Source organism: Pseudomonas sp. MH9.2 (assembly GCF_034353875.1).
In the GTDB taxonomy this organism is placed as follows: domain Bacteria; phylum Pseudomonadota; class Gammaproteobacteria; order Pseudomonadales; family Pseudomonadaceae; genus Aquipseudomonas.
The window spans coordinates 4,927,420-5,038,571 of the sequence record NZ_CP133784.1; the positions used below are offsets into that span (position 1 = coordinate 4,927,420).

Below are 111,152 nucleotides of genomic sequence, written 5' to 3' on the forward strand. Positions count from 1 at the left end.
CTTCCTCCCAGTTCTTCATGAACAGGCCTTCCACCTGATAGCCCTGCTCAATCAGCAGGAGGGCAGAGACGGAAGAGTCCACGCCGCCGGACATACCGACAATGACGCGGGTCCTTTCTGGATCATGAGGAGCTGGATCGTGGGGGGCTGGATCACGCATAGGAATTCAATGGGTGGCTTCAAAAAGGACGCAATTCTAACAGGCCGTGATCAAGCAGTCTCACGCAGTAAGCCTAAACCGAAGCGTTCGCCGGTCAAATAATCGTCGATGCAGCGCATCACCAGTTCGCTGCGCCAGCGGTCGCGCTGCTCCATAAGCGCTTCTCGAGTGAGCCAGCGTGGTCCAATGATGCCCTCGTCGAGCGTGTAATCGGGTCGTTGGTGCAATGGCTTGCCGGCGAAGCAGACGCGTTGGTAAGTCACGCCGTTGCTGGGGGCGGTGTACAGGTAGATGCCGATCACGCCGGTCAGCTCCACATCCCAGCCGGTTTCTTCCAGTGTTTCGCGTAGAGCGGCCTGGATCAGACTTTCGTCGGCTTCCAAATGCCCGGCAGGCTGATTAAATACGGCTCGGCCCTCAGCGACTTCCTCGACCATCAGGAAACGGCCCTCGTCTTCGATGACGGTTGCCACGGTCACGTGCGGAATAAAACGCATGAAAGGTGGATCTCCTTTAATTAAGCGGCGTCGCTTGGCCGCGAGAGGAGCCATAATAGCTGTTCGCCCTGTTTTTCAGCGAACCGACGTTTGGTTCTGGAGTGATGTCAGCTCATCCAAAGCAGCGATGTAGTCGCTTTGTAGTGTGGCTACATGCCCTGCATTCAGGGGGTTGTAGCAGGTGAGGGTGACATCGGACGATGGAAAAGTGCGTGACTTTCTGTAGAAAAGCTACAAGAATGATGCGCCTTTTCGCGACCCAAATATCCATCCGTTGCGCTATCCGCGCAGCAGATGTCAGACCACGAAAGAAACGGAGTCCAGCATGGGATACCAGAAGATTCAGGTTCCAGCAGTCGGCGACAAAATCACCGTCAACGCAGACCATTCTCTTAATGTGCCGAACAACCCGATCATCCCTTTCATTGAAGGTGATGGTATCGGCGTCGACATCAGCCCGGTCATGATGAAAGTTGTTGATGCTGCAGTTAAAAAGGCTTACGGCGGCGAGCGCAAAATCTCCTGGATGGAAGTCTACGCTGGCGAGAAGGCCACTCAAGTCTACGATCAGGATACCTGGCTGCCTCAGGAAACCCTGGACGCTGTTAAAGACTACGTCGTTTCTATCAAGGGCCCGCTGACCACTCCAGTCGGCGGCGGCATTCGTTCCCTGAACGTTGCCATGCGTCAGCAGTTGGACCTGTACGTCTGCCTGCGCCCAGTGCGTTGGTTCGAAGGCGTGCCTAGCCCGGTCAAGAAGCCAGGCGACGTCGACATGACTATCTTCCGTGAAAACTCCGAAGATATTTATGCTGGCATCGAGTGGAAAGCCGGTTCGCCGGAAGCGATCAAGATCATCAAGTTCCTCAAAGAGGAAATGGGTGTTACCAAGATCCGCTTTGATCAAAACTGCGGTATCGGCATCAAGCCGGTTTCTCTGGAAGGCACCAAGCGTCTGGTACGCAAGGCTCTGCAGTACATCGTCGACAACGACCGTGACTCGCTGACCATTGTGCACAAAGGCAACATCATGAAGTTCACCGAAGGTGCCTTCAAAGAATGGGCCTACGAAGTGGCTGCTGAAGAATTCGGCGCTACCTTGCTTGACGGCGGTCCTTGGATGCAGTTCAAGAACCCTAAAACCGGCAAGAACGTTATCGTTAAAGACGCCATCGCCGACGCCATGCTTCAGCAGATCCTGCTGCGCCCGGCTGAATACGACGTGATCGCGACCCTGAACCTCAACGGTGACTACCTGTCCGACGCACTGGCTGCTGAAGTTGGCGGTATCGGCATCGCTCCGGGCGCTAACCTGTCCGACACCATTGCGATGTTCGAAGCGACCCACGGTACTGCACCGAAGTACGCTGGCAAAGATCAGGTGAACCCAGGTTCGTTGATCCTGTCTGCTGAAATGATGCTGCGCCACATGGGTTGGGTCGAAGCTGCTGACCTGATCATCAAAGGCACCAACGGCGCAATCTCGGCCAAGACAGTGACCTATGACTTCGAACGTCTGATGGATGGCGCTAAACTGCTGTCTTCTTCTGCGTTCGGCGATGCCCTGATCTCTCACATGTGAGCTGATCGGCGCTAAGCAAAACCGGCCAGTTCAATTAACTTGAACTGGCCGGTTTTTTTTCGGCTGGTTTTTGGTTTAGCGGCCTGATTGCTGACGAATCAGGCAGTTACATCCAGCGGTTGATGGGTCAGATTTGGAACGTCGACAGGGGAGGAGGTTTGGGTCTCGCTCGCAGCTGCAATCTCTACAGCGTGCAAACCTTTGGGCCCCTGAATGATGTCAAAATTAACGGCCTGACCTGCTTTCAAGGTCTTGTAGCCGTCCATCTTTATCGCCGAGTAATGGGCGAACAAATCCTCGCTCTGGCCGTCTTCAATAATGAATCCGTAGCCTTTTGCGTTGTTGAACCACTTAACCTTGCCGCGCTTGGGGTTACTGCTTGCCATGCTCACATCCCTCTGCAAAGGACTCCGTCTGGAGTATGATCCACCTCATCCGCCGGACCGAAAAAAATTTGGTTGACTGCACGGACCCTTTTTACCCAATGTGGGTTCTATTCTTTGTAACACCGTTTTGCCGATAGTCAAGGTCATGCGGCGGTCCACTTGAAAACCGGTCAGACTGCGACTAATTACTGAACCCGCCCACCTACGAACCTTTCTTTCCATGCATGCATTCAGCCAGATTCGACTAACATTCAATCAGGACCGTCCGACACACGAGGATGGTGCTGCTGGAGTGGTGCTACAGGAGGCCAAGCCAGCACTGCAGGCGCCACCGATGTACAAGGTGGTTATATTTAATGATGATTACACACCGATGGATTTCGTCGTCGAAGTGCTCGAGGTGTTTTTTAACCTGAATCGCGAGCTGGCGACCAAGGTCATGCTGGCCGTCCATACAGAGGGACGGGCAGTATGTGGATTGTTTACCCGCGATATCGCCGAGACCAAGGCAATGCAGGTCAACCAATACGCCAGGGAAAGCCAGCATCCGCTACTCTGTGAGATCGAGAAGGACGGTTAACGCCGACCACTTGGGTATGAGGTGAAGCTATGTTGAACCGTGAGCTCGAAGTCACCCTCAATCTTGCCTTCAAGGAGGCACGTTCCAAGCGTCATGAATTCATGACGGTTGAACATCTCTTGCTGGCTCTTTTGGATAATGAGGCTGCCGCGACCGTCTTGCGCGCTTGTGGCGCAAACCTCGACAAACTCAAGCATGATCTGCAGGAGTTCATCGACTCCACGACACCGTTGATTCCTGTCCATGACGAGGATCGCGAAACCCAGCCGACCCTGGGCTTTCAGCGGGTACTGCAACGTGCTGTCTTTCACGTCCAAAGCTCGGGCAAGCGTGAAGTCACTGGCGCTAACGTTCTGGTTGCCATTTTCAGCGAGCAGGAAAGCCAGGCAGTGTTTCTGCTCAAACAGCAGAGCGTTGCACGGATTGATGTCGTCAATTACATCGCTCATGGTATTTCCAAAGTGCCAGGGCATGGCGATCACTCGGAAGGTGAGCAAGATATGCAGGATGACGAGGGCGGCGAGTCTTCTTCTTCAGGCAATCCTCTGGATGCCTACGCCAGCAACCTGAATGAATTGGCGCGTCAGGGCCGGATTGATCCATTGGTCGGACGTGAGATGGAAGTCGAGCGTGTGGCGCAGATTCTGGCGCGTCGTCGCAAAAACAACCCGCTGCTTGTCGGTGAGGCCGGGGTGGGTAAAACCGCCATCGCCGAAGGTCTGGCTAAGCGTATCGTCGACAATCAAGTGCCTGACCTGCTCGCCAATAGCGTGGTGTATTCCCTCGACCTGGGTGCGCTCTTGGCCGGGACCAAATACCGTGGCGACTTCGAGAAGCGCTTCAAAGCGTTGCTCAATGAGCTGAAAAAGCGTCCGCAGGCGATTTTGTTCATTGACGAAATTCATACCATCATCGGCGCAGGTGCTGCTTCTGGTGGTGTGATGGATGCATCGAATCTGCTCAAGCCGCTGCTGTCTTCGGGGGATATCCGCTGCATCGGCTCGACAACGTTCCAGGAATTTCGCGGGATCTTCGAAAAAGATCGGGCTTTGGCGCGGCGTTTCCAGAAGGTTGATGTGTCCGAACCGTCCGTGGAAGACACCATTGGCATCCTGAGAGGGCTCAAGGGGCGTTTCGAGCAGCATCATGGTATCGAGTATAGCGACGAGGCATTGCGCGCCGCTGCCGAGCTAGCATCGCGCTACATCAATGATCGGCACATGCCGGACAAGGCCATTGATGTTATCGACGAAGCCGGGGCTTATCAGCGCTTGCAGCCCATCGAGAAGCGCGTGAAGCGTATCGAAGTGGCTCAGGTTGAAGATATCGTTGCCAAGATTGCGCGTATTCCGCCTAAGCATGTCAACAGCTCCGACAAGGAACTGCTGCGTAATCTTGAGCGCGACCTCAAAATGACCGTGTTTGGTCAGGATGCAGCGATTGATTCGCTGTCGACCGCGATCAAGTTGTCGCGCGCCGGTCTGAAATCGCCGGATAAACCGGTCGGTTCGTTCCTGTTTGCAGGTCCTACGGGGGTCGGCAAGACCGAAGCGGCTAGGCAGTTGGCCAAAGCCTTGGGCATTGAACTTGTGCGTTTCGATATGTCCGAGTACATGGAGCGTCATACCGTTTCGCGCTTGATCGGTGCACCGCCGGGTTATGTTGGCTTCGATCAGGGTGGTTTGCTGACCGAGGCGATTACCAAGCAGCCGCATTGCGTACTGCTGCTCGATGAAATCGAGAAGGCGCATCCGGAAGTCTTCAACCTGCTGCTGCAGGTCATGGACCACGGTACGCTGACTGATAACAACGGGCGCAAGGCGGACTTCCGCAACGTGATCGTGATCATGACCACCAACGCTGGCGCAGAAACTGCTGCGCGTGCCTCGATTGGCTTCACGCATCAGGATCACTCTTCCGATGCAATGGAAGTGATCAAGAAAAGTTTCACGCCGGAATTCCGTAACCGTCTGGACACCATTATCCAGTTTGGTCGCCTCAATCATGAGGTCATCAAAAGTGTGGTGGACAAGTTCCTTACCGAACTGCAGGCGCAGCTGGAAGACAAGCGTGTGCTGCTTGAAGTGACTGACGCCGCCAGAACCTGGTTGGCTGAAAGTGGCTACGATGCGCAGATGGGTGCAAGACCCATGGCTCGTTTGATCCAAGACAAGATCAAGCGTCCGCTGGCTGAAGAGATTCTCTTCGGTGAGTTGGCCGAGCACGGTGGCGTGGTGCATATCGACGTCAAGGACGGAGAAATGACCTTCGACTTCGAAACAACGGCAGAAATGGCTTAAGCCAAAACCAAAAAGCCCTGTATCTCACCTTTGATCGGGTGGTACGGGGCTTTTCATGGGCGAAATCTGTGTTGCGCGACAGTGCGGGAAGCCAAATCCCGCTCACACAAAAACGCCCGGCACAGGCCGGGCGTTTTTGTTAAGACCTGTTAGCGGGCGCGGTAAGTGATACGCCCTTTGCTCAAGTCGTAGGGCGTCAACTCGACGCGGACCTTGTCGCCGGTAAGAATACGGATGTAATTCTTACGCATTTTGCCGGAAATATGCGCGGTGACAATGTGCCCATTTTCCAACTCCACACGGAACATGGTGTTGGGCAGGGTGTCGACGACCGTGCCTTCCAGTTCAAAAGCTTCTTCTTTCGCCATGTAGTAAAAGGCCTCGGTATCCGATGAGTGGCCTGGTGCAACTGCTCCAGGCAAAAGCGGCGTGCATTGTGCCCGAAAAATAGGGGTTAAGCCAAGCGCTTCAATAAAGAGTGACCCATCTCTGGTTCGTAAGCAGCTCAATGGGCCGATATTGGGTTTTGTAATTCATCTTTTTACAGTTCTTTATCCAGTAGCCCAGGTAGACCGCATGGAGCTGCAATCTGGCCGCCTCGGCGATCTGCCAGAGAATCGCGTAGCGGCCCAGACTGCGGCGCTCTTCGCCTGGTTCATAGAATGTATAAACCGCCGAAAGGCCGGTGGGTAAAAGGTCAGTAACGGCGACTGCCAAGAGGCGTTCGTCGAGGCGAAATTCGTAGAATGTCGAGAAAGGCAGGTCGCGTACCAGAAATGTTGAAAACTGGTCACGACTAGGGGGGTACATGTCGCCATCAGCATGCCGCTGCTCGATATAGCGCTGATACAGGTCGAAGTACTCTTCGCTGAATCGTGGCTGAGTCGGGGTCACCTGCAGATCGGCATTGCGCTTGAAAATGCGCTTTTGCTGACGATCTGGAACAAACAGTCCCACAGGAATGCGAGCAGGAACGCACGCGCTGCAATTCTGGCAGTGAGGCCGGTAAAGATGGTCTCCGCTGCGGCGAAAACCCATGTCGGAAAGATCGGCGTACACCTGAACATCCATCGGCTGGCTAGGGTCCAGAAACAGCGTCGTCGCTTGTTCCTCAGGCAAATAGCTGCAGGAATGGGGTTGAGTGGCATAAAACTTAAGCCGCGCCAGCTCTGTCATGATCAACCCTCGGATAAAATCTCTAGTTAAGAGTGTATGTCAGGCTATGAAACTCGCCTAGGCAGCCAGTCGGCGATATTAGGTTGATCCAGGTGCTGGCGAAGGTAGTCGGCAAATGTGGTGCGGGTAATCGCTCTGGCGCCGAAGCTGTGCAGATGTTCGGTTGGCATCTGGCAGTCGATCAGTACGAAACCCCACGCCTTCAGGCGCTCGACCAGCGTGGCAAAGCCGACTTTCGAGGCGTTGTCCGCCCGACTGAACATGGACTCGCCAAAAAACAACTGGCCTATTGCCAAGCCATAAAGGCCTCCGACCAAGGCATCCTGCTCCCAAACCTCCACGCTGTGGGCATAGCCGCGTCGATGCAGTTCAAGGTAGGCCGATTGCATCGAGTCGGTGATCCAGGTGCCATCGGCGTAATCGCGCGGCGCGGCGCACGCTTGAATGACGGCTGTGAAATCCTGATCAAAGGTCACCTGGTAGCGCCCCTGGCGCAACACTTTGCCCAAGCTGCGAGAAATGTGCAGTTCCTCGGGAAATAATACCGTGCGCGGATCTGGTGACCACCACAGGATCGGCTGTCCCTCCTGAAACCAGGGAAAGCAGCCATGACGATAAGCCTGAATCAAGCGGTCGGCGGATAGATCACCGCCTGCGGCCAGCAAGCCGTTCGGCTCACGCATGGCTTTTTCCAGTGGAGGAAAGGTCAGGTCGTTACGTTGTAACCAAGTCAGCATGGTATCAAGACTTATCGAAGGGGGAGGGCGGTACACTCGACGGCTGCAACTCTATGGCGTCGGTGTGGTCGTAGACGGTCCCGTTGACGAAACCTGAGGCCGATGTGTGTAGCCAAACGATGCAATCAATGGCTTGAGTGTGCGACACGGCACGATCCGGATGTTTGATGTCGTTCATAAAAACACTCCATAAGCCTTTGTCACGAAAGACAATGCATGCTCAAATTGAGTCGTTCGTCCGGCGCTTGAAGATATGCTACACGCAAGCCAGACTAGCGTGGCAACGGCGGTGCAAACCCGTACAATGCCGCCCTTATTGGTGTTTTTTCAAGTGATTAGCCGAGTTGTAGATAAGCGTATCCATTTGTTTCATTTTTACCGAACGCTAGACAGCAGTATTTCGTAGTCAATCATCAGATGTTCGCGCTAAGGCGCAGGAAAAGAAGCGTTTTGAAGAAATCCACCGTAGCATCCAGTTCCATTCCGCTCTGGCGTCAACAGTTGCACTACCGGCTCAAGGAAGGTGCGCTGATCGCTATCGGCGCCCTGTGCCTGTATCTGATGATGGCGTTATTGACCTACGATCAGGCCGACCCCGGTTGGAGCCATACCAGTAGTGCCCGGCAGGTGCAGAATGCTGCGGGGCGCGCTGGCGCATTCTCGGCTGACATATTGTTCATGGTGTTGGGTTATTTTGCGTACATCTTCCCGCTGTTGTTGGCGGTCAAGACGTATCAAATCTTTCGTCAGCGTCATGAGCCGTGGCAGTGGAGCGGTTGGTTGTTCTCCTGGCGCCTGATCGGCCTGGTCTTCCTGGTATTGTCTGGTGCGGCCTTGGCCCATATCCACTTTCACTTCACTGCGGGCCTGCCAGCATCGGCCGGTGGTGCGCTGGGCGAAAGTCTGGGCGATCTGGCAAAAAACGCGTTGAATATCCAGGGCAGCACCCTGATGTTCATTGCGCTGTTTCTGTTTGGCCTGACGGTTTTTACCGATCTTTCGTGGTTCAAGGTGATGGATGTCACCGGCAAGATCACGCTTGACCTGTTCGAGTTGTTTCAGGGCGCGGCCAATCGCTGGTGGACGGCCCGTGGCGAGCGCAAGCAGATGGTTGCGCAACTGCGTGAGGTTGATACCCGTGTCAGTGAAGTGGTGGCGCCTGTCGCCCCTGATCGCCGGGAGCAGGCCAAGGCCAAAGAGCGTTTGATCGAGCGCGAACAAGCCCTCAGCAAACACATGACCGAGCGCGCAAATCACGTACCCGCGGTGATTGCTCCGGCGCCGGCCAAAGTGGTGGAGCCGAGCAAGCGCGTGCAGAAAGAGAAACAGGCGCCATTGTTCATCGACAGCGCGGTGGAAGGTACCTTGCCGCCGATTTCGATCCTTGATCCGGCAGAGAAGAAAAAGCTCAACTACTCCCCCGAATCGCTGGCTGCCGTCGGTCATCTTCTGGAAATCAAACTCAAAGAGTTTGGTGTGGAAGTCACCGTTGACTCCATTCATCCGGGACCGGTGATCACGCGCTACGAAATTCAGCCCGCCGCCGGGGTCAAGGTCAGTCGAATCTCCAACCTGGCCAAGGATCTGGCGCGTTCGCTGGCCGTGACCAGTGTGCGTGTGGTTGAAGTCATCCCGGGCAAGACCACCGTCGGCATCGAGATTCCTAACGAAGACCGGCAGATCGTGCGCTTCTCCGAGGTGTTGTCCACTCCGGAATTCGATGACGCCAAGTCCCCGGTCACTCTGGCCCTGGGGCATGACATTGGCGGCAGGCCGGTGATTACCGACTTGGCGAAGATGCCGCACCTGCTGGTGGCCGGTACTACCGGTTCCGGTAAGTCGGTGGGGGTCAACGCGATGATCCTGTCGATCCTGTTCAAGTCGGGGCCGGAAGACGCCAAACTGATCATGATCGACCCGAAAATGCTTGAGCTGTCGATCTACGAAGGCATTCCGCATCTGCTGTGCCCTGTCGTCACCGACATGAAGGACGCGGCCAACGCCCTGCGCTGGAGCGTCGCCGAGATGGAGCGGCGTTACAAACTGATGGCGAAGATGGGGGTGCGTAACCTGTCGGGTTTCAATCACAAGGTCAAAGAAGCTCAAGACGCCGGGACGCCGCTCGAAGATCCGTTGTACAAACGCGAAAGCATGCACGACATAGCGCCGCTGCTGACCAAATTGCCGACCATCGTGGTAGTGGTCGACGAATTCGCCGACATGATGATGATCGTCGGCAAAAAGGTCGAAGAGCTGATCGCCCGAATCGCCCAGAAAGCCCGGGCAGCTGGTATTCACTTGATTCTCGCGACCCAGCGGCCATCGGTGGACGTGATCACTGGTTTGATCAAGGCCAACATTCCTACTCGCATGGCGTTTCAGGTATCGAGCAAGATCGATTCGCGGACCATCATCGATCAGGGCGGCGCCGAACAACTGCTCGGTCACGGTGACATGCTGTACATGCCGCCGGGTACCAGTCTGCCCATTCGTGTCCATGGTGCTTTTGTGTCTGACGAAGAGGTCCACCGCGTCGTGGAGGCCTGGAAGTTGCGTGGCTCACCTGACTACAACGAAGACATCCTTGCGGGCGTTGAAGAGCCCGGTAGTGGCTTTGATGGCGGCAGCGAAGGCTCGGATGACAGCGAAAGCGATGCTCTGTATGACGAAGCGGTACGTTTCGTCCTGGAAAGCCGCCGCGCTTCCATTTCCGCGGTGCAGCGCAAGCTGAAGATCGGTTACAACCGCGCCGCCCGAATGATCGAAGCAATGGAAATGGCGGGCGTTGTGACGTCCATGAACACCAACGGCTCGCGTGAGGTCATCGCACCGAGCCCAATGCGCGACTAACCCAGACAGCGCGACAGTGCGCTGTCTGGGCTCCACTGAATTCAATGAGGACTCCCATGCGTCTTATCCGCATGCTGTTGGTATCTGCACTGGCTTTTTCCGCTATCCCGGCCTATGCCGATAGCAAAGATGTCGCGCGACTCACTCAGTTGCTTGAAAAATCACAAACCCTGACCGCCCGGTTTTCTCAATTGACACTGGACGGCGGCGGTACCCAATTGCAGGAAACAGCCGGTGACATGGCGTTGCAGCGTCCAGGCCTGTTCTATTGGCATACAGACGCGCCTCAGGAACAGTTGATGGTATCCGACGGGAAAAAAGTCTCGTTGTGGGACCCGGATCTGGAACAGGTGACAATCAAGACCCTCGACCAGCGGCTGACCCAGACCCCTGCATTGCTGTTGTCCGGTGATGTGTCCAAGATCAGCGAAAGCTTTGACATCAGCGCGAAGGAAGCCGGCGGCGTGATCGACTTTGTGCTCAAACCCAAGACCAAGGACACACTGTTCGACAGCCTGCGGCTGTCTTTTCGCAATGGCGTCATCAATGACATGCAGTTGATTGACAGCGTCGGCCAGCGCACCAATATCCTGTTCACGGGCGTGAAAGCCAACGAGCCGATTGTTGCCGGCAAATTCAAATTCAATATCCCGAAAGGCGCTGATGTCATTCAGGAATAAGAGGTTTTAACCGCGGCCCATGGACTTGTTTCGTAGCGATCCGATAGCTCAGCCCTTGGCCGCGCGCTTGCGTGCGGCCAATCTGGATGAATACGTCGGTCAGGAACATCTGCTCGCTCATGGCAAGCCTCTGCGTGAGGCGCTTGAGCAGGGCGCTTTGCATTCGATGATCTTCTGGGGGCCGCCGGGCGTGGGTAAAACCACGCTGGCACGGCTGTTGGCGAAAGTCTCGGATGCGCATTTCGAAACGGTCTCGGCAGTGTTGGCCGGGGTCAAGGAAATCCGTCAAGCCGTCGAGATTGCCAAGCAGCAGGCGGGGCAATACGGTCGCCGAACCATTCTGTTCGTCGACGAAGTGCATCGTTTCAACAAGTCGCAGCAGGACGCCTTCCTGCCTTACGTAGAAGACGGCACTCTGATTTTTATCGGCGCGACCACTGAGAATCCGTCTTTTGAACTGAACAACGCCTTGCTTTCCCGTGCGCGGGTTTATGTCCTGAAAAGCCTCGACGAAGCGGCGTTGTACAAACTGGTGCAGCGTGCACTGACGGAAGAGCGTGGTCTGGGCAAACATCAACTGAGCCTGAGCGACGAAGGTTTCAAGATGCTCCTGGCTGCGGCTGATGGTGACGGCCGGCGTTTGCTCAACCTGCTGGAGAACGCTTCCGACCTCGCCGAAGATGGCACCGAGATCAGTGTCGAGCTGCTGCAAAGCCTGCTTGGCGACAGTCGTCGTCGGTTCGATAAGGGCGGCGAAGCGTTTTACGATCAGATTTCAGCGCTGCATAAGTCGATTCGCGGTTCCAACCCTGACGCGGCGTTGTACTGGTTCGCGCGGATGATCGATGGCGGTTGCGATCCGTTGTACCTGGCGCGCCGTGTTGTGCGCATGGCCAGTGAAGACATCGGCAATGCTGACCCTCGGGCGCTTACGTTATGCCTGTCGGCGTGGGATGTGCAGGAGCGTCTGGGCAGCCCCGAGGGTGAGCTGGCGGTGGCACAGGCCATCGTTTATCTGGCCTGCGCGCCAAAAAGTAACGCCGTGTACATGGGCTTCAAGGCAGCGATGCGCGAAGCGACCGAACATGGTTCGCTGGAGGTTCCGCTGCACCTGCGTAATGCGCCGACCAAGCTGATGAAGCAGCTGGGCTATGGCGAAGAATACCGTTACGCCCACGATGAGCCCGACGCTTATGCCGCTGGCGAAGACTACTTTCCGGACGATCTTGAGCCGCGCCAGTACTACCAGCCGGTACCGCGTGGCCTTGAGCTGAAGATCGGAGAAAAGCTTAATCACCTGGCGGCACTGGACAAAGCAAGCCCACGTAAGCGGAGAAAGTAGTGATTCGATTGATTCTTGCAGTATCCGCCGGGGGTATCGCTGGTACATTATTGCGCTTCGCCACCGCCAGCTGGATCTCGGCGAACTGGCCGCGACACTTCTACACCGCAACATTGGCCGTTAACATCGTCGGCTGCTTGCTGATTGGTTATCTGTACGGACTGTTCCTGTTGCGTCCCGAAGTACCGATCGAGCTTCGTGCAGGCCTGATGGTAGGTTTTTTGGGTGGCCTGACGACATTTTCATCTTTTTCACTGGATACGCTGCGCTTGCTGGAAAGCGGGCAGGTGCCGCTGGCACTGGGCTACGCGGCAATCACCGTATTCGGCGGGCTGCTCGCGACGTGGGCTGGCCTGTCCTTGACCAAACTTTGATAGACGAGAGAACGATATGCTCGATTCCAAACTGTTACGTACCCAACTTCAGGACGTAGCGGATCGCCTGGCGTCCCGTGGTTTTACCCTGGACGTGGCCCGCATCGAAGCGCTGGAAAACCAGCGCAAGACCGTCCAGACCCGCACAGAACAGTTGCAGGCCGAGCGTAATGCCCGCTCCAAATCCATCGGTCAGGCCAAGCAGCGCGGCGAAGACATCGCGCCGTTGATGGCCGACGTCGAGCGTATGGCTGACGAACTGAGCACCGGTAAAGTCGAACTGGATAATATTCAGGCCGAGCTGGACGGGATGCTGCTGAGCATGCCGAACCTGCCACACGAATCGGTTCCAGTCGGCGCGGATGAAGACGACAACGTTGAAGTTCGTCGTTGGGGCACACCTACCGTGTTTGACTTCGAGGTCAAGGACCACGTCGAGCTTGGCGAAAAGTACGGCTGGCTGGATTTCGAAACCGCCGCCAAGTTGTCTGGCGCCCGCTTCGCGTTGTTGCGGGGCCCTATTGCTCGCATGCATCGTGCATTGGCGCAGTTCATGATCAACCTGCACGTCACCGATCACGGCTACGAAGAGGCTTACACCCCGTACCTGGTACAGGCACCCGCGTTGCAGGGCACAGGCCAGTTGCCGAAGTTCGAGGAAGACCTGTTCAAGATCACTCGCGAAGGCGAGGCGGATCTGTACTTGATCCCGACTGCGGAAGTGTCGCTGACCAATATCGTTGCTGGCGAAATTCTCGATCCAAAGCAATTACCGCTGAAGTTTGTTGCGCATACCCCATGCTTTCGCAGCGAGGCCGGTGCATCGGGTCGCGATACACGCGGGATGATTCGTCAGCACCAGTTCGATAAAGTCGAAATGGTTCAGATCGTAGAGCCTGGCCAGTCGCAAGCGGCACTGGAAACACTCACCGGCAACGCTGAGCGCGTTCTGCAACTGCTGGAACTGCCTTACCGCGTACTGGCCTTGTGCACCGGTGATATGGGCTTCAGTGCGGTGAAGACGTACGACCTTGAAGTCTGGATCCCAAGCCAGGACAAATACCGCGAAATTTCCTCGTGCTCCAACTGTGGCGATTTCCAGGCGCGACGTATGCAAGCGCGCTGGCGTAATCCGGAAACCGGTAAGCCAGAATTGGTTCACACCCTGAACGGTTCCGGTCTGGCTGTAGGTCGGGCGCTGGTCGCCGTATTGGAAAACTATCAGCAGGCCGACGGTTCTATCCGTGTTCCTGAAGTACTCAAACCCTACATGGGTGGGCTTGAGGTTATAGGCTAAATGGAATTCCTGCCGCTGTTCCATAACCTGCGTGGCAGTCGCGTGCTGGTGGTCGGCGGGGGTGAAATTGCCTTGCGCAAATCACGCTTGCTCGCTGATGCCGGTGCGTTATTGCGGGTGGTTGCGCCCGAGATAGAAGCGCAATTGTGCGAGTTGGTGGAGCGCAGCGGCGGCGAACTAATTTTACGTGGCTATGCCCAAGGCGACCTTGTGGGGTGCGTGCTGATCATCGCCGCCACCGATGACGAGCCGCTTAACGCTCAGGTGTCGCAAGATGCCCGGCAGCGTTGTGTGCCGGTCAACGTGGTGGATTCGCCTGCGTTGTGCAGCGTTATATTCCCTGCAATCGTTGACCGTTCACCGTTGGTGATTGCGGTGTCCAGTGGCGGTGATGCGCCGGTGCTGGCGCGGTTGATTCGCGCCAAGCTTGAAACCTGGATTCCCTCGACGTATGGCCAATTGGCCGGCTTGGCGGCGCGATTCCGCAGTCAGGTGAAAAACCTGTTCCCCGATGTTCAGCAGCGCCGGGCATTTTGGGAAGAGGTGTTTCAGGGACCTGTCGCTGATCGCCAGTTGGCCGGGCAGGGCGCTGAAGCCGAGCGTCTGCTGATTGCTAAAATCAATGGTGAGGCGCCCAGCGCACCCGGCGAGGTGTATCTGGTGGGCGCAGGGCCGGGCGATCCGGATTTGCTGACCTTCCGCGCTTTACGTCTGATGCAGCAAGCCGATGTGGTGCTTTACGACCGCCTGGTGGCGCCGGCGATTCTGGAACTTTGCCGGCGCGATGCCGAGCGAGTCTATGTCGGTAAACAGCGTGCCGATCACGCTTTGCCGCAGGATCAGATCAATCAGCAGTTGGTTGTTCTGGCCAAGCAAGGCAAGCGTGTACTGCGTCTCAAAGGCGGCGATCCGTTCATCTTCGGGCGTGGTGGCGAAGAGATCGAAGAGCTGGCGGCCCACGGTATTCCGTTTCAGGTGGTGCCAGGCATTACTGCTGCCAGCGGTTGCGCAGCCTATGCCGGTATTCCGCTGACCCACCGTGATTACGCGCAATCAGTGCGCTTTGTTACCGGGCATTTGAAAGACGGCACCACGGACCTTCCCTGGAGCGATCTGGTCTCACCGGCGCAGACATTGGTGTTTTACATGGGCCTGGTCGGCTTGCCGATTATTTGTGAACAGTTGATCCAGCATGGCCGTTCCCCGGACACGCCTGCAGCGCTGATTCAGCAGGGCACCACCTCGAATCAACGGGTATTCACTGGCACATTGGCCAACTTGTCACAACTGGTCGCTGAGCATGAAGTGCATGCGCCAACGCTGGTGATCGTCGGCGAAGTGGTCCAGTTGCGAGAAAAACTGGCGTGGTTCGAAGGCGCTCAAGGACAGCTCTAGCGCATCTGCTTTAAGTGCATGCCTTGATGATCCGGGTTTACGGGTGATCAAGGCAGCACCTCATGCCTTATCCTCAAACTCCAGTTTTGTGCCAGATTCCACGGCCTGTAAGCCGTTCGCGGTCATGGCTGGCGTGGAGGTGCAGCGCTGGTCCTTTAGGTACGATCCCGGTCGGGTTGATGGTCCGGTGGCTCGCATAGTAGTGACCCTTGATGTGCTCAAAGTCCACCGTCTCAGCGATGCCCGGCCACTGATACAACTCGCGTAACCAGTTACTCAGGTTCGGATAATCGGCAATGCGGCGCAGGTTGCATTTGAAGTGGCTGTAATACACCGCGTCGAAGCGAGCGAGGGTGGTGAACAGGCGTACATCGGCCTCGGTCAGGTACTCACCGGCCAGGTAACGTTTCTCGCCAAGCAGCACCTCCAGCCAATCCAGTTCTGCAAACAATCCATCGAATGCTTGCTCGTAAGCGCCTTGCGAAGTGGCGAAGCCTGCGCGGTAAACGCCATTATTGACTGCTGGGTAGATCCGATCATTCAATCGATCAATCTGCTGTTGCAGCGGTTCAGGGTAGAAATCCAGGCGATCACCGGTCAGGCCATCGAACGCCGAGTTGAACATGCGGATGATCTCGGACGACTCATTGCTGACGATACGTTGTTGCTGTTTATCCCACAGCAATGGCACGGTCACGCGGCCAGTGTAGGCGGCGTCATCGGCGGTGTAGCGCTGATAAAGAAAGTCCAGGCCATCAAGCTTGTCACCGCTGGAGCCCTTTTGTTTATCGAAGGTCCAGCCATTTTCCAGCATCAGCCAACTGACCACGGACACGTCGATCAAGCTTTCCAGACCTTTGAGTTTGCGCAGAATCAGTGTGCGATGGGCCCATGGGCAGGCGAGGGAAACGTAGAGGTGATAGCGGCCAGCGTGTGCTGCAAAGCCACCTTCACCGCTGGGGCCGGGTTGGCCGTCAGCGGTGATCCAGTGACGGCGTTGCGCGTTTTCACGCTGGAAGGCGCCGTCTTTGCTGCTTTCGTACCACTGATCATGCCAGCGTCCGTCGACCAGAAGGCCCATGTCTGACTCCTAAGCTCTTTTGCATTGGAGGCCAGTCTAATTGCATTGGTTCGAACGAATAGTGCAAAGCATGGGCGACTATGATCGATTAAATAGATCTGTCGCGATTATCCCAGTACTGCTGAGCCAATTCGAAGGCGGCATCGCGTGGGGTTCCAAGGCCGCGCAAGGCCAGAGCAATGGTCGAAATCAAGGCCAGCTGCGGGTAGCTGTCTTCGACTTCACCTCTCCAGAGTGCCGTTAACTGTGTCGGGTCGAGCGTGGCCGGTTTGACATGGCGTCTTGGTGACAGCGCAGGCCACTCCTCATCCCAGCTTTGCCCGGCTGTAGTGCCGTAAAGGTGACTGATGGTGTCCGGGTTTATTTCGACTTCACCGCCATCGCCCTTGATCACGATGGCGTTGTCACCCAGCAAACCACTGGCTTCGCGGTGCATGCCCTGATAACCGGGATGGAAGATACTTTGCAGGCCGCAACGAGCGCCCAGAGGATTGAGGGCTCGTGCCAGTGAGTGGATAGGGGAGCGCAGGCCGAGGATGTTGCGTAGGTCGATCATTCGCTGCAACTGCGGCGCCCAATCCCCTAGCGGGATGAACGCCAGGTTGTGTTGCTCGAGCGCCGTACCGACCTCCTGCCAGTTGCGGCACAGCGGGATGCCCAGCAGGTCTAGCAGTTGTTCGCTGTACAGGCGCCCTGCGGTATGCGCGCCGCCACCATGCATCAACACGCGCACACCGTTTTGCGCCAGGCACTTGGCCGCAAGCAAGTACCACGGCAGATGGCGCTTCTTGCCGGCGTAAGTCGGCCAGTCGATATCGACGTGCAATGCCGGGGTCTGCAAGCGTTCACGTACCGCCTCGGTGAAGCCTGCCAGTTCCTCCGCGCTTTCTTCCTTGTGCCGCAACAGCATCAGAAAGGCGCCAAGCTGGGTGTCTTCGACTTTCTCATCGAGCAGCATGCCCATGGCTTCACGCGCTTCTACGCGAGTAAGGTCGCGGGCGCCCCGTTTGCCCTTGCCCAGGATGCGCACGAACTGGGCGAACGGATGTTCGGCAGGTGTTTCTGTGATCAGCGGGGCAAATTCGGTCATATGCAATTCGTCGGTTTGGGCAGGCCCGCCAGCTTAGCGGCGAGTTTGGCGGGGGTGCCATTGAACAGGCGATTGAGGTGCATGCTGTTGCCCTTTTCAGGGCCTAGCTTCAACGCCGTGTATTTGATCAGCGGGCGAGTCGCGGGCGACAGCTGGAACTCGGTATAAAAAGCCCGCAGCAGTTGCAGAATCTCCCAGTGTTCCGGGCTGAGGGTGATTTCTTCCCGCAAGGCCAAGGCTGTTGCAACCTCTTCTGACCAGTCGTTCAGGTCTACCAGGAAACCATCCTTGTCCAGTGCAATGCTGTGTTCGGCAATCGTCAGCTGTTTCATAGCCAAGTGTTGACCTTGTCGAAGCAGATCGATAATGCGACGAACCCTGGGTAATCGACGCTTTCGACCCCGTGCGGAATCTCAAGGTTACGCGCCAGGATGTCCTCTTCAAGCACGAACAGCTTTAGCGACTCTATTTGTTTCTCCAATGCGCGGCGCGGCGCGGAATCAGGGCGCAAGGCATACGTCGCGTCACCGCAGAGCAGGATGGCGTCGTCCGGGCCGAGCACGCGCAGACAGCTGGTCAGGCGGCTGTCTGCAAAAGGGGAGTGAGACAAAACATGCAAGGTCGACATCAGAGCGTTATCACCTGGTCGTAACGGTCAATAATCGCGGAAATTTCTGACGCCTGAAGTAGCTGCAGCGTATCCAAATTTAACTCCTTAGGGGGAATTCCGCGTTCTACCAGGCTGTCGTTGCAGGCAAAAATGTCCTCTACACCGAACAGTGACAATGCCTTCAAATTGGCCGTCAAGTCCTTCTGTTGCACTTGAGCAGCCTGTTGCTCGGGCAAAAGCTGCAGCACGCCATCATCGAGAAACAGTAATCCGATGGGCAAATCGAACGCGCCGCCCGCTAATACGATATCCAGCGCTTCCCGCGCGCCCGGGCCGGACCAAGGCGCCTGACGGCTGATAATTAATAGTGATGCTGGCATCTCAAGGTCCTCCGAAGCAGATCAGTCGGTCGGCTGCCTGCACCGCATCATGCAGTTGGCCTAGCCCCGACAACTCCCACGGCGCTGAGACATTGGCTGCTGGTCGCTGATAGCGTTGAGCTTCTTCTTTATTAAGCACGCCACGTCGCAAGGCGGCGGCGATGCACACGACACCGTCGAGCTGATGGTGGGTGACGAACTCGCGCCATTGGCGTGGCAGATCTTGCTCATCCTGAGGCGTGACGATATTGCCCGACGCGATGTGCACGCCTTCCTGATAGAAAAACAGCCGGACAATCTCATGGCCGCCAGCCAGCACCGCCTGCGCAAACAGGAGGGCGCGGCGGGAGGAGGGCTCATGGGCCGCAGAAAAAAGGGCAATGGAGAACTTCATGGTCGGCTCAGTCAACGAATCTTGGGCAATGATAATAGAGTCAGACAGCAAAAAGCCCGCTAAGCGGGCTTTTTGTTGAAGCTCAACAGAGAATCAGTTTCTGCTGCCACCCATCAGGCCAAACAGCTGCAACAGGCTGACGAACAGGTTGTAGATCGATACATACAGGCTGATGGTCGCCATGATGTAGTTACGTTCGCCGCCCTGGATGATGGCGCTGGTCTGGAACAGGATGCAAACGGAGGAGAACAGCACGAAACCTGCGCTGATCGCCAATTGCAGCCCGCTGATCTGGAAGAACATGCTGGCCAGCACCGCGCCCAGCAGGACGAAGAAGCCAGCAGTGATGAAACCACCGAGGAAGCTCATGTCCTTGCGGGTGATCAGCACGTAGGCGGACAAACCACCGAATACCAGCGCGGTCATCGCAAACGCGGAACTGACAACCTCAGCACCGCCCTGCATTCCCAGGTAACGGTTGAGAATCGGGCCCAGCAGGTAACCCATGAAACCGGTCAGAGCGAAGGTCGATACCAAGCCCCACGCCGAGTCGCGTAATTTATTGGTAAGAAAGAAAAGGCCATAAAAACCGATCAGCACAACGAATACGTTCGGGTAACGAACGTGATTCTGCTGAGCGATAAAAGCCATCAAACCGCTGAAAGCAAGGGTGATAGCCAGAAGACCATATGTATTGCGCAGGACGCGGCTAACCTCTAGCTGCTCGGCCTGCACGCCGTTGTTCACTGCGTAATCCTGTTCGCGCATGGCGCAACTCCTGGTGATTGAAATGTTAAGACGCAAAGATCATAACAGACGCTTTGCCGCTAGTTATGAAGAGAGTTTGACAGTGTGTTTCATTCGGGTATTATGGCGCCCGCAACGCAACGGAGGTGTGGCCGAGTGGTTTAAGGCAGCAGTCTTGAAAACTGCCGACTGTAACAGGTCCATGGGTTCTTATCTCATGTACTTCTCAGCTGCATCCTTGCGACGCACGACATGAAAACCGGGAAATTGGCAGAGTGGTTGAATGCACCGGTCTTGAAAACCGGCGAACGTTAATAGCGTTCCCAGGGTTCGAATCCCTGGTTTCCCGCCACGCATCAGTAAAATCAAGGGCTCAGAGATAATCTGGGCCCTTTTTTTATGCCTGCAATATGTCTGGCAGGTGTGCTGGATTGGAGGTGAACAGTCCTCAACGACCTCGTCATCATAAGATGCAATCGTCTGGATGCGTGCTACTGCATTCTGTTGCGTGCTTGCGAGGGGCTTGTGTTCAACTGCATGCTTACGGATGGGCCCCGCCAGTGGTGACCCTAGTGGGCTTTACGCCGAATTCGATGTCCGATTTAGCCATCTATTGAAGCAGGCTTGGTTGCCGTTTCACTCGTACCCTGAACCGGTGCGGGGCTTCCTGTGTCTTTCCGGAGCGTCGGAAGAGCGTGCCGAAGTCACCCGTCAGTTACATCTCAAAAGGAGCATTGGATGGGGAGTCCGGACAAGGTATTGGAACAGCGAATCCTGCATGCCCAAATCGCCTTACAGGAATGGGCGATTGCGGCCGACCTGTGGCACGACAGCGGCTTTCAGTCTTATGCGGAGCGCGTCGATGGGGAGCTAGGTAAAAGACGCCGTTGTCTTCATCCTGCATAGCAGCTGCGACCTTGCACGACTTTTAGACGAAGACTAAGAGCCCAGGTTGCGAGAGCAATTCGCTGAGATTGCCGACACGCATGGTTTCTTCTACGACGATAACGATGGGTACTCCTTCAGTTTTTTTGCCAACAATGAGCCACTGCAGCGGGCCTACGACGAGTATTTCACTGGAAGTGGGTGTGCAGCTTGATCGTCGAGGATTTCGGCGACCTGTATGCCGAGCTGTATCAGTATTTCCATGCTCACCCCGACCGGTTGTATAACCTTCACCACCGCGAATTCGAAATCCTGCTCTATCGAATTTTTCAAAGTCTGGGCTTTGAGGCGGAGGTAGGCCCGGGTTCGGGAGATGGAGGTGTTGACGTCAAATTGCTTCAACGCGGCCCGCTGGGCGACACCCTCGCCTATGTACAAGCCAAGCGGTATTCGCCATCCCGCCCTATAGGCCTCGAAGCTGTCGCAGCGTTGAGGGGCGTTGTTGCCAACGATGGCGTTGATCGCGGAATATTTGTCACGACTTCTCGTTACCTTCCCAGCGCAGTGACCTTTGCGCATCGGTCATCCGGGGTGCTGGAGCTCAAGACGTCTACCGACGTTGCCCAGTGGTGTCATCAAGCCCAAGGAGGGGGCGTCCGGGACAAATCAATGTTGGTGTCCGACGCTAACTTGCTGTCGGTGCTGCGTGACGTCAATGCGGGCCATGGAAATCATGTTGTGCATGCGCATGGTAGATACAGCACCATTTCGAACGTCTTTGCCCTCGTCCTCAGGGAGACCCTGCATGCGGCATTACTCATGCGCCTTCCGAAGCAGATCACTGGGCAGGATGACCATGGTCTTGAAGGTCACGAAGTACCTGTCCTGAATGACCAGATACTCACGGTGAAAAACTTCGGAACCGTCTTTCGCGCGAAGCGAACGGTAGATGATCGGGGTCGTATTGCTTATTGGGACGGCAGGCATCATTTCGAAACCTGGGATCGCAGACCAACCTTCTTCAGCAACCTCGATTGATGCATGCTTCAGAGCACTCGCTGGGTCTGTCAGACACCCGACGGCCAACGTTACCCACTTGTTCGATAAGCTCGTAGGAAGAGAAACCAGACACCTGGTTTTGAAAACAAGCACGGTGTTGCAGTCAATAAACATGTGATCGGCAACCAGGTACCGGTAGAGGTTCGAGAACTTGACTGGGAACACCTAGTCCAGATGGTCGAACACCATTACGACGCCGGCCGCTCGATCCTGGTGCTTTACCGTAAACGCGACACCAAAAAAGACGCTGAGACAAAGCTAAGCCGCGTCATTGAGCGAGTGCGTGAAGACAAGCGAAGCAAGGAAATCAAGTTTTTGACCTACCACTCCTCGAAGGGCTTGCAGGCCGATGCGGTCTTTTTGCTGGGGGATTGTGAGGTCACCACCTCATCGCCTTCGAGAAACGATTTCTATGCCCAGGCTGGTATGGCGAATCCGGGCGAGCCCTGCGGTTACGACAGAGCACAGCAGCAGGAGGCGCTGCGAACAGCCTACGTCGCGATTACTCGGGCCATAACCTACTGCTATTGGTACATTTCCTGGGACGAAAAGGTACCTGCGTCGGAGAAGGCAAGCCGTTATATCAAGGTGGATCAGCCCTATTGGAATGTCGTGACCCCGCGTCCTGCGCCCCCTTCAGATGGGATCAAACGCAAAGCAGTCAAAGGGCGCTAGCAGGGCCCTTGTTCACCACCATCTAAGCATCTGAAGGCGACATACGGGAATACAGAAAAGAGCAGCGACTGGGCGGTCAGGAGGTTTGAGCGATATCCTCTTCTAGCTCCCGCACAGCCTTGCTGGCTTTGATTTCAAATCGACGCTCCACCTCTGCGTCACTCAGCTTAAGCGCATCATTGCCGAGCCACATGGTAAGTTTCTCGCGCTTCTGATTGATCGTGAGAGCATCGAGATTCGGGATGTAGCCATTATTAGCCTTCATGCCCCTCTGCAGCTCGTAGAAGGTCTTGATCAGAGACTTCGGATGGATCTCACCGCTTGGGCAAAAGCGGTCTCTGAGCTTCCTGACTGTGTGATTGATGGCACGCAACTGGGAGGTCGTGGTGATCTGACAGAAGTAGGCAGCCCAACCGAGGCGTTTGCCCTTGAATATGCAGCCAGTAATCCTCAGGTTGAGCTTCCACTGGCAGTAGGCCAGAGCTCGCTCCTTATCAGCTGGACGTCGGGCTGTTGCCATTTTGTGCCGGTATGCTGTGAAAATTTTGGCGATCGATGACTCAAATCTGAGAATGCTCTCGTGGCGAATGAGCACCTGGCTCCCCTCGATCTGGTACCCAAGAAAGCTAAAGGGGTCGGTTAGGCTTTCTACCTTGGACTTGGATCCCGGTTCAAAGCCATGCGGATTGAGCTTCAAGGCTTTCAATTCCGCGATGAGCTCATTAGCGGTTGAGCGCGCCACCCCTGCCGGTGCCAAGATCAGGATGTCGTCAACGTAACGCTTGTACCAAATCCCAGTCCGAGACTCGAAGAGAGTATCAATGCCTTGGAGCGCAATCTCTGCGAGCACATTGGAAATCGCAAGGCCTTGTGGAACGCCGACGGTAGGACGATCGGCTCCTTTACCTCCCCTGGATTCAGGCACCGTGGGCGTTGTGAGCGCGTCGGTAATCAGCTGTCTGAACTCGGGTTTCTGAATTTTTTTTCGCGTTGTGGCGGCGACCAGTTCGTGAGGAATGGATGGGTAGAAGCTTTTGAGATCAATTTTGGCGTATTCGGCATACACGCCGGAATTGAGCGCAGTTTTCAGGGAATCGATGACGGTCTGGGGGAGGGTGAGTTTCGCCATGGGGAAAACGTCAGATAGGCAATTGCACAACGCACGTAGGACGATTCTGTCTCTGGCGGTTGGAATGGATATCTGCCGAGGCGGCGACGAGGCCCCCTTGAGAATCAGTTTTTCCTTGTAGGCAGTGAAGCGATATTCACCCTGGTGAACCTTCTCAATGATGTGATCAAGCTCCGCGCTTAACTGTTTATCGAGGTTAGCCGGACGCATGCGGTCGAGGCCGATGGCCCCGGAGTTTTTGATTTTATCGGTGTAGATTTCCTGGAGACGCTTTCGGGTAAATACCTTTTTAAAGCTTCTCGCCGCGCTCATGGCTTGTTCCAGAAAGAATAGAGGCCTGCCAGTACCGGGAGTGCATAGAGCAACGCTGTGATCAGTAATCGCATCGTCAGCCAAAATACGGCAGCAAAGTATTCAAAGCCTGTGGGCATTCGAGTGGTGAGGCCGCTGGCAAAAACGCGTGCGATCCGATCATCGATTTCCCGATGATTTTCCGATTCAGCCAACAGTTCGTCATATCTGGTGACCTGTGCCGGCGTTGGCGCAGGGGATGTGGTGGTCGGTGAGCCATCAGGCAGTCCCCGATGGAGTTTCTGCAGCTCCAGATAGTTGGTGCGCATCAGCATTGCTCGGCCTCGAAAGTCGCGGTTCGCAACCGCAAGCGAAATGCCGAGCAAGGCAACCGAAAGAATCGTCGCCATGATGTCTGTGTCGGGGCCAAGGATAGTGCTGTGCCTGATGGTTAGCACCCCCAGCGCCGTGCTAAGGATCGCGTACCATACCAGCAAGAGTTGCGAGTGAAAGTCCAGCCACTCCAGGCGCTTGTGAGCCTGAATGCGTGCCTTGTAAGTGAACCAGACGCTGTCCTTTTTCACACACATCTCTCCATAGAAATTGGTGAAGGGGCGGGGGGATTTGAGTACCGTTGAACATCCCTTAGGGATCAGTGGGCCGAAACCCAACAGCCGAAGCTGTTAATTATCAGAACCGCCCTCGTTCGCACGAGAGGAAATACCCACCCCTTCGCGACTGATTCTACAGTGCCATTATGACGCGTGGAAGCCACCCAGTTACTCGACCTTTCTATTCCAGTGGTGTCCGATGGTTGACGTCGAAATCTCCAGCTGTGTCGCCACATCTTCCTGACTGAACCCCCTGGGCTTTTAGTGCCTGGACGGGCTGAATCGTTTCGACCCGTTTTTGGCGGTTTGCGGGTGCAGTGGCGGCTGCACATAGTCATTCAGATCTGAATCGAGGTACCTCAGTGAGAGGGGGCTAACGTCTACGTATGTCGGATGTCAGTGTTGTCAGCGGTAAGCTGGAAGTGGTCGGCCCATCGTCAAACAAGCCAGATGGCAGCGAATACACCTATCTGCGCATTGCCGAAAAAGACGGCAGCACCAAGCTCGTCAAAAAAGTCGGAGTAGGGCAGCTCATCGAGTCGTACATGCGACCGGGCATTGAGGGTGATTTTTACTTCGTGAAACTTGGTCGGCTGGGCTACATTCTTTTTGCAATCAAAAAGTCAGATGGCCAGAAAATCTATGAGGAGAATGGATTCAAGATGTGGATCGGCAAGATGCGGTTGAGCGCCGGTATGCTGGCCCTGCTCTTTATTCCGCTGAGCTTTGTGGGGCTGCTGATGGGTGGATGGCTGGGCATTATTGTCCCTGTAGGATTCATCTACGTGATGTGGAAACTTGCGGTGTCTTTCCCGAGAGTACTGAAGGAAAGCTTCCTTAAGTCCCAACTGACTCAGTTAGGATTCGGGAACTGACGTAGCGCAATTCGGAGCGTCTCGCGCCGCCGGCACCCCGATCCTTAAGCTGCGCCGGGTTGAGTTGTTCAATGGTCGCCAGGTTCACCAAGGCATGCCTGCTTTTGTGCGGGGTCGCTTCAAGATAAGCGGGCAGGGGATGTTCATTGACTGTTTCGCCGCCAATCACGGCCGGCGGGATTGCTCACCCAGGCTTTCTACTTTCCACATATCGCTCACCGTCGACCTCGGAATCCCGAGCTTCTCGATCGTGGCTTTCTGGCTCAGCCCTTGGCGTTTGCACTCTTGAACCGCAGCAAGTTTGTGCGCTCTCTCTTCAGCGCGCGAACTCTGCCCATCACCCTCGAAGTTGCGTAGCAGCTTCTCGATGCCTCCCAACTGCTCGAACTCATCGATCTCCCTTTGCGCCCGGACAAGCGCGTCAGCCGGCGAAATTCTGTCTCGGGCAGCAACGCAGAGCGCGAGAAGCGTAACCGGGTCGAGCTTGAGGGCGCGGGACAGCTCATCAAACTTGTTCAGGGTCGGTGAAGATTTCGCGTTTTCCATTAGCCAGAGGTGCTTACGATCACCTGCGTTCCCGAGATCTTGCTGAGAAAGGGCTCTGACCGATCGCGCAGCTTTTAGCGCCGCTGCTAAACCTTTGCTCAGTGACATCAGCATCCCTCGGAAAAGCGAGGATAGAGCCATGTTGATCAATCCGGAGCGACGGTATATATTCCCCGTCCGGATTATTCTGGGTCGGCGATCAATTTACTTGTGCTAGGTGACGCGCCCCCATGGATGACCGCGTTTCTCAGCGGCATGCCAATCAATATAGGTCTAAATCGAAGCTTAGCGGGGGGCCATGAAACTCTATATTTTGTCGGACTTGCATAATGAGTTTTCCCAGTTCACCCCACTCCCAACGGACGCCGACTTAGTCATCCTGGCCGGTGACATCGACATTCACGCCAGAGGGGTGACATGGGCGAACCAGACATTTTCGTGCCCTCTAATTTACGTATGTGGAAACCACGAATTTTACAAAGGCCACATTGACCGCACGCTCCAAAAAATGAGAGACGCTGCGGCACCTCACGTACACATTCTTGAAAACGAGGTTTTTGTTTGGCAGCAAATTCGTTTCCTCGGCACGACTGGGTGGACTGATTTCACCTCCACCGGGGACGTTGTAGCTGCCTCACGAACAGCTGCTGAGTGCATGAACGATTTCCGAGTCATTCGAGCAGATACTTCTTACCGTCGTCTTCGGCCAGATGATGTCTCAAGTCGAAATAAGGCGGCGTACGAATGGTTAAGCCAAGAGCTTGAAAAGCCTTTTGACGGTAAGACCGTGGTCATTACTCACCACGCGCCAACACCATCAGTTGCTGGCGATATGACTGATGGCCACCTAAATGCAGCCTATTCAAACCATTGGCCAAACCTGATAGAAAAGGCGGATATGTGGGTATTTGGACACACGCATCGAGCTGTTGATATCGAGCTCACCGGGTGCAGACTGATCTCAAATCCACGAGGTTATCCAGGGGAAGAAACTGGCTTTCAGGCTGGTTTTGAGGTGCAGATTTAATAACCTTTTCTGTGATTAATCGAAATGATCCGATGTATAGCAGGTACATGATCAAAACGTACGGAGCGACGCTTGCCGACTTCCGTTTTTCACGTCTGCCTACTGTGATATTGAACGCCAGAAAAGCCATACCAGACTACGACATCGTTGGGTTTCTAGCCTGTGCGCTTGAGCGGCCGCCCCGTATGACGGGTTTGATGTTTTGTGACCATAGGAATCGGTTTCCTGAAGGACTTCCTGCGCACACACCTCCCATCGAAAAGCGCTATTACCGCGATGGTTACCTGGTCGTCCAAGCCGAGGGCGGTGGGCTTTACGTGATAGCTCACTGGTGGTTTGAGAACGGCGCCATCGGCCCCTTTTGTTCGGTTCAATAATGCCTAGATATTTTAAGTTGTTAGAGACCCACCAGTCCCCGGTAGAGACGAAAGCGGTCGGTATGCCGGCAAGCGTCCAGCGTGCCATCAACACCAATTTTAAGGTGCCGATCACGGGCTACCTTTCTTGCGTAATCTCAGATGCTGCTATTGGATGTCTGGTAGGCATCGTTTTTCGGGAGAGCCGAGGACGATTCGAAGACGGTGCGACTATTCGTACTTCCACGCTGATCAGTTGTACCGATCATGGGGGCTACAAGCTATTTGAGACCATTGGCGGCAGCAGGTACGTGGTATGCGACTGGGCGCTGGAGGGCGGGAGTCCTCGATTTGAAGGCGTGCTTCATTAAATTTGTAGGCCGTTATTTGTTGAGGTTGGAGAGGAAAAACGGTGTCTTGGATGCCTAAACACAATGGGGATATTGATTGTGAAGTTACGGTTCAGATCAAAGCCTTAAAGACACTGACTGTAGTTGATGGTGCGTTTCGATTGATCCATCAGAAGTACTTAATCAGCCGAGCTATTTGGATCAGCGTGCTCCCCTTGCCGCTATGGTGCGCAACTCGCAGCAACAGGCCCGTGAAGCGATGCTGAACAGGGATGCAGTTGATTTAATGAGTACAGAAGCACTCGTCAAAAACTATCTCATTGACTCTTATGCAGTCGTGCCGCGACGGTGTTTACGGTAAGCAAGCGGAAGCTGATTTGCGTTACTTTTTCGTGAAGAAGGATGCACAGTTATGACTAGTGAATTGCAGGAAGTGACGGAATTATTGTTCGGTGCTGGTGAGCCTGCTTTAGGTTTTGAAGACGATCAAGTACAGGCGGAAGCCGAAGCAATCCTCCGCTCCTTCGGGAAAGCTTATTGTTTGGTGAAAAACTGGATACTCATAGAGGTCGAAGTTTCTGACGATTATCGTGATGCGCTGGAGGCCGATGGATTCTCGCCTCACGTCTTATACGCGGCAAATGTAGTCCTTCACAGTGCAGGTAAACGATCATCAGGAGACTGGGTACGCAGCACTTTTCAACGTGCTTTCTCACTGGGGTACGTGTTCGAAACGCGGAACACGATCTACTTGCTTATGGGCGCCGGCCTGCAAAAGAAGGCAAGTCCTAAAACGGTCTTGGCGATAGTCGAGTGAGCGTGTTGAGTGACCTCAACACGACGTCAATCACCACAAGCTTTCATGGCGGAAATCACTGTTTTTGCGAACCAATAGGAAAGATTTTGGAAGATGAATTAATAGGCGAGCTTTTATTCGGGCCAGCTTGGATATTGAGCGGTTCAGCGCTCAGTGACGAACAGCTCATACGGGCGACGTCTGAAACTTTTCCGGGTCGATCATTCTGCATTGTGAAAGTTTGGATGCTCATCGACGTCATGCTAACTGACCGGCACGCTCAGTTAGTTAAAAATGACGGACTGATCTCAACAGTGCTTTATGCCAATACAATTATCTACGCGGTTGATGCGCAGGGTGATACATCGCATGGCGTTCTATCGGGTTTTCAGCGCAGTCACGAAGACTGCTTTTTTGAGACAGAGGACATGATTTATATCCTCGGGGGACGTGGGGCCCGGAAACAGGCCGGTGTTGCTGAAGTTTTTGCTCTGGCACAGAAGTGCGGGGCTGAACTCTGGAGAGGTTATGACTGACGATCTATTACCGATATTGCGAAAACGCTATCCTGCGATTTTGGGCGACCCGCTGCTTCGTGAAATTGGTTGTTTGCCAGGTTGGTCGCCACTTCTGGATGACCTCTGCAAGGCGCTCCAAGGTCATCGCGATGCGCATCCCGAGCTTCCGGCGGTCAGGGTGGTACGCATAAAGGAAAAATGGGGCGAGCTCCGATTCATTTACGGTGGTGGGGACAAGGTTTGCCGGGAACAGGTGGACAAAGCCGTCGAGTCCTCATTGATGATCTGCGAGGTTTGCGGTGAGACCGGAGAGTTGATTGGTGAGCGATGGTTTAGCGTACTTTGTCCCGCTCACATCACGTGGTCTCCTGACCCTGCTGGAGCCGCCGCAGCGACTGCCGCCGAAAGAAACGCCGCGTTATTGTCGGACAAGGGCATAACCAACTTAGGCATCGCTATTTCCCCTAGGGCTCTGAGACTTGACGGGCCGAGTCCCTAGCCCGAAGCCTGTAATTGTTTGAGGCGGGCACAGTTGGGCCTCTCAACACAGAGTGTGGCTGGACGTCCAGAGGCTGCCTATCTAAGCGCTGAGCCACTGTTCGACTTTGTCACGGGTCGGGATGCCCCCTGAGTGAACCACCTTTCCATCAATCACGACGCTGGGCGTGGACATTACCCCGTAGCTGACGATCTGTTGCATGTCTTCGATTTTTTCCAGCTTTACGGGGACGCCTTTCGCACTCGCCACCTGTTCGATGATAGCTACTGTCGATTTGCATTTTGCACAACCGGTGCCCAGAACCTTGATGTCTTTCATAAAAACCTCGGTAGGTGGATTACAACGCGAAGTTGAAGACGTAACCAACGATGAGAATGCCGGCGGCTACGACTCCAATGAAGGTGGCTATCAGGCGAACTTTCAGCACCTTGCGCAAGATCACCATCTCCGGAAGGGATAGAGCGATGACACTCATCATGAAGGCCAGTACGGTGCCCAGCGCCGCCCCCTTTGCGAGCAGTGCCTGCACAATAGGAATGATGCCTGCCGCATTGGTATACATGGGGATGCCGATAAGAACCGCGAGCGGAACCGACCACCAGGCGTCTTTGCCCATAAAACTGGCCATGAAATCCTCTGGCACATACCCGTGAATGCCTGCGCCAATAGCGATACCGGCAAGGATGTAAGGCCATACTTTCCCAACGATTTCACGCACGCTACTAAGCCCGGAATTTGTTCGCTCATGCAGCGGCATACTCGTGTCCCCAACAGTTGCCTGGATCTTGGGCATATTACGAACCCAGTCTTCCAGATAGGCCTCCATTTTCAGGCGCCCAATGACCCAACCAGCAACAATCGCAATAAACAAACCCAAACTGAGGTACAGCAACGCAACTTTCCAGCCGAATAGGCCAAGCAGCAGTGTCAGCGCTACCTCATTCACCATGGGCGCAGAAATGAGAAAAGAGAAAGTCACCCCTAGTGGCACCCCGGCTTGAACAAAACCTATAAATAGAGGAACGGCTGAGCAGGAGCAAAATGGGGTAAACACACCGAGAGAGGCCGCCATGACATTGGCCATCCCTTCGCTTCGCCCTGCCAACATTGCGCGGGTGCGCTCAGGTGTGAAGTGGGAGTTGAGCATGCCCATCAAGAACACGATGCCGGTCAACAGCATCAGCACTTTGGGCGTGTCGTAGAAAAAAAACTGTAAGGCGCCTCCAAGGTGGCTATTACGATCAACAGGAAGCGCTGCGACCAAAGCCTCTGAAACAGGAATCAGGGCTTCATACAATCCGAACCAGACAAGCGCTGCTACCGCTAAAAACATGCGGGGATTCCGCTCAGGCCAGCGCACGATCATTTCGTTCATGTCCACTGCTCCTAAGGTATAGAGGCACTAGGCAACGGACTGCTCGGCGAGAAAGGCTGCGATCTCATTGACTGTGCTGCGTGCTGTGCGTGTTACACCGATCAAGGTGGCAGAAGCCGAACCTGTCCACTCGCCATAGCCGACCAGCCATAGTCTAGGCTCTTGGATCGAGTGAGAGCCTTCGACCTCAACGCGGCCTTCGGTGTTGATCACCCCCAGCGTATCCAGATGCTGAAGTGCTGGCCTGAATCCGGTACACCAAATTACCGCGTCCACTGCAGATTCGGAACCATCGGCCCAAATCACGCCATCGCGAGTGAAATGTTCAAAAGGGCGTACAGACTTGAGAACTTCACGCTCACGGGCTTCTACAACTGGCGGCACCATGACAATGTCTCCCAACCCGCCGACGGGCTGGTCAATGACACGCCCCTCCTGCTGAGCTTTCAAGCGCTGAGTGGCGCGCTCAAATAGTACCCGTCCATCCACTTCGTCAGGCAAAAAGACCGGCTCAGTAGGGGTTACCCAAGTGGTCTCGGCGACCTTGGATACTTCTGCCAAAATCTGCGCTCCTGAATTACCACCACCCACCACCAAAACCTTCTTGCCAGCAAACGCTTGTGCTTCGACATAGTTCGCGGAGTGCAATTGCCGCCCGGCGAATTGCTCGGCATTCGGGTAATGAGGGATGTAGGGATTGCTCCAGGTGCCGGTAGCGCTAATTACAACCTTGGCATCCCAATACCTGTCGTCAGAACGTACTCGTAAGTCAGACTCTATACGTTCCACAGAAACGACCCGAACCGGGCGCTCAACCGGAAATTGGTAGCGCTGCTCATATTGGTTGAGGTAATCGACCACATGATTTCGTGTGGGGTAACCCTCTTGCGCGGGCGGCATCATCCAGCCGGGGATCGAACTCCAAGTGGACGGGGAGAATAAACGCAGCGAGTTCCAGCCATGCCGCCAGGCACCACCGGGCTCTTCCTCCGCATCGAGGATGACGAATGAAAGTTGAGCTCGGCGTAGGAAATACGCTACTGCCAAGGCTGACTGCCCCCCGCCGATAATGACTACGTCTAGCTGGCCACTCAGTGAATGAGTCATGTGGGGGAAACCTTAGATCGGTGCTGGGCGTTAGTAAGTTTATCGACTCAGCTTTGACTCTTACTGATCTAGCGCATATTGAGAGGGAATTGACTGTCACCGTTTCAATGCTTCGAGTGGCTCCTTTGGCTCCTTTGGCTGATTTTGTTGAAAAACTTGTCGATGGTCTCGACTACAAAAAAAGCTCGCACGAGATGAAATCTGAACTTGGTATAGAAGAAAGCCAGCTCAAATTTCACGTAGCAACGCGTAAAGTAGACGTTTTTCAAGCTCAGTGCAGGTTGAGCCAAGCCGCTCGGACTTTTTCAACAGAATTGAGCCATAGCTGCCAGGTGTCACTTTCTTTTTTTGATAGTTCGGAAAAATTGGATTTGGGCCGGGTAGTGCTTCTGCGGTCACACGATCAATGCCAGTCGCGTAGACATAGCATGCACTGCCTCGTTTTCCGTGTCCTCAATTGGTCTCCGTAGGTCAGGGTTTGATAGTCAAATGATTGCCTTCGACTTTAAGACACCCATCGTTCTGCATGCGCCTCAAAGCCCTGTATAGAGCTTCGTGAGTCAAGCCCAGATCTTTTGCCCAAGACTTGCGCGACTGACTGAGCGTAACGGCGCCATCGCTGCCTTCGGATTCAATGTAATGGGTGATACGGTCAGTTGCGCTATGCAGGCACAGCCTTTCGCATTGAGCGCGTAGCTTTTGGATTTCCTTGGATAGTTCTGATTGCCAGGCTCTGCGAAATGCAGGCACATCATCCAAGGCCGCGCGAAACGCTACGACCGGAAACAACAGCAAAGTAGTGGATTCGGTAGCTATAGCGTCACAGTGGTAGGCGCGGCTGTCGATACTGGCTTCCGCAATGAAGCCTCCACGTGAGTGTTGCAAGACCACTTCGAGGCCATTACGGCCTAGCCGAACCAGGCGCGCTTCGCCCGAGATCACAAGATAAACATGACGAATCGGATCTCCAATCAGAAAGAGTATCTCGCGAGTATCGGTATCCACCTGCCTGGCCGACACACGCAGTGTCTCTGGGATGAGGGCCGCTGATGGTTGGGCGGCGATCAAAGCCGGCCAGTCCAATGCATCATTTACATTCTTCATATGATTAGGACCATACCCATGGAAGGTCGTCACATCATAAGATTGATGTAACGTCAATTTCGGAAAAAAATCATGCGCATAATCGCTATTACTTTGGGCGTTATTGTTGCTTTCGCCGGAAGCGCTGATGCCCAAATTATGGATCACTCTGAAATGAACCATGCCGCTCATATGACGGCGATGGCCGACGCGCAGCGTAAATCAGAAGTATCCCAACGCGGCGAAGAGGTAATGCCATTTAGCCTAGCAGCAACGACCCACATCTTTACAAAAAACGCCGAAGGTGGGGTGCAGCAAGTTGTGGCCAAGAAGTCCACTGACGCCGACCAAGTGAAGTTAATTCGCCAGCACCTGCAAGAGATCCGCAAGCAGTTTCTGGATGGCGACTTCTCAGGCCCTTCCCGAATCCATGGTGACGACATGCCAGGCCTCGCCGATCTAAAAAACGCCAAACCAGGACAAATCTCCATCGTTTACCAGGATGTTGAAAGCGGCGCAGAGCTGATCTACAAAACGTCGGATGCCAGCTTGGTGTCGGCATTGCACAAGTGGTTTGACGCCCAACTCTCCGACCATGGTAAGGATGCTATGGAAGGACATTCCAAGTAGACGATAAAGCCCGACGGAATTTAAAAGACCGTCAAAGCACGACACTCAGCAGCCATCCGGCTACACCACCGACCACAACCAACCATGGCGGTTGCTTCCAAAACATCAGAGCGACTAGGCACTAATATCCTCGACGCCGAGTTAGGTTTGAACACCTACGACCTGTGGCACGACAGGGCGGTATTCCATTTTCTAACCAGCGCACAAGAGCGCCGAGCTTACGTCCGGGCTGTACTTCAGGCGGTCAAGCCTGGCGGTCTGGTTATAGTGGCAACTTTCGCGGAGGACGGGCCCAGCAAATGCAGCGGGTTACCGGTTATGCGCTACGACGCAAAGGAGCTTCACGCGGAGTTTGGTGAGCCGGTTGTACTGCTTGGACATGAAAAGGAGTCGCACCATACGCCTTGTGGCACAGAAGTTCGTTTACTGTTTTTACCGCAAGCTAGCCTGATGACCATGCGGTTTGGATGATCGTTTTATGATGAGGAAGATGGTCTCATAGCCAGCGGCGAACCTTCGCTTGATAGGCCAAGAAGTCAGCTCCAAACAAGGCGGTCAACGCACGCTCCTCGGGGGTGATCTGGAACCGGTTCATGTACAAGATAAATCCCAGTACCCCGAGCAACAAAAGCGGCGATGCAAGATAAAAGGCCCAGGCAGTGAGAAACATAGCAAAGCCGACGTACATCGGGTTGCGTGAATATCGATAGATCCCTGTGCTTACGAGCGCTGATGCTGTTTCAGGCTTCAACGGATTGACAGTTGTCTTCGCTCGCCGAAAAGACACCGCTCCTGAAAGATCAAAGAAGCCTCCCGTACAGAACACGAGCAAAGCCAACATCACTCGCATCGAATGTGCCACGTCGATGCTTGGAAGATAGGCTGAACCACCCCACATCAGCACCCCAAACAGGACTGCAACAATGGGCGGAGGAATCTTGTTTTCCAATGTACTCATAGAAACCACCTTAAATTTGCAGGAGTAAGCTGAGCATACAGGTTACGACCTAGAGACAAGCAAGGCAGCAAATGTGACCTTGATTTATTCGGGGGGCTTAAGCGTTGGGGTCAGGAAGGGGTGTTGCCCGGACGGTTACTGTAATCGCATCCAAGGCATCAGATTAGATGGCTATTTAGGTGTCAAATGCGACAATATGCATGCCATATACGACAATATGCGCTCGCCCCCCTTAATAAAAAACTTTTGAGACGGAGTTCTTATATTTGAGACCAAAGAAAAAGCGAGGTAAGCAGTCGCTCCGTTTTCTTGAGCGATACCACCGATTCTGTCTTCGCTTTTTGTCTTTGATTCTGCTTCGCCTCTGACGATTTTCAGCGCGGATACGGTGTTGGAAACACCCGTAGGACACAGGGAAGTCGCGCATTCGGTCGCCAGACCGCTGCTTCTCACTTTGGCTTCAAAAAGCGAGCTCTTAAAGTTTAAAAAATCTGTCGCCTAGCACAGCGCCAATCATTGGGATTGGTACGTCTGAAATTTGAGGTGGCAGCGTGGATTATTCACTTGAAGTAAAAATTTGGTCGTTGGCGCAGGCGGTCTATTCAGATGAGGATTTTGCTGAACTGATCATCGACGTGGCCAAGATATACAAGCGGCGACCTGGGTATTTTGACGTGGAGCGAATATATGCATCGACTATCGGGGCTCAAGGCGTCTCAGCGCTACGCACCGCCCTTGAGCAGCCCGTGGAGCAAGTATACGGTTTCGCCGCGTCGAGCTTTGTGCTTGTGAGAGCTCCCTTACGCCAGCATCTTTACGAGCAGTTACAGCGAAGACTGATCGAGTCTGGATACTCTTGCGACGCGGTGCTGGAGGATCGGATGGCGCGGGACTTAGGGCTTTGAGAAAGTGGAGCGGGGGGGCATTTACGTATTCGCATCAGGCGCGTTTGATCGTTGTGCATTCGTAGATCACTCGGCTGTCGCTTTCACCTGGTAATGCCGCTGCGCTTTTGCTCTGTTCCCGCACGTAGCCATGGAGCACCACCGTCTCCGGTGATTCTTGGACGTATCGATAAACAGCCAAGTACACCCCTCACACTGCTTGATTTTTGCAACCAAATCGCTGGCAAGCAGCTCATGCAGCCCCAGGGCGAGTCTCTGTGGGATGGTTGTCAAATCGGTTATGGCTGGAGATGTTTTCCAGGATGTAGCACCGACTTTATCTCGGGATAGAAGGGCGCTAGAAATTGCTTTCTTAATCGAAGTCTCGACGGTTTTCCAATCATCGGCAGGTGGCGCTTCGTTTCTGACAATAGCCTCGAAGACTCGGTAGACCGCCTCACGCCACTGCACCAAATCATTCAGCGCTTGTTCCGAGTCCGCTGGAGCGCTTGAGGCAGTGTCGGCGATCCTCTTGAACTCTGCAGAATCGATCAAATCAGCTGCCTCACCCCAAGCTAGAGCAGAGGCGTAGCTTGTCAGTCGATCCTGGTCAACTGAACGTCCATGGGCGTCAACGGTGTTGAGGAAGTCGAGTACCGCGTTACCCGCGACGAACGCTGATTTTGGCCATTTGTGTGGAAACATATAACCTTCATCTATTACTTTACCGGTTAGCTCAGACTATAGCCTTTCTAACTGTTAAAAGCGTTGATGGTGGTTTTAAAAGTTTTCCGCGCTACCACTGCCTGATGTCTTTCGGTTTGAGGGCGAAGTGTAGTGGTCTAAGGAAAACGAGAACGCCTAGTGAACCGCCAAGTCGATGCAATTTAGTATTGAACGCCTGCAGGCCTGCGGAGGGCGTATGCACTCAAAAGGCTCTGTGCGACGACATCAGGAGCTTTTTAGCTTTGCCCCGGCTTGATTGATGGCTGTTGAGCCATTCTCGCAGCTGAATTTGGATTGCTATGCTTCCCGAACAGGCCTTGCGCTACATCCAGTTGTTGTACGAAATCTAGCGTGAAGATCAGCGATCTGAAACCGGATTTACGCAGCCGAATATGGCAAGAAAAGGCTGTGCCCGTGATGATCTGTTTCATGCTTGGATGATCGTCCTGCGCGAGTTTGTGCTCGATGGTGTAGCTATCGCCAAGTCCTTCGATTACAGCCTGAAACGCTGGACGGCGTTGTTACGCTATCTTGATGACGGTGCTGTACTCATAGACGACAATCACGCAGAGCAGCAAATTCGACCGTGGCCGCTGGGTCGCAAGCAGACTCTTCGCGGGGTCGTTGCGCAGCGGTAAGCGTACGGCTGCACTGATGAGTTAGATCCAGTCGTCCAAGCTCAATGCGCATGATCCGTACGAGTATTTGAAGGGCGTACTGACATGGCTGCCGACGCAGCGGGCGAGTGAGACTGCCGAACTGTTGTCGGTGACGCAACCTGTAATGCCCATCAGCTTACGTCACAACCATGGGAGCTGGCGTATAGTCAACAAAAGTCACAGGTGAATTGCCTGATGAACTCCCAGAAACCCCGGCGTGACTTGCGCAAACGCTTGAGAAGGATATTCATGATGAGGCCCCTAAGAAAGGAGTCCGCTGCTTGTCCTCCGCCTATAAATGCACCTGACATCGCCAGTGCAACGGTTCCTCAAACGCTTGCGGCTCTCCATGTGAACCCAGATGCCGGGCTCACACATTCGGAGGTCGACTCACAGCGCAAGGAGCACGGCTACAACGAAGTAGCCGAAAGGAGAGGGCATCCGGCCCTGAGATTCCTGCGAAAATTCTGGGGTATCTCGGCATGGATGCTCGAGCTGATCATGATTTTATCCGCTGTACTCGGAAACTATACCGATCTTGCGGTTGTGGGCGCGCTACTGGTTGTCAACGCTGTACTGAGTTTTACTCAGGAACAGCGCGCCGCTGGCGTCGTCAAAACTCTGCAAAAGCGCTTGCAGGTCAACACCCGAGTGCTGCGCGACTCGAAGTGGCAGGTGATTCCCGCCCGAGAGCTGGTACCTGGCGACATTATCCGCGTGCGCCCAGGTGACATCATCCCAGCGGATCTAAAACTCCTCTCCGGCGCCATGAGCCTGGATCAGTCCGCGCTGACCGGCGAGTCGAAAGAGTCTGATAAAGCGCCCGGCGAAGTCCTCTCATCGGGATCTATCGTACGGCGTGGGGAAGGCAATGGCGTGGTGATTTTAACGGGCGCGCAAACCTATTTCGGTCGTACTACAGAACTCGTGCAGCAGGCGCGTCCGAAACTTCATATCGAAGCGGTCGTAACCAAGATCGTGCGCTGGCTGTTTGTCATTGTAGGCGTACTGCTCGGCGTGGTGCTCGCGCTATCGCTGATTCGCGGCGTACCGCTGCTCGAAATGATCCCTCTCCTGCTTGTCCTCTTGATGAGTGCGGTGCCGGTCGCCCTTCCCGTCATGTTCACGGTTAGCATGGCTTTCGGATCGAAGGAGCTGGCCCAGCGTGGAGTGCTGGTCACCCGGTTGAGTGCTACGGAAGATGCCGCCACGATGGACGTCCTTTGCGTGGACAAGACAGGCACAATCACGATGAATCAACTGGCTGTCACGGGCGTTATCCCGTTGAAACATGCGACGGAAGCCGATGTTTTGGTCTCGGGCGCGCTTGCGTCACAAGAGTCCAACCAAGATCCTATCGATCTCGCCTTTCTCGCAGCAGCTAAAGCGCATCATGTGTTCGACGGCCTTGTTGCCGGAACGCCCGTATCCTTTTCTCCATTCGATGCGAAAACTCGTCGGACGGAAGCCATTGTTGAGCAGAATGGACAGCGGGTGCGCGTAATGAAAGGCGCCGTGCGCACCATCTCAGAAGCCTGTGGACTCCAGCCGCTCGAGATCGAGACGTTGGACGCGCGTGTCAGCGTGTCAGCCGCAAAAGGCTTTCGCACGCTAGCGGTAGCGCGCGGCGCCGAGGATGGCGTCCCTGTCCTGCTTGGATTAGTGGAGTTGTACGATCCTCCGCGACCGGACGCCAGGCAGCTCATCGCGACTCTTCATGAGCTGGGAGTGCAGGTCAAGATGCTGACAGGGGACGCGCTCCCGGTGGCACTCGAGATCGGCAAGGGCGTCGGACTCACCCAGATCAGGCGCGTGGCGGATTTAAAGGCTGCGAGCGCACAAACCGGCGCCGTAGTCGACCTTTTCGCCGGTGCTGACGGCTTTGCCGAAGTATTCCCGGAAGACAAATATATCGTGGTAAAGCATCTTCAGGCCGCAGGCCACGTAACCGGGATGACGGGCGACGGCGTCAACGACGCTCCAGCTCTCCGTCAAGCTGAGGTTGGAATAGCTGTCAGCACCGCTACCGATGTCGCCAAGAGCGCCGCGAGCGTTGTTCTGACCGAGGCGGGGCTGATCAACATTGTCACGTTGGTAGAGCAGGGACGGACGATTTATCAACGTATCCTTACATGGATCATCAACAAGATCAGCCGTACGATCCTGAAGGCCGCGTTTGTGGCCATCGCATTCGTTGTAACAGGTAAGTTTGTGGTCTCCGCCTTTGCGATGCTGTTGCTGGTGTTCTTGACGGATTTCGCGAAAGTTTCCCTCTCCACAGACAACGTTAAGCCATCGAAGAACCCCGAGACGTGGAACATAGGCGGCTTCATCACCGTGTCGGTCGTTCTTGGCGTCGCGATGGTTGCCGAAACGCTTTTTCTTTTGTGGGTTTGCTGGACGAGATTCAATTTGGCAAGCAACAATGACACCCTCTACACGTTCAGCTTTCTTATGCTTCTCTACTTTGCCATATTCTCAGTCGTGTCGGCACGGGAGCGCAGTTGGTTTTGGGCTACCCTGCCGAGTAAGACCTTTATGTCAGCTTTAACAGCGGACGCCATTGTGGGCACAGTCCTGACGTTCGTAGGACTCAAGGGGCTCGCTCCTTTGCCCGGATGGCAGATGCTCGCGATATTCGGTTATGCGCTAGTCTCTTGTCTAATTCTGAACGACGCTTTGAAGGTCGCGATGATCAGATGGCGAGTTCCCAATGCAGCTTCAAGGCAACCAGCAATCGCGCCGGCAGCGCCGAAAGGCGGCATATGAAAATCAATTCGGCGGATTTTAGAATTCTGGAAAGGCGACGACGTCAATTTCCGCAAGTGGCCGACAAACTGGAACCTTTCTACAAGTCAAAACAGCAATATCGCAAGGTCTTAAGAGCGCTTGTTGCGCAATTGAGCACGCTCATGCCAACGATATCCGTAAGCGCTTCACCCATCGTGAGGTCACCACGAGACAGATCATCATGTTCGGCTTGACGGGTGGGCTCATTCCTTGCCCAGCGGCCATCACCGCTCTGCTGCTCCGCATTCAGGTCAAAGAGGTCGCCTTGGGTGGCATGCTCGTCCTGTGCTTCAGCATTGGCCTGGTGCCCACACTGGTCACCGTCGGTGTAGCGGCAGCTATTGGCGCCAAGCAGGCCTAGAATCGCTGGCCTTGGGTGGGCACCGTTGCTCGTCGTGCACCTTATCTGTCCAGCAGGCTGATTATCGCAGTCGGTCTGGATCGGCCTGAACGCATAAGGCGGCTCTTGAGTGTTTGAGCTCACCAGCTACGTTGGTCTGTTCCTGGCGGCACTCGGTGCCGCCACGCCGCTTCCAATGCAATCTGAAGCGGTGTTGGTCGGGATTAGTTGACCACTACAAAGTGCCTAGTTTTAGCATCTGTAGCAGTAACCCTGATCTTTCCATCACAAAGCCAAATGCAATACCGACCTATGGTCAAATCTTCCTAGATGTCACTTATCCACTGGAACGTGAGTGTTCCCAGCGCAGCCATAGCAAGCACGCCTACGACATGAAGCGAGATAGCCCCAATTGCGGAAATGAACCGTTCCTTTTGGTTTAACGAGGCTGATCCTGCTGACGCTATTGAGAAAATAGCAAGTCCTATGCAAAAACTGGTGATGATCGCAAGGTGCCATCGCGGGAAGAGAAGCGGCGAATCCGCCCAGAAGCCGATGGACAGGCCAATGAAGTACCCGCTGGCCAAATTCGCCACGAGCGTTCCTGCGGGCATGCTTGGAAACGAGCTCTTAAGCTTTGCCCCCAAAGCACTGCGTAACCAGCCTCCTAGCGATGCGCTTATGGCGATGGCCATTATTGTTCTCACCACAGCTAGCGAACTCCTTGCAGCTCTAGGGGCTGAGAGCTTACGTATGTAATGAATGAAGGAATAAAGCAGGCAAGCTATCTACATGCCCCCGAAGTGAATAGGAAAGCACAGGATGCCTCCTTTCCAGGACTCGCTCCTGCACCTCCGGTGAGGATGTGAGTCCGCCTCCGGGGTTACATTCTATAGGGGTGGCGGGATGCTTCAAGTGAGAGCCTCTCTAGACAGGGAAACTCCGAACAACTTGAGCAGATTGGGGGCTTGAGTAGCGGCGTCATCTATTTCCGGTGAAAAACGGATCATAAATACCGACCCCTTGGGCTCTTCAGTCCGGCTTACCTTACTACGAGCGCACCTCACCCAAGCCCAACAAGTGTTTTCGTACCATCACAAATTCGGCAGTGCAAACGGCGTGGTCAGATGAGCGGTATTTTTCATCAGCTCACGAAGTCGCACTTTCACATAACCTAACTGACGTTTGACCACCCGTAAGGGTGCTCGACTGTAGCAGGGATTCGGGCTTTGCAATACTCGATCTTGCGCTTGGCCTTGTAGAGCTGGCTTCCCTTATTCCGTTTGTAATAGGTGTTCCGCCGCGCGGTAATTTGCCAGATTACTTGACGATTTTCGTGCTCTTCACGCTTCTCAACGCCGATGTATCCCGCGTCGGCGTACATCGTGTTTTCGTTGCAAGGCAGCAGTTCGGCCCTAGGTGACCTCGGCCACGTTCGCGGCCCTACCGTGAACGTGATGAGCCAGGCGCGACTGCACATCGGCGCCGATATGCGCCTTCATTTCGAAGAAGTATTGGTTACCCTTTGTTGTCTTGTGCATATCTGGATCACGCTTGCCATCCTCGTTTTTAGTCGAGCGGGGCGCATGAGTAATCATGGCGTCGATGCTTGTGGGGTATGCTTTAAGATATAATTAGCGAAACACAGCTCTTCCATTACGCATACGCACCATTACTCAGCGAAATAGTTATCCAAATCGGCCAGATATGTAGTCTTCCGTTTGCTTGATTTTTGGCTTGGTGAAAATAATGTCGGTCAAATCATGTTCAATCAATTCACCCATAAACATAAAGGCGGTGTAGTCTGATACTCGTGCGGCTTGCTGCATGTTGTGAGTCACGATGATGACGGTGTATTGCTGTTTCAACTCCGTAATCAACTGTTCTATGCGTCCGGTAGAAATCGGGTCGAGAGCGGAAGTCGGTTCATCTAGGAGCAATACCTGTGGCCGTAAAGCAATGGTGCGCGCTATACACAGACGCTGCTGTTGACCACCAGACAGACCCTGTGCGCTTTGTTTGAGTTTATCCTTTACTTCGTCCCAAAGTGCGGCTCCATTTAAGGCTTGTTCGACACGTGCATCCATCTCATGACGGGATAGCGACTCATGGTGACGTACTGCATAGGCAACGTTGTCGTAGATTGACATCGGAAACGGTACCGGTTTTTGGAATACCATGCCGACATGGCTGCGTAGGCGATTCATCGAGTAACCAGAAGCGAGAATGTTCTCCCCGTTGAGTAGTACCTCGCCGCGCGCTTCCTGCTTTGGGTACATGGAGTAGATACGGTTAAATACCCGCAGCAGTGTCGACTTCCCACAACCTGAAGGCCCGATGATTGCAGTGATGCGCTTCTCTGGAATATCCATGTCGATGGACTTCAGGGAACGTTGGTTATTGTAAAAAAACTCTAGGCCACGAACGCGAATTTTAGTTCTTTCGTTGGTAAGGTCAAGGCTATTCATCAGGTCAACCTATTGCGCAAAAGTATCAAGCGGGACAGAAGACTTAGTATCAATACAAACAATGTCAGCACTAATGCTCCAGCCCAAGCCAGAGAGTGCCAGTCCTCGAATGGGCTCATGGCGTACTGGAAAATTACCACCGGCACGCTGGCAATCGGTTTAAGAAGATTGCTGCTCCAAAACTGGTTGCCGAATGCTGTAAACAGTAGCGGCGCCGTTTCACCAGTGATCCTGGCTAGCGCGAGAAGTACCCCGGTAACCACACCCGCTTTCGCCGCTCGCAATACGATTTGCAACGTCAACTTCCATTGCGGGACGCCTAATGCCAGCGCCGCTTCTCGCATTGTTGATGGTTGCAACTGAAGCATCTCGTCAGTTGTTCTTACCACTACCGGAATCACCAATAGCGCCAATGCCAGAGCCCCGGCGATGGCAGAAAAACCGACTTGGTGGTTTGTCAGCATGTTCAGCGGCAGGATGACGCCGGTGTAGATGAATAACCCCAGCACAATGGAGGGCGCCGAGAGCAGAATGTCGTTGATAAATCGGACTATAGTGCCTAGACGCGAATGTCGTGCGAACTCCGCTAGCCAGATCCCTGCCATGAGGCCAATGGGTGTGCCAATCAGCAACGCGATGGCCGACATCAGAGCACTGCCGTAGAACGCATTTGCTAAACCGCCTTCCGTACCAGGTGGCGGCGTCATCTCAGTAAAGAGGCGGAAATTAAGCGCCTGAAATCCATTGACCACCGTAGTCAGCATAATCCAGACCAACCAAATCAAACCGAAGGCTGTGGCACCACAACTCAGCACCATCGCAAGCCGATTCTTGAATGTACGAATTTTGTAAAGACGTTCATTGCCAATCATAGGCCCTCCTTGCGAGACAGTCGCATAAGCATGAGTCGCGCTAAGGCCAAGATGATAAAGGTGACAATAAACAGCAGGAAACCCAGAGCGATTAATGCCGATCGGTGCAGATCGGTATAGGCCTCGCTGAACTCGTTGGCTATTACCGAAGCTATGGAGCTGCTCGGCATCAGTAATGAGGCCGAGAACTGATTGGCATTACCTAGCACGAAGGTCACCGCCATTGTCTCGCCCAAGGCCCGTCCTAACCCCAGAAAAACACCACCAACAACCGCAGACCGTGTGTAGGGAAGAACGATGTCCCAGACCACCTCCCAAGTGGTACTGCCTAATGCGTACGCAGACTCCTTGAGGGTTGTCGGGACACTGCGAAACACCTCATGCATTACTGAAGTGATGAATGGCATGATCATGATGGCTAGAACAATACCGGCAGTCAGCATGCCTATCCCTAATGGAGGGCCCTGAAATAGCGAACCAACCAAAGGTAACTCACCCAGATAGTCGTTGATCCAGGGCGATAGATGTTCTGCCATGAATGGCCCAAAAACAAACAGGCCCCACATGCCATAGATAATTGACGGGATTCCCGCCAACAATTCGATGGATGAGGCAATTGGCATGCGCAGCCAAGGCGGCGCGACTTCAGTAAGAAACATCGCAATGCCAAAACTGATAGGCACCGCTATAAGCAATGCCAGAAAAGACGTCATGAGAGTGCCGTAAATCGGCACCAAAGCGCCGAAGTGGTTATTGACAGCATCCCATTCCGTGCTGGTAAGAAAATCGAGGCCGAAGGTTCTTAGTGCAAGACTACCGCCCCACAGTGTCGAAGCCGCGATGCTTGCCAGCAGTAACAGCACCAACAGTGCAGCTCCCAGCATTGAACGTCTAAACCAAAGATCATGACGCTGATCGCGAGCGGCACGCGTATCAGTCGTCGCGTCGCTAATGTGAATGGTCATGGCCAGAGGTTGGACTGTGTCGTTCATCATATGTCTGCTCATAAACAAACCCCTTCGCCAGGCAAAAATTTGCTTGAAGAAGGGGTGTTTTAGGTGTTGCTGAATCAATGGGCGAAGTCAGATTTCCAATAACCTTCGATCCGCTTAACCAGGGAATCAGGCAAGGCTACGTAGTCCAGCGCCGAGGCCTGTTGCTGACCGTTCTCCAATGACCATTTGAAGAAGTTGAAGGCTGCTTGGCTTTGCTCGGCATTTTTTGGCTGTTTGTACATAATGATCCAAGTGGTCGCAGTGATCGGCCATGCGCTATCGCCGGGTGCGTTGGTCATGATCAGGCTGAAGTCCTTAGCGTTAGCCCAATCCGCAGTATCGGCAGCCGCTTGGAAGGCTTTGGAATTGGGTTGAATGAACTTCCCTGCAGCGTTCTTCAGCTGCGCGTGAGTCATCTTGTTTTGAAGGGCATAGGCGTACTCAACATAACCGATTGAGTTTTTGATTTGCTTTACGTAGGCGGAGACACCTTCGTTGCCTTTGCCGCCCACACCGACCGGCCAAGGCACAGTGGTACCGAAACCGACTTTAGATTTCCAATCATCACTCACTTTGGTCAGGTAGTTGGTGAAGTTATAAGAGGTGCCAGAGCCGTCAGAACGGTGAACGACGGTGATTTTACCGCCGGGTAGTTTCATACCTGGATTCAGTGCGACGATGGCCGGGTCGTTCCAAACAGTAATCTCACCAAGGAAGATTTTCGCCAGGGTCTCACCGTCCAGCTTCAATTGGCCTGCGGCGATACCATCAATGTTCATCACCGGCACGATGCCGCCAATGACACTGGGAAATTGGCCTAGGCCGCTGGCCTTGAGGTCATCAGCAGACAATGGGGCGTCGGAGGCACCAAAATCTACTGTTGCCGCCTTGATCTGAGCGATACCTCCACCCGAGCCAATCGACTGGTAATTGATGCGGTTGCTGGAGCTTTTGCTGTAGTCCTGCGACCACTTGGACAGTACCGGATAGACAAAACTGGAGCCCGCACCGGTAACATCGGTCGCATGAGCAACGCTACTCAGGCAGAGGGCAGCCAGCAAGACAGACAGGCTTTTTTTAGTCAGCAACATCACGACAACACCTCAATGGAAGGGTTTAAGTGGATTGACCCACCTAGTCAGAGAAGTGACGATTTAACTCCTTAAATATTTCTGTCTGATGACGATTGGGGTGTTGTTAGCAATATTTTGAAATAAATTTTAACAATTCGCATTCGCTTGCCTGAGCGCTGAAAAGCAGGCGGCACTGGGGTTCTAAGCCCAAACCGACGGAATTTGTCCATCTCGTCAAAATTGGCAACTACTCCCAGTCAATCCCAGCCAAAATGGCCTCCAGGTCAATCGGTTACCGCTTGTCGCGGAATGCAAGCTTGAACGCATGGTAGTGGGGCGCACGTAGATTCGGAAAAATCGTACGCTAAGACTTCGGTAGTCACATGACGTAAACAACCCGCGTGTAGGTGAGGCAGGAGAAAATCTGGCCCTACCCGCAACACCCGTGCTGCGTCTGAATCGGAGGGCATTTCGTAGAACCGAAGGAACAGAACACACAGCAGTCGCCGGGGTTGGGACGCAGCAGCGTGTTGCAGTTGCGGCACTCGTAGTAAAACTGGCAGGCGTCAGTCGGCATGGTTTCCTGCCGGGAAAATCCACAGCGCGGGCACGTCAACACGGACTCCAAGACAATAATGTTCAATGCTTACTTGTCCCCGGTTGCACGGATGCTCAGAGCCGCCTTGCCCGTGCTGGCAAGATGCGCGATAAGATGAATCGCGCTTTCCTCAGTGATCTTCAGCGAAGCGGCCAGGGTCGAAACATCCATCTGGCCCTTGCCTTCCATTGCCGTGAGCGCCTCGCGCTCCAGACTTTCCATCCACTCGCCGAATAGGGTATGGAGTTCCGGTGTGGTGAAGGCCGCCATTGAGGTGGTTTTATGCATGGCGGTTAACATCTCCGCGCACATTCCCATGCACATACCCATCATATTCTGCATGGGGTTTCCTGCTTCGCCTTCCTTATGGCTACCCATCTGCCCCATCATCTTTTGCATCATAGCCATGGGGCCTTCGCCACCCTGGCCCATTGATGACATCATCTTTTTCATCTTGCCCATCATCGGGTTAGAGCCGTTGTCTTGCCCCGACTCGGATTCACTGCTCTCTTTGGTGTCTTGGTTTTTCGATTCCATCTCAAATCTCCTTTGCGTTGGATTACGTGAAATAAGGGAACGGCGTCAGGTTTTCTTGAAAATTGCCCCGTAGTGGTAGGGCGGCAGCTTGACCAGCCCTTCCAGTTGGAAGCCAGCCGGTTCAGCTACCGCGCGGGTCTCCTCTGTGGACATGCGAAGTTCCGTGCGTGGCCCGCGCGGCTGGCCCAGCACAGGCGTGTCTTCGCGTGCGATGGGATACCAATTGACGATTGCGAAGCGACCGGCGGGCTGGAGAGCGGCGGCGACTTCCTTGGACAGTGCGGTTTTGTCTGGCACGCCATGGAAAGTATTTGCGATCAAGACAAAGTCTACTGGGCTGGCTATCAGCCGGCTTAATTCCATCGCATCGCCGAGTAGCCAGTCACAGTTCGACATCCCGTCACAAGCGGCTTCCGCTTGCTCCAGCATCGCCGGGTCGAGGTCGAGGTCGAGGTCGAGACCGATGACGCGGCCTGGGCCAACCCGGCGGGCGATGGCTGCGGTGAAATAGCCGTCGCCGCAACCCAAATCGACAACGGTCATCCCGGATTCGATACGCAATTCCTTGACGATGCCATCGGGGTCGGGCCATAAGGCATGCCACCAGTTTTTGTCCGGCATCCCCGTAGCTTGAAACAATCGGTCTTGAAGCATCATTTGAGAATTCCTTGGCTATTCGAGATCTTTTTTCATCTGTTGATATTCCTCGCGGTTGATCTCTCCACGGGCATAACGCCGGTCGAGAAGTTCTCGCGCGCTTTCTTCTCTTTTTTCGTGTGTTTTATGGCCGCCGCACATGGGCAAACAGCCGCTCCGGAAGAGGAAGATCAGCATCACGATGAGAAAGATCAGTGGAAATATCCACATCCACGGAAACATGCCCCACGGTTCATAGTTCCACATAATTACGCTACCTCCTTGGTTTTTACCGCCGCCGAATTGTGTCTACCTGGGCGGCTACGCTGTTTGACCTCGCTTGTGACCATCGCATGGTGTGTGTCCAGCCACCGTTTCAAGTCCTGCAGGATGCGCAACAGTTCAGTGTAGGCGAGGCAGTAATAGATGAACGTCCCGCGACGCTCGGCACGGACGAAGCCAGCTTCACGCAACACACGCAAGTGGAACGAGAAGTTGGTTTGTCCCAAGCCCGTTGCATTTACAACGCTATCGTCAGGATCACTTGTTCATGGGCATTGCCATCATGCTCGACTGCTGATCCATCATTTTCATCATCATATTCATCATGCCCGTGCCGTCTTTGTTGCCGGACATGCCCATGCCATTACAGTTTTTCTGCATCATGCCCAGGCTGTCTTTCATCGTCTTCATGTTTTCCTGCATGGCGGCTTGACGCTCGGCAGGGGTTTTGGCGGCCGCTGCTTTGTCATGAGCAGCCTGCATTTTTTGCATTTGCGCAGTCATGGCTTTGTTCTGCATGGGCATTTCGCTTGTTTGAGCTGCCGTGGTCGACGACGACTCTGGCTGTGGTTCATCGGCGGCCGAGGCCATGAGTGGGCTGCTGACGAGAAGGGCAGCGAGGATCAGTTTCAATGACGTATGCATGGCAATCTCCAAAGGGTAAGGGCAACACAGGTAATACAAAGCCGCGCCAGAGTGGCGCAGCCAAGAAGTGCGGCCGGAATTCGGCGCGCAGAAGGTCGGTCTAAATGTTGAAGCGGACGAAAATCAGGCGAGCGGGCGGTCTGGCGGGCGCAGGGTGCCGCAATGCAAGAAAGGCAAAAGCAGAAGGGGTGGCGGGGTAAAAAATCAGCAGCGCAGGGATCAGTAACAGGAACGTCCAAATGGACAGGTCAGACAGTTGAAGATGCGGCGAGGGACTCACGGCAATCGCCGCATCGGCGCAGTGTTGGATACAGCCAAGGGTGTGGGCGTCGTGGCTATCGTCATCTTGCGCGGTGTTGAGCGAGACATGGGTTGTCGCGGGAGTGTGGCTTGGCTGTGTCAGGCATCCCTGGGTCGCGGCCATACCAAACGCTAACACCCACAGCACGATGGCGAGGCGTATGAACACTGGTTGGTGGTGGCGAAACCAGAACATGCAGCGTCTCCAACACTGATTGACGGGTGCTAATCTTTTAAAAATATCAGCACCTCGGAGCGCCGCGATTGATCCACATCAACGCATGCAACCGGATGTCGGTTCTTGTGGTGTGGCCAAATCGTAAGGTCAACGTCGACCTTTCGAGTTTTTACCCTTCTTTGCCGTTCCTTGCTATCAGTTTTTTGGGCGCAACTCTTTCATCGTCCATGTGTATTAAGGGGGCATTGAGTGCAAAGTGGTCACAGTGACGTGTTAATCAGCTGTTGAGTGAGCCTCCTGGGCGGAGTCACTCACCGCGCGGCCATGTGCTGCGGTCAAGACCGTTTGTAGGCGTTGGCCACGCCATGGCCACCCTTGAGGGTGGCAAGCGCGACAACAGTTTTACTGTTGTGCGGATAGACAACTGAAACCTGATTATCCGGCTCAGAGCGACGTCCGCTCGTCGATTTCTTACCTGGCCTCGTTGGCTTCTATCCCGAGTACAGGAACTGCTTGCCATATAATATATAAGATAATATATTGTTGTTATCTTAACTGAATACTGTGTCATGACTACCACCAAAGACGCTCTCAATATCCCGCAGCTGCGCGCGAATGCCGATGCTGCTGGTCAGCTACTCAAGGCTCTTGCCAACCCAGATCGACTGCTTCTGCTCTGTCAGTTATCGCAGGGAGAGCGCAACGTCAGCGACTTGGAGGCTTTGCTTGGCATCCAGCAACCGACGCTGTCTCAGCAACTCGCAGTATTGCGTCGGGAAGGTCTAGTGGAGACGCGTCGCGATGGCAAGCAGATCTACTACCGTATCAACAGCCCGGCAGCACTTGCCGTGATCAATACCCTTTACCAACTATTTTGTGCGGGAGACGCGACATGAGCATCGACTGGCTTAACTTCACTCCCTGGTCAGCCCTGTCCGGGGGTGCGTTGATCGGGCTGGCGGCCAGTGTGTTTGTTCTCGCCAATGGCCGTATTACTGGAATCAGTGGATTGCTCGGCAGCGTACTCCAATGGGGTAGTGATGGCTGGGGAGAGAAAGCGTTGTTTCTACTTGGCCTGTTGTTGGCGCCCTTGCTCTGGACGCTGTTTGCTGCCTTCCCGACGATCCAGTTCCAGACGGGCTGGGTTGGTTTGGTGCTGGCCGGTCTTCTAGTAGGTGTCGGCACCCGCTATGGCTCCGGTTGTACCAGTGGCCATGGCGTGTGCGGTATATCGCGCTTATCCCCGCGCTCCATCGCTGCAACGTTGTGTTTTATGTCTACGGGATTTGCCACGGTGTATGTCGTTCGTCATGTGTTGGGAGTCTGAGCATGGTCAAATTAACTGCTTTTTTTGCCGGGTTGATCTTCGGGCTTGGCCTGCTACTGGGTGGCATGGCGAACCCCGCCAAAGTGCTAGGCTTTCTTGACTTGGCGGGTGCTTGGGATCCCTCTCTGGGGCTTGTCATGGCTGGCGCTATCGCAGTGGCGATCCTGCCGTTCAATTGGGCCCGCAAACAGAAGCAATCCTTGCTTGGATCACCCATGCAGCTACCCGTCAAACGTGAACTGGACTCTCGACTCATTGTAGGCAGTCTTTTATTCGGTGTTGGCTGGGGCATCGCAGGCATCTGCCCTGGGCCGGCGGTGGCGATTTTGCTCACCGGACACTGGCAAATCATCGTGTTTGTGCTGGCCATGCTGGCCGGTATGTTGCTGTTCTCTGTGCTCGAAAACCGTCGAACGGATAGATAAGGAAATAGCCATGAAAGCAAATGTTGGAACCATCGACCGCATTCTGCGCGTTGTCGCAGGCGTAATTCTGATCGGTCTGAGCCTGGCTGGGGTCATTGGCTGGTGGGGCTGGCTTGGTGTTGTGCCATTGGCTACCGGCATCTTTCGCTTCTGTCCGGGCTATTCGCTTATTGGGGTCAATACCTGCAAGCGTTCTTAGCTCAGGGCTGTTACGGCGCTTGGGGACTGAGCGGTTATTAACGTTCTTGGCGAGCCCCATATTTAGTTAAACACGCTTCGGCGGGAAAATGCCAAGCGTGGACTTTGACTGGGTCAGGTGAGTGTAGGCGTTAGCCCTGTTTCAAGTTGTAACCTTCCAGCGGCAGAGGTCGCTAATGGATTGACTCAGCCGGTTGAGTTTCCTCGAATGACTCGGGGCACGATAGTTCGAACGACCGAGTTGCCCTAAGGCTTCTCAGGCTCTATTCACCCTTCAAAGGAATATCGCGGACATGACTATGAAAACTATTAGCGCCCATGGCACCCTCGGTTCAGGCTTTGCAGTCGAGGTGACTTGCGGTGAGCATCACGTCATCATGGATCAGCCCAAGCATGCGGCTGGACAGGATACCGGGCCTACTCCGCTGGAACTGATTCTCGCCGCGATTGCCGGATGCTTTGGCACCATTGGCCGCTTTCTTGCCCATCAGCGCAAAATTGAACTGCGCGGCATGCGCTTTGAAATTCAGGCTGATTACGACCCTGCCGGATTACTCGGGCGGGATCTTTCTGTTCGACCAGGATTTCAGGCCTTGCGAGTGTTGGTAGAGATTGATGCCGATCTAAGCCTTGAAGAAAAGCAGGCGTTTTTGCAAGAAGTAGAGCGTCGCTGCCCACTGGCTGATAATTTGACCCATGGCACTCAGCTATACAGTCAACTCGTAGATCGCGAATCGCCACAGACTTTGTAGGCGTGCACTACACCTCCCTGTTCCGCAAAGACAGCTCAGAGGAATCACTATGCAATCCAAGGAGCACTGGGAAAACGTCTACACGACCAAAGCCGCTGATGAGGTGAGTTGGTTTCAAGAGCATGCCGCACTCTCGCTCAAGTTCATTCGAGAGGCGGGTGTACCGCTTACAGCTTTGATCATTGATGTTGGCGGCGGCGCATCAACACTGGTTGATGATCTCTTGGCTAACGGTTATGAAAACGTCACGGTTCTTGACCTTTCCGGAAAAGCTCTTGCTACGGCAAAAGCCAGGCTCGGCACGCTAGCTTCGAAGGTACAGTGGCTAGAAGCGAATATCATCGAAACCAAGCTTGATTCGAACGCCTACGACGTGTGGCATGACAGGGCCGTATTTCATTTTTTAACCACTGCAGAAGAGCGGCATGCGTATGTCCAAGCTGTGCTTAGGGCGGTTAAACCAGGCGGTCTGGTCATCGTGGCAACCTTTGCAGAGGATGGGCCAAGCAAGTGCAGTGGCTTGTCTGTCATGCGTTACGATGCCAATGAGCTTCATGCTGAATTCGGTGAGCCGTTTATCATGCTTGGACATGAAAAAGAGTCTCACCATACGCCAGGGGGCAATGAGCAGAAGTTTGTTTACTGTTTTTGTCGCAAGGTCATCTGAGTCGTGAATCGCCCTTGCTCGCACTAGGTGGCGGATTCAACGGGTGTTAACTGAGCTGGAAACTCTTCGACGCGCTTTTCAAAGCGTCCAAAATGCAACGCCAAAGTTGGTAACACCAAGAGGTTGAGAGCTGTTGAGGTCACTAATCCTCCCAAGATAACGATAGCCATAGGCCCTTCAATTTCATTGCCGGCAGCGCCACTGGCGAGCGCCAAAGGTAGCAGTCCCAACGCGGTCACCACGGCTGTCATCAGAATCGGTACAAGTCGCTCGGCGGCACCCCTTCGAGCTGTTTCCGGGCCCCATGTCATGCCTTCTTCATTCACCAGGTGTGAGTAATGGGAGATGAGCATGATGGAGTTGCGCAGCGTGATACCAAACAGGGTGACAAACCCGACCAGTGTTCCCAATGACAAGTTTCCACCGCATACCAACACAGTCAATACACCGCCTACCAAGGCAAAGGGCAGGTTCACGAGGACTAAGACCAACGCACGCATGCTTTTGAGGGCGAGGAACAGAAGCAGCATGATCCCAATGATGGCAACCGCTGTGTAAACCAGTAAGTCCTGTTGCGATTGCACACGTGCTTGTTCCTCTCCAGCAAACAAGACGTAGGTTCCCTTGGGTAAAGTGACCTCCTTGTTAATTCGCCGTTGAGCCTCCTGAACGAAGTCACTCACCGCACGGCCATGTACTGCGGTCGAGACTGTTTGCAGGCGTTGACCACCGCTGTGCATGATTTGGTAACGGCTGGTGGTTTGAGTGATCACGGCCAGTTGATTGAGCGGCACCGTGGTTCCGGTTTTGTTGCGTAGCAGCAGTGAACCGACAGCCGCGATGCTGTGGTGGGTTGCGGGACTCAACGAGACGGTGACGTCATACGTCTGGTTGCCCTGATAGATCTGGTTGGCGGTCACTCCGTCGTAGGCCACCTGGATCGCCTCCATCACATCAACCGGCTCGAACCCCCAGTGTGTCAATTGCTCAGGCCGCAGCCTGATGGTTAATTGCGGCACATGCTGGGCGGACTCGACTCTCAAGCCGATGGTGCCGGGGATTCGACCGATCACCTGTGCAATTTCCTGGGCTTTGCTGTCCAGCACATCCAGGTCAGGGCCAAAGACATTGATAACGACCGGCGCGGTGACGCCGGAGATGCTTTCGTCCACCCGCTCAGTCACGAACGTGTTCACCGACGTCGTTAGCCCCGGGAAGCTGGCCAGCACGTGTTGAATACGCGCTACGGCCTGGGTTTCCTCTGCGGCGGACAAGCTATTTAAATCCACTTCGAACTCACTGACATGGACGCCAGTCGGGTCGACTACTTCACTGGCTCGCCCTGCGCGTTGCGCTACCAGCCGCACGCCGGAGACTGTACTCAGCTCCTGCGCTACACGGTCGCCCACGCGCATGGACTCGGTCAAAGAGGAGCCTGGGGCCAACGCCATATGGATGAGGTAATGCCCCTCCTTCAATTCCGGTATGAAGTTACCGCCAAAGAACGGGAGCGCGCTGGCCGCCACGGTGCAGAGAATGACGATCATCCAGACGATTGAACGAGAGTGCGACTCGATGCTGGCGAGTAGTTTCAGATAACGAGCCTTCAGTCGCTGCACCAGCTTGGGCTCTTCCGATTGAAGTGGCTTGGTGGTCAACAACATAAACGCCAGCGCTGGCGTGACCGTCAGGGCCACCACAAGGGACGCCAAAATCGCCAGGATATAGGCGAGCCCCAAGGGCGCGAACAGTTCCCCGGCAATCCCTGACAGTGCCAGAACAGGCAGGAAAATCAGTGCAACAACCAAGGTGGCATACACCACTGCACTACGGACTTCGAACGAGGCGCGCAATACCACCAAGGCCGGTGAGATGGGATGCTCCAGCGCTTGATTTTGGCGCAGCCGACGGAAGATGTTCTCCACGTCGACCACGGCATCGTCCACGACCTCTCCCAGGGCAATGGCCAAGCCGCCCAAGGTCATGGTGTTGAGACTTACGCCGAAGTGATGGAGCACGATCACCGCCGTTAACAGGGAAAGCGGAATCGCCGTAGCCGAGATGATCGCAGTGCGGATATTGAGCAAGAACAGAAACAGCACCAGGACAACCAGCACACTGCCCAGCAGCAGTGCCGTTTGCAGGTGACCCATCGCGGTTTCAATAAATTTGGCGGGGCGGAAGATGTCCGGATGCAGACTCACTTGTTCCGCTTCGAGCGCTGGTTTCAAGCTGTTCAGGGCGCTTTCCACACTACTGGAAACGCTCATCATGTCGGCGCCGTATTGGCTTTCCACCATCAGCGACACCGCTGGCTTACCCTCGATTGCCGCCGCACCGACTGCGGGAGCTGGCCCATAGGTCACCGTGGCGACATCGCCCAAGCGTACGGCGATACCACTCTGGTAGTTGAGCACTGTTTGCGCCAACTGCTCCGGTGTAGCGGTTTGCCCCTCGGTATTCAAGACGATGCGCTGGTTAGCGGTCTCCAGAAAACCTGCGCCTCTAACCCCCGTTGCACGCTGGGCAGCGCTCAATACGTCTTGCAGAGCGAAACCGTATTGCACCAGCTTTTTGGGATCTGCCTGAATCTGAAACTGCTTTAGATCACCGCCGAATACGATTACGTCTGCCACGCCTGGCACGCGTAATAATTGCGGTTTGATCGTCCACTCCGCCAGTGTGCGCATCTCCATCAGCGAGCGGGTGTCAGAGGTAATACCTGCGACCAGAGTGACGCTGGTCGATGACGTTAATGGCAATAGCGCAGGTGTTTTGACCCCGTGCGGGAGAATACCGGTGAGCGTACTGAGTCGCTCCGCAGCCAGTTGTCTGGCTCGGTATAGGTCAGCCCCATCCTTGAAGGTCAGCGTCACCATTGACAGCCCCGGCAACGATTTGGATCGCATGCTCGCAAGTCCCAGGGTGCCACCCATGGCATTTTCGACCGGCTGGGTAACAAGCATTTCAACCTGCTCGGACGATAACCCTGGAGCTTCGGTCTGAATCACCGCCAGCGGTGGAGCGAACTCGGGGAAAACATCTTGCCGGGCCTGAGTCAGGGTATAGATGCCATAACCTGCCAGCAGACACGCGAGGGCGATAACCACCCCTCGGAAGCGCACAGCGAAGCGGATAATTGAATTCAACATGATGTATTCGCTGCCGTCTGGTTAGTCGTCACATTCGGGGTCTTTGCAAGCCGATGCGGTGATGGGCGGACGCTGCTCTTCGGACAACAGCAGTTGCGCACCACGTACCACGACACGATCACCGGACTCAAACCCTGTGTTGACCAGGTACCCATTGTTGTAGGGGGTTTGGTCTGCGACAGGACGGCGGGTAAACCGGTCTTTGGCAATTTGCACATACGCCCACGGCTGCCCGCCAAACCATAGGATGGCCGCCTCAGGTATGACGAGACTGGTGCTGGTGGGTGTGGGTAATGGCAAATAGGCAACTACTTTGCTACCGACAGGAAGGGTAGCCGCCGCTCGGTAAAGGTAGGCACGGCCTTCTGTCGAAGCATCGACTTGAGGTGAGACCGAAATCAGGTGCGCCGTTTCCCGATGATGTTCGCTGGACTCAATCGTGATCTGTTCAGGCGCGGCCAAATCAACGCCGAGGGGGAGGGCAACGCGCAACAGCATGTCTTCGCGGTTCAACAGCCTACGCAATAGAGGGGCATCTTGCGCTCCGATCATGCCGGCCAAGGGCGCACCAAACTGTTGGAGCGCGCTATTGCGTACCGACTGCAGGTTGGCACTCGCGGCTTGCAGCTTGGTCTTGTCGGTACTCCATGTGACTTGCGAGGCTTGCAGCACCTTCAAGGCCACGCTCTGGTTGGCCTTGAACAGCGCGGCGTTGCGCTCATATTCCTGGCTAGAAGCCGAAGCGGCAGACTGTGCCGCTGAAGAGTCTGCTTGAGCCATCGCGTAACGAGTGCTCAGATCATTCAGCCCTTGCACATCGAGCACACTGCCGTAAGCAAGATGTTCCACTTGATGCCTGGACGCAGTGATCGATTCACTCTGAATTCCACTGATTGTCTGGGTCGTTTCATCCAGCGTGACGATGGTCAAACCTCCTTCGGTGGTGACCCGTGTTGGACGGGGGGCGACCGAAGTTGTAAGCACAGCCTGCATGGCTTGATAAGAAAAAAAGCCTAAAGGGCCTAATCCGACGACGGCTACCACCGCCAAGGTGATCAGTGGGATTTTGCTACGAAAGGGTGTGTTCATTTTCGAATGACCGCCTCGGTTGACTGGGCGTGCAATGGGATTCCATCGAGCGGTTGCTGGATGGCATTTTCAAGTTGGGTGATGGCTTGCTGGACTTGAACCACTGCATCCACGTGGGTCAGTGCATCGACATTCACAGCACGGCGTGAGCGTGATAGCGCCAGTCGGTCTATCGCGCCCAAGTCAAAAGAACGTTGGTCGGATTGAAAGGCGGCTGTTCGAGTCGCATCCTGAGTTTCGATGAGCGCCAGGTTCTGCGTGGCCATGCGATAGTGTTGTAGAGCGCTGTCGGTCTGATTGATCGCTTGGTCTTGAAGTGCTTCGACGTGAACGGCGGCTTCCTTACGATGCGCTTCGGCCTCCGCGATAGGCCCTTCATTGCGGTTGAACAGGGGGAGGGTGATGCCTGCCGGTGTAACGCTGTACTTGTTCACCCCTTGGTCGAATGAGTATCCAAGCCCGAGTGACAGGTTCGGATATTGCCGTGCAACTTCCAATTGGAGAGCGGCTTGGGTCGCTTCGTACTCGGCGAGGGCACCCAGGATGTCAGTGCGGTTCAGAACGGTTTGACGACGGGCAGCGCTATCAGGGATCTGCGGGGTCAGGCTCTCGAATTCACTCAGGTCTAGCTTGATGGATTCAAGAGCCCTGAGAGGAATACCAATGGTTTGAGCGATCAGTGCTTTGGCGTCCAGCATCAGCTTTTCGCTATTAGCCAAGTCACTACGATCACGCTCCAGAATGAACTGCTCCTGGCTCAACTCGAACGTAGAGGTCGACCCCAACGAAAGCTGTGTCTCCAGCATGGTGACTATGTTCTGCTGGGTTTCGACCTGGCGCTCGATAATCGCGTGGTGCTGGCTGGCGGCGTAAAGGTCGAGCAACGCGCTGCGGAGACGACTCCTTATCTGCCAAGCGGTTTGACCGATATTGAGACGGGCAGCGTCTGAGAGTTGTTGCGCTTGTGCCACTCGAAACCCACGTTTACCGGCAGTCTCAATTGGGATGTCGAGGGCCAGTCCGTACGTCCAAGGTTTTATCGGCTGATCGGCGTATTGCAGTGGCAACGACAAGGACGGATTGGGTCGTTGATTCGCCGTTTCTGTCGCCGCTTCACCGCTAGTAAATTTGGCGCGTACCGCGTCCAGATCGGGACTGTAGTAATAGGCCGCTAGAGTTAATTTGCTCAGCCCCCAGGCGCTAGTGGTTTTGGGGAGGCTCGCTGTTATGAAGCGCTGAAGCTCTGGGTTAGTCAGAGAGCGCTCTTCATAAGCAGCCATCATTTTCTGAGGTGCCAGGGGTTGTGGTTGATAACTCGCACAGCCGGTAAGCAGCGTCATCACGATGAAAAGGTAGGGTTTGCGCATTAGAATTTTCTTTGAGGACAAAATGGTAGAGCACGATGAACTTCGTGAATAAAGCACGCATCTCCTCCTACAGCTGAGCGTTACGTCGAGCGGTTTCTGGAAAAACTCGTTGATATAGACACTCAAGAGCGTCGAGAAAACGCTCGTCGAGATGCCTCCAGCTCAGCACCTGTGGTACCAACCACGCGCTTATCAACGAGATCAGCAGCGACCCGGCAATATCGAATGGGAAATGCACGCCTAAATAGATACGCGCCCAGCCAACCGACATACCCAGCAGCAGCATCAACACGCCAAGTTCGCGTAGCGATGCCAGCATCAGAGCCATGGCAAACGTGAACATCACAGTGGCGTGATCGCTGGGGAAAGAGGACTCCGGGGTGTGTGCCAGGAGCTTTTGTCCTAGCCCCAGCATGAAGGGTCGTGGATGGAACCAAAGGCTACTGATCAGCAGATTGCACCCAAGCGCGAACACGATGCTGAGCGTGGCGGTTACCGCAGCGGCTCGATGCTGGCGTGTCCCCCGCAGCCACAATCCGATCAGCAACAGTGGTACGCCGGTGATGAGCCACTGCGCCAGAAAAGTCGCAAATAGCTGCATTTCCGCCGAGGAGTGCACGCTGGCGTTGATAGCCAAAAACAGGGTGCGATTGAACTCTTCCATGGGAGACCCGTTCAGGAGGCTAGGAAGCACCACGTTGTGATCGCGGTGCGATTGATACGCACCATAGTGGTTGTTTCCTTAAATCCACCTTAAGGCTGAATCTAAGAGTCGCATCAATCAAAAAATACCCGAGCGAACTCAGTCCGGAGTCCGCAACACTTTGTAGTGGTCAACTAATCCCGGACACGACGTTAAGTTTTTCCTCGGCCTGAGCTGGCGCCAGCCCACCGTTGAACTGATGCGGCCGAATCCAGTTGTACCGATGTATCAAAAAATGGCTGATATCGCGCTGTGCTTCCTGCGCAGTTCTATAGCCTAAGGTCGGTATCCATTCAGTTTTCAAACTCCGGAACACCCGCTCCATCGGCGCATTGTCCCAGCAATTTCCCCGGCGACTCATGCTCTGACGTATGCGGTATCGCCACAACCGCTGGCGAAATAAGCGGCTTGCATATTGCGACCCTTGGTCGGTGTGGAACAGCAGATCCGAAGGCCTGCCACGCTGCTCGTAGGCCATATCCAGGGCCCGGATCACGAGTTCGGCGTCCGGCTTTTCCGACAGTGCCCAGCCCACTATCCGGCGCGTGCAGAGATCCAGAACGACAGCCAAGTAGTGCCACTTTCCTTGTGCCCAAATATAGGTGATGTCACCGCACCAGACCTGATTAGGAGCTGGCACATCAAACTCACGGTTCAAGGTATTCGGGATATCGAGTCTTTCTACTGTCGCTCGTTTATAGGCATGTGAGCCGGGTTGTTTACTGACTAAATCAAGCTCGCGCATCAAACTGCGCACTTTGAATCGACCGAGTTGCTCACCATCTTCACGCATCAGTGACAGGATGCTGCGACTGCCCGCAGCGCTGCGACTTTGCGAGAACAGCTCACTGACCCGGCTACGCAACCGAAGCCGTTCAACATCGGGAGTGCGGCGCCGCAGGCGCTGGGCGTAGTAGCACGAGCGGGTGACTTCAAACACCTTACACAGCCAATCAACCGGCTCATGGGCACTCAACTGATCAATCAGCGCAAACGCTCGTGATCTTCCGACATCAAGAGCGCGGTAGCCTTTTTTAGTATGGATTTTTCTCGCTCAAGCCGAGCGATCCGGGCTTCCAGTTCCTGAATTTTCTGCTGCTCTGGGGTCAGCGCCTTGCTCTGCGGAGTGACGCCTTGGTGCTCTTTCTGAACCTGGTCAACCCAGCGGCGCAGCGCTGACTCACCAATGCCGAGTGAGCGGCTGGCTTCGATGTAGCTGTAGTTTTGCTTGAGCACGAGGTCAGCAGCCTCGCGTTTGAATTCAGCAGTAAAGGAGCGGCGTTGTTTGGTCATCTGACACCTCGATCTGGCGAGCATTCTCGCCTAAATGGGTGTCCGGTTTCATTAGACCACTACACTTCAACTTCTGAATGGCCATTCCTGAGCCTCGCTCCAGCGTATTTCGCTGAAAAAAACGTAGCCTCGAAGCCTGAAATCCTTCTGCTAATCTGACTGAACTGTCTTTAGCCTGGAATCGAATCGGATGTCATTCGTAGACTTGTTCGTCGCCCAAATCCTGTCCTTGGAAGTAGGGCTGTTCCATGCACATGCTCGAATGGAAGCCAGAACGGACAGTGAAGCCTTGCATGATCTGCGAATCAATCTGCGGCGTATCAGAAGCCTGTTGAGGCCATTACGCAAGATAGAGGGCATTGCGCCACTAAATGATGCTGCTGCCGAGGTGGGGAGGCTGACGACTCCTGCGCGGGATCTTGAGGTGCTGATCGAAGAACTCGAGGTACAAGGGGCTATAAAACAGGCGAATATCCGAAAGGCGATTTTGCAGGCCAGCTACAATCACATCGTCAGAAGCCGGGAGATCAAACAGCTCTTTTCACAACTGGATGAGTGGCCATCAGCCTTCCGTAACGCCGAGCGGGCGGACGAATTAAGCGGAGTTCAGAAAAGGATCCGTCAACATTTGGATAGACAGGTCGAATGTCTGAAAGTCGCGTTGGCGGATGCGCAGTTTGATCGCCACCAGTTAAGGATCCTGGTCAAGCGTACGCGCTATCTGGTCGATACCTTTCCTCAGAGTTCTCCTTTGTCCTCGGAGGCCGCAGCTTCGCTCAAAACCGTGCAGTCGGCCCTTGGCTCCTGGCACGACCATTTCCAGTGGTGCCTCAAAGCCAAACAGGAAAAGGATCTACAACCTCTTGCCGATGCCTGGCAGGCATCAGCCGACGCCGCGCTTTTGAAAGCAGAGGATCACTTGGAACAGCTTTTACGTCTGCTTGCGAAGAAATAGTGATTGAAAAAATGCCTTTACCGACGTAATGCAATGTCGCTTATGAAGTGCTCACCGGCAGTGATGCTAGCAATTCATCACAGCTTACCGGCAGGTAATGGGGCGCATCGAGTCGCGCTTGCGGTCGCTCGACAAAGGCTACGGCTTCCTCCTGACTGCGAAAACCCACAGCACAGGTGCCCAACCTTACCTCCCAGCCGGCTTTTCCCTGTACCTGTTCTATCTCAACTTTCATCCGTAAAGTCCTCAGCGAAAATGACACGAGGTGTTAATGATAGCCTTTTCGTATGTTGTTTAAAAAACCTCTTGACAGCTCTATTTAGAGGCTTTCCGGCTTATTGCATCGCTAATGCCATGCGGCTTGCATGGTAACACCTCAACCTGCGCGACCTTTTCGTACGGATCCCGGAACTTCATGAATGGCTTTCTAGCGCTTGAAGAGACTTTCATGATGAGTTTTAGCACGCCCTGAACTCCCAAGAGCTTTACTGATGATCAGTACAGAGATTATCCGTTGTCGGTAATTCTGCTTTGTTAGCCAGCTTGTGTTTGCTGGCGATGGCATACACATGTGTTCCCCGTGAAAGCGTCAGGCCAAAGCAGTTTTCCTGGTTGCTAATCATCATCCTGCTGCTGAGTGGTTCCTGGCATATGATGCAAAATCACAGTCAGGACTCTTTCCGTTACTCGCCCCAGCCATATGAGTCGTCCCAGATCGCCTACGCACCATAGTGGCCGCCTCCTTAAGTCCACCTTAAGTCCACCTTAAGGGTGACGTTGGTAGTCTTGTTGTCCTTGCAATCCTGAGAAACCTTGTTCTGAGGTGTTTGATTCAAGGGGTCAGGGTGTGCTTGGGCTGAGTGCTGAGAGGCCGAGCGAATTCAGAATTATCTGTGTCTTGTACGCCATATGCGCATAGTCAAGGGGGCGACACACCGCATGGCACTCCAGCGAAGCGCTGGCTTATGTGAGGGGAGAGATCAGGCGATGCGAATATTACTTGCAGAAGATGACCCGATGATCGGCAGCGGCTTGCAAAAAGGCTTGCGCCAGGAAGGGTACATAGTGGATTGGGTCACGGACGGCAAGGCCGCTGTCCTCGCATTGGAAACTACCCCGTATGCGTTACTGCTACTCGACTTGGGACTTCCGCGCCAAGATGGAATGGATGTTCTCAAGGTACTGCGTAAACACGATGAGCGCTTGCCGGTAATCATAATCACCGCCCGCGATTCGCTACCAGATCGAGTTGCTGGCCTTGATCACGGCGCTGACGATTACCTGGTTAAACCGTTCGCCATCGAGGAACTGGTTGCACGCATCCGTGCCGTCAGCCGCCGTCAATCAGGCCGTGTGCAGACCGAGCTTCGAGGCGGCCCCCTGCGACTTGATCCTGTACGACACCTGCTGTGGTTACGCAACGAGCCTGTCAGCCTGTCGGCCAAAGAATATGCGTTGCTGCACGAGCTGATGAAGGAGCCGGATACGGTGATATCCCGCGAGCAGCTAGAGGATCGCCTGTACGGTTGGGGAGACGAGGTCGGTAGCAATGCAGTGGAGGTTCATATCCATAATCTTCGTAAAAAGCTTGGGGCCGAGGTAATCCGTACTGTCCGAGGTGTCGGATATCAAATTGGAGAGGACGCATGAGTTCGCTCCGTCGACGTCTGCTGTTATGGCTGCTGCCAGCCACTTTTCTGGCTGGGCTGCTGGCAAGTATCGGCACCTATTGGGGGGCTGTCCTTGAATTGGATGATCTGCTCAACGACCAAATGCGTTACCTCGCAGAACACATCAATGTGGATCCTGGTGAGCATGTGGTACTGACGGATACTGGCAGGAAACCCAGTCCACTCAGTGATGATAATGCGGACGAAGTACTGCTTCAGGTTTGGAGCGCAGGAGCCTTGAGTTTTACGACTGACCCCGCACTCACGCTGCCGCCGCCGCAGCAAACAGGCCTCAGTGATGTTCGGGTCGGAGATCAAATCTGGCACACGTTTATGAGCCAGCGCGGCGACAAGTTTATCCGGGTGGCTCAAGCAGAAAATAAACGCTGGGAAGAGCTCGCCGGTTTAGCCGTGCACCTACTATGGCCAGTGGTGTCACTGATCCCCTTGCTAGCCCTGTTTTTGTGGTTTGGTATCACCTATGGGCTAAAGCCATTGCGGGCAGTGGCGACAGAACTGTCTGAGCGTAACGTGAATAGCTTGCAGCCTATCGCTTCGAAAGGGTTGCCTGGCGAAGTGAAGCCCTTGGTCGATGCTCTCAACGATCTGCTGGAACGCCTGGCAAATGCCTTCGCCATGCAAAAGCACTTCATCGCTGATGCCGCGCATGAGTTACGCACCCCGGTAGCAGCGCTCTGCATCCAGGTTGAATTGGCGCAACGTGCCACTCAGGAAGTAGACAGGCAGGTATCACTTTCTGAGGTGCAGTCGGGTGTCATGCGCCTTACTCACCTGACACAACAGTTGTTGACCTTGGCTCGCCTGGAGCCTGACGCGCAGTCGCCAGTCATGCAAAGCGTTGAGTTATCCGCTCTCTGCAAATCGGTGATCACTGATCAGGTTCGTAGGGCTGAAGCCTCTGGTATTGATCTCGGGCTGACCGAGCATGCCGCATCCAGCATTTTTGGGGATCCCGAAACGCTGCGAATCCTGCTCAATAACCTGGTCGACAACGCCATTCGCTACGCAGGTGCCCAGGCAAAGATTGACGTGGCAGTACGCGATACCGACCAAGGGGTCGTGCTTGAGGTCTGCGACAATGGCCCAGGAATAAGTGCAGCGGAGCGTGAGCGAGTGCTTGAGCGATTCTACCGAGGCAACAATCAAACGGGCTCTGGCAGCGGGCTGGGGCTTGCAATTGTTAAAACGATTGCGGAGCAACACGGAGCTCAGGTCGTACTCGATGCTGCACCAAATGGCTTGGGGCTGCGGGTTCAGGTTATTTTTCCGTTTCAAACGGAAAAATACGCAGGGTAGAAAGCTCTCTAAAAGGCTCGGTGCGAAAACAATAAGTGTTCCGCAAATACATATAGCTGATTTTTCCAAGAGGCCGTCAGGAGGTTTTTTGCGCATTGAAATCGGAGATAAGATGCCCTCACGTTTTCCTGCACCCACATCGCGGTGACCAACGCCGTCGTGAAGACGAGGGGAACTCTGAGGATGGCTCTGCTCAGTTCCGTATCGACAAGACCAGCTCCTATCCCTGGTAAAGCACATTTCCTACCGCTCTGCTAACAGGAAACCATTTGAACTCTTCGCGGAGCCGGCAGCATTCTTTGATTATTTGCGTCGCACGCGGCGCGGGCGAATCAGGATCCAGCCATTCGTTGGCGATACGAAGATGTTCAATCCCGAAGATGTGAAGTACGCCAATGGCGTATTGGCGGAGTTACCGTATCCAACAGACTATGTGCGTTTGATGACAAAGGCTGCGGTTAAAGCTGTGGATCGGGTGTGCTGACCGGCTTCAAGTACAGCAAAGCTGAGGTGCTCCTGCTCAACCCATGCCAGAAAGGTGAATACATATATGATGTCTTTTCGATCCATCAAGCAGTATTTACAGAAAAATAATATCGATCCCCTATCCAGACCGGATCATCAATCTGCACGTGGCGGAGAAAACCCAGGTCAGCAGCGATGTGCTCCGCGTGCAACTTCAGTCCGTGCGGCCGATGCTTCTGCGAATTTGTGCCTGGCAAGTATCTCGAGTTGTGGCAGCCTGATTCACCGATCATGTCGCGTGGTATTCGATTGCTAATACGCCTCAAGGCGATAGCAACGTGGAACGACACATCCGGCGCGTCGAGGTTGGTCGCTTAACTATTTAGCTATTTAAGGATATGTATGTGCGTCACAAGGGTGTTGCAATCATGGTGCGGCAGTACTGGGGTACTAAAGTCAGAATTTCAAATTAATCGATAAAGTTTCGAAATGAAATTGGAATGATTCGTCCCTTTGTAAAAAGTGCTCAACCACAAGGAAATCCCCGATTTATTTAGGTTTTGTGGTTTCACGTCTTAGTGAGAAGCAATAACGAGGCAGGTACCGCTTTAAGCCATGTAACGTTACAGTATTGCGTTGGACTTGGGTTATGCCTCTCACTCGATCTTCACGTGTATGTGAGGGTAAGAAGTAGGATGTCGCTCAACCGAGTAGCTATAGGAGATCCGGATTGGCAAAAGACTCTACTGTATGGAGTAGTGTTTTTTGGACGGCTGGTCAGTATTGTAAGTGCTCAGATTGAGCTGGTGAGTTGGGATGTGGCGGTTCGTCGGTATATTTTGTAAATTAGCTGGGAGGCTGCAATTTTTCATGTTAATGAGCTAGCAATTAGTTAAACTTCGACAATCCGATAGCAAATCAAAAAAGGACAATCGATGACTATCCACGTTCTTCCATTGCAAGATCAAGCGGCCCCGGAAGGCATCTGTTTCGGGTGCGGAAGCGCACACCCAAGCGGTCTCCACATAAAAAGCCACTGGGATGCCGACGGAGTTCATGTTGTGTGCAAACACACTCCGGCCCCTGAATTTACTGGCTGGCCAGAGTTGGTTTACGGTGGTTTCATTGCAATGTTAGTAGACTGCCACTCGAACTGGACTGCGATGGCCTATCACTATCGTGCGGAAGGGCGGGAGCCTGGAGCATTACCTCGCATTGATTGCGTGACTGGGCAGTTGAACCTCACCTACCGTAAGCCTACACCGATGGGTGTCGAGCTCACCTTGAAGGCATGGGTTGAAGGAGAGGTAGGGCGCAAGTCACGGATTATTTGCGAGGTTTGGGCAGGTGATGTTTTGACGGTAATCGGCGACTCTGTCTTTGTCAGGGTCAGCACTGAGAAACTAAGGGCCGAAGCACAAGCGGTAATCTGAGTCGCCGTACGAGAAGCCGTAGGTGCGGTGTGAGTAGGTGGCGGATTTGCAATCCGTCACCTACTCGATCAGCTAAATAGCTTTTACAAACAAGGCGACTGCAACCACGCCGGACACAATGGCAAACCCTCTTTGTAAATGAGGCCCCGAGAGCTTGGCGGCGACCAGACGTCCGCTGATCATGCCTACTAATGCGCCAATGGAAAACGGAAAAGCAATTGCCCACTGCAAGTGTCCAGCCGCCGCGCTTGCGGCAACTCCGGAGATTGAAACCAGTGCAATAACGGCTAGAGACGTTGCCAGGACTGACTGTGCTGTCAAATCGGTATATCGCTGGAGCGCCGGCACCATGACAAAGCCGCCGCCGACACCCAGCAAGCCAGAAAGTCCACCCGCGACAATGCCAGAAACTGTGAGCGCCCACGCACAAGGAGCCGTCCAGTTTAGCTTGCCTCGGCTCGCGTCCAATAGGCAGGGCGGAGGCTTGTTCTTGACGTCTGTCTTTGACTCGGCGGAAGCAGGCAATGATCGTTGAAACACTCGAAATGCAACGTACATCAGCACAAAAGCAAAGATGATCGTCAGCGGGCGGTTAGGTGTGCGTTGTGCCAGCCAAAGGCCAAATGGGGAACACACGATCCCCGCTCCAGCGATCAAGAGCGCCGCTTTATAACGTACGGTGCCGTTTTTTAACCCCATCACAGCGCCCAAGGTTGCCGCTAATCCAACAGCAAGCAAACCAATAGGCCCGGCTTCGGCCATGCTCAATCCAACGCCAAAAACGAGTAACGGAACGGCGAGTATTCCTCCGCCAGCGCCAGTGAGAGCCAGAATCACGCCAACAGTAAACCCGAGCAGCAAGACTATGATCATCTCTCCCTCCTTGCTTTCAAGTCTGACTTCATGAGTCCGCCAGCTCTGGTTTTGCCAACCATTCATGGCCCTTCAGCATGCCCTTCCAATACAGCGGCGGAAGGATCCGCTCTTTGAGCAGCCATGCCAGTCGTGATGGACGGGTGCCTTCAATTAGCCAGGATGGAAAGCTTGGCGCTAGCTTGCCGCCATAGGTGAACTCAGCCAGCACGATCTTGCCGCGCTCCACCGTCAGCGGGCAGGAGCCGTAACCGTCGTAATGGGCGCTGCCTTTTGCTTTGCCCATGGCAGCCAGCACATTATGGGCAACGACCGGAGCCTGCTTGCGCGCTGCTGCTGCGGTTTTGGCATTGCTGGAGTTGGCAGCGTCACCTAACGCATGAATATTTGCCCAGGTCTTGTGGCGCAGGGTCGCGGGGTCGACGTCGATCCAGCCAGCCGCATCAGCGAGGGGGCTGACCCGGATAAAATCCGGCGCAATTTGTGGCGGTACCACATGCAACAAATCAAAGTTGCGAGTGACAAGTTGCGTGCTGCCCTCTGCGCTTACACAGCTGAATGTTGCTGTTCGGGCAGGCCCATCGACGCTGGTTAGCGTGTTGCCGAAATTCAGGTCGATACCATAAGCGGTGATGTACTCCATCAGCGCTGGCACGTAGTCGGGAACTCCGAACAGTACTGCGCCAGCGCTGCAAAACTCGATCTTGAATTTTTCCAGCACGCCAGTACGCTTCCAGTGATCGGCTGATAGGTACATCGCCTTTTGTGGCGCGCCTGCACATTTAATCGGCATAGGTGGTTGCGTGAAAATGGCCCGGCCACCCCGTAATTTCTGCACCATCTCCCATGTGTAAGGGGCGAGGTGATACAGATAGTTCGACGTCACACCGTTGCGGCCTAGCGTGTCGGACAGGCCCTCAATTGCATGCCAATTGAGTTTAAGACCAGGACAGACCACGAGTTGTTCGTACTTAACGACTCTGCATCCATCAAGAATCACGGCATTTCGCTCAGGTTCAAACGCGGCTACGGCAGATTTGATCCAATGCACGCCGCGCGGGATGGTCGATCCCATGGTGTGGGCTGTTTTGGCCGCGTCGAAGACACCGCTGCCGACAAGAGTCCAGCCAGGCTGGTAATAATGCACATCTGCTGGGTCGATAATGGCAATGTCGAGTTCAGGATCTCGTGCCAATAGGCTGGATGCGGTCGCGATACCCGCCGCGCCGCCGCCAATAATGACAACTGCATGCGAAGCCTCGGCAACTTCAACAGGAGTGCGCCCCTGGTTCGCGATCCGACGAATGACACCTTTCATATCGAATCCAGCTTTTTTTGCTGTATCGACGATCTGCGGCAGGGGCTGCTGACCCGCTTGTGACAGTGCCCACATCGTTGTCGAACGCATGCCGGAGCGGCAATACGCCAACACTGGTTTCGGAAGGGATTCAAGTAGCTTGCCGAAGGCAACACCTTGCTCGTCAGTGACCTTGCCCGATTCAGCAGGGAGGTAGTGCGCCTCGATACCCATCGCTTGCGCTGCGCGCTGGATCTCGGCAAACAAAGGCTGATCAACGCCCTCGCCATCTGGACGGTTACAAACTATGGCGCGAAAACCGGCGTCTTTCAGTTCTGCCAACTGATTGGGCAAAATCTGCTCCGATACCGACAGTCCTGGCACGAGGTGGCGAATGTACATAGGTGTCTCCGTTAAAAATATTTTTGTTATGGGTATTTTTGCGGGCGACGTCAGGCGACGTTGAGCGGGATTTTCAGATAGCGTGTGCCGTTTGCTTCGGGCTCAGGAAAATGTCCAGCCCGCATGTTTACCTGAACCGATGGCAGGATTAGCGTCGGCATTTCCATTGATGCATCACGCTTGGTGCGCATCGCTACAAACTCCTCCTCACTGATACCCTTACGGACATGAACGTTGTGCGCGCGCTGGTCAGCAACGGTGCTGATGAATTGCACTTCACGACCACCAGGTTGATAGTCGTGACACATGTACAGCAAAGTATTGGCCGGCAGACTCAGCACTTTGTTAATTGACTGGAACAGCGTGCGAGCATCACCACCGGGGAAGTCACAACGTGCGGTACCGTAGTCGGGCATGAACAGGGTATCGCCGACGAAAGCTGCCGTTTCCTCACCATCGCTAACCACATAGGTCATGCAAGCTGGCGTGTGGCCCGGGGTATGCAGCGTTCGGCATTGCAACGTGCCAATGGCGAACGACTCATCATTCGTGAACAGGTGATCGAACTGACTACCGTCACGGGCCATGTCGCTACCTGCATTGAACAAAGCGCCGAAGACCTCCTGCACGGTCGCTATCTGGCTACCGATGCCTATTTTCCCGCCGAGACTTTCCTTCAGGTACGGCGCTGCCGTCAGATGATCCGCATGGACATGGGTTTCAAGTATCCAGTCGACCTTCGCGTTGAGTTCGGCCACTCTCGCAATTAACTTGTCGGCAGACGTCGTGGCGGTGTGGCCTGATTTCGGATCGTAATCAAGTACGCTGTCTACCAAGGCGCAGTGGCGGGTGGCTAGATCTAGCACAAGATAGCTGACGGTACTGGTAGCAGGATCGAAGAAACCTTCAACGTGAAGTTTTGCGGTCATGGTCTGTCTCCTTAGGGGGACTCTTACCGAGTCGCTTGCACCAAGGGTTGGTACAGGCAATAAAGATACCAACTAAAATCTCTGCTTAAAATAAATTTATCTAATTGATTTTGTTAGGTTATTTATTTTTTTGATGGGCTGGTTTCGTATTCAAAAGCAAGAAGGCACTGCCATTGGCAGTGTTTGTTGGCAGAGGTGGCAGTGCCACAGCAGTTGCCCGATCTCACTGGCTCGCTGCTTCGGCAGTCCGTCGCGAACGAGCTCATGGAGTTTGGTACAGCGTGCCGGTAATCCCACGTTTGTCCGAACATTTCCAAGGATGGGCGACCCAGAGTCGTCGTCTTATATGACCTTCATTGGAATGCGTACTCGCTCGCGTCGCCCACCTTCAGTTGGGCTCTGGCCTGCAAAAGCCCAAGGATAAAGTCATATGACAGCTCAGGGTTTTGCTCTGCAATACGGCCTAGGGTGGCCCAGTGCTCAATTTGCTTGGGGGTTGAACGATGTGCGGCTGAAGCATAAAAACGAGCAATTTCAATCAAGGCACTGTCGAGCTTGATGCTAGTACTGGGCATAGTCGGCTCCATTCAAACGTCTTGAGAAAGTCACAGTGGCTGGTAGTCGCAGCGCTTACTTGGCAAGTCTTGAAATATCGGGGCGCAAGCTAATCCTGCATGTCAAATCGATCGCCGGTGGGTTTGACGCGTGGGTTAGTGTAGGAAAGCCGATCGTAGACCCGCCTTTACCAACCTTCGAGTAACGCCTTAGGTTTTATGGACGATCCAAGAAGACTCTGGGTCAGAGGATGCAATGGCACGTCTGGCTTGAAGGTGGATCGTCCATTGAAGGGAGAAGGGCGCAATGCCTTCAGCGGGCAGGCGCGCTGACAAAACGCTGTATTTATCGCTGCGTTGCCAAGCATTGGCCTGTCGAACTGGCGGAGTAACAGGATCTTTCCAGTATCAACGGTAGACGCTAAAAAGCGGCGGAGGTGAGTGATGTCATGCTCGAATATAGAACCAACCTTCTGATTGCATTTTGACAAGCTCAGAAACGGCACCTTGTGCCAACACTCTTAGTGGCGCCGACACGTCGCGATCAAGACTTCTTAGCGTGTTTGGACATATCCAGGTTATCGCGTCCATTTCACCATTTGGATCATCAAGGGCCGCTGCAACAGCCTTTGAATTGACTATGATTCTGACGGTTGCCTGAGGAGCATCTTTCAATAGGTTCACTGCATTGTTGCGGGCACGTGCCAAAGCATCGGGAGTCGGAGCATGCAGCACAACATGAAGGTTATCGATTTCGCTGAGATCCATTATTCAAGGCCTTCAAGGTCGATTAACGTGGTAGATAACGCCTATTTTCATAGGCGTAAACGGCATAGGGCGAGTACTGCATGACATTTGTTCAATAGAAAACGGTATGACGCCATGCGTCCAAAACAGGGGTGAACATCGGCATCTAAATAGCGATCAGGTTGGAAACTACTTTGTTCCCTGACCCATCAAGACGCCATCTACTTTCTAGCCGTAGAGATTAACCCCGTCATTGGCGTGAAGCTCCACCCTCGTTTGCTCTGGCTGGCTTGGCCTTCACCGAGCGCAAGGAAAACGTTGTTCTGCTGGGCCCTTCTGGTGTTTATTTGATGTGAAGGACGACTCAGGAGAGGTAAAGGGCTGAGTCAGAACGAGTGACTCTGAGTCGGAATACACTCCACTGACACAGGTTTCCCTGCACAACTTTGAGGCTGAGCTTTGCTCATATGATGGCAAGATAGGCCATGAGCAAGACTCCCAGGACTGCGGTGAGCACATTCACTACAGGGCCAGAGTTGATGCTGTATCCCTCTGGGATTTCAACTGGTTTCAGAGCTTTAACCACGCGTTTGTACTGCCAAGATGACCAGTATGCAACCCATGAGCCCAGCATCAGAAAAGCCAGTCCTATCCAGAAGGAAAAATGTTTTTCTGGGCTGCCCGACGCCCCTGGTTTTAGCATCTGTAACAGTAACCCGGATCGTTCAATCACAAAGCCAAATGCCATAAGCGAAAGACTGGTTCGGTTCCATGCTAGCAAGGTTCTCTCAGCGGCAAAGAACACTCGTGGATCGTTCAGGTCGGACATTAAATACTCCTTGGCCCAACAATGCGTGAAATTAATCTGGTCAGATGGCGCATAAATTGGACAGTGTTTCAGTCATTCGCTTCCATGGCTATCTTCTGGTTAACACAGGCGGCGGCTTTCTAGTGCAGAGAACAAATACTTACCGGCCAACATATCCTCGCTCAATTGCTGCTCCATGAAGCCAACTGCCAGTGCTATTACCCTCTGAGTTTCACCACTGCGGCCAGTGGCCGCGAGTGGCGCACTCCACCGCTGTGTGGAGGCCTGACCGAAACGGTCAGCGGGCATACCCGCTTCCTCCACGACGGTCGTGCGCGCAGTATTTTGGTGGCCATTCTCCGGCACGGTGGCGAGGCTGAAGGTGCGCGTAAGGCTGTTAAGGGTAGCGCGCTGTGCAGTCCTTTATCAATTCCTGGTAGCGCAGAAACAGTCCAGCGGTTGTCTAAGGCTATTTGCTCAATTTCGTTTTCGTCCGAGCCCAAAGATCGAACCGAGTAAGCGACCTCCGGTGAGTTGGTGAGCGAGCGCGAAGACTGTATGGCCACACCAGTATATCCACAGCATCTCGCCGAAAGATTTATGCTGCAATGTATAGCGGGTGAAAGCCATTGGGTCTGAGGGAGGGCCTACGTGGCCTGGAGGGATCATGGCAAACATGATCATACCAGTGCAGGCACAACCCGCTCAGTGCCAGTAGGCCGAGACCATGGACAAACCCCGAGAGACCAATGCCTCGTCCTGTACGCGGTAACCGTCCGCGAAACAGCGCGAAGCTTTCGCGCAGTACCTCGCGTCGCGCGTCTCTCCCCCAAGGGAAGAGCATCTTCAGATCATAGATCGCATAGCTGTACAGCCAGAACAGCAGCAGGACGATTGCTGCCACGGCTCCAACAATGCGGTGATATGGGACAGGAACTGGGTGCCGGGGTTGGACATGTACATGCTGCTGAGCTGCTGGAAGGTCGCCGTGAGGGCGATTGCCCAGTGCAGCAGGCGCAGTTTTATGTCCCAGCCTTTCCTTATCAATGGAGTGCTCCCATTATGTCTGCGGGCGACGTGGTATCGACGGAATGGGCGACGGACTTTCCCGCAGGTTAGTCCGTCGTCTCAAGGCCTAGTCGCTCAGTCGAGCTGTTCCGATTCGGAATCCCTGATTATGAGGCGTGCTCTGCACGCTTGTATCGGGTGCCTCAACTTCATCTTGCCCCGCTCCCAGCGGAATAGACTGCCCGTCCGCATCAAGCTTGTCGATATAGCCGCAGGCGACACATTCGCGATGCGGAACACCGTCTTCGTACCACATCTGAATCTTGTCTATTTCATTGCATGCCGGGCATGTTGCCCCGCAAATGAATTGTTTCCTTGGTTCGCTCATAGATATGTTCACCGGGGAAGAAGGAAGATCTGCGGGTACTGCTAGCCAGTTGTAATGGCAGAAGTGCCGCAGGGTCGTGAAATCGCTGAGTGTTCTGTACGTTTCATACAGGAAGTCGGTCGTTTGTAAAAAGGCCTGAGCTAAGACTTTTCGATGTGGTGGTACGCTCCGCCTAGTCAGCCGGAAAGAAATCAAAGAACTTTTCCCGGATCGTTCTGGTGCTGGCTACAGGCATGTTGCGTACCATCTTGACGCTAGGCCCAACGCGCGTAATGTCGCCGGAGTGATCAGCCAGTTGTTTCAGCACCTGATAGCGCCCGAGTTGCTGGCAGAGCACGACCTCATGAGTGTTTTCCATGATTGCTCTTTGAGCATTGCGGCTCCGCTTGACCTGCAAAAATACCTACGACGGTTGCTCTGTATTTAATGTCTACAAGCAGCAGTAACTCTTCAACTATGCCTTTGCCACAATATCATTTAATCCTGCCCTATCAAGTTTTGCGGCGCCCAGCGGCCTGCGACGTTCTGGCGCAGGCGAATCCACGGATGAACGTTGCAAGGGTACTGAAATTATAGTGCGGCGGACTGTCGCAGCTGCATCGAGTTTGCCTCATGGATCAACAATGTTCAGATAAGCAAGCGGGACGATTTACCCTTTTATAAAGCGTGCGCAAGAAGCAGAAAATCCCTAATCTATCTAGGCTTTGTGGTTTTCACCGTAGTGTGAAGCAATAGGGACGCAGGTACGCCTTTAAGCCACACCTGCGCTGCCCCCGCAACTGTGAACGGTTAGGGAAGGTCTGAAGTAAGCAGCCGTTTTTAACGGGCTCGCTGTCTGAGGTTCAAAAAACACCGACTTAATCGAAAATCAGACCTTTCCTCCTGTCAGTTCACTATTTTTTGCGGAAGAGCACCTTTTCAGGGCTCATTGTCCACATCACAGGCGCACCTCGCCTGCATTCAATAGTCGTTTTCGCATCATCCAAAGGTTCGATAAGGCAAACAGTGTGGTCTGCTGCGCGGTGTTTTTCACCAAGCCTCGGAAGCGGACTTTCGTATAACCAAACTGGCGCTTGATCACCCGGAAGGGATGCTCAACCTTGGCCCGGACTTGAGCTTTCGCGTATTCGATTTTGCGGCGCATGCGACCGATCAGGCTCTTTTTTGCATGCTTCTTATAGCTGCTGGGTCGCGCTGCGATCGACCAGATCATCTGGCGATGTTGATGCTCCGCACGCTTCTCCACGCCGGTGTAACCGGCATCGCCAGAGACGTAAGTTTCCTCGCCATGCAGCAACTGATCGACCTGAGTCACGTCGGCCACATTCGCCGCCGTACCCACTACGCTATGCACCAGACCGGATTCAGCATCGACACCGATGTGCGATTTCATCCCGAAATAGTACTGATTTCCTTTCTTTGTCTGGTGCATTTCGGGGTCGCGTTTACCGTCCTTGTTCTTGGTCGAACTGGGCGCATGAATGATCGTCGCATCGACCACAGTTCCTTGACGTAGCAGCAAACCTCGGTCGCCCAAATAGCCGTTGATGACCTGCAAAATCCCACCGGCCAGCTCATGTTTTTCCAACAGCCGACGGAAGTTGAGGATCGTGGTTTCATCCGGAATCCGATCCAAATGCAGCCCGGCAAACTGGCGCAGAATCGTGGTTTCGTAGAGGGACTCTTCCATCGCCGGGTCGCTGTAGCCGAACCAGTTTTGCATCAGATGAACCCGCAGCATGGCCATCAACGGATACGCCGGACGACCGCCTTCACCCTTCGGATAATGCGGCTCGATCAACGTAATCAGGCCTTTCCAGTGCACGACCTGATCCATCTCAATCAGGAAACGCTCACGGCGGGTCTGCTTACGTTTGCCTGCGTACTCGGCATCAGCGAAAGACATTTGCTTCATCGGGGCTCAACCGTTCAGTTCGTGGGACAGGCGTATTTCACCAGATTTGGAAGTCTTTTTCAGAGTTTCCTTAGCTCTCCCGTATATACAACTGGTCTGTCAGTGACTGGGAAGACGCGGGAACGCATTGATCTGTAAGCCAGGAGACCTGCCACGAATGTTGCCGAAATCTGGCATTTCCTTAGTTCGCATCCCTCTGAGGGAGAAAGATGCATATCGAACCCGGCGTGCTCAATTCCGCCAAAGTGCTTTACGCCAACGTCACCGCTACCTTGGCAGCCTTTTCACCCACGCTGATCACTCGCCCGGACAACGTAATAAAAACCTTGCTGGCGGCTGCTTTCTTTTCGGTATTTATGGAGGTCTTCCATTTGCCAGTGGGGGCGTCTGAATTGCATTTTGTTGGCGCATCGACGGTCTACTTTGTCTTCGGCTTTATCCCTACGCTGTTTGGCTTTGCAATGGGTCTCCTGCTTCAGGGGCCGTTTTCCGAACCTCATGATTTAGTGCATCTAGGCGTTAACTCGCTGTCGTTGATGCTGCCTTTGATCGCGGCGCGTGGTTTGCTGGGTCGCCGTTTTTTCTCAAAAGGCGAACGCAGCATTCGTTGGGCTGAAGTCGTCACGTTCGACGCAGTGTATTACACCGGTGTAGTGGCCATGGTCGGTTTCTGGCTGTCCTTGGGTGAAGGGCCGACGCCGTTGAACAACTGGGCGTTGTTCTCGGTTTCGTATTTACCTTTGGTTCTATGTGAACCTCTGTTCACCTGCTTGATCGTACGTACGCTGAAGCGTTATACCGACAACCTTCTGGTGGGTCGTTTCACTTGCGTGAAAACACGCAACCTCGCCTGATCGTCAAAACAGACGATATGAGGATCAAGAAAGATATTTTGGCGGTGATGGGATCCTCCCCATCACCGCATTTATTGAGCGCTCTAATTCAATGGCAACCGCTACGATGAGCAAGGCTTGCCACCAGAATATCTGGGTCGCTGCGTTTCTGGCGATAATCCTGAAAGTGCTGGCGCTGCCGATGACCAGCGCGCTCGGCACGGTCAATTTGGAGCAATTGCTGTTAGGCAGTTTTTGTTCGTCTGGCGGTGTGCAGCAAGTTTCTCTTTTACTCAAAAAGAATCAGCCTTCAAGTACTTCGAAAGTCGACCAATCGCACTGTTGCTGTTCCCAATCTGTTGGTGCAGTCCCCATCCCACCGGCCAGCTTCGTACTACCGGCCTTCCTGCTTCAAGTCGACTCACTTCTATCCCAAGTCATTTTCTCGAACTCACCTCGCTGGCGTTGGCCTTCTCTGAACCCTCGTGCCTCCCCCGTAATCAAGCCTGACCGATTGTTTGTATCGCTTTCAGAGCGCCCGAAGCTATCACCCTCAGCTTTCAGGCTTCTCTGATCTGTGTTTTTACGGTTACTTGTGACACAAAAGGAGCATGAGATGTCTCGCGCAATCTGTTACCCGCTTCCGTCTGGACACACCAGATTGGTTAGCAAGACTGCTCGAATGGGCCGTCGCGACGATTTTCTTCTCCCATTCCCCGACTACCCCTGCAATGCGCGAAGCTTCGTTCATTTGGACGCTAGACTTCTTCCGTACTGGCACACTCTGTTTGATGTTTGTCCCGGATTGCTAAAGCTTGATCCGCCTGATGGCTTGAACCTTTTTCGAAGTTTCATGACGTGGGCCTACCGCCATAATCCAGCACTCAACTGGACGTACTACCTGAGTGTGTGTCGCTGGCTATTCAGCTCGAAATACCAGGCAAAGGCCAATGAGGAACACATTGAGTCCTTCATGGTAGCTGCGGCAGCGCGCTGGATAAATACGGACGATAGCCAAGCACGAGGGCTCGTACTGGCTTGGCAAGGTGCTCCCTTACTTGTTTTTGAATGGAAAGAGCGGCTGCGTGCCTCAGCAGCTCTGGTCACTGAGCATGAGGAACTCCCGCCGACGCCTTGGGACTTTGCCTGGAGTCCGCTTACCGGTAAGGGGGGGACGGGCTTTCGTCGATGGCTACCGATACCCTTATGAACTAGGGATTTTAAAATTATGACCAGAGGTAAATACTCCGGTGTCGCTCCTGGTTCATAAACACGTATCGAGAGGAGGGTGGATGCTGCGACAAAACACCACACATAAGCACAAATTGATGATCAAAGGATGGGCTTGATGCTCAGCAGGTTTTTATGCGTCAGATTGTCGCAGTTGATGCGATACCGCTGTCCTCATAAAGTGTGCAGGCTTTGAGCGGAGGCAGACTCTTCCAAGGTAAGCTCAAGGCGGCGTCCTTAGACCAGATAATAGTTTTGGTTGTATAGCCCTCTTCCCCGGAGGGCTTTTTTTCGTGCGCCAGGCATGGCGCGTTGCGCGTATCCGACAGGCATAAGCAGGAAGGTCGTGCGAATTCCCAAGGGATATCTGCACGTTTGCCAGTGTGCTACCGAGCGTCGCGAGGTGACGGGATGAGCGTGAAGAAGTCAACCGAGGCTGTAGTAAGTCACGAATAACCTCGTCATGCGTCTTTCTGCTGACAGGGATAGCGTGGCCTGATTCGCGATCTCGGCGGCGATGCCGCCTTCGATCGGGTGGTCTCATTCCTTGCCCAGCTGCTATCACCGTTCTACTGCTCTGTCTTCAGGTCAAAGAAGTGGTGTGCTTGTCCTGTGCTTCAGCATTGGCCTGGCGCCAATGGTAACCGTCGGTGCGGCGGCAGCCATTGGCGCCAAGCAGTCCTCCAACCGCTGGCCTTGGATGGGCACCGTTGCTTGTCGCGCACCTTATCTGTCCAGCGCGCTGATCATCGGAGTCGGTCTCTACGTAGGTATCCATGGCTGGATAGGCCTGAACAACATAAGGCGACTCTTAAGTGTTTGAACTCACCAGCTATGTTGGTCTGTTCCTGGCGGCATTAGGTGCCGCCGCGTTGCTGCCAATGCAGTCTGAATCGGTATTGGACGGGATGTTAGTTCAGGCCAATACGTTGCCTCGACGATACTGGTGGCCGCGATCCTCAATGCACAGGTGTTAATCCACTTAGCTTGATGGCTGTCCTAGCTGCCTTTGAACTCAAGTATCTCAACAGCGTCGTAGCTTCCTCTTGTTGTACATTTCCAGTTGAGATAGCAGCTGAATACATTGTCATTTTTTGCACCTGATCTGGAATCAGTCCAATCACATCGATGCCTTCCACATGTATGAGTTCACTTAATTGTTGGAAGCCTATTTCCGCTTCGCCACGGGCGACTGCTTCTCCGACGGGCTCGGCGGAAATCGTTCGGGTCTTGATCCTCAACCTTTCTGAGATGTGCATTTGAGGAAAGAGAATACGTGACAGATATGTTCCGCTGGACGTATCCGATAGAGCCAGGGACTTTGCGTTGAGTAACGTTTTTTTGAATTTCTTCATGTTGCTTATATCGGGTTTTTTAGCACCTTTGCGGACGGCCATGGCAATGAATGACTTACCAAGATCGATTCGACTCGTTTTTTGCAAATGACCTTGATCTATCAGTTTTCGCAGCTCCCAATCCTCCATGATTACGACATCCGCATTTTCACCGCGCGCCAGCCGATTGGTGATTGCCATTGGGGTATTGCCGGTAGGTGGGGACTCTTTGATGATCAGGCTGAATCCCGTCGCTTTTTCATAAATGGGGGCTATGGATTGAATCGCCGCGATGAAGCCTCTGGTCGTAAATATGGTAAGCGTTTTGGTGGGAGTGGCATCCTGTGCCTCAATACCATCTGCAAATAAAAACAAGCAAGCCAATGCGAGCCTCGATAAGGTCTTCGTCATGACGAGGCATCCTGAATTCGGCGTAGAAGTGGGGTTTAGCAGCGGAGGCGCGAAAAAATAGCTGCGTTTTCCATAACGACAAAATTAAAGCGAATTAAGAAAAATTTAGTTTACCGTCCGATGCGCGCTACCTAGGCTGCATCAATCTTGAAAATATACGACACTTGGAGCTTGCCTGAGTTTTAGGCTTGTAATCGTTGTACGGAGTAAAAATGAATCGCGCGCTAGTGATAGAGGATGATGAGGTCACAGCCAAGGCCATTGTTAACGCGCTAACCTCCCATGGGTTTGATGCCCGATGGGCAGCTAACGGTCGCGATGGATTGTCAGCGGCCATTTCTGGCGGCCATGATGTGATAACGCTTGACCGGATGCTGCCTGATTTCGATGGTTTGACGATAATTAGTACGTTGCGAAGCCTCGGTATTCAGACGCCTGTCTTGATGATCAGCGCATTGTCTGATGTAGATGAACGAGTCAAAGGGCTTCGTTCGGGAGGCGATGACTATCTGACCAAACCTTTCTCTACGGTCGAAATGATTGCCCGCTTGGAAGTGCTGCTGAGGCGTCCTACTGCTGGCGTGAGTGAACGTCGCTTAAGCTTCGGGAACCTCCACATGGATCTCATTGATCAATCACTCAGTCGCGCTGACGTGCAGATACCGCTTCTCCCGACCGAATTCAAATTGCTCACTTATTTCATGCGCAACGCGGGTCAGTTGGTCACAAGAACCATGCTCTTTCAGGCAGTTTGGGGATATCACTTCGATCCAGGTACGAACATTATTGATGTCCATATCGGTCGGCTTCGAAAAAAAATCGAGGGTGGCGGCTCACCTGTCATTCACACAATACGCGGTTCTGGCTATGTTCTTACCACCCAAGAATGAGCGCTGGCGTTCTTCCAATAGCCGCCTTATTGGGATCTATGCCGTGTTTTTTATCGCCTGGGGAGCCGTTTTTACGGGTGTGCTTTATTGGAAAATCTCTACCTATCTCGGGGCTGTTGCTGAGCGGACATTGATGCAACGGGCCCACTATTACCAAAAGATTGATGATGCAAGCCTAGAAGGTGAACTCGCTGCCAGCGAGGTGTATTCGACTTCAGGGATCGACGCATACGGCTTGTTTGAAGCCGACGGCACCCATATCGCCGGTGACCTGCTCCGCTTGCGAGCAAGTCTGCCAGATGACGGCCAGGTACATTATCTGGAGCGAGGCTTGAGCATCGCCTTACCAAGAGAGCAAACCCGAAGTAGCCATGCATTGATGCAGCATCGCGGCGATGGTCGAATTTTGATCCTGTCGCGTGATGGGGGGTCTATTTCCGCAGTCGGCGGCATCATTGCGCAGGCATTATTTTGGGGGTTTTCCCTTACCCTTATCCCTGGGCTGATAGGTTGGTGGCTCTTGAGGCGAAGGCCCTTACGCAGAGTACAACGACTTCAAAGCTGCACTGAGAGTATCGTCTCGGGCAACCTCGGTGAACGCCTGCCGCTATCTTCACGCCTCGATGAACTCGATATGCTGGCCAATGCCGTCAATGTGATGCTTGAGCATATCGAACAGCTTATGCACGAGGTTAAGGGGGCGTGTGATGGCATCGCGCATGATCTACGCACTCCCTTGACACGCCTGCGTACTCACCTTTACCAGTTGCAGCAGTTGCCCCTTGTTAGCTCTCATGCAGCGACCCTGGACATGGCGTTGGAAGAGAGTGAATCCATCATGTTGCGTTTTCAGGGGTTGCTGCGAATATCTGAACTTGAAGATACAAGGAGAAGGTCAGGTTTCGAATCGTTTCAACCAGCATCGCTACTGACACAGGCGCACGAGTTTTTCGAGCCCTTGGCGCAGGAGCAGGGGCTGACACTGCTCCTGGAGTTGTCTGACGATATTCCAGCGTTATCTGGTGATGTTTCTCTTCTGTTCGAGGCGCTGGTTAACCTTTTGGATAACGCTATCAAATTTACGCCCAAGGGAGGGGTTATTCACTTGACTGGCGCTCTGACGGACAGTTCTATCAATATTGAGGTCTCGGACAATGGCCCTGGTATACCGGAAGCTGAGCGTGAAAATGTGATCCGCAGGCTGTATCGCGGGGACTCTACTCGTCAGAAACCTGGCCATGGATTGGGGCTTTCTCTGGTTTCGGCGATTGTTAGGTTGCATGGGTTCGTACTACGCATCCAGGAATCGCCGCGCGGTGGCGGAGCCACAGTCTCGATTATCTGTCCATTGCCCGAGATGATCGTCGCCAACGTCTAATTAAATTTATTTTAATCTGGGTTAATTTGAGCCTTCCCAAATCCTCATCTAGTTTGGCGCGTCTTTCTGCTAATCCGAGGCTGGCGCTTGTGAAACACCCTAAATTGCGGCTTACACTCATTCTTGTGTGTTATTTTTTGACACCAGCTTGGGCGGCTCCAATATCCACCCCAAGTCCTGTTTCACCGACTGCCCGAGCGATGATCCCAGCACCACCGCAATTGGGCGCGAAATCCTGGGTGCTGATGGATGCAACCACAGGCACGATTATAGGTAGTCAAAACGCTGATATGCGTTTACCTCCGGCCAGCTTGACCAAGTTGATGACGGTGTATGTCGCTACCAATGAAATTCAGGCTGGACGTCTTAAGGCCGACGATACGGTTACTGTCAGTGAAAATGCATGGAAAACCGGTGGTTCTAGGATGTTTCTGGATCCGGGCGCAGTTGTTCCAGTGCATGACCTACTGCGTGGTGTGGTGATCGATTCTGGCAATGACGCCAGTGTGGCGCTGTCTGAGCATATAGCGGGTAGCGAAGATGCATTTGCCGGGTTGATGAACGCCACAGCAAATAAACTTGGGTTGACTGACACTCACTTCATGAACCCTACAGGCTTGCCGGCACCTGGGCACTATTCTTCGGCTCATGATATGGCCCGGCTTGCGCGGGCGATTATCAATGATGAATCAGCTTACTACTCGTTGTACGCGCACAAATATTTCACCTGGAACAGCATTCGCCAACCCAATCGCAATCTTCTCCTCTGGAGCGACTCAAGTGTTGACGGGCTCAAAACGGGCCATACTGAGGAGGCAGGATATTGCATGGTGACCTCTGCTCTTCGTGATGGGCGGCGTCTTATTAGTGCGGTTTTTGGCTCGACCACGTTGAACAATCGTGCAGAAGATACTCAAAAAATACTGAACTACGGCTTCCGCTTTTTTGAGACGAAGACCTATCAGCAAGGCGGGCAAGTTTTAGCTCAACCACGACTGTGGAAAGGCGAGAAAAACATAATTTCTGTTGGGTTGCTCGATGATGTGACATTGACTCTACCCAAGAATAGTAATCGCAAGGTGGAAAGCCGTCTGCACATTAATAACGCTCTAGAGGCACCTATTGCTGTCGGCGACGTAGTCGGAAGTTTCGAACTGTATGACGGTAAAAATAAACTCACGACCCAGTCACTCATCGCACTAGAAGCGGGAGAGGCTGGTGGTTGGTGGACGCGTGCCTGGGATGCATTCCATCTTTTTTTTGCAGGACTATTTGATTTGAAGGATGACTCCGGAGATGTCAAGGCCTGAATCTGAACGGGTGATTTCGAGTCGCAATACACCTCACTGACAACCTCTGCAGTATGTGGGTTGGCAGCAGCCTTAATCTTGATGTGCCGCACTAACGGTGTGGCCGGTATTTCTTTAGAAAACCTGTTCGACCCGGTTCCGCTGGGCGTAGCGCTGGGCCTGTTGGTGGGCAAACAGGTTGGCATTTTCCTATTGTCTGCTCTGGCCATTCGTATGGGCTTGGCCAGGCTGCCGGAAGGGAGTTCCTGGGTGCAACGCTATGGTCTAGCACTGTTGTGCGGCATTGGTTTCACCATGAGTCTATTTATCGGCAACTTGGCGTTCGCCGGATCAGCTCATTTGATTGATGAAGTCAAAGTCGGGGTATTGATCGGTTCGATCCTGGCTGCGACTGGTGGCGTCGTTGTCCTACGCCGCAGCAGCGTACTAGCAGGCGCCGCCGTAGCTAGACAATCCCGCGTGAGCTGATCACAGTATTTTTCAGTGCAAAGAAATTCTGTGGTTTAGAGACCTCTCTCAGCGAAGCAGCAATAGAGGCATCGTGACTGTTCGAAGCATCGTTGTAGTCGTGCTGCCTACGAAGAACTCACGTATGCGTGAGTGCCCGTAGGCTCCCATGACCAGCAAGTCGATACGGTGTTCTGTCTGATAGGCATGGAGCATTGGCTCAACCTCTCCTTGCCTGATTTCTGCGTGAACATCAAAGCCTGCGGCCACCAAAATAGCCTTCGCCTTTTGGAGATGTGCGAGGCTGTCATTTGACTCCGCCCCTGCCATGACCAAATGAATTGGCAGGTTTTGGCACAGAGAACTCTCGGCAAGTATCTGTACGGTTTTATACCCCGTAGCGCTGCCGTCGAATGCGAGCAGCACTCGTTCTGGTTCTTTAAACGTGCTCGCGGCTATCAGAATCGGCCGATGAATCGTCCTGACAGTGGTTTCCAAGTGACTACCTACCTGGTGTCCAGCCTTTGAGCTACTTTCGCCTACGCGGCCGATTACCAAGAGGCGGGTATCATCTTGAAGATCGACTAAGCTATCTACAAAATGACCATGACGTTGCTTTATCTCAAGATGATCAGCCCCAAAACTAATGGCGCGTTTCCTGGCCGTTTCCAACAGGTACTGGCCTTGCTCCAGTGCCAGCTTGGCGCGTTTCGCATCGAAGTCGGTAAGTTCTGCCAATAGGTGTTCGCGGCTCCCCAAACCAATGTTTCCGCTCAAGTCCCCCGTTACAGGGTATTTACCTTGATCAAGCACATGAAGCAGTGTGAGTGGTGCCTTCATCTGCTTAGAGGCCCAGGTCGCGTAATCGCAGACAGACAGGGATGATAGTGAGCCATCGATACAGGCCATTACTTGGGTCATTGCTGTTCTCCTTTTAGTGGCTCATGAGCTTGTCGACTGCATCAGGCTTGTCGTGTACGCCAAAGCGATCCACGATGGTTGCGCTGGCTTCGTTCAAACCTAGCACCACAACCTCTGCACCCTCTCGACGGAACTTGATCACCACCTTATCCAGCGCAGCCACTGAGGTGATGTCCCAAAGGTGAGCTTGCGTAAGGTCGATGGTGACCTTCTGAAGCGCTTCCTTGAAGTCGAAAATCGAGTTGAATTTGTCAGCTGAGGTGAAAAAAATCTGCCCAGTTACCGTGTAGATCCGATGTGAGGTTTTAGCATCGAGTGTTGATTGGATGGCTAGGTAATGGCTGACTTTGTTTGCGAAAAATAGTGAAGCGAGAAGCACGCCGACCAGCACCCCATAGGCGAGGTTATGGGTGGCGACCACTACAACTACCGTCGCGACCATCACGATATTGGTCGAAAGCGGATGCTCTTTGAGATTGCGCAACGAGTCCCAGCTGAATGTACCGATGGACACCATGATCATCACGGCTACAAGGGCAGCCATTGGGATTCTAGAAAGCCAGTCACCCAGGAACACAACCATGAGCAGCAGGAATATGCCTGCACACAGTGTGGAAAGTCGGGTGCGGCCCCCAGATTTTACGTTGATGATCGATTGGCCGATCATGGCGCAGCCGGCCATACCGCCCAGTAACCCGGCAGTGATGTTAGCGATACCCTGACCTTTGCATTCGCGGTTCTTATCGCAGGTGGTGTCGGTCAGGTCATCAACGATGGTCGCAGTCATCATCGACTCCAGCAGACCTACAACGGCGAGTGCGGCGGAGTAAGGAAAGATGATCCGTAGGGTTTCAAAATTGAGCGGAACCTCTGGCCAGAGGAATATAGGTAGCGTGTCCGGTAACTGGCCCATGTCCCCGACGGTATGAATGTCGAGCCCGAGATAGAGGGTCACTGCGGTAAGCACCAGGATGCAGACCAAAGGGGAAGGAAGGAGCTTCCCGATCTTCGGCACGTATGGAAACAGATAAATGATTCCAAGACCCGCTGCTGTCATGACGTAAACATGCCAAGTGACATTTGTAAGCTCAGGCAGCTGGGCCATGAAAATCAAAATGGCTAACGCGTTTACGAATCCAGTTACAACTGATCGGGAGACGAAGCGCATGAGCGAGCCCAGCTTGAGAAACCCAGCCAGAATCTGAAGAACACCGCACAGCAGTGTGGCGGCTAGTAAATATTGCAGACCATGATCTTTGACCAGAGTAACCATAAGCAGTGCCATGGCGCCCGTGGCGGCGGAAATCATCCCAGGGCGTCCTCCCACGAACGCCACTACCGCGCAAATACAGAACGAAGCGTAGAGGCCTACTTTAGGGTCGACACCGGCGATGATGGAAAACGCAATGGCCTCGGGAATCAAGGCAAGCGCCACGACAATCCCTGCCAGCACGTCTCCACGGATGTTGGAGAACCAAGTATTTTTGATCGATTGAAGCATAAGAATATCCAAAGCAATGCACCGCACGGCACGCCGGGCAAGCGGCGAGCAGGTCGACACGAGTTCAAATTGTAAGGGCGGATTCGCTGCGTGCGTCAGGTGTTAGAACCGTGCATACAGCAGAGCGCGGCCGCACGTAAAACGGGCAGCAGCAGGTGCGGCGAGGGGGCGTTGCGCTAAGGCGGCGTAGGCTGCCAGAAAATCGTTTGGAGTACAGTCATGCTGATGTTCCTGTGCTCGAGAAGGTATGTCACTCGCGAATCGTACAGCATTCAGCATCACGATTGCGACCCAAGTCGGCATTAGTGATGCTTTCACAGATACCGTTACCAGCCTTTCGACAAGAGCCCGCGTCATCTCGCTAGCTGCGCAAGGATCTATGTGAGAAGAAATCTACGATTGACTGGTTTCTCTCGGCCTACGGTCTCCGAATGGCGCCATCGTTTTCAGTCGCTCAGATTGGAAGGCCTGCTCGACAAGCCCGGCCGTGGACGTAAATTGCCTCTGCCTGCCAACACAATCCGTCGCGTGCTTGATCAGGTTGCTCAACCTCGTATCGGTGAGCTCCGCTGGAGCTGGCGAAGCATGGCCCGTGCCGCTGGCATATCAGCGCCCTCCGTGCATAAGCGGTGGGCGGCCAATGACTTGAAGCATGCAAAAGTCCAAACTTCTGATACGAGTGATCCTAAGACTATTTGAAAGAACCATTTTATTCCTGAGCGCAACGCCTATGCAGCTTATCTATTGTTGGTCAGAAATGTGAGCCGACATCATCTGGGATGACACAAACCCTATCCATGAGATCGAAATGCTGCTTTTCTCGCTGGCCGATGCTGACATTTATAAAGATGTGTTTAATCGTCTCTCGAAAGCTGAAGTAAAAAATGGTAATTCGATTTGTGGTGATGGTTTGAAAGGTACTGTTATTTTGAAACTGGCTTGAATACACTAAAGATACTAATCTAGAAGAGGTCTCCAATGTCTAAACTCGCAGAATTTCGCCAGCTCGAAAAACACCTAGCCGAACAGCTCCAAGCGCTCGAAGCACTGAAAGGTGACGCTGGCCTCAAGAAGGAAATTGAATTCGAAACCAAGCTGCGTGAGCTGCTTGCTCAGTACGGTTACAGCCTGCAGAACGTGATCAATTTGCTTGACCCACATGCAGGTCGTCGCGCGCCAGCAACCGAGTCAAAATCCGGCACTCGTAAGCCACGCCAAGTGAAGGTCTACAAAAATCCGCATACTGGTGAAGTAGTAGAAACCAAGGGCGGGAATCATAAAACGCTGAAGGAATGGAAAGCCGAACACGGCGCTAACACCGTGGAGTCTTGGCTGACTAAGTGATCTTTGTTTGAGTACAAAAAGGCCCGCTAAGGGCCTTTTTTATAGCTATAGAGGTTCATTTCATCTAGCGTTAGTGAGCGTACGCTCGCAGGTGCGGCACTAGAAAGAAACTTCTCCAGTCAGCCTAAGAATACGACTTCTCCCCAACTGGCTCGCCGTGTATTTCTCCTGAAGAAACGAAATAGCCTTGGTCACTCAAGTTACTGGCATTGAGCTGTAAAGACGTTTTCTTGCCCAGTAAGTGGCCGATCTTCCAGGATGCAAAGGCGTCCTGGGTGGTGTAGTCCGGAAACCCGAAGGAGTTGTTCAGATCTCCCGCCCGCTTGCCTACATAACATGCTCCGGTGGCTAAGGCGCGGCCTGCTCTCAATAGGACTGCAGGCACCTGGTAGGTCAGGTACGCTCTCGATGTGATCCATGGCCGCTTTCTTGGCAGCCTCTGCATTTCTGGTCGAAAGAGCGGCAATGATTTCGTCGTGCTCATCGGTGACCACCTTCAAATGAGCGCTGAAGCCACAACTTTGTACGATGAAAAAATCGGAAAGCTCGAAGTTCGCCAGTTGTCGGGTCGAGACGATGGGAGAGCGTGCCATTGCATGAAGCAGCCGGTGAAACTCGACATTGAGATTGCGGTAGCTATGTGAGATGAGCTGTTTGTTCGTAAAGCGGAAACACCCAGCGCTGATTGTCTGCGCCTGTTAGCGTCAAGTTGGAGGGGCTTAGCGTCGCGACGGAAAGTACGTCTCCAAAAATCCTAGATACCCATCCAGATCGAGTGGATAGGATTCATCTGAGGCAACAATTCATTTTTGTTGAGCGTGATGGCTACCTGGGGTCGGTTGAAGATATTCCTGAACCTCACGAGTTCAGCGCGCGCTTGAGCCTCGGACATGCGGGTTACTCTCATGATTATGATCTGGATTACCAGGAACACGACCACGGACACGCGCATTCCGAACTGGAAGGCTTAGAACTGTCGATTGATGGTTATCAGGATGCGCATGAGCTTGCTCATGCCAACGATATCCGTAAGCGCTTCACCAACCGTGAAGTCAGCACTGGTCAGATCATCATGTTCGGGTTGACCGGGGGCTGATTCCTTGCCCTGCAGCTATCACCGTTTTGCTGCTCTGCCTTCAGGTCAAAGAAGTCGCCTTGGGGGGTGTGCTGGTACTGTGCTTCAGCATTGGTCTGGCCCTTACGTTGGTAACCGTCGGTGTGGCTGCGGCCATTGGCGCGAAACAAGCCTCCAATCGCTGGCCTTGGCTGGGCACAGTTGCGCGTCGTGCACCATACTTTTCCAGCGTACTGATCATTGGTGTTAGCCTCTACGTGGGTGTCCATGGCTGGATCGGCCTGAACGCATAAGGCTCAGTTGGGTGAGCGGGGAATTGAACACATGAGCTGGAAGAATGGACTGAGTCAATCGGGCGTATTGGCCGCTCTCGGTGCAGCCGTGCTGTTCGGCGCGGGAACACCGCTGGCGAAAATGCTGTTGAACAGTGTCAGTCCCTGGTTGCTAGCGGGCCTGCTTTATCTTGGTTCAGGGCTGGGGCTAACGCTATATCGCTTGCTGAGCCGCGCACCCAGCGTAAGTCTGCCACGCAACGAAGCGCTCTGGTTCGCAGGAGCGATTGCAGCGGGTGGCATTGTTGGGCCGGTATTGTTGATGGTGGGACTAGCCGGCATGCCCGCATCCGGCGCGTCACTGTTGCTCAACGCCGAGGGTGTATTTACCGCCCTGCTCGCGTGGTTTGCCTTCAAGGAGAACTTTGACCGGCATATTGCCTTGGGCATGATCGCCATCGTGGCTGGCGCGCTCGTTCTGAGTTGGCCAGGTGAAGCGCATTTTTCCGGCTTATGGCCAGCGCTGGCAATCTTAGGCGCCTGCTTTGCCTGGGGAATTGATAATAACCTGACCCGCAAGGTGTCGCTGACAGACGCAACCTGGATTGCGTCGGTTAAAGGCTTGGTCGCTGGAACGGTCAATCTAGTCTTGGCTTTTGTTGTAGGGACGACGTTGCCGCCACTGCCCAACTTGGTAGGAGCGCTGGCGGTAGGCTTTTTTGCCTATGGCGTGAGCTTGGCGCTGTTCGTCATAGGCCTGCGTCACCTAGGCACCGCCCGCACGGGGGCTTACTTCTCTGTGGCTCCGTTCCTAGGAACATTGCTTGCTGTGGCGATGGGCGATCCCGTCACGCTGCCGCTGCTAATCGCCGGATCGCTAATGGCCGTTGGCATTTGGTTGCACCTGACCGAACGCCATGAACATAAACACCAGCACGAGGCAATGGAGCACGAGCACGAGCATGTACACGACGAGCACCACCAACATGCACATGATGAACCCGTCACGCCGGGCACCAAACACCGACATTGGCATCAGCACCAGCCCATGGCCCATGATCATCCGCACTTCCCCGACGCGCACCACCGACATGACCATTAAGTGCGTAGGTGGTTTGCAGGCTGGGCGGTGGGCCAATAAACGAGCTTTATCAAGCGGGCCGTTGTGGAATGGGGTATCTGACAATATGTCGGTTTGCTCCGTATACCGAAACTCGTCTCAGGCATAACTCAGCGCCCCTCCCGTCGTAAAAGAGGTTCCTGACGCGCGGAGTGCAAAAAAAGGAGAGCCCCTTCTTAGGGGGTTGGACGCGGGTAACCGCGTCTGACTACCCGACAACCAGATCCGGCCATGGGCTCTTGGACGCAAGAACTGGCTCTTTGCAGGATCGCTACGCAGTGGAAAACGGGCGGCGGCGATCATGAGTTTGATCCAGTCGGCGCGGCTGAATGGGCATGATCCGTATGCCTATTTGAAGGACGTTCTCATGCGTCTGCCGACGCAGCGGGCGAGTGAAATCGATCAGTTGCTGCCGCACAAGTGGCAACCAGCTTGATCGCGCCAGGCGGGTTGCCCGGGGGCGCATACTGTCGTCCTCCCCGAGCCCTGCGGTTGTCCTGACTGAACCGTGCAATGCATTCACGCGACGTCGTCCACATCATTCCAAAGTTGATAGCGCTCAGGGGGCAAAGTATCTAAAAGCGCTCGAATACTATTTGGCGATAGCAGCACCAAAAGCGAGCCAGCGATCTTTTGATAGGGTACGAGCCTCCTCAAACAACCAGTCTCGAAAGGCCTTTAATCTAGGTAGGCTTACACATTCCGAGCGATAGACAACGTAATAGGCCAATGGAGAGACAAACTGAATGTCCGGAAACAAGCGGATCAACCTACCAGCAGCCAGATCATCTTTGGCCATGACGCTGCGCGCAAGCGCAATCCCTTGCCCATCTGTTGCCGCTTGAAGCACCGCTGCAGAGTTATTGATCTTCATCCCACGCTGCGCCGATAGGTCTTTCATCCCAACCGTTTGCAACCAGGTAGCCCAAGTCGTGAATCCGGCGTGTCCGTCCATCGACAGGTCATGAATCAGGGTTTCATTTGCCAATTCAGCCAGTGTTTGCAAACAGTCCGGCGTATTTTTCAGTAGAGGTGAGCAAACAGGGTAGATTTCCTCGTCCATAAGTTTTTCTGCAATCAGGCCAGGCCAGTGACCGGTACCATATCGCACTCCGATATCGATTCTTTGAGTCAGGAAGTCTACTGCTTTGAGCTGCGTATCAAGCCGGACGTCAGTATCTGGCCAAGCGGAGTGGAAGCGTTCAATTCGCGGCAATAACCATTTGGCGGCAAATGCGGGACTGACCGTGACCGTCAGAACCCCGCTGGGTGAATTCTCCCTCATCCGCTCCATGCCCAACGTAAGCCGCTCGAATCCAGCCCGAATGTCAGGGAGCGCACGCTCAGCAGCCTCCGTAGCGACCAACCGTGCCTTGCCACTGGAGCCTCGATGGAACAGGGGCGTGCCTAACCACTGCTCAAGGGTGCGTACTAGCTGCCCAACGGCTGCCGGGGTGACGTTCAATTCTTCGGCAGCAACAGAAAAGCTTTGATGACGAGCACTGGCTTCAAAAGCCCGCAGTGCATTGAGATGGACGGGCGCTGCCATAGCGGTAAACCTTTTCTTTATCGATCTGACACTTTATCTCGTTTGTACCGCCATCGATAGAGTTCAATAATTCGCTCGTACCTAAGCAGCACATCGTGGGGTCGGACGATTAAGGGCCACGTTTTAAAGGCTGATGACCGGTTCTCGGTTTCCCGCATAGCCTCACTCACTATCTGGAGTATTTAAATGAGCAATCAATTCACCGGCAAGAAATTATTAGTCGTCGGCGGCACCAGTGGAATGGGCCTGGAAACCGCGCGACTCGTATTACAGCAAGGCGGTAACGTAGTCATCGTGGGCAGCCGTGCAGAGAAAACCGAGCAGGCTCGTCAGGAGCTGGCAGCATTCGGCCAGGTGAGCGCGCTGACTGCAAATCTGACCGACGCACAGGGCCTGGCAGCGCTGCTCCAGGAAATTGATCAGCATCACGCTGACTTCGACCTTCTGGTCAACGCGGCGGGCGTATTTTTCCCTAAGCCTTTTCTGGAGCACCAGGACGCCGACTACGATCAGTACATGCAGCTGAACAAGGCCTTCTTCTTCATCACCCAAAAAGTCGCTGCCAACCTCGTCGCCAAGGGGCGTCCCGGCGCAATCGTCAATATTGGCTCCATGTGGGGCAAGCAGGCTATCGCCGCCACTCCGTCCTCCGCCTATTCGATGGCAAAAGCCGGCTTGCATTCGCTGACTCAGCACTTGGCGATGGAACTCGCATCCAAGCATATCCGCGTCAATGCCGTATCGCCTGCGGTGGTTCAGACCCCTATCTACGAAGGTTTCATTCCCAAGGCTGAGGTTCACTCAGCGCTGCAGGGCTTCAACAGCTTCCACCCAATCGGAAGAGTGGGGACTCCTGAGGAGGTAGCAGAGGTGGTTGCCTTCCTGTTGTCCGAAAAAGCCAGCTGGGTCACAGGTGCAATCTGGGATGTCGATGGCGGTGTAATGGCCGGGCGTAATTAATTTAGATCCAAGCATGCCTTCAGAGGCAGGCATGCGCGATTGCTATCACCTGAATCGCCTGGAGACACTGCAATGATGTAAGACTGTAATGCCTATCGCGACGCTCTTCTTGATCGCGTTGGTGAATACGCGAAACAAAGTCCCGATGTTGTGCGTGGTTTGACGACGATGGACGGCGCAGCTGCCAAGACTGGCCATCTGGATGCCAAGCCGCATGAGTTGATCGCATTGGTTGTGGCGGTGACTACCTGCTGTGATGGCTGTATCAGCATCCACACCAAGAAGGCTGTCGAACATGGCGCAACCCGGGGCGAGATTGCCGAGGCACTAGGTGTTGCCATCGCGCTCAATGCAGGCGCTGCATTGGTGTATTCGGCAAGAGTCCTGGAAGCACACGCTCAACTGCCTGTTGCTTGAGAATCGATACGCGGCGGCGGTGATCACCGTAGCCCAATACTTGCATTTAATTCCCTGGAGAACAGCCGTGCTCATCAATGCTGACTTTACCCAGCGCGCTGCTGTCGCTGCTAATGACTACAACTGGGTGGCATCGCCACAGTCAGGCGTTGAGCGAGTCATGCTTGATCGAGTCGGCGGCGAAAGAGCTCGTGCAACGAGTATTGTTCGCTACTCAGCCGGTTCCAGTTTTGCCCCTCATCAACACCCAGGTGGAGAGGAAGTCCTCGTCCTTTCCGGTACGTTTGTAGACGATGACGACAGCTATCCCGCAGGCTTGTATCTGCGCAACCCTCCGGGTTCCAGTCATGCGCCTTCCAGCCCTGAAGGCACGGTCATTTTCGTGAAGCTTTGGCAGATGTCTGCTGATGAGCAGGTCAAGGTGCGGATCGACACGCGACGGCCAGATGCATGGCAACAAGAAAGCGGCCGCGAGGTCTGCCTGTTACATGCCAGTGAATCCGAGGCTGTTTGTCTGGTGCGCTTACCTGCGGGTGCACTGTTATTCGATACTCCCGTCGAGAACTCCGAGCTTTTGGTCTTGGCTGGAAGTTTGGTCGAAGCCGGACGGCATTACGAGGCTGGCAGCTGGCTGCGTTTTCCATCGGGAGAACACCCGAAGCTGTATACCGCAACAGAGGGGTGCACGATCTATTTTAGGCGTGGACGCCTGATCGGGCTCTCAAGCAAGGCATTACCATGAACCGGATTCGCATCGCGATCATCGGCGGCGGCATCAGCGGGCTATACGCGGCTCATTTACTCGAATCCCAAGGCATCTATGATTATGTCTTATTTGAAGCCCGCGAGAGACTCGGAGGACGGGCTTTATCCGTTGCCCTTGAGGGCACAGTCGCAGGCTTATCAGATCCCTCCGACCGCTTTGACCTAGGGCCGTCTTGGTTTTGGCCCGATTTCCAGCCACAGCTTGACAGCCTGGTAGCCGATCTCGGCCTAGAGCGGTTTGTGCAGAACGTACAAGGCGATAGCGTGATCGAGCGCATTGCCGGAGCGAGGCCCATACGCACGCAGGGCTACTCTACTTCGCCGCCTTCGGTACGCTTACTGGGAGGCATGGCGGCTTTAGTCGATGCGCTTGCTGCCAACGTAAATCCCGAAAAAGTGCGCATGGGATGGGCAGTACGTCGTCTCCATGCCTGCGAGCAGCACTTGGAAATAGAGAGTGAGAGCGGGGATGGCCGCCGAGAATCATGGGTGGTCGAGCATATTCTGTTAGCCGCTCCACCGCGATTGCTGGCCCAAGACATAGACTTTTTACCAGGGCTTCCCCCTTCGGTTGCGCAGCTATGGCGAAGTACCCCAACCTGGATGGCTCCTCACGCCAAATACCTCGCCGTATTCGACTCCGCATTCTGGAACAAAACCGGATTGTCCGGACAAGCACAGAGCGCAATAGGCCCTATGGTGGAGATTCATGATGCCTCGTCGCCTGGTGGACATGCTGCGCTGTTCGGCTTTATAGGCATCCCGGCTCAGATGCGCAACGTAATGCCTAAAGAACAGTTGCAGACAATGTGTCGCGCTCAGTTGGTACGGCTTTTCGGGCCGGAGGCGGGTAAGCCTGTGGCTGAATTCCTCAAAGACTGGGCGCAGGATCCTCTCACCTCTGTTGCTCAAGATTTGCTCGACGGAGGGCAACACTCAATCAGCCTGGAAGCAACAGTCGATTCCTCCCCTTGGGCGGGGCGGTTGATTGGGATTGGCAGTGAATGGTCACCGCAGTTTCCGGGGTACATCGCAGGCGCCATCGAAGCAGCTGCATTAGGCGTGCGCCTGATGCTCCAAAAATAGAGCTGATCGCGCTCGGCGGACTCGGCCATTTCACACGGATACCCAAAGGATCTCTCATATGAACGAAGCGACTCTCGTGCTGTCGGAGCAAACTCAAAGCCGCAACATCTGTATGCGTCCGGGCATCCCGTCTTGCGTAACTAAACGGGTTGCCATTTATGCGGCAGCAACTCGGAAATCTCACTCGCCCGCTGCGTCGGCAGGCGCGTGAGAACGTCCTTCAAATAGGTATACGGATCATGCCCGTTTAGCCGTGCTGATTGGATCAAACTCATGATCGCCGCCGCACGTTTTCCGCTACGCAGGGAGCCTGCAAAGAGCCAGTTTTTTCGACCCAGAGCCCATGGTCGGATTTGGTTTTCGGCCCAATTATTGTCTATGGGTACGGCCCCGTCATCGAGGTAACGCGACAGCGCCGCCCAGCGTTTTAGGCTGTAATCTAAAGCTCTGGCGATAGCCGAACCATCGTGCACGATCTGACGCTGGGCGATCATCCAGGCATGCAGGGCATCCATCACCGGCACGGCTTTTTCTTGCCGTCTCAGGCGGCGAAAATCAGGCTCTAGATCACGGACTTCACGCTCGACTTCATACAGCAGCTGGATGTATCGCAAGGCTTGTTCTGCCAGTTGGCTTTTGTGCGTGGCGTGCAATTCGAAAAACTTGCGCCGCGCATGGGCCATACAGCCGATCTCGGTCACGCCGAGTTCAAAACTGGCCTTGTAGCCGCCAAAATCGTCGCAGACCAACTTGCCTTTCCAGCCTTCCAGGAAGTTGCGGGCGTGTTCGCCTGCGCGGCTGGGGCTGAAGTCGTAAACGACCGCCGCCAAGTCCGAAAACTGGCTGGTAGCGTAGGCCCAGACATAGGAGCGATGGGTTTTCTTTGCGCCGGGCGTGAGCATCTGTACCGGCGTTTCGTCGGCGTGGATCACGCCGTGTGCAAGAACGGCATCACGCAAGGCATCCACCAGCGGCTGCAACTGCACACCACAGTTGCCAACCCATTGCGCCAAGGTTGAGCGAGCGATGACCAGGCCAGCTCGACCAAAAATCGATTCCTGACGATAGAGCGGTAGATGGTCGGCGAACTTCGCAATCATGACATGGGCCAGCAGCCCTGCGGTCGGGATGCCCTTGTCGATAACGTGCGCCGGAACCGGTGCCTGGATCAGCGTTTCGCAGTCATCACAAACCCACTTGCCTCGGATGTGGCGTTCGACAGTGAACACGCCCGGCGTGTAGTCGAGTTTTTCGCTGACATCCTCGCCAATACGCTTGAGGGCGCAGCCACACTGGCAATGGCTATTGTCGGGTTCGTGATGGATCAGGGTGCGCTGGAACTCCGGCGGTAACGCTGTGCGCTTAGGCTTTTGCTTTGTTTCGGTAGGAACGGAAGGTGTTTGCAGTGCCTGAAGCTCAGCTTCAATCGCAGCGATATCGGTATCGATCAGATCGTCCAGCAAGCTGGCTTGTTGCGGATTTAACTGCTCGCTGCGCTTGGCAAACTTGAAACGTTTGAGCTGTGCAATCTCGTGGGTCAGCTTCTCGATCACCGTTTGGTCACGATGAATCTTTTTGCCTATTGCCTCGACTGCCTGATCGAGACTTTCGACACGCTGCATCAACTGCGCCGCCAAAGCACGCAGTTGTTCAGGGTTTAGTTGGTCGAGATTGGGGAGCGAATTCATACCGCCGATTTTGCCAGAACAGGCTAATACCGACGATAGATCCATCGGACAATTGCACGGCCCGACTGGCTATGGCGGGCGTTATAGGATGGAAATTGCGCCACTTGGCCCGACTCTTTGCCAAGGCAAACCCAGCACTAAAGCTTGCAACTGTTCCGCACCCAACTCCACCTGAGTACCGTGTCGAGAACCCGGCCAGACGAACTTGCCCTGGTGCAGACGGCGGGCCGCCAGCCAGATACCCAACCCGTCATGCACCAGCACTTTCATGCGATTGGCGCGGCGATTGGCAAACAAATAAGCACAGTGCGGCTGCGCCGCACCGAACACTGCCACCACTCGTGCCAGAGCAGTTTCGGTGCCGGCACGCATGTCCATGGGTTCGGTGGCGAGCCAGATTGAATCGATGCGGATCATCGCAACAGATCTCGAAGAAAAGTTGCACAGGCCGCTGCGTTTTCGGTTGGCCAGCTCACTTTGACGGTGCCACGCGGGTGTGGGATTTCGAGGCAAATAGTGGCTGGATTGATATCTGAGCGAGAGACGGGCGATTGTAGAGCCAGCGGAATGAAGGCTGGTTGCTTGGCAACACTTGTCTGCGATTGCAGTCGAATCCACTTATGGACGAGGTTTGCGTTGATGCCGTGGCTCAGTGCGACGCTGGCAATCGAGGCTCCGGGCTGGGCGCACTCTTGAATGACTTGGGCTTTGAAGGATTTGGAGTAGGAACGGCATTGTGGCTGCATGAAATACCCGCTTAAAAGGCTAGAGCTGGTGCCCACTTAAATTGATCTGACCCCGAAAAGTTGGACATCACCATCGGGGGGGGGCATGAAAAAATACACAGAGCAGGCGAAGCTAGCGGCAGCACAGGACTATTGCTCCGGTACTGGAGGGTTAAGGGATGTAGCACGCCGCCATGGCGTAAATTTTTCATCCCTTCGCCAATGGGTTTCGGCTTATCAGGCGCTGGGCATCGCGGGCATCAAAGGCAAGAAGAAAGTCCATTACAGCCCTGAGTTCAAGTTGAGTGTTTTGCAACGCATGCGCGAGGAAAAACTGTCGTATCGCCAGGCCGCCGCACTGTTTGATATCCGGAGATTCGACATTATTGGCCAATGGGAACGTCGGTATGATGAAGGCGGTTTGGATGCCTTGTCCCGGCAGCCAGGAAGCGGACTTCACAAAAGTATGAAAAAACCCATCCCGTCCATTCAGCCTGAATCTTCGGACGACGAAGCTCGTACGCGTGATGATTTGCTGGTCGAATTGAACCAGTTGCGGATGGAGATTGCTTATTTAAAAAAGCTCGATGCCTTGGTTCAAGTGAAGGAACGATTAGCGCAGCGGAAAAAGCGCAAATCGTGATTGAACTGAGGCAACAGCATCCTCTGGAAGGCCTTCTTAAAGTGGCCGGCCTGGCCCGCAGCACGTTTTACTATCAACAAAAGGTGCAGCAAGCCGCTGATAAATACGCGGTTCTGAAGAGCAGAATTTGCTCAATTTTCGAGGAGCATAAGGGCCGTTATGGCTATCGCCGTATCACCGCAGCCGTTCGGCGATGTGGTCATCTCGTGAACCACAAAACTGTTCAGCGCCTCATGGCCGAACTTCAGTTGAAAAGCCGTGTGCGCCTCAAGAAATACCGCGCCTACAGAGGCGAAGAGGGCCAGGTAGCGCCGAACCTGCTGAAACGGAAGTTCGATGCCAAACGACCGAACCAGAAATGGGTAACCGATGTGACGGAGTTTCGAGTCGGCGGGCAGAAGCTTTACCTCTCACCGATCCTTGACCTCTACAACGGCGAAATCATCGCCTTCAAGACCGCTAGGCGCCCGCTGTTCGACATGGTCGGTGCGATGCTACGGCAAGCGTTTAAGCGACTGCGGCCGCGCGATAAACCGATCTTGCACTCCGACCAGGGATGGCAATATCGAATGCCCGTCTACCGTCGCATGCTGAACGAGCATGCAGTAAAGCCAAGCATGTCCTGCAAAGGAAATTGCTATGACAATGCGGCTATGGAAAGTTTTTTTGGCACGTTGAAATCCGAGTTCTTTTACCTGAACAAATTTAACAATCTCGATGAGCTTGAAACAGGGCTGGGCGACTACATACACTACTACAATCATTCGCGAATCAGGCTGAAGCTAAGCGGTCTGAGCCCTGTTGAATACAGGACTCAAGCACGGCGGGCATAGAAGGCATCCAACTTTTCGGGGTCAGATCAATTTAGGTGGACACCATCGCCTTTGGCTCTGGGGTCAGGAAGATGTGTTGGCCGGACGCATACGCCAGTACGCGTCATTATTCTCGTTGAGCTGGTTGGAGTGGTTGTCGTTGTCGCTTTTGGAGCTCATGGTTTTTCCCTCGATAGCTGATTTACCCACCTGATGGAATACATGCGGGTGAAACCAGTATTGGCTGGGACACATACGCGCCAATAGGGATCCAGCGAGGAAATTTCGCCCAGCACCTCGTTCATGAGCCGCCAAATCATCACACGTGCCACCGCATGACAGATGCGAACAGAGGGTCACATACGCTTACCCCGTTCGCCATGGGTTACCTTTCGATTTCCTCGACCGGATAAGGGTCAGCCTTATGCACAAGGACGTAATTTAGGAAGTATTCAGGCCGGCGTGTCGTCTACTTCATCATTCGGTTAGATTGTCGAGCCTGAGCCCCCTAAGGAAAGACGTGCAATGAGGCGAATCGAGAGTACGCGAGCCCCTGGTGAGACTCGCCGAATGCTGCGTGAGCGATTGTCACGATTTTTGCCAACAAACCCAGCATCTGCCAACGTCCGACACCAGGCAGCACGGCCTCCAGTATCGGACATGGAGGTGGTAGACCTTTATTTGAATCTTGAGTTTTTCCCCGGCGATGAGCTCTCTCGAGGCCAAAGCTTGTACGAGCAAGCGTCTCAATTACAGGCCATTCCTGCGGCATCAGCACTCTTACTTCAACCGGAGCTTGTAGCGCCTGTTGATGATCCTGAAGAGGAGGAGTTGAGCCCCGCAGTACCTGACTCCCTTGAGGCTGTTGGTGCGAACGAAGTACCGGCCGAGCCGGTGATCTCTGTTCAAATCATTGCTGCATCACCAAGCCTTGACGCCCTTTCTCCATCACCATCGTTCAACGAACTCGTTGAGCACGGTTGGATTCTAGTTTCATGGGGGCGATTCACGGTGCCGAGAGACATCGTGATGGCTGTTCTCCACAATCCGCAAACTGTGGGAACCGCCTTCAGATTACTGATTGAAGAGCGCGATCGAAATGTCTTTCGGCTAAAGAGTGGGTTCAACCCGAGCGGCGTTCTTCGCGATATCGCCGAGGACGTCGTTGCAGAACGGTATCAGCTTGGTGCGATTGCATCCGTCTCGCGAGATTGGATAGCCGCAAGACTCTGGGACGCCAGCTCTGGGGTGAAGAACGGTCTGAGCGTTGATCAACGTATAAGCCAGTGGATAGACAGATGGCAGTTCTTGAATTGGCCACAGTTTGCGATGAGCAGCCATCTTGAACCTGCGTCATTTGAGGAGTTTGTAGACGCAGCGATGGAAGTGCTAACGGTGCCCTCGACGATACCTGGATGGGATGAGTTCAGACGCGCGGCTGGAGCGCCAACAGCTCTTCTCTTCCAGCATCAAGGACGGGTTCTGGACAACATTGTTCCTGCCATTCCGGCAACGACGATCAACCGTATTCAGTGGATGGAGCGAGGAGCTCCAGAAAAAACGTTTCATGAATATCTGGGCACCAGGGGTGCAAGTCTGCTCACCGTGCTTCTCAATGAACTTCAGGGCGCAATGTTTGACCCATTAGGGCTGTCGTTGCGCCTGATGGATTTTGTCGTCGACCGTCCGGTCTTGCTCCGACAACTAGCGATGACGGCTCAGCGAGCACCGGCCTTGCTTGCCGACATGCTAATGGCTCCGTCAACGTGCACGCTAGCTTGCAGCCTCATTGCAAGCTGGGAATTTAATGATGGTGGTTGGAACAGGGATTTCCAGGTGCACGCCAATCGCACAACCGAGCTACTGGCTTTCGAAGATGCGCTGGCGCTTCTGGGTGGTCATCTTGACGCAGGTTGTTTGCGCTCAAATGAGGTGGCGGCGCTATACCTGTACGTCTATGAACTGGCATTTGCCCCTCGACAATCGACCCATCGAGACACGATGTTGTCATTGCTTCGAGAAGAAATAACTGCAGCAGATAACGGCGTTCAAGACGCAGTTGTGGCCGACTTAATTATTTTTTCTACAGCAGGCCTAGATCCAATGACCGCATTCTGTGCTGCGCTCGACTTGGCTTCTGACGGCGGCTGTGCAGATCGAATTTCCCCCTCCGAAGTGGTATCACTTTATCTAGACGTAGTGATGCCAAAGGGTGAGCGCCTGGGCCTGCGAAAATTGGAACCTAAGAGTGCACGGTCGTTGGTCGCTCTCGCCTTTAGGTGCGACGAAACCCTTCGCAGTCGGTTCCTAGGCGCTATCGATTTGCCCACATGGCTCCAGATGGCTCCTACGTCTGAACAGGAACAGTATGCATACCACGACCTGCTGATAGGTCGTATCAGGTTGCATATTAGAGTCATATCCCGGGCGATAGCAGAGTGGCCGAACGAAATACCAAATGAACTCGTGGGGGCTCTGGGTAATGCCATACACGCAGGGGCAATGGATCGGCCGGAGCGAAACAGAGTCGATGCATTTGTTCTTCGGCAAGAGTATGGATATACGTGGGGTGCCGATGATAGTCCCATTGCTCTAGACCTGGCGGCCGCACTCGGAAAGCTTCAGGGAGGAGCCTTACAACGCGTCGTCACCCAGCTCTGCCAAGTAGAGGAACCAGCCGTTCTAGCTGGCATTATTGCTAACACTCCAGCAGCACTGAATGAGCAAATCAGGGCGCACCTTCAAACTCTGACACCTACCACTTCGTCCGATGTTTGGAGCTTGCGAGAGTTACAAGGCCGAGTAGAAGCACTGCTGAATGCAGGACTGCCTGACATTGCTGAAACATTTATAGTTGTCGAGCGTAGCGCTGTGACCTGGGGGCCAGTACCGGGCCGACAAATATCGTCAATGAGGACAGATCTTCGGCTCATGTTTTTGCGAGAGCGCTGGCTCGAAATAGCTTCGTACAATTTTCCTGAAGGGATGTCTGACAGTCTGAGGCAAGAGGCAAACGACGTGTTGCTGTTTTACCAAGGTCTGGCAGGGCTTAAGAATCCAGAAGGTAATTTGCAAACGTCTGAGGCGATATTTTTAGGGCTAACGCAACGTAACCGGGGCGTCCCCGCGTACCACACAAACCTCTTTGCCTGCAGGGTTAACCGCCTCCTGAACAGCGATGCCTTTCAGTTACTGTCTGGAGAAGCGCTCAGCGAAGCCCGGCTGTATCTTTCTGAATCAGTGCGAGTGACGCGACCTCTCATTCAGCACTCAGCGTCTGATCTGAAGGCGCTAGAGATGAACCGAGTAATGATGCTCTTGGCAGTCAATCGACCCGGGGAGTGTCTTCAAGTTCTGCTGGAGTTGAGAGAAACAAACTTCGACGAGAACATTGAAGGCTTCAGGGCACTCGCGCTGGCTCGACTGGGTAGCAAGAGAGAGGCCCTTTCTGTCATCACCCAAGCTGAAAACACCTTTGGTCGCACCGTGTTCCTGTGCGCAGTTAGAGAGAACATAGACACTCATCGACCCTACGCAACCGCTCCAAACCTTGCGTTGGATGATGACCCAGTACCGGGAATTCGCCAAGCGTTTGAGGCATTCACTCGGCTAGGTCACGTTGAGCAAGCCGAAGTTCTTCAATCTCGTGGCCAACTTGACCTTTACTTACTTGATGAGATTCGCGGAGCGTGTGCAAGCCTCGTTGCCTTAGCTCCCATGATGAGGGGGCTCGGTCTAGTGCGTTTTGAGGACGATATTTCAGCCGTCTTGAAGCAAATTTTACGTTCTCGCTTGCTACTTCAAAAGTGGGTGGTGGAAGACCAGCCTCGTGGCGGGTACTCTGGTTCGGGCGGCGTGGGTGAGCGAGACATCGTAGTGAGCAACGGTACTGCGACGTTGGCGGTAATCGAAACAGTCGTCACCGATTTCGTCAATAAGGGTAACCTGACCTCCCATTTCAACAAACTGTTGGGGTACGACACATGCCGATTCTTCTTTCACATCACGTATGCACGTCGATCAAATTGCGCGGCCATCCTCGCCCATTTGAGGGCGGCGTGTACTACTCCTTCGAGCGGTATTAACTACATTAATTCGTCTAACCTAGGCGACTTCGATTCGATGCCAGTGGGATTTAAAGCCCACTACGAAATTGACTCACGCCATATTGTCGTAGTCTTCTTGGCGCTGGAGATAGGTCAGCACATCCAGCGGGCTACTGCGGCATCTCAATGACGGCGGTGTGTTGGCGCCGATGCCGAACGTGATCCACGTGCCAACGCCAGACCGCCCCCACCTCCAATCGCTACAACTCCAGCACAGGCAATGGTTCGCAAGGAGTCAGATTGGGTCAGTGACATCTCGGCTAGTGGGTCAATTCGGCATCGGCGCCAACAGCTTGGCGTGATACGTCGAGTGAAAGCTTCGCTCAGCGTGGCTGTAGTCATCGAACCAGGCGTAATGCGCGATACTGATGGGGAAGAGCAGTTTGGCTTCAAAAAGGCGAGTGCGGTTTTTCATGTTTACGGTTTTGCCGATCTTGAACCCGTGGTCTGAGCGGATCACGTAAACAAAACCAGGCGTCGCAACGGTGGAGGGTGTCGCCATGGGTGCCGGAGGTGCAGGGAACTTTTCGACGAGAATTCAGAATTTCGTGCGCTTTATCGGTACGTGAATCGTGAGTCACATGCTGACGCGGTTATTCTTACGAATTTCGGGGAAATTGATCCGACTCAGTGCGTCGCACGATCCAGAGATGTGTTCGTGAAAACTGAATTCGAGGAGTATTTCGGCAAAATGAAGGGCTAAGACCTATTTACTACCGCAATAGCTATGAAACTTATGGATCCAAAGACCTTCTTGCGCCGACAATCTCCCTGCCAACAACGGGCTTCGATAAGCATCTTGAACATTGGATTGCGTATTGCCCGCTTTTTAGCGCGTTTACTTGTCTTCGATTGGCCTGCTAGTAATTGCGCCAGATCCTCCAAGGACTATTCATCGCATGGATTCATCGCCTCCACTGAAAGCCCTTATCTTTGATCTGGAGGCAGTTCCCCCGACAGACAATCAGGCTGCCCGAATTATCAAGCTAGGTGCCTTGAGGCCTGACACCGGAGAGACGTTGGAACTCAACACCTCTCGCAACCTAGTCGATGCTTTGGCCCAGCTGGATCAGCTCTCAGAAGGCGCCACTTGGGTGCTGGGGCATAACGTTATCGATCATGACCTCCCTTTGCTAAAGACGAATGCACCAGGGCTCGCATTGCACGACTTGGGTGTGATCGACACTCTGCGATTATCTCCGCTCGCCTTCCCGCGCAATCCGTACCATCGGTTGATCAAGGACTATAAACTCATCAGGGAGAGTCTGAATTCACCTTTGGCGGACTGTCACTCCACCTTGACTTTGTTTCAGGATCAGAAAGCCGCCTTTGCTCAATTGTGGACGGCAGATCCTAAGGAACTGCGATGCTATCAGAGCCTGGTCGCGCCTTCAGGCAGTGATCTGGAAGCCGTATTTTTTGATGCAACCCAACTACCGCCGCTTGCGCGAAACGAGCTGTCAATCGCTATCCAGGATCTGCTGCGTGAGTCGGATCCGATGTATGAGCGAGACCTGAAGGTCTGCCGTACCCGCCTGACGAAACTGCTCGATCATGATTTGTCTGACAGCGAGATGCACTGGCCGGTGGCGTATGCATTGGCTTGGCTGCGCGTGTCCGGCGGCAATTCGGTTCTTGCCCCCTGGGTGCGGTATCAATTTCCGGCAGTGACTCAGTTGATTGCTGAGTTGCGCGATGTGCCATGCGGCAATTCGGACTGTCAGTACTGCAATACGACCCATAATCCTCGTAGTGAGTTGAAGCGCTATTTTGGTTTCCCTGATTTCCGGTACGAGAAGGACGGGGAGAGCTTGCAATACGAGGTTGTACTGGCCGGTATGCGCGGTGAAAACGTCCTCGCGATTCTCGCTACAGGCGGGGGGAAATCACTTTGTTACCAGTTGCCGGCGCTTAATCGTTACCACCGAAATGGTAGCCTGACAGTGATTGTCTCGCCGTTGCAGTCACTGATGAAAGACCAAGTGGACGGTTTGCTGGAGCGAAACGTCCAGTGCGCTGCTAGCCTCAACGGGATGCTCACTATGCCCGAGCGAGCAAATGTCCTTGAGAAAATTCAGATGGGGGACGTCGGGATACTTTTGGTCTCCCCTGAGCAGTTCCGGAACAAGGCGTTTCGCAGCGCAATCAAGCAGCGGCAGATCGGTGCGTGGATTTTCGATGAGGCGCACTGCCTGTCAAAATGGGGTAACGACTTCCGCCCGGACTACCTCTATGCCTCACGATTCATTAGGGAATATCACAGTGGTCAGCCGTACGCTCCCATTGGTTGTTTCACTGCCACAGCGAAGCCGGATGTTCTGGCTGACATACGAGCCCACTTCAAGGACGGACTAGGCATTACGTTTCAGGAGTTCCTTGGCTCCCACGAGCGTAATAACCTGAGTTTTTCGGTATTGCCATGCACTCGCGCGGAAAAGTGGCCCAGGGTGCATCATCTTCTTGATGACAACCTAGGCAGTCGGGAAGGCGGCGCGGTCATCTTTGTCTCAAGCCGTAAGAGCGCCGAGGAACTCTCGGAGTTCCTCGTAGGGCAGAGTTGGCCTTGTAAACATTTCCATGCGGGTCTTGCGCCAAATGAGAAAGCGGATATCCAAGACGACGTCAAGAGCGGCAAGCTCAGGGTCATTGTGGCTACGAATGCCTTCGGTATGGGCGTGGACAAGTCCGACATTCGATTGGTCGTGCACGCAGACATACCTGGGTCTTTGGAAAATTACCTCCAAGAGGCTGGTCGGGCGGGTCGAGATCAGGACGATGCCCAGTGCGTGTTGCTCTACGATCCGCAGGACATCGAAACCCAGTTTGGATTGAGCGAGCGCTCGAAGCTGAGTCTGCGAGATATCCAGCAAATCCTGCGCAAACTGCGGTTCGAGAGTAGTAAACGCAAGGGTGGCGAGCTTGTCATCACTGCTGGCGAAATCCTGATGGACGCTTCGGTGGAGACGAGCTTTGCCGCTGAAGACCGGGACGCCGAAACCAAGGTGACAACGGCTGTCGCCTGGCTGGAGCGAAGTGAATATCTCAAGCGTGAAGAAAACCAGACCCGCATTTTTCCTGCGCGGCCAGGTCTTACTGCGCAGGAAGCCGAGCAACGTCTAGTGAAGGCCAATTTGCCTGATCGTCGCCTGGCCGAGTTTAAAGCCATCCTCACCTTCATTTATGAGGCTGGCGCTGATGAGCGTATCAACACCGACCAACTGATCGCACTGACCGCTCAGTCTCATGAGGAAGTCGCGGGCATCCTGAAACAGATGGAGCAGATGGGTCTTCTTATCAACGACTCACAGCTGACTCTCTACGTAAGACACGGTATCGCTGGGTCTTCCATGCAGCGCCTTGGTCAAACGTTAAGCCTCGAGAAGGCCCTGTTCGAACTATTGCCGGAGCTGGCACCCGACGCGGAGCAAGGAGGCTGGCAAGACCTCAATCTCACGCCACTGACCACGGGTCTGCGAATTGCAACAGGGCAGAAGGACTTACTGCCGTTGCATGTGCTCAAGCTCCTGCGCAGCCTCGCCCAAGATCGTGATGGCGAAAGCCAGCAGCGAAGCAGTTTTGAGCTTCAACCGATAAATCGTGACTACCTGAAGATTCACATCAGCGGCGGCTATACGTGGGCAAAAATAGAGGCTTTCGGTAAGAAACGCCGTGTTATCGCTAGCAAAATCATGGATTTTCTAATCGACAGACTTGCGCCTGGGGCTCGGAGCAAGGATCTGCTGATTGAGACAACTTTCGGCCAGCTTGTCGGGGTAATTGAAGGGGATCTCGAGCTTTCTCAATTGATACCAACGCCACAGCGCCGCAAGGCTGTGGAGCATGTACTGCTCTATTTGCATCAGCAGGAAGTGATCATTCTGAACCACGGGATGACTGTGATGCGGCGTGCAATGACGATTGAGGTCAATGCGGAGAAGAAAGGTAGTTACCTCAAGGATGATTATTTACGGCTCGACGAACACTATCGCGAAAAATGTATTCAGGTTCACGTCATGCGTGAGTACGCCGAGCATGGCCTCAAGGAAATGGCACATGCCTTGCGCCTAGTGTTCGACTATTTTAGCCAATCCAAGAGGGACTTCATCCAGACCCACTTCCCGGGGCGCGAAGATGTCCTGAAACTCGCAACGAGCGAAGACTCCTGGAAGTCTATCGTGCATGCGCTAAGCGCCAGCCAAAGGCTAGTGGTGGCCGACAATGACGATCAAAACCGCCTGGTGCTCGCGGGGCCTGGTTCTGGCAAGACGCGGGTCATCGTTCACAGGATCGCCTACCTGTTGCGTGTAAGGCGCGTACCGGCCAGTAGCATCATCGCTCTGGCCTTCAATCGCCACGCAGCCACCGAAATCCGACGACGCCTGCTCACTTTGGTTGGCGCGGATGCCTATGGCGTCAGTGTCATGACCTATCACGGGATGTCCATGCGGCTGACTGGGACTCGATTCGAACGCGGAGAAGTCGTCGATGAGGAAAAGCTCAAGCTAGTAATCGAGAGTGCCGTGAGGTTGTTGGAAGAGGGCGGGAAGGGTGATGGTGATGATGACCTGTGCGAACAACTGCTGCGAGGTTACCGCTACATCATGGTCGACGAGTACCAGGACATCGACGAGATGCAGTATCGCCTTGTCAGTGCGTTGTCTGGTCGCAATGCAGAGGAAGACGGGCAGCTCTGCATTCTCGCAGTCGGAGATGACGACCAGAATATCTACGATTTTCGCGACACCAATGATCGCTATATCGAAAAATTTTGTGAGGAATATGGCGCTCGAATTAGCTATCTGGTCGAGAACTATCGTTCCAGCTTGAACATCATCAATGCCTCAAACAGCGTGATAGGCGTTAACCCCGACCGACTTAAACTCGAGCACCCCATCCGAATCGACAAGGCACGAGTCGAGTTACCAACTGGCGGTCATTGGGAGGTTCGAGACCCTCAGCGTCAGGGACGAGTGCTTCGGATACAATTTCCAAGCAGTGATCGGAAGATGGGTAATCTCCAGGCCCAAGCGGTCGCGCAAGAGATGCGGCGCCTGATTAATCTGGAAGATGAGCCTGGATGGAATAACTGTGCGGTGCTCGCAAGAAACCATGCCTACCTCAAGCCTCTGCGAGCGTGGTGCGAGCTAAACGACGTCCCTTATTTTCTGGCCGCTGACAAGGAGACGGGATTGCAAGTTATGCGTCAGCGAGGGTTCGTCAGGGTTGTGAATGCCCTGCGTATCTGTGAATTACCGCTAACCCCCAGCAGTGCTCTGCACATGCTAACGCCTCATTTGATGGATGAGCATTGGGCTATTTTCTTTGATACAGCGTTCATGCACCTCACCGTGGAGGTTGGGGATTGTCAGCTATCTGGACGTGCCGTCGTTGACTGGCTCTACGAGTATGCCCGGGAGCTTCGTCATCAACCCCGAAAAGGGCTTTATCTCGGCACCGTCCATTCGGCTAAGGGCCTGGAGTTCCGCCATGTGGGTCTCCTCGACAGCGGTTGGTTGGACAGCCCGCAAAAAATTAACGATGAACGTCGGCTGTATTACGTCGGAATGACCCGGGCTGAAGAAACATTGACCCTCTGCGAATTTTCCTCTGGCAACCCCTTCAGCCGTCAGGTTTCGGGGGCCGTCTTGAAAAGCAATTTTGTAGGTGAACACGATGCTCGACTTGATAAGGGTTACAAGCAGCTCTCGCTCAAAGAGATAGACCTGAGTTATGCCGGCCGCGAACATCCTGATTCCGGTATCCATGCCGCGATTGCCGATTTGAGGCCAAACGATCCTCTGTTCCTGAAACCCGATCATGAACGTTTCCTGATCCTGGACGGACAGGGCAGGGAGGTGGGCCGTACCTCCAAGGCGTTCACGCCAGGTATCGACATTGAGCAATGCCAGGTGGCCGGGATTCTCGTGCGATACACGGAAGATAATGGAGAAGAATACCGGGCAGGCATGAAAGTCGATACTTGGGAGGTCGTGGTGCCAAGGATAAGCGGTAGATCGCTCTGATCTCCAGATGCTGGGCATGGCCTAATGGTTTGGTGATTATTTGAAGAACACCCCGTTCGAAATGTCCGCAGGACATTTCCGACTGACGACGTTCGTTTGATGACAAAGGCAGCGGTGGAAGCGGTAGACCGAGTTTTCAGGCCCGGTTTCAAATACAGTAAGGCCGAGGTGCTCCTGCTTAACCTTTGCCAAAAAGGCGAATACACGGATGACCTTTTTTCGATCTCCCAGCCCGAAGCGACCGAGAAAGTGATGGGCGTGTTGGACGCAATAAATGGGAGGTGGGGTAGGGGGACGATGCGCTTGGCGAGCGTGCCTGTGGATCCGGACTGGGGTATGCGGCGGGAGATGATGAGTCAGAGTTTTACGACGCGGGTTGATCAGCTTTGGACGGTTTACTGCAAGTGAGGCGACCTTCGCCATCGGCAGAGCGCCGCCGACGATGAAGAGGGATAGTCTGAATTATTCCAAATTAAGGCCCAGCGATAATTATTGCTGAGCCATGATTTTTTGGCCCGCATGGATGGTGTTAGAGGAGAACTCAAAATTACATCCTGACGAGCGCTGCCGCAGACGGCCAACAACAGGTCAGGCCTAGGCGCTTTACCCAACACACTGCGAGCAGTCAAAACGGGTTTACACCAGCGTGCGAGACAGAAGGGTATTTGCCGTTGCACTTGTAGGGTAACCGTCGATGCCTACTGCACTTGCGTTGTAGGTAACGTCAGCGCGGACGAACTGCCTGAGACGTCTCCAGTCCTGATGGTTCAGGCAGTCGATATAGCCCTGGTAGATTTCGACCAGCTCCTTTCTTGTCATAGGTTTCTCTCCATACGTGGGTTTGAAGTAGCCTATCGGAATTCATCATCAGCGGTTATTGCGCAAGATGGAAAAATTCAATGCCGCAGCTAAACAAAGCCACGCAAGGTAAGGAAATAGAATCAAGCCAGTGATCACGTCAAGCTGCATTGCCATCACCACCATTGCAGCGGCCACAAGCCAGAGTAATGTCAGGATCAACATGCTGGCGAAGATTTGGTGCGCGCCGAAGAACACCGGTGTCCACAGCGTATTAAGCGCAATCTGCGCCGCCCATAAAGCCAGCACCACCTGACTTCCAGGTATCAAAGTTAACCGGTATCCGGCCCAAGCGAGCAACAGATAGATAATCGACCAGGCGACGGGAAACAGCCATTTGGGTGGCGTGAAGCTCGGTTTAGCGAGAGATTCATACCACTGGCCAGGTTTGAAAAGAATGCCTGTGCTCGCCGCAGCACCACATGCTAGTAGAAATATAAGAAAGGTCATCACTTGTCCTTGGCTGAGGTCAGCTATCTGAGGATGCAAATCCTTGTCGGCAGTATCAAAGAGAAGATGCCTGATGAAGCGGAAAGTTTAAATGGATGGATGACATTTTCGGGTCACCGAAAGTGAGCCCGTCGATGAAGCGAAAAATTTACATAGACTGTCTTGCTGATACCGAGCAGTCGATCCTTACCACCAGAGTTGTGTTGCCTCGGTGTCAGTCCCAGCGAGGCGGCAAAATGTCGGCCATTGGCAAACTGACGGGCATCACCGAGAGCGACGATGAGCGCGGTGGTGTTGGCGCCGACGCAGATTGCTCCAGTTGCCGAGATGTCACTGGCCCAGTCTGTTCTTCGCGAACCATTGCCGTTGCTGAATGTGTGTAGATTTGGAGGTGGGTTAGTCTTGCTTCAGCACTTGGGTCAATTCGGCGTCGACGTCAACAACATTATCACTCTCCTAGGCCCGTCGAGACTCATATTATTTATCAGTCTCTGCGTACGCTATGTGGCGCGGCCGGGCCTGTAATACTTATAAAACGAGATCCAGCCTTTCGCACTAACTGGCGCCACTCGCCATCGCTGATAAGCCCCTCTATTTCCATCTTGTCTGCAACCTTTAACAGCTCGTGGTACTGCTGCTCAGCGTTCATCCAAGTTGCTGGGTGCTCAAGGATCCTACCCCACGAGGCCAGCGCCCGCGTTCTTAGCTCACCCATACAACATCAACCCCTTGAAGCGTGATATCAGATAGCCACTACACATAAAAAGTCCAGACATCTCTTCACTCTTCGCTACGTAACCGTCCGCCCAACACACGTTCCCGACCCCAACACTTAGGGCAATGATTCCAAATCAATCCAAAGCGGACACCTGAAATGCCCATACCGGCACAGTCGCATTAGTTTTGGCTAGGGTCAGTTATCCCACCATGCGTCTCGAAGCGTGTTTGCCTGCGATAAAAGGCGTGAATTGCCCACACCACCCCTACAAATAGCAACCCTGTCCCAAGCGCCTCCATAGGAGAGGGCCAGCGTTGGTTGATGAGCAGGCCCATCGTAGTTGCATAAATGGTTTCGCTGGCGATCAATTGCCCGCTTAGAGCCAGAGGTAGGCGCCGAGTCGCGATTGACCATGCCCAGGCACCTGCAAGGGTGGCCCCTAACCCCTGAATTAACCCACAGATTATTAGCGCCTGAGTGCCTGCTAACCCGCTTGGATGGCTAGCGAAGTGGGACAGTTTCAAGTACAGCCCAACTGGGATGAAGGCCAGCATTTCGACGCTGCACATGAAGATCAGCATGGCTGACCACAACATGGGAGATATGCTTGGGCGTTGAGCCAAAGCACTTTCATTTAACAATCCAAAACCAGTCCAAAATCCAATTGCCATTAACGATGCGAGCAGCCCAAGCAGTATCGAACCGGTCGGGAGCACCACCGTTGCGCTGCTAAAATCAAACACGCTCAGGTTGACCAAACTTATGCCCAATGCCGCCATCAGCAGTGGCCCGGCAATGGCGCGCCAGGGCACGCTGGAGCTTCGCATGTTGCCGGTAATCGCGAGCACGATCGGTACTGACCCCATCATCACCGGAGGGATCACCGGCCCAGCAGCCAAGACCGCAGTGGTAATCAGAAAGAAGTAACCGATGTATCCCAAGAAGCCCAGCAGTGCGGCGCAGGCCCAGTCACTCAGTCGCAATTTCCGCACTTCGCTACGGTAAACAAACAGCACTAGCAGGCTACCTAAACCGGCAAAGGCATAGCTCACCACAGCCAGATCAAAAAGGCTGTAATCGCCGACCAGCCCAGGAAAGATGTAGAGCAGCGACCAGGAAAAAGTGGCGGCAATGGCCGCTAATAAGCCTAGGGTCATACGCTCTGCTCCTGCTGGCCCTGCTTCCGGATCCAGCAATGAGCTACGTGCCGGGCAGTGTCGAATACCCGCACGTCCTGGCCCATGGCGCCGCTGACAAAACTGCCCTCCAGCAAGATAAACAGCCCCTCAGCAACTACGTCAGGGTCGCTTATACCGGCGCTCATGGCCAATGCAGTAAGATTTTCGCGTATCCCTTGCTTATGCCTGCTCACTGCCAAATGCACAGGGTGGCTAAACTGGGGAAATTCAGCCGCGCTGTTGACGAATAAGCACCCGCGCCCGCTATCTTGCAAAAGAAAGCGTTGATACAAATCGAAAAACGCGAGCATGCCACTGACCGGGTCAGGATGCCCTGCCAAAGTGCGCGCTACCTCTTCACGCCAGCGTCGGTCACGCTCCTCAAGGCAAGCGACTATCAGCGCATCCTTGGAGGGGAAATGGCTGTATAGCGTCATTTTGGTAACACCCGCCATCGCGGCGATGGCCATCACACCAGTAATGTATATACCTTGTGACAGAAACAGCTTCAGCGCTGAGTCAATCAAGCGCTCACGGGTATTGTCCAATTTAAGGCACTCCGGCATAAGGGACGGAGTTGACTATACTGACCGGTAAGATTTGGGTGCGTCCAATTACGACCTGAATCATGGCCGCTACGACACAGACCGCAGCAGGCCAACGCAGCAGTAAATCTTAGGATTTGGCCAATCAGGAAGTTCGCTACGCTAGCTAGGCGCCCCCTGCATCAGCTTGGATAAACGGACGCCCATTTATGCGGCAGCAGCTCGGTAATTTCATTCGCCCGCTGCGTCGGCAGTCGCGTGAGAACATTCTTCAGGTAGGCATATGGATCATGTCCATTAAGTCGCGCCGACTGGATCAAACTCATGATCGCAGCCGCCCGTTTTCTGATGCGTAGCGATCCGGCAAACAACAAATTCGAACGCCCAAGGGCCCACGGCCGGATCTGGTTGTCGGGTA

Annotated in this window: 109 protein-coding genes, 1 tRNA gene, 17 pseudogenes and 1 riboswitch (1 of these 128 running past the window's edge); of the genes and pseudogenes, 58 read left to right on the forward strand and 69 right to left on the reverse strand. The window is 54.0% G+C overall.

Going from position 1 to position 111,152, the window contains the following annotated elements:
• Positions 1–160 carry the start of a tRNA 2-thiouridine(34) synthase MnmA gene (gene mnmA / locus RHM55_RS22625; RefSeq protein ID WP_322178414.1) on the reverse strand. Its footprint begins 986 nt before the window's first position, so only the first 160 of its 1,146 coding nucleotides appear in the window; it begins with the start codon at positions 158–160; its stop codon lies off the left edge, out of view.
• Between the two features lie 50 nt (positions 161–210).
• Positions 211–657 carry an NUDIX hydrolase gene (locus RHM55_RS22630; RefSeq protein ID WP_322178415.1) on the reverse strand — a complete coding sequence of 149 codons (447 nt, stop codon included), beginning with the start codon at positions 655–657 and terminating at the stop codon, positions 211–213.
• Positions 658–982: 325 nt separating this feature from the next.
• On the opposite strand from RHM55_RS22630, the gene icd reads away from it, so the two are divergent.
• A complete protein-coding gene (gene icd, locus RHM55_RS22635; protein ID WP_322178416.1) occupies positions 983–2,239 on the forward strand; it encodes an NADP-dependent isocitrate dehydrogenase in 1,257 nt (418 codons plus the stop codon).
• A gap of 98 nt (positions 2,240–2,337) precedes the next feature.
• On the opposite strand, the gene cspD is transcribed toward icd, so the two are convergent.
• Positions 2,338–2,625 (reverse strand): cold shock domain-containing protein CspD, encoded by a 288-nt coding sequence (cspD, locus tag RHM55_RS22640; RefSeq protein ID WP_322178417.1) that lies wholly within the window; start codon positions 2,623–2,625, stop codon positions 2,338–2,340.
• A 220-nt stretch (positions 2,626–2,845) separates the two neighbouring features.
• On the opposite strand from cspD, the gene clpS reads away from it, so the two are divergent.
• Both clpS and clpA read left to right on the forward strand, forming a co-directional pair.
• Positions 2,846–3,205, forward strand: coding sequence for an ATP-dependent Clp protease adapter ClpS (gene clpS / locus RHM55_RS22645; RefSeq protein ID WP_219064425.1), 360 nt, complete (start codon positions 2,846–2,848; stop codon positions 3,203–3,205).
• 29 nt (positions 3,206–3,234) lie between these two features.
• The gene (clpA, locus tag RHM55_RS22650; RefSeq protein ID WP_219064426.1) at positions 3,235–5,505 is read left to right on the forward strand and encodes an ATP-dependent Clp protease ATP-binding subunit ClpA; all 2,271 of its coding nucleotides are present in this window, start codon (positions 3,235–3,237) and stop codon (positions 5,503–5,505) included.
• Positions 5,506–5,654: 149 nt separating this feature from the next.
• Here clpA and infA read toward each other — a convergent pair whose 3' ends face one another.
• From infA to RHM55_RS22670, 4 genes are all read right to left on the reverse strand, one after another.
• Positions 5,655–5,873, reverse strand: a complete 219-nt coding sequence (gene infA / locus RHM55_RS22655) for a translation initiation factor IF-1 (RefSeq protein ID WP_322178418.1) — start codon at positions 5,871–5,873, stop codon at positions 5,655–5,657.
• A gap of 100 nt (positions 5,874–5,973) precedes the next feature.
• Complete coding sequence (locus RHM55_RS22660) at positions 5,974–6,681, reverse strand: arginyltransferase (RefSeq protein WP_322178419.1); 708 nt, start codon at positions 6,679–6,681, stop codon at positions 5,974–5,976.
• A gap of 44 nt (positions 6,682–6,725) precedes the next feature.
• Positions 6,726–7,418, reverse strand: a complete 693-nt coding sequence (gene aat / locus RHM55_RS22665) for a leucyl/phenylalanyl-tRNA--protein transferase (RefSeq protein ID WP_322178420.1) — start codon at positions 7,416–7,418, stop codon at positions 6,726–6,728.
• Positions 7,419–7,422: 4 nt separating this feature from the next.
• Entirely contained in the window at positions 7,423–7,596 is a 174-nt protein-coding gene (locus tag RHM55_RS22670) for a hypothetical protein (protein WP_322178421.1), read from the reverse strand.
• Positions 7,597–7,835: 239 nt separating this feature from the next.
• Here RHM55_RS22670 and ftsK point away from each other — a divergent pair, with 239 nt between their 5' ends.
• The 6 genes from ftsK to cysG are packed head-to-tail and all read left to right on the forward strand — an operon-like array spanning position 7,836 to position 15,356.
• Complete coding sequence (ftsK, locus tag RHM55_RS22675) at positions 7,836–10,268, forward strand: DNA translocase FtsK (RefSeq protein WP_322178422.1); 2,433 nt, start codon at positions 7,836–7,838, stop codon at positions 10,266–10,268.
• Between the two features lie 56 nt (positions 10,269–10,324).
• Positions 10,325–10,948, forward strand: a complete 624-nt coding sequence (gene lolA, locus RHM55_RS22680; protein WP_322178423.1) for an outer membrane lipoprotein chaperone LolA — start codon at positions 10,325–10,327, stop codon at positions 10,946–10,948.
• Between the two features lie 19 nt (positions 10,949–10,967).
• Positions 10,968–12,290 carry a replication-associated recombination protein A gene (locus RHM55_RS22685; protein WP_322178424.1) on the forward strand — a complete coding sequence of 441 codons (1,323 nt, stop codon included), beginning with the start codon at positions 10,968–10,970 and terminating at the stop codon, positions 12,288–12,290.
• Positions 12,290–12,664, forward strand: coding sequence for a fluoride efflux transporter CrcB (gene crcB / locus RHM55_RS22690; RefSeq protein WP_219064433.1), 375 nt, complete (start codon positions 12,290–12,292; stop codon positions 12,662–12,664). Before RHM55_RS22685 ends, crcB begins: the two co-directional genes overlap by 1 nt.
• A 16-nt stretch (positions 12,665–12,680) precedes the next feature.
• On the forward strand, positions 12,681–13,961 hold the full coding sequence (serS, locus tag RHM55_RS22695; RefSeq protein ID WP_322178425.1) for a serine--tRNA ligase: 1,281 nt from the start codon (positions 12,681–12,683) through the stop codon (positions 13,959–13,961).
• The gene (gene cysG, locus RHM55_RS22700; RefSeq protein ID WP_322178426.1) at positions 13,962–15,356 is read left to right on the forward strand and encodes a siroheme synthase CysG; all 1,395 of its coding nucleotides are present in this window, start codon (positions 13,962–13,964) and stop codon (positions 15,354–15,356) included.
• A gap of 73 nt (positions 15,357–15,429) precedes the next feature.
• Here cysG and RHM55_RS22705 read toward each other — a convergent pair whose 3' ends face one another.
• From RHM55_RS22705 to RHM55_RS22735, 7 genes are all read right to left on the reverse strand, one after another.
• Positions 15,430–16,437, reverse strand: a complete 1,008-nt coding sequence (locus tag RHM55_RS22705; RefSeq protein WP_322178427.1) for a glutathione S-transferase family protein — start codon at positions 16,435–16,437, stop codon at positions 15,430–15,432.
• A gap of 88 nt (positions 16,438–16,525) precedes the next feature.
• Positions 16,526–17,527: a glycosyl transferase family protein gene (locus RHM55_RS22710; protein WP_322178428.1), complete on the reverse strand. Its 1,002-nt coding sequence runs from the start codon at positions 17,525–17,527 to the stop codon at positions 16,526–16,528.
• On the reverse strand, positions 17,524–17,859 hold the full coding sequence (locus RHM55_RS22715) for a TusE/DsrC/DsvC family sulfur relay protein (RefSeq protein WP_322178429.1): 336 nt from the start codon (positions 17,857–17,859) through the stop codon (positions 17,524–17,526). The genes RHM55_RS22710 and RHM55_RS22715 overlap by 4 nt, the downstream gene beginning before the upstream one ends.
• The gene (gene tusB / locus RHM55_RS22720) at positions 17,856–18,155 is read right to left on the reverse strand and encodes a sulfurtransferase complex subunit TusB (protein ID WP_322178430.1); all 300 of its coding nucleotides are present in this window, start codon (positions 18,153–18,155) and stop codon (positions 17,856–17,858) included. The genes RHM55_RS22715 and tusB overlap by 4 nt, the downstream gene beginning before the upstream one ends.
• Positions 18,155–18,517 carry a sulfurtransferase complex subunit TusC gene (gene tusC / locus RHM55_RS22725; RefSeq protein ID WP_322178431.1) on the reverse strand — a complete coding sequence of 121 codons (363 nt, stop codon included), beginning with the start codon at positions 18,515–18,517 and terminating at the stop codon, positions 18,155–18,157. Before tusC ends, tusB begins: the two co-directional genes overlap by 1 nt.
• A 1-nt stretch (position 18,518) precedes the next feature.
• Entirely contained in the window at positions 18,519–18,911 is a 393-nt protein-coding gene (gene tusD / locus RHM55_RS22730; protein WP_322178432.1) for a sulfurtransferase complex subunit TusD, read from the reverse strand.
• A 93-nt stretch (positions 18,912–19,004) separates the two neighbouring features.
• The gene (locus RHM55_RS22735) at positions 19,005–19,679 is read right to left on the reverse strand and encodes a Bax inhibitor-1/YccA family protein (protein ID WP_322178433.1); all 675 of its coding nucleotides are present in this window, start codon (positions 19,677–19,679) and stop codon (positions 19,005–19,007) included.
• 240 nt (positions 19,680–19,919) lie between these two features.
• Between RHM55_RS22735 and RHM55_RS22740 the strand changes: the two genes are divergently transcribed.
• The 3 genes from RHM55_RS22740 to RHM55_RS22750 all read left to right on the forward strand — a co-directional run bounded on the left by RHM55_RS22740 (position 19,920) and on the right by RHM55_RS22750 (position 22,277).
• Positions 19,920–20,010, forward strand: a tRNA-Ser gene (locus RHM55_RS22740).
• Between the two features lie 743 nt (positions 20,011–20,753).
• The gene (locus RHM55_RS22745; RefSeq protein ID WP_322178434.1) at positions 20,754–21,581 is read left to right on the forward strand and encodes a restriction endonuclease; all 828 of its coding nucleotides are present in this window, start codon (positions 20,754–20,756) and stop codon (positions 21,579–21,581) included.
• A 195-nt stretch (positions 21,582–21,776) separates the two neighbouring features.
• On the forward strand, positions 21,777–22,277 hold the full coding sequence (locus RHM55_RS22750; RefSeq protein ID WP_322178435.1) for a 3'-5' exonuclease: 501 nt from the start codon (positions 21,777–21,779) through the stop codon (positions 22,275–22,277).
• A gap of 76 nt (positions 22,278–22,353) precedes the next feature.
• On the opposite strand, the gene RHM55_RS22755 is transcribed toward RHM55_RS22750, so the two are convergent.
• Entirely contained in the window at positions 22,354–23,718 is a 1,365-nt protein-coding gene (locus RHM55_RS22755; protein ID WP_322178436.1) for a reverse transcriptase domain-containing protein, read from the reverse strand.
• On the reverse strand, positions 23,715–24,281 hold the full coding sequence (locus RHM55_RS22760; RefSeq protein ID WP_322178437.1) for an SLATT domain-containing protein: 567 nt from the start codon (positions 24,279–24,281) through the stop codon (positions 23,715–23,717). The genes RHM55_RS22755 and RHM55_RS22760 overlap by 4 nt, the downstream gene beginning before the upstream one ends.
• Positions 24,282–24,694: 413 nt before the next feature.
• Between RHM55_RS22760 and RHM55_RS22765 the strand changes: the two genes are divergently transcribed.
• Positions 24,695–25,183, forward strand: a complete 489-nt coding sequence (locus RHM55_RS22765) for a hypothetical protein (RefSeq protein ID WP_322178438.1) — start codon at positions 24,695–24,697, stop codon at positions 25,181–25,183.
• Positions 25,184–25,348: 165 nt separating this feature from the next.
• On the opposite strand, the gene RHM55_RS22770 is transcribed toward RHM55_RS22765, so the two are convergent.
• Positions 25,349–25,870, reverse strand: coding sequence for an XRE family transcriptional regulator (locus RHM55_RS22770; protein WP_322178439.1), 522 nt, complete (start codon positions 25,868–25,870; stop codon positions 25,349–25,351).
• A gap of 157 nt (positions 25,871–26,027) precedes the next feature.
• Between RHM55_RS22770 and RHM55_RS22775 the strand changes: the two genes are divergently transcribed.
• The 4 genes from RHM55_RS22775 to RHM55_RS22790 all read left to right on the forward strand — a co-directional run bounded on the left by RHM55_RS22775 (position 26,028) and on the right by RHM55_RS22790 (position 29,275).
• On the forward strand, positions 26,028–26,756 hold the full coding sequence (locus RHM55_RS22775; RefSeq protein ID WP_322178440.1) for a metallophosphoesterase: 729 nt from the start codon (positions 26,028–26,030) through the stop codon (positions 26,754–26,756).
• Positions 26,757–27,874: 1,118 nt separating this feature from the next.
• The gene (locus RHM55_RS22780; protein WP_322178441.1) at positions 27,875–28,279 is read left to right on the forward strand and encodes a DUF6957 family protein; all 405 of its coding nucleotides are present in this window, start codon (positions 27,875–27,877) and stop codon (positions 28,277–28,279) included.
• A gap of 5 nt (positions 28,280–28,284) precedes the next feature.
• Positions 28,285–28,794: a DUF6957 family protein gene (locus RHM55_RS22785; RefSeq protein ID WP_322178442.1), complete on the forward strand. Its 510-nt coding sequence runs from the start codon at positions 28,285–28,287 to the stop codon at positions 28,792–28,794.
• The gene (locus RHM55_RS22790) at positions 28,787–29,275 is read left to right on the forward strand and encodes a hypothetical protein (RefSeq protein ID WP_322178443.1); all 489 of its coding nucleotides are present in this window, start codon (positions 28,787–28,789) and stop codon (positions 29,273–29,275) included. Before RHM55_RS22785 ends, RHM55_RS22790 begins: the two co-directional genes overlap by 8 nt.
• 81 nt (positions 29,276–29,356) lie before the next feature.
• Here the strand turns inward: RHM55_RS22790 and RHM55_RS22795 are convergent, their stop codons facing one another.
• The 4 genes from RHM55_RS22795 to RHM55_RS22810 all read right to left on the reverse strand — a co-directional run bounded on the left by RHM55_RS22795 (position 29,357) and on the right by RHM55_RS22810 (position 33,023).
• Positions 29,357–29,593 carry a thioredoxin family protein gene (locus RHM55_RS22795; RefSeq protein WP_322178444.1) on the reverse strand — a complete coding sequence of 79 codons (237 nt, stop codon included), beginning with the start codon at positions 29,591–29,593 and terminating at the stop codon, positions 29,357–29,359.
• A gap of 19 nt (positions 29,594–29,612) precedes the next feature.
• On the reverse strand, positions 29,613–30,650 hold the full coding sequence (locus RHM55_RS22800) for a permease (protein WP_322178445.1): 1,038 nt from the start codon (positions 30,648–30,650) through the stop codon (positions 29,613–29,615).
• A 27-nt stretch (positions 30,651–30,677) separates the two neighbouring features.
• Positions 30,678–31,757 (reverse strand): ArsO family NAD(P)H-dependent flavin-containing monooxygenase, encoded by a 1,080-nt coding sequence (locus RHM55_RS22805; protein ID WP_322178446.1) that lies wholly within the window; start codon positions 31,755–31,757, stop codon positions 30,678–30,680.
• Between the two features lie 471 nt (positions 31,758–32,228).
• Positions 32,229–33,023: a Crp/Fnr family transcriptional regulator gene (locus RHM55_RS22810; protein WP_322178447.1), complete on the reverse strand. Its 795-nt coding sequence runs from the start codon at positions 33,021–33,023 to the stop codon at positions 32,229–32,231.
• Here RHM55_RS22810 and RHM55_RS22815 point away from each other — a divergent pair.
• Both RHM55_RS22815 and RHM55_RS22820 read left to right on the forward strand, forming a co-directional pair.
• Positions 33,015–33,470 carry an aspartate carbamoyltransferase gene (locus RHM55_RS22815; protein WP_322178448.1) on the forward strand — a complete coding sequence of 152 codons (456 nt, stop codon included), beginning with the start codon at positions 33,015–33,017 and terminating at the stop codon, positions 33,468–33,470. The genes RHM55_RS22810 and RHM55_RS22815 overlap by 9 nt on opposite strands.
• A gap of 147 nt (positions 33,471–33,617) precedes the next feature.
• Positions 33,618–33,921 (forward strand): annotated as a pseudogene (locus RHM55_RS22820) (SAM-dependent methyltransferase); the annotation flags it as partial.
• A 45-nt stretch (positions 33,922–33,966) separates the two neighbouring features.
• Here the strand turns inward: RHM55_RS22820 and RHM55_RS22825 are convergent.
• Complete coding sequence (locus tag RHM55_RS22825) at positions 33,967–34,428, reverse strand: isoprenylcysteine carboxylmethyltransferase family protein (RefSeq protein WP_322178449.1); 462 nt, start codon at positions 34,426–34,428, stop codon at positions 33,967–33,969.
• Positions 34,429–34,979: 551 nt separating this feature from the next.
• Here RHM55_RS22825 and RHM55_RS22830 point away from each other — a divergent pair.
• A complete protein-coding gene (locus RHM55_RS22830; protein WP_322178450.1) occupies positions 34,980–35,333 on the forward strand; it encodes a hypothetical protein in 354 nt (117 codons plus the stop codon).
• A 66-nt stretch (positions 35,334–35,399) separates the two neighbouring features.
• Here the strand turns inward: RHM55_RS22830 and RHM55_RS22835 are convergent, their stop codons facing one another.
• On the reverse strand, positions 35,400–36,017 hold the full coding sequence (locus RHM55_RS22835; protein ID WP_322178451.1) for a CGNR zinc finger domain-containing protein: 618 nt from the start codon (positions 36,015–36,017) through the stop codon (positions 35,400–35,402).
• 317 nt (positions 36,018–36,334) lie between these two features.
• Here RHM55_RS22835 and RHM55_RS22840 point away from each other — a divergent pair.
• The 4 genes and pseudogenes from RHM55_RS22840 to RHM55_RS22855 all read left to right on the forward strand — a co-directional run.
• A pseudogene (locus tag RHM55_RS22840) lies at positions 36,335–36,884 on the forward strand (IS66 family transposase); the annotation flags it as partial.
• Positions 36,885–37,048: 164 nt separating this feature from the next.
• Positions 37,049–39,466: a plasma-membrane proton-efflux P-type ATPase gene (locus RHM55_RS22845; protein WP_322178452.1), complete on the forward strand. Its 2,418-nt coding sequence runs from the start codon at positions 37,049–37,051 to the stop codon at positions 39,464–39,466.
• Positions 39,467–39,593: 127 nt separating this feature from the next.
• Positions 39,594–39,965, forward strand: a pseudogene (locus RHM55_RS22850) (sulfite exporter TauE/SafE family protein); the annotation flags it as partial.
• Positions 39,958–40,053: pseudogene (locus RHM55_RS22855) on the forward strand (DedA family protein); the annotation flags it as partial. The pseudogenes RHM55_RS22850 and RHM55_RS22855, both read left to right, overlap by 8 nt.
• Positions 40,054–40,153: 100 nt before the next feature.
• On the opposite strand, the gene RHM55_RS22860 reads toward RHM55_RS22855, so the two are convergent.
• The 13 genes and pseudogenes from RHM55_RS22860 to RHM55_RS22920 form a co-directional block, all read right to left on the reverse strand.
• Positions 40,154–40,522, reverse strand: a complete 369-nt coding sequence (locus RHM55_RS22860; RefSeq protein ID WP_416151990.1) for a CrcB family protein — start codon at positions 40,520–40,522, stop codon at positions 40,154–40,156.
• 355 nt (positions 40,523–40,877) lie between these two features.
• Positions 40,878–41,440, reverse strand: a pseudogene (locus tag RHM55_RS22865) (IS5 family transposase); the annotation flags it as partial.
• Between the two features lie 75 nt (positions 41,441–41,515).
• Positions 41,516–42,295, reverse strand: a complete 780-nt coding sequence (gene pstB, locus RHM55_RS22870; RefSeq protein ID WP_322178454.1) for a phosphate ABC transporter ATP-binding protein PstB — start codon at positions 42,293–42,295, stop codon at positions 41,516–41,518.
• Positions 42,295–43,167 carry a phosphate ABC transporter permease PstA gene (pstA, locus tag RHM55_RS22875; protein WP_322178455.1) on the reverse strand — a complete coding sequence of 291 codons (873 nt, stop codon included), beginning with the start codon at positions 43,165–43,167 and terminating at the stop codon, positions 42,295–42,297. Before pstA ends, pstB begins: the two co-directional genes overlap by 1 nt.
• The gene (gene pstC, locus RHM55_RS22880; protein ID WP_416152032.1) at positions 43,164–44,132 is read right to left on the reverse strand and encodes a phosphate ABC transporter permease subunit PstC; all 969 of its coding nucleotides are present in this window, start codon (positions 44,130–44,132) and stop codon (positions 43,164–43,166) included. Before pstC ends, pstA begins: the two co-directional genes overlap by 4 nt.
• 104 nt (positions 44,133–44,236) lie before the next feature.
• Entirely contained in the window at positions 44,237–45,253 is a 1,017-nt protein-coding gene (gene pstS, locus RHM55_RS22885; RefSeq protein WP_322178456.1) for a phosphate ABC transporter substrate-binding protein PstS, read from the reverse strand.
• Positions 45,254–45,665: 412 nt separating this feature from the next.
• On the reverse strand, positions 45,666–45,878 hold the full coding sequence (locus RHM55_RS22890) for a GDCCVxC domain-containing (seleno)protein (protein ID WP_322178457.1): 213 nt from the start codon (positions 45,876–45,878) through the stop codon (positions 45,666–45,668).
• 3 nt (positions 45,879–45,881) lie between these two features.
• Positions 45,882–46,370 carry a hypothetical protein gene (locus RHM55_RS22895; RefSeq protein ID WP_322178458.1) on the reverse strand — a complete coding sequence of 163 codons (489 nt, stop codon included), beginning with the start codon at positions 46,368–46,370 and terminating at the stop codon, positions 45,882–45,884.
• 45 nt (positions 46,371–46,415) lie between these two features.
• Complete coding sequence (locus tag RHM55_RS22900; RefSeq protein WP_322178459.1) at positions 46,416–47,027, reverse strand: class I SAM-dependent methyltransferase; 612 nt, start codon at positions 47,025–47,027, stop codon at positions 46,416–46,418.
• Positions 47,028–47,042: 15 nt separating this feature from the next.
• Positions 47,043–47,273 carry an SHOCT domain-containing protein gene (locus RHM55_RS22905; RefSeq protein ID WP_322178460.1) on the reverse strand — a complete coding sequence of 77 codons (231 nt, stop codon included), beginning with the start codon at positions 47,271–47,273 and terminating at the stop codon, positions 47,043–47,045.
• 2 nt (positions 47,274–47,275) lie between these two features.
• A complete protein-coding gene (locus tag RHM55_RS22910) occupies positions 47,276–47,515 on the reverse strand; it encodes a hypothetical protein (protein WP_322178461.1) in 240 nt (79 codons plus the stop codon).
• A 31-nt stretch (positions 47,516–47,546) separates the two neighbouring features.
• Entirely contained in the window at positions 47,547–47,933 is a 387-nt protein-coding gene (locus RHM55_RS22915; protein WP_322178462.1) for a hypothetical protein, read from the reverse strand.
• A 100-nt stretch (positions 47,934–48,033) separates the two neighbouring features.
• Complete coding sequence (locus RHM55_RS22920; RefSeq protein ID WP_322178463.1) at positions 48,034–48,429, reverse strand: hypothetical protein; 396 nt, start codon at positions 48,427–48,429, stop codon at positions 48,034–48,036.
• 551 nt (positions 48,430–48,980) lie between these two features.
• Between RHM55_RS22920 and RHM55_RS22925 the strand changes: the two genes are divergently transcribed.
• The 6 genes from RHM55_RS22925 to RHM55_RS22950 all read left to right on the forward strand — a co-directional run bounded on the left by RHM55_RS22925 (position 48,981) and on the right by RHM55_RS22950 (position 51,780).
• Complete coding sequence (locus tag RHM55_RS22925; protein ID WP_322178464.1) at positions 48,981–49,307, forward strand: metalloregulator ArsR/SmtB family transcription factor; 327 nt, start codon at positions 48,981–48,983, stop codon at positions 49,305–49,307.
• Positions 49,304–49,738, forward strand: a complete 435-nt coding sequence (locus RHM55_RS22930; RefSeq protein ID WP_322178465.1) for a YeeE/YedE family protein — start codon at positions 49,304–49,306, stop codon at positions 49,736–49,738. Before RHM55_RS22925 ends, RHM55_RS22930 begins: the two co-directional genes overlap by 4 nt.
• Before the next feature lie 2 nt (positions 49,739–49,740).
• Positions 49,741–50,163 (forward strand): DUF6691 family protein, encoded by a 423-nt coding sequence (locus RHM55_RS22935; protein ID WP_322178466.1) that lies wholly within the window; start codon positions 49,741–49,743, stop codon positions 50,161–50,163.
• Positions 50,164–50,173: 10 nt separating this feature from the next.
• The gene (locus RHM55_RS22940) at positions 50,174–50,362 is read left to right on the forward strand and encodes a DUF2892 domain-containing protein (RefSeq protein WP_322178467.1); all 189 of its coding nucleotides are present in this window, start codon (positions 50,174–50,176) and stop codon (positions 50,360–50,362) included.
• 292 nt (positions 50,363–50,654) lie between these two features.
• Positions 50,655–51,113, forward strand: coding sequence for an OsmC family protein (locus RHM55_RS22945; protein WP_322178468.1), 459 nt, complete (start codon positions 50,655–50,657; stop codon positions 51,111–51,113).
• 49 nt (positions 51,114–51,162) lie between these two features.
• Complete coding sequence (locus RHM55_RS22950; RefSeq protein ID WP_322178469.1) at positions 51,163–51,780, forward strand: class I SAM-dependent methyltransferase; 618 nt, start codon at positions 51,163–51,165, stop codon at positions 51,778–51,780.
• A 23-nt stretch (positions 51,781–51,803) separates the two neighbouring features.
• Here RHM55_RS22950 and RHM55_RS22955 read toward each other — a convergent pair whose 3' ends face one another.
• The 5 genes from RHM55_RS22955 to RHM55_RS22975 form a co-directional block, all read right to left on the reverse strand.
• On the reverse strand, positions 51,804–54,932 hold the full coding sequence (locus RHM55_RS22955) for an efflux RND transporter permease subunit (RefSeq protein ID WP_322178470.1): 3,129 nt from the start codon (positions 54,930–54,932) through the stop codon (positions 51,804–51,806).
• A 21-nt stretch (positions 54,933–54,953) separates the two neighbouring features.
• Positions 54,954–56,021 (reverse strand): efflux RND transporter periplasmic adaptor subunit, encoded by a 1,068-nt coding sequence (locus tag RHM55_RS22960; protein WP_322178471.1) that lies wholly within the window; start codon positions 56,019–56,021, stop codon positions 54,954–54,956.
• On the reverse strand, positions 56,018–57,388 hold the full coding sequence (locus RHM55_RS22965) for a TolC family protein (protein WP_322178472.1): 1,371 nt from the start codon (positions 57,386–57,388) through the stop codon (positions 56,018–56,020). The genes RHM55_RS22960 and RHM55_RS22965 overlap by 4 nt, the downstream gene beginning before the upstream one ends.
• Before the next feature lie 67 nt (positions 57,389–57,455).
• Positions 57,456–58,052: an undecaprenyl-diphosphatase gene (locus RHM55_RS22970; RefSeq protein ID WP_322178473.1), complete on the reverse strand. Its 597-nt coding sequence runs from the start codon at positions 58,050–58,052 to the stop codon at positions 57,456–57,458.
• Between the two features lie 169 nt (positions 58,053–58,221).
• Positions 58,222–59,384, reverse strand: a protein-coding gene (locus RHM55_RS22975) for an IS3 family transposase (protein ID WP_322178474.1) whose coding sequence is annotated in 2 segments (ribosomal slippage) — positions 58,222–59,129 and positions 59,129–59,384 — 1,164 coding nt in all. Because the reading frame shifts where the segments join, the coding sequence is not laid out codon by codon here.
• A gap of 190 nt (positions 59,385–59,574) precedes the next feature.
• On the opposite strand from RHM55_RS22975, the gene RHM55_RS22980 reads away from it, so the two are divergent.
• On the forward strand, positions 59,575–60,339 hold the full coding sequence (locus RHM55_RS22980) for a CHAD domain-containing protein (RefSeq protein WP_322178475.1): 765 nt from the start codon (positions 59,575–59,577) through the stop codon (positions 60,337–60,339).
• Positions 60,340–60,379: 40 nt separating this feature from the next.
• On the opposite strand, the gene RHM55_RS22985 is transcribed toward RHM55_RS22980, so the two are convergent.
• Positions 60,380–60,574, reverse strand: a complete 195-nt coding sequence (locus RHM55_RS22985; RefSeq protein ID WP_322178476.1) for a hypothetical protein — start codon at positions 60,572–60,574, stop codon at positions 60,380–60,382.
• A 752-nt stretch (positions 60,575–61,326) separates the two neighbouring features.
• On the opposite strand from RHM55_RS22985, the gene RHM55_RS22990 reads away from it, so the two are divergent.
• The 4 genes and pseudogenes from RHM55_RS22990 (at position 61,327) to RHM55_RS23005 (ending at position 65,224) form a co-directional block, all read left to right on the forward strand.
• Positions 61,327–61,989, forward strand: a complete 663-nt coding sequence (locus RHM55_RS22990; RefSeq protein WP_322178477.1) for a response regulator — start codon at positions 61,327–61,329, stop codon at positions 61,987–61,989.
• A 98-nt stretch (positions 61,990–62,087) separates the two neighbouring features.
• A complete protein-coding gene (locus tag RHM55_RS22995) occupies positions 62,088–63,326 on the forward strand; it encodes an ATP-binding protein (protein WP_322178478.1) in 1,239 nt (412 codons plus the stop codon).
• Between the two features lie 358 nt (positions 63,327–63,684).
• Positions 63,685–63,899, forward strand: a pseudogene (locus tag RHM55_RS23000) (DNA polymerase V subunit UmuC); the annotation flags it as partial.
• A gap of 827 nt (positions 63,900–64,726) precedes the next feature.
• Positions 64,727–65,224 carry a PaaI family thioesterase gene (locus RHM55_RS23005; protein WP_322178479.1) on the forward strand — a complete coding sequence of 166 codons (498 nt, stop codon included), beginning with the start codon at positions 64,727–64,729 and terminating at the stop codon, positions 65,222–65,224.
• A 72-nt stretch (positions 65,225–65,296) separates the two neighbouring features.
• Here RHM55_RS23005 and RHM55_RS23010 read toward each other — a convergent pair whose 3' ends face one another.
• From RHM55_RS23010 to RHM55_RS26070, 7 genes are all read right to left on the reverse strand, one after another.
• On the reverse strand, positions 65,297–66,097 hold the full coding sequence (locus RHM55_RS23010) for a sulfite exporter TauE/SafE family protein (protein ID WP_322178480.1): 801 nt from the start codon (positions 66,095–66,097) through the stop codon (positions 65,297–65,299).
• A gap of 28 nt (positions 66,098–66,125) precedes the next feature.
• Complete coding sequence (locus tag RHM55_RS23015; protein ID WP_322178481.1) at positions 66,126–67,796, reverse strand: TIGR01244 family sulfur transferase; 1,671 nt, start codon at positions 67,794–67,796, stop codon at positions 66,126–66,128.
• Between the two features lie 50 nt (positions 67,797–67,846).
• Positions 67,847–68,725, reverse strand: coding sequence for an MBL fold metallo-hydrolase (locus tag RHM55_RS23020; protein WP_322178482.1), 879 nt, complete (start codon positions 68,723–68,725; stop codon positions 67,847–67,849).
• A gap of 353 nt (positions 68,726–69,078) precedes the next feature.
• The gene (locus RHM55_RS23025) at positions 69,079–69,300 is read right to left on the reverse strand and encodes a TA system antitoxin ParD family protein (protein ID WP_322178483.1); all 222 of its coding nucleotides are present in this window, start codon (positions 69,298–69,300) and stop codon (positions 69,079–69,081) included.
• Positions 69,301–69,726: 426 nt separating this feature from the next.
• The gene (locus RHM55_RS23030; protein ID WP_322178484.1) at positions 69,727–70,047 is read right to left on the reverse strand and encodes a hypothetical protein; all 321 of its coding nucleotides are present in this window, start codon (positions 70,045–70,047) and stop codon (positions 69,727–69,729) included.
• A 442-nt stretch (positions 70,048–70,489) separates the two neighbouring features.
• Entirely contained in the window at positions 70,490–70,855 is a 366-nt protein-coding gene (locus RHM55_RS23035) for a DUF202 domain-containing protein (protein ID WP_322178485.1), read from the reverse strand.
• 99 nt (positions 70,856–70,954) lie between these two features.
• Positions 70,955–71,143: a hypothetical protein gene (locus tag RHM55_RS26070; protein ID WP_416152037.1), complete on the reverse strand. Its 189-nt coding sequence runs from the start codon at positions 71,141–71,143 to the stop codon at positions 70,955–70,957.
• Between RHM55_RS26070 and RHM55_RS23040 the strand changes: the two are divergent.
• A pseudogene (locus RHM55_RS23040) lies at positions 71,078–71,239 on the forward strand (di-heme oxidoredictase family protein); the annotation flags it as partial. The gene RHM55_RS26070 and the pseudogene RHM55_RS23040 overlap by 66 nt on opposite strands.
• Before the next feature lie 730 nt (positions 71,240–71,969).
• On the opposite strand, the gene RHM55_RS26075 reads toward RHM55_RS23040, so the two are convergent.
• The 3 genes from RHM55_RS26075 to RHM55_RS23055 form a co-directional block, all read right to left on the reverse strand.
• Positions 71,970–72,230 carry a YheV family putative zinc ribbon protein gene (locus RHM55_RS26075; RefSeq protein WP_416151991.1) on the reverse strand — a complete coding sequence of 87 codons (261 nt, stop codon included), beginning with the start codon at positions 72,228–72,230 and terminating at the stop codon, positions 71,970–71,972.
• Between the two features lie 172 nt (positions 72,231–72,402).
• Positions 72,403–72,588, reverse strand: coding sequence for a hypothetical protein (locus tag RHM55_RS23050; RefSeq protein WP_322178486.1), 186 nt, complete (start codon positions 72,586–72,588; stop codon positions 72,403–72,405).
• 333 nt (positions 72,589–72,921) lie between these two features.
• Positions 72,922–73,127: riboswitch (cobalamin riboswitch) on the forward strand.
• A 40-nt stretch (positions 73,128–73,167) separates the two neighbouring features.
• Positions 73,168–74,145 (reverse strand): IS5 family transposase, encoded by a 978-nt coding sequence (locus tag RHM55_RS23055; RefSeq protein WP_322178487.1) that lies wholly within the window; start codon positions 74,143–74,145, stop codon positions 73,168–73,170.
• Positions 74,146–74,354: 209 nt separating this feature from the next.
• Here RHM55_RS23055 and RHM55_RS23060 point away from each other — a divergent pair, with 209 nt between their 5' ends.
• On the forward strand, positions 74,355–74,999 hold the full coding sequence (locus RHM55_RS23060; protein ID WP_322178488.1) for an energy-coupling factor ABC transporter permease: 645 nt from the start codon (positions 74,355–74,357) through the stop codon (positions 74,997–74,999).
• 24 nt (positions 75,000–75,023) lie between these two features.
• Here the strand turns inward: RHM55_RS23060 and RHM55_RS23065 are convergent, their stop codons facing one another.
• Complete coding sequence (locus RHM55_RS23065; RefSeq protein ID WP_322183152.1) at positions 75,024–75,275, reverse strand: hypothetical protein; 252 nt, start codon at positions 75,273–75,275, stop codon at positions 75,024–75,026.
• On the opposite strand from RHM55_RS23065, the gene RHM55_RS23070 reads away from it, so the two are divergent.
• The 3 genes and pseudogenes from RHM55_RS23070 to RHM55_RS23080 form a co-directional block, all read left to right on the forward strand.
• Complete coding sequence (locus RHM55_RS23070) at positions 75,181–75,552, forward strand: DUF2946 family protein (protein WP_322183083.1); 372 nt, start codon at positions 75,181–75,183, stop codon at positions 75,550–75,552. The genes RHM55_RS23065 and RHM55_RS23070 overlap by 95 nt on opposite strands.
• A 108-nt stretch (positions 75,553–75,660) precedes the next feature.
• Entirely contained in the window at positions 75,661–76,188 is a 528-nt protein-coding gene (locus tag RHM55_RS23075) for a putative natural product biosynthesis protein (protein WP_322178489.1), read from the forward strand.
• A gap of 550 nt (positions 76,189–76,738) precedes the next feature.
• Positions 76,739–77,031: pseudogene (locus RHM55_RS23080) on the forward strand (nickel/cobalt efflux protein RcnA); the annotation flags it as partial.
• Positions 77,032–77,167: 136 nt separating this feature from the next.
• Here the strand turns inward: RHM55_RS23080 and RHM55_RS23090 are convergent.
• Positions 77,168–77,953, reverse strand: a complete 786-nt coding sequence (locus tag RHM55_RS23090) for a substrate-binding domain-containing protein (RefSeq protein WP_322178490.1) — start codon at positions 77,951–77,953, stop codon at positions 77,168–77,170.
• 212 nt (positions 77,954–78,165) lie between these two features.
• Here RHM55_RS23090 and RHM55_RS23095 point away from each other — a divergent pair, with 212 nt between their 5' ends.
• From RHM55_RS23095 to RHM55_RS23110, 4 genes and pseudogenes are all read left to right on the forward strand, one after another.
• Positions 78,166–78,843, forward strand: a complete 678-nt coding sequence (locus tag RHM55_RS23095) for a response regulator transcription factor (RefSeq protein ID WP_322178491.1) — start codon at positions 78,166–78,168, stop codon at positions 78,841–78,843.
• Positions 78,821–80,221: a HAMP domain-containing sensor histidine kinase gene (locus RHM55_RS23100; RefSeq protein WP_322178492.1), complete on the forward strand. Its 1,401-nt coding sequence runs from the start codon at positions 78,821–78,823 to the stop codon at positions 80,219–80,221. The genes RHM55_RS23095 and RHM55_RS23100 overlap by 23 nt, the downstream gene beginning before the upstream one ends.
• 200 nt (positions 80,222–80,421) lie before the next feature.
• Positions 80,422–81,531, forward strand: a complete 1,110-nt coding sequence (locus RHM55_RS23105) for a D-alanyl-D-alanine carboxypeptidase family protein (RefSeq protein ID WP_416152033.1) — start codon at positions 80,422–80,424, stop codon at positions 81,529–81,531.
• A 99-nt stretch (positions 81,532–81,630) separates the two neighbouring features.
• Positions 81,631–81,999, forward strand: a pseudogene (locus RHM55_RS23110) (Na+/H+ antiporter NhaA); the annotation flags it as partial.
• Positions 82,000–82,047: 48 nt separating this feature from the next.
• Here the strand turns inward: RHM55_RS23110 and RHM55_RS23115 are convergent.
• Complete coding sequence (locus RHM55_RS23115; protein WP_322178493.1) at positions 82,048–82,899, reverse strand: universal stress protein; 852 nt, start codon at positions 82,897–82,899, stop codon at positions 82,048–82,050.
• Between the two features lie 13 nt (positions 82,900–82,912).
• Positions 82,913–84,400 (reverse strand): SulP family inorganic anion transporter, encoded by a 1,488-nt coding sequence (locus RHM55_RS23120; protein WP_322178494.1) that lies wholly within the window; start codon positions 84,398–84,400, stop codon positions 82,913–82,915.
• 343 nt (positions 84,401–84,743) lie between these two features.
• On the opposite strand from RHM55_RS23120, the pseudogene RHM55_RS23125 reads away from it, so the two are divergent.
• The 3 genes and pseudogenes from RHM55_RS23125 to RHM55_RS23135 all read left to right on the forward strand — a co-directional run.
• Positions 84,744–85,090, forward strand: a pseudogene (locus RHM55_RS23125) (helix-turn-helix domain-containing protein); the annotation flags it as partial.
• 118 nt (positions 85,091–85,208) lie between these two features.
• Complete coding sequence (locus RHM55_RS23130; RefSeq protein ID WP_322178495.1) at positions 85,209–85,343, forward strand: hypothetical protein; 135 nt, start codon at positions 85,209–85,211, stop codon at positions 85,341–85,343.
• 35 nt (positions 85,344–85,378) lie between these two features.
• Positions 85,379–85,744: a histone-like nucleoid-structuring protein, MvaT/MvaU family gene (locus RHM55_RS23135; RefSeq protein ID WP_322178496.1), complete on the forward strand. Its 366-nt coding sequence runs from the start codon at positions 85,379–85,381 to the stop codon at positions 85,742–85,744.
• A gap of 124 nt (positions 85,745–85,868) precedes the next feature.
• Here the strand turns inward: RHM55_RS23135 and RHM55_RS26080 are convergent, their stop codons facing one another.
• Both RHM55_RS26080 and RHM55_RS26085 read right to left on the reverse strand, forming a co-directional pair.
• Positions 85,869–86,228 carry a TonB-dependent receptor domain-containing protein gene (locus RHM55_RS26080; RefSeq protein WP_416151992.1) on the reverse strand — a complete coding sequence of 120 codons (360 nt, stop codon included), beginning with the start codon at positions 86,226–86,228 and terminating at the stop codon, positions 85,869–85,871.
• Positions 86,209–86,337, reverse strand: a pseudogene (locus tag RHM55_RS26085) (GntR family transcriptional regulator); the annotation flags it as partial. The gene RHM55_RS26080 and the pseudogene RHM55_RS26085, both read right to left, overlap by 20 nt.
• Positions 86,338–86,540: 203 nt before the next feature.
• Between RHM55_RS26085 and RHM55_RS23145 the strand changes: the two are divergent.
• The 3 genes and pseudogenes from RHM55_RS23145 to RHM55_RS23155 all read left to right on the forward strand — a co-directional run.
• A pseudogene (locus tag RHM55_RS23145) lies at positions 86,541–87,112 on the forward strand (nickel/cobalt efflux transporter); the annotation flags it as partial.
• Between the two features lie 31 nt (positions 87,113–87,143).
• Positions 87,144–88,193: a DMT family transporter gene (locus RHM55_RS23150; protein WP_322178498.1), complete on the forward strand. Its 1,050-nt coding sequence runs from the start codon at positions 87,144–87,146 to the stop codon at positions 88,191–88,193.
• Between the two features lie 232 nt (positions 88,194–88,425).
• Positions 88,426–88,647: pseudogene (locus tag RHM55_RS23155) on the forward strand (transposase domain-containing protein); the annotation flags it as partial.
• 156 nt (positions 88,648–88,803) lie between these two features.
• On the opposite strand, the gene gcvA reads toward RHM55_RS23155, so the two are convergent.
• On the reverse strand, positions 88,804–89,760 hold the full coding sequence (gene gcvA, locus RHM55_RS23160) for a transcriptional regulator GcvA (protein ID WP_322178499.1): 957 nt from the start codon (positions 89,758–89,760) through the stop codon (positions 88,804–88,806).
• Positions 89,761–89,946: 186 nt separating this feature from the next.
• On the opposite strand from gcvA, the gene RHM55_RS23165 reads away from it, so the two are divergent.
• The 4 genes and pseudogenes from RHM55_RS23165 (at position 89,947) to RHM55_RS23180 (ending at position 92,988) form a co-directional block, all read left to right on the forward strand.
• Positions 89,947–90,720: an SDR family oxidoreductase gene (locus tag RHM55_RS23165; RefSeq protein ID WP_322178500.1), complete on the forward strand. Its 774-nt coding sequence runs from the start codon at positions 89,947–89,949 to the stop codon at positions 90,718–90,720.
• 81 nt (positions 90,721–90,801) lie between these two features.
• Positions 90,802–91,137 (forward strand): annotated as a pseudogene (locus RHM55_RS23170) (carboxymuconolactone decarboxylase family protein); the annotation flags it as partial.
• A 67-nt stretch (positions 91,138–91,204) separates the two neighbouring features.
• Entirely contained in the window at positions 91,205–91,879 is a 675-nt protein-coding gene (locus tag RHM55_RS23175) for a cupin domain-containing protein (RefSeq protein WP_322178501.1), read from the forward strand.
• Complete coding sequence (locus RHM55_RS23180) at positions 91,876–92,988, forward strand: flavin monoamine oxidase family protein (protein WP_322178502.1); 1,113 nt, start codon at positions 91,876–91,878, stop codon at positions 92,986–92,988. The genes RHM55_RS23175 and RHM55_RS23180 overlap by 4 nt, the downstream gene beginning before the upstream one ends.
• Positions 92,989–93,128: 140 nt before the next feature.
• On the opposite strand, the gene tnpC is transcribed toward RHM55_RS23180, so the two are convergent.
• From tnpC to tnpA, 3 genes are all read right to left on the reverse strand, one after another.
• A complete protein-coding gene (tnpC, locus tag RHM55_RS23185) occupies positions 93,129–94,676 on the reverse strand; it encodes an IS66 family transposase (protein ID WP_322178503.1) in 1,548 nt (515 codons plus the stop codon).
• 81 nt (positions 94,677–94,757) lie between these two features.
• On the reverse strand, positions 94,758–95,093 hold the full coding sequence (tnpB, locus tag RHM55_RS23190) for an IS66 family insertion sequence element accessory protein TnpB (RefSeq protein WP_236255050.1): 336 nt from the start codon (positions 95,091–95,093) through the stop codon (positions 94,758–94,760).
• Positions 95,090–95,422 (reverse strand): IS66-like element accessory protein TnpA, encoded by a 333-nt coding sequence (gene tnpA, locus RHM55_RS23195; RefSeq protein ID WP_322178504.1) that lies wholly within the window; start codon positions 95,420–95,422, stop codon positions 95,090–95,092. The genes tnpB and tnpA overlap by 4 nt, the downstream gene beginning before the upstream one ends.
• An 85-nt stretch (positions 95,423–95,507) precedes the next feature.
• Here tnpA and RHM55_RS23200 point away from each other — a divergent pair.
• Both RHM55_RS23200 and RHM55_RS23205 read left to right on the forward strand, forming a co-directional pair.
• Positions 95,508–96,877 (forward strand): IS3 family transposase gene (locus RHM55_RS23200; protein ID WP_416151993.1). Its coding sequence is split into 2 segments (ribosomal slippage): positions 95,508–95,976 and positions 95,976–96,877, totalling 1,371 coding nucleotides; the frame shifts between segments, so codons are not numbered across the junction.
• 639 nt (positions 96,878–97,516) lie between these two features.
• Entirely contained in the window at positions 97,517–101,092 is a 3,576-nt protein-coding gene (locus RHM55_RS23205; RefSeq protein ID WP_322178506.1) for a hypothetical protein, read from the forward strand.
• Between the two features lie 138 nt (positions 101,093–101,230).
• Here RHM55_RS23205 and RHM55_RS23210 read toward each other — a convergent pair whose 3' ends face one another.
• On the reverse strand, positions 101,231–101,422 hold the full coding sequence (locus RHM55_RS23210; protein ID WP_322178507.1) for a hypothetical protein: 192 nt from the start codon (positions 101,420–101,422) through the stop codon (positions 101,231–101,233).
• 439 nt (positions 101,423–101,861) lie between these two features.
• Here RHM55_RS23210 and RHM55_RS23215 point away from each other — a divergent pair, with 439 nt between their 5' ends.
• Together RHM55_RS23215 and RHM55_RS23220 are read left to right on the forward strand one after the other, a co-directional pair.
• Positions 101,862–106,985 carry a RecQ family ATP-dependent DNA helicase gene (locus tag RHM55_RS23215; protein WP_322178508.1) on the forward strand — a complete coding sequence of 1,708 codons (5,124 nt, stop codon included), beginning with the start codon at positions 101,862–101,864 and terminating at the stop codon, positions 106,983–106,985.
• A 75-nt stretch (positions 106,986–107,060) separates the two neighbouring features.
• Positions 107,061–107,393 (forward strand): annotated as a pseudogene (locus RHM55_RS23220) (DUF4113 domain-containing protein); the annotation flags it as partial.
• Between the two features lie 228 nt (positions 107,394–107,621).
• Here the strand turns inward: RHM55_RS23220 and RHM55_RS23225 are convergent.
• From RHM55_RS23225 to RHM55_RS23250, 6 genes and pseudogenes are all read right to left on the reverse strand, one after another.
• Complete coding sequence (locus tag RHM55_RS23225) at positions 107,622–107,804, reverse strand: hypothetical protein (protein ID WP_322178509.1); 183 nt, start codon at positions 107,802–107,804, stop codon at positions 107,622–107,624.
• Between the two features lie 48 nt (positions 107,805–107,852).
• Complete coding sequence (gene tspO, locus RHM55_RS23230) at positions 107,853–108,293, reverse strand: tryptophan-rich sensory protein TspO (protein ID WP_322178510.1); 441 nt, start codon at positions 108,291–108,293, stop codon at positions 107,853–107,855.
• A gap of 161 nt (positions 108,294–108,454) precedes the next feature.
• Positions 108,455–108,571: pseudogene (locus RHM55_RS23235) on the reverse strand (transposase); the annotation flags it as partial.
• 619 nt (positions 108,572–109,190) lie between these two features.
• Positions 109,191–110,168 (reverse strand): DMT family transporter, encoded by a 978-nt coding sequence (locus RHM55_RS23240; protein ID WP_322178511.1) that lies wholly within the window; start codon positions 110,166–110,168, stop codon positions 109,191–109,193.
• Entirely contained in the window at positions 110,165–110,737 is a 573-nt protein-coding gene (locus RHM55_RS23245; protein WP_322178512.1) for a TetR/AcrR family transcriptional regulator, read from the reverse strand. Before RHM55_RS23245 ends, RHM55_RS23240 begins: the two co-directional genes overlap by 4 nt.
• Before the next feature lie 179 nt (positions 110,738–110,916).
• Positions 110,917–111,147, reverse strand: a pseudogene (locus RHM55_RS23250) (transposase domain-containing protein); the annotation flags it as partial.
• Positions 111,148–111,152: the final 5 nt, after the last annotated feature.

Excerpts from the sequence above, each read along its gene's own strand:
- RHM55_RS22630 (WP_322178415.1), bottom strand. The coding sequence starts at position 657 with ATGCGTTTTATTCCGCACGTGACCGTGGCAACCGTCATCGAAGACGAG.
- icd (WP_322178416.1), top strand. The coding sequence starts at position 983 with ATGGGATACCAGAAGATTCAGGTTCCAGCAGTCGGCGACAAAATCACC.
- cspD (WP_322178417.1), bottom strand. The coding sequence starts at position 2,625 with ATGGCAAGCAGTAACCCCAAGCGCGGCAAGGTTAAGTGGTTCAACAAC.
- clpS (WP_219064425.1), top strand. The coding sequence starts at position 2,846 with ATGCATGCATTCAGCCAGATTCGACTAACATTCAATCAGGACCGTCCG.
- clpA (WP_219064426.1), top strand. The coding sequence starts at position 3,235 with ATGTTGAACCGTGAGCTCGAAGTCACCCTCAATCTTGCCTTCAAGGAG.
- infA (WP_322178418.1), bottom strand. The coding sequence starts at position 5,873 with ATGGCGAAAGAAGAAGCTTTTGAACTGGAAGGCACGGTCGTCGACACC.
- RHM55_RS22660 (WP_322178419.1), bottom strand. The coding sequence starts at position 6,681 with ATGACAGAGCTGGCGCGGCTTAAGTTTTATGCCACTCAACCCCATTCC.
- aat (WP_322178420.1), bottom strand. The coding sequence starts at position 7,418 with ATGCTGACTTGGTTACAACGTAACGACCTGACCTTTCCTCCACTGGAA.
- RHM55_RS22670 (WP_322178421.1), bottom strand. The coding sequence starts at position 7,596 with ATGAACGACATCAAACATCCGGATCGTGCCGTGTCGCACACTCAAGCC.
- ftsK (WP_322178422.1), top strand. The coding sequence starts at position 7,836 with ATGTTCGCGCTAAGGCGCAGGAAAAGAAGCGTTTTGAAGAAATCCACC.
- lolA (WP_322178423.1), top strand. The coding sequence starts at position 10,325 with ATGCGTCTTATCCGCATGCTGTTGGTATCTGCACTGGCTTTTTCCGCT.
- RHM55_RS22685 (WP_322178424.1), top strand. The coding sequence starts at position 10,968 with ATGGACTTGTTTCGTAGCGATCCGATAGCTCAGCCCTTGGCCGCGCGC.
- serS (WP_322178425.1), top strand. The coding sequence starts at position 12,681 with ATGCTCGATTCCAAACTGTTACGTACCCAACTTCAGGACGTAGCGGAT.
- cysG (WP_322178426.1), top strand. The coding sequence starts at position 13,962 with ATGGAATTCCTGCCGCTGTTCCATAACCTGCGTGGCAGTCGCGTGCTG.
- RHM55_RS22705 (WP_322178427.1), bottom strand. The coding sequence starts at position 16,437 with ATGGGCCTTCTGGTCGACGGACGCTGGCATGATCAGTGGTACGAAAGC.
- RHM55_RS22710 (WP_322178428.1), bottom strand. The coding sequence starts at position 17,527 with ATGACCGAATTTGCCCCGCTGATCACAGAAACACCTGCCGAACATCCG.
- RHM55_RS22715 (WP_322178429.1), bottom strand. The coding sequence starts at position 17,859 with ATGAAACAGCTGACGATTGCCGAACACAGCATTGCACTGGACAAGGAT.
- tusB (WP_322178430.1), bottom strand. The coding sequence starts at position 18,155 with ATGTCGACCTTGCATGTTTTGTCTCACTCCCCTTTTGCAGACAGCCGC.
- tusC (WP_322178431.1), bottom strand. The coding sequence starts at position 18,517 with ATGCCAGCATCACTATTAATTATCAGCCGTCAGGCGCCTTGGTCCGGC.
- tusD (WP_322178432.1), bottom strand. The coding sequence starts at position 18,911 with ATGAAGTTCTCCATTGCCCTTTTTTCTGCGGCCCATGAGCCCTCCTCC.
- RHM55_RS22735 (WP_322178433.1), bottom strand. The coding sequence starts at position 19,679 with ATGCGCGAACAGGATTACGCAGTGAACAACGGCGTGCAGGCCGAGCAG.
- RHM55_RS22750 (WP_322178435.1), top strand. The coding sequence starts at position 21,777 with ATGGTCGAACACCATTACGACGCCGGCCGCTCGATCCTGGTGCTTTAC.
- RHM55_RS22755 (WP_322178436.1), bottom strand. The coding sequence starts at position 23,718 with ATGAGCGCGGCGAGAAGCTTTAAAAAGGTATTTACCCGAAAGCGTCTC.
- RHM55_RS22765 (WP_322178438.1), top strand. The coding sequence starts at position 24,695 with ATGTCGGATGTCAGTGTTGTCAGCGGTAAGCTGGAAGTGGTCGGCCCA.
- RHM55_RS22770 (WP_322178439.1), bottom strand. The coding sequence starts at position 25,870 with ATGGCTCTATCCTCGCTTTTCCGAGGGATGCTGATGTCACTGAGCAAA.
- RHM55_RS22775 (WP_322178440.1), top strand. The coding sequence starts at position 26,028 with ATGAAACTCTATATTTTGTCGGACTTGCATAATGAGTTTTCCCAGTTC.
- RHM55_RS22780 (WP_322178441.1), top strand. The coding sequence starts at position 27,875 with ATGACTAGTGAATTGCAGGAAGTGACGGAATTATTGTTCGGTGCTGGT.
- RHM55_RS22790 (WP_322178443.1), top strand. The coding sequence starts at position 28,787 with ATGACTGACGATCTATTACCGATATTGCGAAAACGCTATCCTGCGATT.
- RHM55_RS22795 (WP_322178444.1), bottom strand. The coding sequence starts at position 29,593 with ATGAAAGACATCAAGGTTCTGGGCACCGGTTGTGCAAAATGCAAATCG.
- RHM55_RS22800 (WP_322178445.1), bottom strand. The coding sequence starts at position 30,650 with ATGAACGAAATGATCGTGCGCTGGCCTGAGCGGAATCCCCGCATGTTT.
- RHM55_RS22805 (WP_322178446.1), bottom strand. The coding sequence starts at position 31,757 with ATGACTCATTCACTGAGTGGCCAGCTAGACGTAGTCATTATCGGCGGG.
- RHM55_RS22815 (WP_322178448.1), top strand. The coding sequence starts at position 33,015 with ATGAACCATGCCGCTCATATGACGGCGATGGCCGACGCGCAGCGTAAA.
- RHM55_RS22810 (WP_322178447.1), bottom strand. The coding sequence starts at position 33,023 with ATGGTTCATTTCAGAGTGATCCATAATTTGGGCATCAGCGCTTCCGGC.
- RHM55_RS22825 (WP_322178449.1), bottom strand. The coding sequence starts at position 34,428 with ATGAGTACATTGGAAAACAAGATTCCTCCGCCCATTGTTGCAGTCCTG.
- RHM55_RS22835 (WP_322178451.1), bottom strand. The coding sequence starts at position 36,017 with ATGTTTCCACACAAATGGCCAAAATCAGCGTTCGTCGCGGGTAACGCG.
- RHM55_RS22860 (WP_416151990.1), bottom strand. The coding sequence starts at position 40,522 with ATGGCCATCGCCATAAGCGCATCGCTAGGAGGCTGGTTACGCAGTGCT.
- pstB (WP_322178454.1), bottom strand. The coding sequence starts at position 42,295 with ATGAATAGCCTTGACCTTACCAACGAAAGAACTAAAATTCGCGTTCGT.
- pstA (WP_322178455.1), bottom strand. The coding sequence starts at position 43,167 with ATGATTGGCAATGAACGTCTTTACAAAATTCGTACATTCAAGAATCGG.
- pstC (WP_416152032.1), bottom strand. The coding sequence starts at position 44,132 with ATGACCATTCACATTAGCGACGCGACGACTGATACGCGTGCCGCTCGC.
- pstS (WP_322178456.1), bottom strand. The coding sequence starts at position 45,253 with ATGTTGCTGACTAAAAAAAGCCTGTCTGTCTTGCTGGCTGCCCTCTGC.
- RHM55_RS22895 (WP_322178458.1), bottom strand. The coding sequence starts at position 46,370 with ATGGAATCGAAAAACCAAGACACCAAAGAGAGCAGTGAATCCGAGTCG.
- RHM55_RS22900 (WP_322178459.1), bottom strand. The coding sequence starts at position 47,027 with ATGATGCTTCAAGACCGATTGTTTCAAGCTACGGGGATGCCGGACAAA.
- RHM55_RS22905 (WP_322178460.1), bottom strand. The coding sequence starts at position 47,273 with ATGTGGAACTATGAACCGTGGGGCATGTTTCCGTGGATGTGGATATTT.
- RHM55_RS22915 (WP_322178462.1), bottom strand. The coding sequence starts at position 47,933 with ATGCATACGTCATTGAAACTGATCCTCGCTGCCCTTCTCGTCAGCAGC.
- RHM55_RS22920 (WP_322178463.1), bottom strand. The coding sequence starts at position 48,429 with ATGTTCTGGTTTCGCCACCACCAACCAGTGTTCATACGCCTCGCCATC.
- RHM55_RS22925 (WP_322178464.1), top strand. The coding sequence starts at position 48,981 with ATGACTACCACCAAAGACGCTCTCAATATCCCGCAGCTGCGCGCGAAT.
- RHM55_RS22930 (WP_322178465.1), top strand. The coding sequence starts at position 49,304 with ATGAGCATCGACTGGCTTAACTTCACTCCCTGGTCAGCCCTGTCCGGG.
- RHM55_RS22935 (WP_322178466.1), top strand. The coding sequence starts at position 49,741 with ATGGTCAAATTAACTGCTTTTTTTGCCGGGTTGATCTTCGGGCTTGGC.
- RHM55_RS22940 (WP_322178467.1), top strand. The coding sequence starts at position 50,174 with ATGAAAGCAAATGTTGGAACCATCGACCGCATTCTGCGCGTTGTCGCA.
- RHM55_RS22945 (WP_322178468.1), top strand. The coding sequence starts at position 50,655 with ATGACTATGAAAACTATTAGCGCCCATGGCACCCTCGGTTCAGGCTTT.
- RHM55_RS22950 (WP_322178469.1), top strand. The coding sequence starts at position 51,163 with ATGCAATCCAAGGAGCACTGGGAAAACGTCTACACGACCAAAGCCGCT.
- RHM55_RS22955 (WP_322178470.1), bottom strand. The coding sequence starts at position 54,932 with ATGTTGAATTCAATTATCCGCTTCGCTGTGCGCTTCCGAGGGGTGGTT.
- RHM55_RS22960 (WP_322178471.1), bottom strand. The coding sequence starts at position 56,021 with ATGAACACACCCTTTCGTAGCAAAATCCCACTGATCACCTTGGCGGTG.
- RHM55_RS22965 (WP_322178472.1), bottom strand. The coding sequence starts at position 57,388 with ATGCGCAAACCCTACCTTTTCATCGTGATGACGCTGCTTACCGGCTGT.
- RHM55_RS22970 (WP_322178473.1), bottom strand. The coding sequence starts at position 58,052 with ATGGAAGAGTTCAATCGCACCCTGTTTTTGGCTATCAACGCCAGCGTG.
- RHM55_RS22980 (WP_322178475.1), top strand. The coding sequence starts at position 59,575 with ATGTCATTCGTAGACTTGTTCGTCGCCCAAATCCTGTCCTTGGAAGTA.
- RHM55_RS22985 (WP_322178476.1), bottom strand. The coding sequence starts at position 60,574 with ATGAAAGTTGAGATAGAACAGGTACAGGGAAAAGCCGGCTGGGAGGTA.
- RHM55_RS22990 (WP_322178477.1), top strand. The coding sequence starts at position 61,327 with ATGCGAATATTACTTGCAGAAGATGACCCGATGATCGGCAGCGGCTTG.
- RHM55_RS23005 (WP_322178479.1), top strand. The coding sequence starts at position 64,727 with ATGACTATCCACGTTCTTCCATTGCAAGATCAAGCGGCCCCGGAAGGC.
- RHM55_RS23010 (WP_322178480.1), bottom strand. The coding sequence starts at position 66,097 with ATGATCATAGTCTTGCTGCTCGGGTTTACTGTTGGCGTGATTCTGGCT.
- RHM55_RS23015 (WP_322178481.1), bottom strand. The coding sequence starts at position 67,796 with ATGTACATTCGCCACCTCGTGCCAGGACTGTCGGTATCGGAGCAGATT.
- RHM55_RS23020 (WP_322178482.1), bottom strand. The coding sequence starts at position 68,725 with ATGACCGCAAAACTTCACGTTGAAGGTTTCTTCGATCCTGCTACCAGT.
- RHM55_RS23025 (WP_322178483.1), bottom strand. The coding sequence starts at position 69,300 with ATGCCCAGTACTAGCATCAAGCTCGACAGTGCCTTGATTGAAATTGCT.
- RHM55_RS23030 (WP_322178484.1), bottom strand. The coding sequence starts at position 70,047 with ATGGATCTCAGCGAAATCGATAACCTTCATGTTGTGCTGCATGCTCCG.
- RHM55_RS23035 (WP_322178485.1), bottom strand. The coding sequence starts at position 70,855 with ATGTCCGACCTGAACGATCCACGAGTGTTCTTTGCCGCTGAGAGAACC.
- RHM55_RS26070 (WP_416152037.1), bottom strand. The coding sequence starts at position 71,143 with ATGCCCGCTGACCGTTTCGGTCAGGCCTCCACACAGCGGTGGAGTGCG.
- RHM55_RS26075 (WP_416151991.1), bottom strand. The coding sequence starts at position 72,230 with ATGAGCGAACCAAGGAAACAATTCATTTGCGGGGCAACATGCCCGGCA.
- RHM55_RS23050 (WP_322178486.1), bottom strand. The coding sequence starts at position 72,588 with ATGGAAAACACTCATGAGGTCGTGCTCTGCCAGCAACTCGGGCGCTAT.
- RHM55_RS23055 (WP_322178487.1), bottom strand. The coding sequence starts at position 74,145 with ATGAAGCAAATGTCTTTCGCTGATGCCGAGTACGCAGGCAAACGTAAG.
- RHM55_RS23060 (WP_322178488.1), top strand. The coding sequence starts at position 74,355 with ATGCATATCGAACCCGGCGTGCTCAATTCCGCCAAAGTGCTTTACGCC.
- RHM55_RS23070 (WP_322183083.1), top strand. The coding sequence starts at position 75,181 with ATGACCAGCGCGCTCGGCACGGTCAATTTGGAGCAATTGCTGTTAGGC.
- RHM55_RS23075 (WP_322178489.1), top strand. The coding sequence starts at position 75,661 with ATGGGCCGTCGCGACGATTTTCTTCTCCCATTCCCCGACTACCCCTGC.
- RHM55_RS23090 (WP_322178490.1), bottom strand. The coding sequence starts at position 77,953 with ATGACGAAGACCTTATCGAGGCTCGCATTGGCTTGCTTGTTTTTATTT.
- RHM55_RS23095 (WP_322178491.1), top strand. The coding sequence starts at position 78,166 with ATGAATCGCGCGCTAGTGATAGAGGATGATGAGGTCACAGCCAAGGCC.
- RHM55_RS23100 (WP_322178492.1), top strand. The coding sequence starts at position 78,821 with ATGTTCTTACCACCCAAGAATGAGCGCTGGCGTTCTTCCAATAGCCGC.
- RHM55_RS23105 (WP_416152033.1), top strand. The coding sequence starts at position 80,422 with ATGATCCCAGCACCACCGCAATTGGGCGCGAAATCCTGGGTGCTGATG.
- RHM55_RS23115 (WP_322178493.1), bottom strand. The coding sequence starts at position 82,899 with ATGACCCAAGTAATGGCCTGTATCGATGGCTCACTATCATCCCTGTCT.
- RHM55_RS23120 (WP_322178494.1), bottom strand. The coding sequence starts at position 84,400 with ATGCTTCAATCGATCAAAAATACTTGGTTCTCCAACATCCGTGGAGAC.
- RHM55_RS23130 (WP_322178495.1), top strand. The coding sequence starts at position 85,209 with ATGCTGCTTTTCTCGCTGGCCGATGCTGACATTTATAAAGATGTGTTT.
- RHM55_RS23135 (WP_322178496.1), top strand. The coding sequence starts at position 85,379 with ATGTCTAAACTCGCAGAATTTCGCCAGCTCGAAAAACACCTAGCCGAA.
- RHM55_RS26080 (WP_416151992.1), bottom strand. The coding sequence starts at position 86,228 with ATGAGCACGACGAAATCATTGCCGCTCTTTCGACCAGAAATGCAGAGG.
- RHM55_RS23150 (WP_322178498.1), top strand. The coding sequence starts at position 87,144 with ATGAGCTGGAAGAATGGACTGAGTCAATCGGGCGTATTGGCCGCTCTC.
- gcvA (WP_322178499.1), bottom strand. The coding sequence starts at position 89,760 with ATGGCAGCGCCCGTCCATCTCAATGCACTGCGGGCTTTTGAAGCCAGT.
- RHM55_RS23165 (WP_322178500.1), top strand. The coding sequence starts at position 89,947 with ATGAGCAATCAATTCACCGGCAAGAAATTATTAGTCGTCGGCGGCACC.
- RHM55_RS23180 (WP_322178502.1), top strand. The coding sequence starts at position 91,876 with ATGAACCGGATTCGCATCGCGATCATCGGCGGCGGCATCAGCGGGCTA.
- tnpC (WP_322178503.1), bottom strand. The coding sequence starts at position 94,676 with ATGAATTCGCTCCCCAATCTCGACCAACTAAACCCTGAACAACTGCGT.
- tnpB (WP_236255050.1), bottom strand. The coding sequence starts at position 95,093 with ATGATCCGCATCGATTCAATCTGGCTCGCCACCGAACCCATGGACATG.
- tnpA (WP_322178504.1), bottom strand. The coding sequence starts at position 95,422 with ATGCAGCCACAATGCCGTTCCTACTCCAAATCCTTCAAAGCCCAAGTC.
- RHM55_RS23205 (WP_322178506.1), top strand. The coding sequence starts at position 97,517 with ATGGAGGTGGTAGACCTTTATTTGAATCTTGAGTTTTTCCCCGGCGAT.
- RHM55_RS23215 (WP_322178508.1), top strand. The coding sequence starts at position 101,862 with ATGGATTCATCGCCTCCACTGAAAGCCCTTATCTTTGATCTGGAGGCA.
- RHM55_RS23225 (WP_322178509.1), bottom strand. The coding sequence starts at position 107,804 with ATGACAAGAAAGGAGCTGGTCGAAATCTACCAGGGCTATATCGACTGC.
- tspO (WP_322178510.1), bottom strand. The coding sequence starts at position 108,293 with ATGACCTTTCTTATATTTCTACTAGCATGTGGTGCTGCGGCGAGCACA.
- RHM55_RS23240 (WP_322178511.1), bottom strand. The coding sequence starts at position 110,168 with ATGACCCTAGGCTTATTAGCGGCCATTGCCGCCACTTTTTCCTGGTCG.